Genomic DNA, 115,343 nt, shown 5'->3' with positions numbered 1-115,343 from the left:
TCGGTACGGTAGCCATGGCGGCCGATGACACCAACTGGATGTACGGATACGACGAACGGGTGGGCGCCATTGAACTGGCCGCCAGCATCGGAACCATTGCGGCATTGGTCAACGTACGGACAGTAAACCGCCTGGGAATGGATTACAACAGCAAACAAGAGATACAGGCCGACCGGATTGCAAGAGACTATCTGGCGTTCAAAGGATTGAACCCCGATGCATTATCCTCGGCTATCGCAAAAATAAAAGATTTCTATGGTTCAACGCACCGTTACAACAACCTGACACGATATGACAGCTATGCACGACTGAAAGAACGACTTGCCAAACTGGGAGAAAAAGAAAGCATCCACAGCCATGCTTATCAGAAAGCGACATCGGATATCGTGACGTTCAACGCAGCCATGTACCAGGGAGACAAACGCTACAAAATGGCCGAACAGCTTGTATGCAAGAACATAGACAACAAGGTGGCTTCGGACCACGATTACGTAATTCTGGTGAAAGCACGCATGGCACAGGAAAACACTCCCGAAAGCAATGAATCCTGCCTGAAACTGCTGGAGAAAGCCAAAGAGATCGCTACCGCCCGCAACCTGGACATCAACAAACAGGAGATCCTGCTGCTGATGCGCATGAACAAACAGGTAAAGGCTGCCGATAAGCTGAAGGAATACAGGGATCTGCTGATGCAATACCAACAGCAGAACGCGCTCGGTTCGGAAGAATCCGGATGGATCGGTGAAGAGATGAACTGGGCAGAGAAGATGCTGTCGAAGATCAGCCTGCTGTAAAGCCCAGTCACCAATATTTCAAAGGGTGTAGCCACAGCGGTCGGATGGCTACACCCTTTGCTGTGTATGGCTACACCTTCCGGAACAGAGGGTGTAGCCCTTTTTATAATCAGAAGTTAGTATAGACGCGACATCCATGGGCAGGTATCGTCAGGCCGGTCTGCATCGAGGTCACATGGAGTTTCGTACCATTCAGATACTCCGTCCAGACTCCCGTTGCCGGGAAGGTAGTGATTGCCTCTATCGGCTTAGCGGTGAAATTGCCCACCACCACCAACTTCTTGCCGTTGGCTGCCTCGAGGGTGAGAAAACGTCCTCCGGTCCAGTTGGCCGTCTTCACCAGCCAGGAGAACGTGGCTCCGGGATCAAAGAGTTCAGCATGTTCCCTCCGCAGTTTCAACAGCTTTGCGTACGTATCACACAATTCTTTCCGGGCTCCATTATCCAGATATTCCCAATGCAGGGGTTTCTTACCGGTCCGCCCTCCCTCTTCAATCGATACATCATATCCCATTTCACCAAACTGCCAGACCATCTTAGGCCCGGGTGCCGTGAAAAAGAATGAAGCATTCGTGGCAAGCTGTTTCATACGGGCATTCAGATCCGATTTTAAAGGCTCCCCGCTGTAAGCAATCTGCTTGAAGGCTGTCCGTTCTTCGTCATGGCTTTCCATAAAGCCAACCCATCCTCCGTAGGGCATGGTAGTTCCGAAAGTGACCAACGGAGTAAAATCACTGTCCGACTGATAGCCCATTGCCGACTGGCAATAAGCATTGTTCAGGTTGCGCCAAAGCTGCATGCCTTCTTCCGCCAACTCGCTCTCCTCTTTTTCGTCACAGAAATGCTCAAGGATGACGACAGCCTGCGGATTCACTTCACGAATTGCCCCGTTATAATCTTTCAGGATGGCAATACGCGAAGCATCATATTTTCCGGCGGTGGCCTCCGTACTGCTGTTCTGCGTGAATCCCTTCGTCATGTCGAAACGGAAACCATCGATGTGATACTCTTCCAGCAGGAACTTCAGATTCCGTTTTACAAATGCACGCACCAAGGGTGATTCATGGTTGAAATCGTGGAAGACACCGTAAGGATGGGGCTCTTTCACATTAAACCAGGGGTTATCGGCTGCCGTACGGTTGTTTTTGGTATCCCAATACAAACGGGCAAAAGGATGCGAACCACTGGCATGGTTGTAGACAACATCAAAAAGGACAGCCATACCCGCTTCGTGGCATTTATCGATGAAAGCCTTATACATGCGGTCCGTACCGTAAGCCTTGTCCAGAGCGAAATAGAAACAAGGATTGTATCCCCAACTGTCGTTTCCGTCGAACTCCTGCACCGGCATCAGCTCGACGGCATTGAAGCCCAGACTTTTCAGATACCCTATCTTCTCCATCGCCCCGTTCAGGTCTCCTGTAGCAGTGAAGTCGCGCAACAACAGTTCGTAGATCATCAGGTTCTCTTTATCGGGTATCCGGAAGTTTTTGACCTTCCAGTCATAAGCATCCTCCCGTATCTTGAACACAGAAGCAATGCCGACAGCCCCCGAAGGATACTCTTTCGCATCGGGATAGGTAGAAGAGGAAATGTATTTATCATTATCCGGATCGAGTATCTTACGGCTATAAGCATCGGCCAGACGAAGGGTCTCCCCTTCCCTCGTACCTACATAATACTGAAAAGCATATTCACGGGCGGGCTGAAGTCCGGTCAGCGTAATCCACCAGCACCCCGCAGCGTCATCCCGGTTCATCTGGCTGTTGCTTTCATTACTCAGCTTCCAGTCATTAAAGTCGCCCACGACATGTGCAAAGTCCTTATGTCCTCCCTTTTTGTCTTTATCATACAGCACCAGTGTGACAGTCGACGGGTCCACCGGATTGATGCCTTCCTGCAAACCGCCGGGCATGGAGGCATATTTGACAGCCGCCGGCTCAAAAGGTTTGTACAAACGATCGGTAACAGTGACAAACGGGTCCCCGTCCAGTCCCTTTTTGCTGCCGTCGGCACTGCGGATGACGATGCCCAGCTGCCGGACCGGAGTCTCGCCCGAATCGAACCATTGGCGTATCGAAGGCTCCAGCGTAATGCTCCAGATATTATCTGCCACCCGGTTCATTTTGCACTTGTCCACATTGGTATTCCAGTCCGCAGGCACATGCATCCAGCTCCCTTCCGACACCACTCCCGCATGTACATAAACATCACCCGTATAGTCATAAAGCGGAGAATCCTTCGTTGCTTTAAAGTACAGGGTCAGTGGGAGATCGGCATCCGGAGCCCCGGGCCGGAAACTCAGCCCGTCGTCACAGCTCCCCTCCTGTGTGATCCGGAGCTTTTCCGAAAGGCTGCCGCTCCTGATCACAATCTCTCCTTCACGCCCAGCCGGCCCCTGATTGGGAGCCACCGCAAAAGTCAGGTTGGCAGACACCAACCCGCGGGTATTGACCTGAGAAATCCAACTGCGGCCCGCTTCCGGGATTTCGACCTCAAATGCGATATTGGCTTTTACTTCCACCTGCACATTTCCTCCTTCTTTGCCTATTTCGAAGCGGGAGGCCGTCAGTGTCAGCGCATCTTTCTGCTTTTGTGAAACGGTAAAGCTCTTTTCAATTCCTCCTGTCACCAAGGTCAGTTTCACGCTCCGGCTGTCATAACCGGTGTTTTCCTGTGTACTGACAGTGACGGAAGCGTCGCCCGCCCCACCCGAAGACGGGGTCACCGTACACCAGTCTGCCGCCGTACGTATATCCGCACCGGTCAGCGAGATCCGCCACGGACGCCCTGCCGAGAACGACAAAGTCCGTGTTCCCGAAACAGCGGGAAAGTCAATGCCTTGCTCAAAATAAGTTTCACTATCAGACGAAAGGATCAGAGAATCGGTTTCTTCTTCATCCGACGAACAACCGAAACCAATCAGCGGAAGCAGGAGAAGCAGAAACGGAAAAGATAAATATTTCATAGATTAAAAGGTATTATTGTATATAAAAAGAAGAGAGGGATATATAAAAATTCACCACAGAGGGTACAGCGTAACACAGAGTCGATTTTTATGTCACTGATTATCGACATGAATACTCTGTGTTACCCTGTGTTCTCTGTGGTGAGAAAATTACCTGTGGTAAAAAATACAGGATTATTTCTTAGTCATGGTAGCCGTTTTGGCATCCGGATTCAACACAATGGTATAAGTTCCGGCTGTCACCTTCATATTGTCACCATCCTGAGTCAGTGCTCCCAGAGTGCCGCCCAGATTGACAGTCCATGCACCATCCCATCTGAACTTCATCTCACCGGCCACCAGAACAACATCCACCGACCAGAGTTTGGTTGCCGGATCATAATTCATCAAGGTTCCTTTATCCCATCCGCCGGGCGTGGCGTCACCGATCACTTCCCATCCGGTCTTGGTCAACGAGGCTGTCAGCTTCTTCATATCGGCACCTACCCGATAGTAACCGGCTGTTTCAATCTTGATGTTATCGCCATCGCTGGGTTTCAGAATAAATGTCCCTACGTTCTTATCTCCATCCCAATTGATAGAGCCTACTATACCGATCCATACTCCGGCATCCCAGAACTTGAATTTGGTATCGGCATCGAAATAGTGTGTCCCGGTATAGATAAAGTCGCGGGCGGCAGACACTACTTTGTAGCAATCGTCTTTCTCGGCGTCCCATCCCTGATAGCTTCCCGGCAGCGCCATTTCCGCACTGGACAGTTCAACGGTGGTTTCCACCATGCTATAAGAATATTTACCGGCATTTGTCAGATTCAGGGTAATCACGTACGGGCTGGCTTTCAGCACCTTGAAGTTAGTAGGCCCTGCCACCAGTTCGCCTTCAAGCTCAGACTCCTTACCGGGCACTGCTCCGTAGTTATCGGAATCCCAGCTATTGTTCGACCTGAATTTAAACTCTTTGTCAAGCAACGGAGTAGTCACCGTCCATAAGCGGGTAGTGGCATCATAATCCATTTGCGTGTCCTTATCCCAACCACCGGAAGTAGCGTCTCCCACCACTCCCCATACAAGGGGTTCGGTCTGTTCTACCTTACCTTCGGCATCTACTTTGATTCCGTAAAATCCTTTTTTCGCAACCGTCAGGTCCTTTGCCAGAACCTTGGTAAGATCACTTCCGTCCACAATGGCATACGAAGCGCCGTCCGCGTCAAAGTTGGCATATCCCTGATATACCCCGTCGCCATCCGGGTCGCCCAGGAGGTAAGCATTCATATAGTCCCAGTCGGGATAACCCACGGCTACATAAGCAAATTTCCAGTCAACCGCATTCGGATCAAAAGGAGTAGCCTTGAAAGTAATCGAGTTCGAAGCCGGATCAGCTGTCAAGTCATACGCCTTAGAAGTCAGCGTAATCGTAAAGTTATAAGTCTGTCCCGGATAAGCGCCCACTTTGGCCATCATAGCGTTCATCTGTGCATTGGTAAACTTCAGGACGGTAGCCCCGGTTTCACCTAATAAAACGGTTTTCGCATTCGCGTCATTCGTCAGCGTAACGTCATAGTTCACCACTGCCTTCACTCCATAGTCCGCCGGCGTCCATTTAATCTCGGGGAACTCCGCCGCAGCATTTTCATCGTTGAAAGTAAAGTCGCTTTGAGAGAAAGGCTCAAAAGCAGAGGCTTTCTGCAACTCCATGACGGGCGACTTCTCGTCTTCGCAAGCCGTAAAAGCCAGGAGCCCTAACAACAGTGTATAGAAATATATTTTTTTCATAATCTTATTCGTTGTTTTTAATGGTCATTCGATTTTAGTATCCTTCATTCTGCTTAAGATTGGTGTTAGAACCGATATCGTCTGACGGAATCGGGAACACGTTGTAGAAGTTCTCTACAGCCTTACCTTTAGCAGCGCCGCCCTTCCAGGGCCATACATAACCGGCAGTAGTAAACAGTCCGAAACGTACCAGGTCCGTACGGCGTTGTCCTTCGAAGAAGAATTCACGCCCCCGCTCGTCAATGATGAAGTTCAATGTCAAATCGGAATCGGAGATAGGAGCCAGCGTTTTATCACTGTATGCTCTTTTACGCAGATCGTTCACATAACGGAGAGCAGTAGCTCTGTCGCCACCCTGACCGCCTCTGAGCACAGCTTCCGCATACGTCAGGTAGATCTCACCCAGACGGAAGAGCGGGAAGTCAACGTAAGCTTCCTTAGAAGGAGGCAGCGTTCCGTCCTTGTTCACATTGAAGTATTTGGTAACAGGAATACCATTATTCTGGAATGTATTTTCGTCAATAATTTCAATACTGGTTGTCAGATCGGTACGAAGCATTGCCTTACGGGTATCCGCATCGCTGCTGCTCTCTTTAAGGAACAGGTTGTAGAGTGAAGATTTTGCCCTCACACCCTGCCATGCTCCTTTGGCGTTGACTTCATCCTGAGTTGCCGTAGCCCCCCAACATAAGAAAGCGGTCATACCACCCCAGGTCATCGTCTGGTCGCCTTCATAGCGTACAGGGAAGATCATTTCGTTAGACAAGTGATTGTCTGCCTTGAACATATCCACATAAACAGGTTCCAACTGATAGCCCACTTCGATCACCTTCTTTGCATACGTGATACATTCGGTGTATTTGTTCAGGCCGACGTAAGTCTCCGCATTGAGGTACAAGCGTGACAAGAGTGCCCATGCGGCAGCCTTGTTGGCATGTCCGTAGTCCTGGCTGTATCCCACTGTCGGTTCCGACATATCTTCCACACACTCAGTCAGCTCTTTCTCGATCCAGTTGAACAGGTCGGCAGCCATGATCTGCTTCGGCGGAATGCTTCCGATCGGGCTGTTTTCGTCTACAAACGGTACATTGCGATACAGGTCGAGCGCATACTCATAGCTCAGTGCACGCAGGAAACGGGCTTCGGCACGCCATGTCTTGATCGAGGCTTTCAGTGAAGCGTCGCAACCGCGGGCATCCAGTTTATCTTCGGTCGTCTCGCGCAGATAGGCGTTGGCTACGTTGATCTGATAGAACAGGCGGTAATATGAACCCTTGATCCACGGACTGGATGCACCCCAAGAGATGTGGTTGAATTCAGGGATACCGGGGTCGTTCCATGCACAGTGTGCGATGTCCGAAGGCAGATCCTGCATATTCCACAATACACGGAGGAAGGAAGCCTGGCTACCGCCGTCGATACCTACCACATCCTGATCGGAGTCACCTCCGCTGTTACCACCGATGGCCATACCCGCATAAATCTTAGCGAGGCTCTGTTCATAGGCTAAAGGCTCGTTCCCGAAAACAACGTCGGAAACCAATTCGTCTTTGTCCAGTGGAACCGTATCGAGGTCGTTCACACAAGACGCTACTCCTAACATCATTCCCAGCAATGCACAGGGAAGAAGATATTTAAATTTTATTGTTTTCATGTTTTACAGATTTAAAAATTGAGATTAAGGCCGATCATGAATACACGGGGGCGAGGATAGATGTTGTTATCGATTCCTTCACCACTGATTTCCGGATCCAGTCCCTTGTACTTAGTGATGACAAACGGATTCTGTACCGTAGCATATACGCGTGCACTCTGTTTATCATTGAAGAGCTTGTTGAACGTATACCCTAAAGAGATGTTGTCCATACGCACGAACGAAGCATTCTGAACGTAATAGCTCGAACGGTATTGAGCGTTCTTGAAGTCGGTGCTGCGGGCAGAGGTCAGACGGTTCTTCAGGAATCCGGTCTGGTCATACATATTGGCGCCTTCGTATGCTTCACGGTTGGACTGTACGTTGTTGTAAACATAGTTACCAAAGCTGCCGCGCAAAGCAAATGAAAAGTCCCAGTTTTTATAAGAAAGTTGTGAGGTCAGCCCCATGAACACGTCGGGAGCAGCTTTCTTGAAGCAGATCAGGTCGGCGTCGTTAATCTGGTTATCGCCATTCTGGTCTACATAAGCACCTTCGATAGGTTTACCGTCGGGACCGTAAATCTGCTCGAACACGTAGAAGGAGTTGAATGCCTCGCCTACCCGGTGGATCAGGGCGTTGTATCCTGTACCACCGTCGATACCGCCATGGATGACACCGGCATAGTTGGGGTCGTCGTTGAAGGTCATCTTGGTGATCTTGTTCTTATTGTAAGAGATGTTGTAGCCGATGTTCCAGTTCCAGTCTTTGGTTGAAACGGCATGGGCATTGATGCTGAATTCAAAACCCTTGTTCTCCAATGTACCTACATTGGTCAGCAGTTGATTGCTGAAGTTGGTTCCGGCAGGAGCCGTAACGGTGTTCAGCAAGTCCTTCGTTTTACGGAAGTAATAGTCGATTGTACCCGTGATGCGTCCATTCAGGAAACCATAATCGATACCTACGTTCCAGGTAGTGGTTTCTTCCCACTTCAGGTTCTGGTCGTAAGGTTGCGGAGCAATCAGAGAGTATTCGGTGTCACCGAAATAATAGTTGGCACCTGCCTTGGAGTACATATAGCGGGCCATATACGGATAGTCTCCGTTACCCAGGTTCTGCTGTCCGGTCACACCATAGCCCAAACGCAGCTTCAGGTCCGAGATAGCGTTCACATTCTTCAGGAATGACTCCTCGTTCAGTTTCCACGCCAGTGCTACGGACGGGAACAATCCCCAGCGGTTGTCCGGGCTGAAACGTGAAGAACCGTCGTTACGCAAGGTGAATGTCACCAGATAACGGTTCAACAATGTATAGTTGAGACGTCCGAAGAAAGAAACCAGGTAGCTTTCGCTCGCATAGTCATCCCCCTTCTTATAGAATTCTTCCCCGGTCTTCTCTGCATAAGCGGCCGAGTAGGGATAAGAGTTGGTAGTCGAATTATAGAAATGCTGCCAGGAGTAACCTGCCATGACGTCGATGTAGTTGACTCCGAACGTATTGGTATAGTTCAGGTAGAAATCGAGCAAGGTGTTGCGTTTCAACTGTGTATAATGGCTGTTTTCGCCAAAACCGCTTTTGAAGTTACCCGTACAGTAAGTCAGCGGTGAATTGTCGGCGATAATCACGTCACCCTTACTCTTCGATACGTCATAACCTAAATTCAGGTTAGCGCGCAGTTCGGGCAGGAAGTGGAATTTATAATCGATCTGCGCATTGCCGATACTGCGGTAAACGGTCGATTTATCATCTTTCTCTTCAAGCATGGCAACAGGGTTGGCCAGACCGATATCAATCGGAGAAATCTTGTCTCCCTCCTGCTTCATATACATAAAGTATCCGTTTCCGTAAGGGTTGCCTTCCATATAGACAGGCTGTGTGGGGTCATACTGGGTAGCCAGACCGATAGCTGCACGGTCGGCAAAACGGTTCTTGTTGTACACTCCCTTCACATTCAGCTGGATGTTGAGCTTCTTGTCGAAGAAGTTGGGGTTCAGGTTAATGGCACCTGTCAGACGTTGCATGTTCGAAGTCTTCAGGATACCGTTTTCGTTTGTATACGCCACAGACACACGATAAGGCATATGCGGAACGGCTCCGGATACACTTACATTATGGTCGGTGCTGAAAGCCGTGCGGAATATTTCATCCTGCCAGTCGGTAGAGGTTTTGCCCAAAGCGTTGGCCTGAAGACTATTCTCGCCAAACTTCTCGATCACGAAATTACGGAAATCGTCTGCCTTCATCACATCGACCGTATTCGACTTCGTACTGATAGAGAACGTGCCGCTGTAGTCCACCTTCACGCGTCCCGACTGTCCCTTCTTGGTGGTAATGATGATAACACCATTGGAGGCACGCGAACCGTAAATAGCAGTAGCAGAGGCATCTTTCAGAATCGTAAACGTCTCGATGTCATTGGGGTGGACGGTAGAGAGCGGATTGCCCATACCTTTGATTTCGGTGTTATCGACAGGCACCCCGTCAATAACGATCAGCGGGTCGTTGCTGGCCGACATGGACGAACCTCCGCGCACACGGATCGTAGCCCCGGCTCCCGGAGCGCCGCCGTCGGTAATCACGCTGACACCTGCGGCCTTACCCACCAACAGGTCGGAAGCCGAAGTAGCCATACCTTTTACCATCTTGTCCGCATCGATTGCCATCACCGAGCCGGTCACGTCATTCTTCTTCACGGAACCATAACCGATCACCACCGCTTCCTGAAGCATCACCGCATCATCTTGGAGGGTCACCGTCACACTGGGAGCAGCTTTCACTTCAACCGGCTTGTAACCGATGAAAGAAATCACGAGGGTAGAATGTTGAGGAACACTCAGAACAAAGTTTCCGTTCAGATCGGTAATCGTACCGATAGAAGAATTATCCTTCACAACCACATTCGCGCCGATTACGGGTTCACCCGTTGAATCTTTCACATGTCCCTTGACAGAGACTTGCTGTGCATAAGCGCTCAATGACAAGAATAGCCCAAACAACAGGGGCAGAATCATACGACAGATTCTAAGATTAACTTGCTTCATGCATTTAAAAATTAAAGTTAACAATATAAATATTAATATGATTTCTAAACTTTACATAGAGAATGAACGACTCCATTCCCGTTCTTGATTACGTAGCAAAAATAGTATATTAAGCGACAGCCACTTATTTAATGTCCGACAAATCCGCTCCCGCAACTACGCAAACGATTGCACCGTAAAAGCGGGGTTATAGCACATTGTCACCGAACTTTTTAGCCTCCTTTACACTATTTTTGTATCATATTAAACAAATCCGTAAATACATTGGTTTTGTTTTTATATAAAATCATTTACCTTTGGGTGAAAAACGAATCGAGTTCACCACAGATTACACAGATTAACGCAGATTCTTTGAATCTAATTCTCAATGAAATAAATCATTTATCTGTGAAAATCTGTGTAATCTGTGGTGAATAAAACCAATCAGCCATGAATAAACCGCAAATCACGATCAAAGACATCGCCCGCGAACTGGGAGTCTCCCCCTCCACCGTATCGAGGGCCTTGAAGGACAATCCCGACATCAGCCAGGAAACAAGGGACGCTATACATAAGTACGCGCGCGAACATAATTATAAGCCTAATGTATTGGCACTGAACCTGCGCACGAGCCGTTCCAACACCATCGGGGTCATCATTCCACAACTCGTGCACCACTTTTTTTCGTGTGTGCTGAGCGGCATCGAGGAGACGGCGGCAAAAGCCGGATACAACATCCTGGTGGCACAGAGCAACGAAGAGTATGAACGGGAAGTGAAAATCGTCCACTCTTTTCTCGCGGCACGGGTTTGCGGGGTCATCACTTCCCTGGCCAAAGACACCTCCCAATACGACCATTACCAGGAGTTGCTGGACAATAATATCCCCATCGTGTTTTACGACCGTATCTGTACCGGAATCAATACCGAACGGGTGGTGGTGGACGATTACGCGGGCTCGTTTGCGGCGGTGGAGTATATGATACAGACCGGATGCAAACGCATCTTTTTTTACAGCGCCGCCCCTCACCTCGAAATCTCCAAGAACCGGCGGAACGGTTATCTGGATGCCATGAAGAAGTACCGGATTCCGGTAGACCAGAGCATGATCAAGCTGTGTGATACCCGCGAGAAAGCAATTGCCATTACTCCCGCCCTGCTGGAAGGCCCCGACCGTCCGGACGGTTTCTTTGCCATCAACGACGAAACAGCATCGGGCATCCTCTATTCCTGCAAACTGGTGGGACGGAAAGTGCCGGACGAAGTGTCCATCTGCGGGTTCACAGACGGAGCCATTGCCCAAAGCACAGACCCGAAACTGACCACGGTAGAGCAGCACGGCGAGGAGGTAGGCAAAAGTGCCATCAAGCTGCTGATAGAAAAACTGGAGGGAAACGATGAAGGGAAAAGCAGCAACAAAATCGTGCGGACCAACCTGGTGGTACGAGGAACAACGAAATAAACCGGGTTCACCACAGATTACACCGATTTTCACAGATTCTTTAATTTTATTGGTAATAAATAAGGCAAATTATCAATCTGTGTTAATCTGTGCAATCTGTGGTGAACTCAAAACAATATAATTATAGATTCACCATGAAAGTAAAACCTGACTTAAGTTTTTGGAAGCTGTGGAACATCAGCTTTGGTTTTTTCGGCGTACAGATTGCATACGCACTGCAAAGCGCCAACATCAGCCGCATATTTGCCACATTAGGCGCCGATCCGCACAGTCTGAGCTATTTCTGGATACTCCCTCCGTTAGCGGGAATCATCGTACAGCCCATCATCGGTTCGGCAAGCGACAAAACCTGGACACGCTTCGGGCGGCGCATCCCTTACCTTTTTGTAGGTTCGCTGATCGCGGTGCTCGTGATGTGCCTGCTGCCCAATGCAGGCAGTTTCGGCATGGCAGTGGGCACGGCGATGACCTTCGGACTGGTGTCGCTGATGTTCCTCGATACTTCGATCAACATGGCCATGCAGCCTTTCAAAATGCTGGTGGGCGACATGGTAAACGAGAAACAGAAGGGACTGGCCTACTCCATCCAGAGCTTCCTATGCAATGCCGGCAGCCTGGTAGGTTATCTGTTCCCGTTCATCTTCACGTTTATCGGCATCAGCAATACGGCGGGCAAGGGGACGGTACCCGATTCGGTGATTTACTCGTTCTACATCGGTGCCGCCATCCTGATCCTGTGCGTCATCTACACCACGGTAAAAGTGAAAGAGATGCCCCCGAAAGAGTTTGAAGAATTCCACGGTATCACAGCCGACGAAAAGAAAGAGAAAACCGACTTCATCTCTCTGCTGAAGCATGCCCCGAAAGTATTCTGGACGGTAGGCCTGGTACAGTTCTTCTGCTGGGCGGCCTTCATGTACATGTGGACGTATACCAACGGTGCCATCGCAGCCACCGTATGGGGCACCACCGACGTGCAGAGCGCAGGCTATCAGGAAGCGGGCAACTGGGTAGGCGTGCTGTTTGCCGTACAGGCCATCGGCTCGGTCATCTGGGCAGTGGTGCTCCCCCTGTTCAAGGCACGCAAGCAGGCCTACGCACTGAGCCTCGTGCTGGGTGGCGCCGGATTTATATCCACCCTCTTCTTCCACAACGAATACCTGCTGTTCGCCTCCTACCTGCTGATCGGATGCGCCTGGGCAGCCATGCTCGCCCTGCCGTTCACCATCCTGACCAATTCTGTTTCGGGCAAGAATATGGGTGCTTACCTGGGATTGTTTAACGGGACCATCTGCGTTCCGCAAATTGTAGCGGCACTCGTCGGCGGAGGCATCCTCCACCTTGTCGGCGGACATCAGGTGAACATGCTGGTATTGGCGGGCGTACTGCTGATCGTGGGAGCCGTTTGCGTCTATTTCATCAAAGAGACGGTGGTGCATCACGAAGGGTAAGCGGAAGAGGAGTGTGTGTCGAAACCCACCACAGAGGACACAGAGTAACACAGAGGCGATTTAAAGTTGTTGATTATTAATAAAAAGCCTCTGTGATACTCTGTATTCCTCCGTGGTGAAAAGGGTTCTGACACATCTTCCTCTTCCGGTCACTCAACCTCGCCTGTCACTCCATAGAGATGATCTTACCGTTCGCGTCATACTGATAAGGAAACCTCTCTGCCGCCCGGTTCATATCACTGACCTTATCGGTGACAGGACCCGCGATAATTTCCACATCGGTCAGCGTCAAATCGGTTTCATCAGACCCGGTCCCAAATCCATAAGTTCCTTTATTGCAAGTGGTATAGCACCCGGTCATTCGGGCTACTCCATCGTAGAGTTCATATTCCCCGAACAGTCCGCCTACATTTTTATCATAACTGCCGGTCGTGCTGACGGTTCCCGTAGCGTAACAGGCCTGTATAGATTGCGTAGATTGCTGCTGTGAAGCGCCGATAAGTCCGCCCAAACAATTCTCCCGATTATGGGTAGCGGACGACACGTCCCCCGTGGCGTAACACAGCACAATGCTTTGTGTAGCGCCATTCATGCCATTGCGCCCTATCAGCCCTCCCAGGTTAACTGGGCCGTTTCCACCGCAAGTAACCGTTCCGGTAGCATAACAGGCCATAATCGTCTGCGCACTAAAATTACTGAAGTTCTCCCCTATCAACCCACCGGCATAGGGCCCTCGCGCACCGGTCAGAATTACATTGCCCGTGGCGGAACAGTCCGTAATGGCACCGACTTGCTGGGCCAAGCCTATCAATCCGCCCACAGCATCTTCGGCAGTCACAGCGCAGGCAGCCCTGCTATGAAGAACGGTGCCTGCATTGACTTCGCCTATCAGTCCGCCTACATAACTATTTCCGATAATTTCTCCGCCAAGCACCGTACAAGATTCTATGTCGCTATTTTCCGCCTCTCCTATCAGGCCACCGATATATGCACAATTCTCACCATTTACTTCTATATCCGTCACCTGACAACCGGTAACCGTACTGCTCCGGGCTCCTCCGATCAGTCCGCCTATATCCATCCCTTTAAGCACCTCGAATTTCGGAGATTCAATCCGGATATTCTTTATCTCCGCCGATACAGCCTTGCCCACTAAACCATAGTAATCAAAGACATCCGCTTTTTCTATTTTCAGGTTCGACACCGTATGATCCTGTCCGTCCAGCACACCGCTGAAGCCGGGCGAACCGTCTTCCCCTCCGATAGGCGTCCAGCGGGTTCCGTTCAGGTCGATGTCCGCTTCAAGCCTGAAATGCCTGCCGCCGTACGCATCGCCCCGGTTCACACTGTAGGCCAGCCCCATCAGGTCCGCTTTGTTCCTGATCCGGTAGGGTTTGGCTGCCGTACCGTCATTTTCGGCATTCTTCGTCAGGCTCAGGAGGTAGAAGGTGTTGTGTCCCGCATTGTCCGTAGCCATCAGCGTCACGTCATTCTTTCCGGTGATGGCGGTGGCGTCGATCTTCCTGTTTGTTTCGTCAACAGTCACAAGCCATCCGTCATTGGTTTGCCTGAACAGCGATACACGCACTTTACCGGCATCTCCCTTTATTTGATAGGTGATTCCGTCCATCTCGTCCATGGCGATGGCCCGGCTCAGGTCTATCGGAGTGGTCCCCGAAAAGAAATCCAGCCCCAGCGCGATATACTTAGGGATGCGCAAAGTGGGGTTGTCCGTCAGATCGTCCGGAGTGTTATCAGACAGAATGAACACGACGTAGTCCGGATCCGAATTGTCCATGCCCGCGAAAACAGCGTCTTTTCCATCGGTTCCGTTGGTTCCGTCAACCCCGTCAGTTCCATTAGTTCCGTTATCGCCGGATACCTTCGTCCATGTCCCGCCGCCATCTACCGAAAGATACACAGCGTCCGCCTTGTATCCGTCCCCCAATTCCGACCCGGTTTTCAAAGTCGGGGAAATTGCCTTATCACCTTCATCCCCGGTGGTACGTATCTTGTCTCCATTGGCATCCGTCATCCAGGCCGGAGCACCTGTGCCCGTCTGCACGGTCCAGTAGTACAGGCCGTCGGCGGCTTTGGCCACTCCTATAACCGGGCTTACTCCGTTGACTCCGTCCTTGCCATCTTTGCCATCCTCACCGTCTTTGCCGTCTTCACCATCCTGACCATCCTTGCCGTTCTTTATGGTAATATTGCCTCCTTTCGAGAACGTGATGACATACCCCTCTTCTGACGGCGTCACCCCGGTCACAAAATCATTATTTTCCAGAGCTTCCACCAATCCTTTCAATGATAGAATCTCTTGGTTTACGGTAGTACACCACTTTTCCAGTTCGGCTACTTTACTTTCCACCTGATCCAGACGCCCCCTTAATTCGGAGTCGTCATAATAGCAAGAAGACACTGCAAATAAGGATATTCCTATCAGCGCAGTTCTAATACATAAAAATGACCTTTTCATAAATATTCAATTATCATATTAATAAAACGAATTAGCAGCCAAATGCTTACAAAGTTACTCTTTGTCCTATTTCAAGACACGGGCACGATATAATCATTTTATTATCAGCACATTGCAATCTCCAAGCAGTATCTTTCATTACTATTTGTGTTTCAAAAAACGTACGTCTTTTGGCACTCCACTTTTCAAGTTTTAGTTCACATTTCATTGTATCAGCTTTTCAACCTTCTCACCCGATGGTCAAAAATGCCTTGAAACCACGATAAAAACGCCTTTTGACAAACATAAATACATTTTATCCAAAAATATTATTTATAAATTATTTGGATAAACAAGAAGAAGAGACTATTTTTGTGCCAAAAGACGTACGTTTTTTGAAACAGATAAATAAGCATATTCTTCTTATAATCAGCAATATATTCCAAACATCACCAGAGATTTCCTATTTGTTAAAGAACATTATCAAAGCCTCTAAACCGTTCGTTTTTCACTAATATACCTTAATTTTGTATCTTCATTTATTGTAAATAATAATAAAATAATGAAGAAAGAATTTTTTTTAAATGTGAGGCTGAAATCAACGAAGGAAGCCTGAAATTAGTGTTTGAAGACCCGGAAGAGATTCTGGAAGTATGTAACAAGATTTACTCTAAGAAAGAGGATCGCATTGTCATACAAAGAGAAAGAAATCAGTTACTTACGTTTGCTCTCCGGAATGCGGTCAGCCTCGATACCTTCGATCCGGACAAGCCGTTCATCCCCCATCTGACACACCAGCTATGCCGTGCCTATGACTTCCGGAGCATCTACCGTCCTCAACAGTCCGTATCGGAGGAATACATTGAAAGAGAGCTATTTAAGCTCTGGAACGAGATGAAAGAGAAAAACAATGAAGAAACACTCCAGAAGGCGTAGAACGCCTCCGGAGGATTATATGGAAATACGCACCCGAAGCCCTACCTTTGCTGCTGCAGAATAGGTTTGAAAGAAAGCACTCTGCACAGAATCGAATCATTTAACTTGCATTATTATGAAATACGAATTATTTTTCCGCTATCGCGTCAGCATGATGTCCGACGACCGGGTGATCGCCCTATGCGAACAGAACGGCATAGAAGGCATAGGCATCTATACCGTCCTGCTGGCCGAGTTACGACAACACGAGGGGTATCGCTGCGCCTTTGCTTCACTGCCTGCACTGGCACGCCGCTGGAATGTATCCCCGGAAAAGCTGCAAAAGATAGTGTGCGACTTCCGCCTGTTCCGTCTCTACGCGGAAGACGAAAACGGGCGCAGCTTCTCAAGCATCTATCTCGACGAAGAGATGAACACCGAACCGGATGCCCCCGTCCGGAACCGCATTTCGACCGGGACGGACCGTCGAGAATCCGCTGCAACCGGGACTGCGGTTGCCGGAGCCACCACCGCGGGTGGGGTGAAAGTCACCGTGAAACGTGCTGCCAACGGGCGTTTCACCGCAACACGGTGTAAGAAAAAGAATATATTAAAAGAAAAAGAAGAAGAAGAAGAGATAATCAGGGCTGCCCCCGAGCCTCCTTCCGTCCCAATAACGGAACCACCCCGACAGCCCTCGCCGCAAAGATGGGAAACATACGTGGAGAGTGCTTTCGGCGAACAGTCGTGGCTGGAGGTGCAGGCCATGCACTCAGGCATGGGCTTCCGCTTCATGGAGCTGCTGCCACACATCCGGACATTCTTCAAGCAACATATCGTGACGTATGGCAAAGAGCAAACCCTCTTCTCCATAGCCGACGCCAAAAGTTACTTCAGCAACTTCATCCGTCGCGGCTCTGCCACCCGGCAGGCGCTGGACACTGTGCTGAACCGCCTGGAAACAACCGAACGCCGAGCAGACGCTTACCGCTTTGAGCAGCGCGACCCGCTGACAGGAGCCCGCTCTTATTGCGGAGAGCACATCCCGGACGAAGCACCGCCCCGCCCGTCGGAGAACGCCGTGTGGAGCTCCGAGTCGGGGAAGTGGACGGAATGACGGCACCACCGGAGACTAATGGCGGCAGGGAGAACGGTCTCTGCCGGCAGGAAACGTAAAGAAAACCAATATCGCTCTTTGACTTATCGGAAACGGACATTCACCACAGAGGACACAGAGGACACGGAGTTTTTTCAGACAGATGAACAAAAGAACAAATTATTCTTTATGTGTTCTTTTGTTCATCTGTCTGAAAACAGGCAGGGCGCAGCCAATTAATCTCTGTGTGAGACTTTGTGGTAAATTAAACAGGCTCTAATTTGGAATCATCCCTTTTAAAAGCTATATTTGCGGGATATGAATACAAAGAGGAGGTACGATAATGGATTATACAGACAGATATATCCGATTTGACTGGGCGGTGAAACGGCTGTTGCGCAATAAAGCCAACTTCGGCGTGCTGGAGGGTTTCCTCACAGTGCTGCTGAACGAACCGATACGCATCGTAGAGATACTGGAAAGTGAAGGAAACCAACAGCGCGAAAACGAGAAATTCAACCGCGTGGACATCAAGGCCCGGAACAGCAAAGACGAAATCATCATCGTAGAGGTGCAGAACACCCGAGAAATCTATTATCTGGAGCGAATCCTCTTCGGAGTGGCAAAGGCCATCACAGAGCATATCGAACTGGGAGAACTCTACTCGGAGGTGAAGAAGGTGTACTCCGTCAGCATACTCTATTTCGACATCGGACGGGGAAACGACTACCTGTATCACGGGCAGAACACTTTCGTGGGGGTACATACAGGAGACTTCCTTGAAGTGACCACTAAAGAGAAGAACGCCATCATACGGAAACTGCCTGCCGAAATCTTCCCCGAATACTTCCTGATCCGGGTGAACGAATTCAATAAAGTAGCCGTCACTCCCCTCGAAGAATGGATTGAATATCTCAAAACCGGTATCATCCGCCCGGATACGAAAGCACCCGGACTGGAAGAGGCACGCCGGAAACTGATTTATTACAACATGGATAAAAAAGAACGACTGGCGTATGACGAGCATATCAATGCTGTCATGATACAAAATGACGTGCTGAGTACAGCCGCACTGGAAGGCAGACAAGAAGGGCTGGCAGAAGGCAGACAGGAAGGGCTGGCGGAAGGACGGATCGAAGAGAAAAGAGAAAACGCCCGAAAGATGAAATCACTGAACTTCCCGCCCGAAACCATTCACCAAATAACGGGCCTGCCCATTGAAGAAATAGAAAAGCTATCTTAAGGATACTCACCACAGAGGACACAGAGTTTTTTTAGACAAAAGAACAAAAGAACAAATTATCCTTTATTTGTTTGTTCTTCTGTTCTTTTGTCTGAAAACTTACTACAGAGCGCAGCCAATTAATCTCTCTATGCCCTCTGTGTCCTCTGTGGTGAAATCAAAACCATTACCCAGATTTCCGTTTCCGGCAAGTTTAGAGCAAACGCCTAAAAACAAATGGAAATCGACCATGAAATCATTTAATTTTCGTGAACTCGGCATCGAATTTGATGCCTACGGCCGCACAGCAGGCCACATCAAGACCAAATGTCCCCGATGTATCGGGCAGAGAAGCAACAAAAGTGACAAGTCCCTTTCGGTGGACCTGGACTCAGGACTCTACAAATGCCATTACTGCGGATGGAGCGGAGTGGCAGACGACGGAAGCGGAAAGCATGGCGGACGAAAGACAGGAGATCCGCTGGTGGACTTCCCCGCCGAAAGAAACCGGACAAGCCCCCGGCCAACAGCCCCGGACGGCACCGCTGCCCCCCAACATCCCCAAAAACCTGCCAACGAAACCCCTCTCACTCCGGTGCAACTGAAATGGCTGGCGGACGAACGCCACATCAGTGCACACGCGGCGGAACAACTGCACATCACCTCGTCGGTGCAATACATGCCCCAAAGCGGACTTGAAGAACCCTGTCTCTGCTTCAACTATCTGGAAGAGGGACGGCTGGTAAACATCAAGTTCCGTGCCACGCTCCATAAACACTTCAAAATGCTCACCGGAGCGGAACTGATTCCCTACAACATCGACGGCATCAAAGGCACCCCGGAATGTATCATCACCGAAGGAGAGTTGGATGCAGCCGCCTTTGTCACGGCAGGGCGCACTGACGTGATATCGGTGCCCGGAGGTGCCAACCGTAACCTGAAGTGGATGGACCGCTTTGTGGACAGCCATTTCGAAGATAAGCGGGTGATCTACATAGCCGGCGATGCCGACCCGAAAGGGGAAGAGCTGAAACAGGAGTTGCTCCGCCGCCTGGGACGCGAACGTTGCAGGGTGGTCAGCTACGGCGAAGGGTGCAAAGACGCCAACGAGCTCTTGGTAAAGGCAGGTCCGGAAGCATTGTCGCAGGCGCTTGCCGACGCTCCGGAGATGCCGTTGGAAGGCGTATATACAGCGGCCGATGTGGACGAAGAGATGCGCATACTTTTTGAAAACGGACTGCCACGGGGAGCGGAAACGGGACTGAAGAACCTGGACGACCTCTGCACCTTCGAGACCGGAAGGCTCTGCGTCATCACGGGACACCCGGGCGACGGAAAATCGGAGTTCACGGACGAACTGGTGCTGCGCCTCTGCCTCAACCACCAATGGCGGACAGCTTATTTCAGCCCCGAAAACCAACCCCTCCCCTATCACCTGGCCAAACTGACCGAAAAACTGACCGGACAGCGTTTCCGCAAGGGACTGATGACCGAAATGCTCTACGAGAAAGCGCAACGCTATCTGGCGGAAAACATTTCGAGCATCCTGCCCAAAGAAGATTTCACCGTAGAATCGATACTGGAACGGGCACGCCAACTGGTGAGGAGGCGGGGCATCCGCATACTGGTACTGGACCCTTTCAACCGGCTGGAACACCGCATCCCGGGCGGACAGACGGAAACGCAATATATCTCGGCATTCCTCGACCTGCTGGCAAACTTCGCCCAAAGGCACCAATGCCTCGTCATCCTCGTGGCGCATCCACGCAAGATGCAGACAGACCCGCTGACGAAACGCCTGCCCGTACCCACGCTGCAGGACATCAACGGATCGGCGGCATTCGTCAATAAATGTGACTTCGGACTGGTGATAGAGCGCGACCGGCAGGCAGGTGTGACACGGGTACACGTGAAAAAAGTGAAATTCCGCCATTTAGGGAATATCGGCGAGTGCAGCTTTGTGTTCAACCCGGTCAACGGGCGGTACTCACCCTGCGAAGAGGACGCCACGGCGGAACGCACCGGCGACCGGATACGGAACACACAGTTCGACTCCAAACACTGGTTCGGAATGGGCGGAAATGCGGAGACTGAAAAAACGCTCGATTTCCTGCCGTGAAAGGCCGCCCCGCCATCGTCATCCCGGTTCGCCGATCGCCTCTACGATCAGTTCCACCTGGGCGGGCGTATAGCGCTTGTCTTTAGTACGCAGCCCGGTAGCGGAAAGGGCCTCCGTCAGACCGGGAGACTTGCCGATCCATTTGCGCAATTCGCTTGCGGCACTCTTAGGACTGATTTCGGGCATATAGAGCGAGGCCAGTTCGGACTTGCCATAACTCTTTATCCGGAACTTTTTCTCTGTGGTTTCTGGTTTCTTTTCCATACTGTTTTTTTGAGTTGGGTTCACCACAGAGGACGCAGAGGACACAGAGAATATTTTTCTCTTAAATATCTTAATAAACAAGAATTTAAAACTCTGTGTCCTCCGTGTACTCTGTGGTGAACCGGATTCATTTTTGCTTTGTGACACTTATTGATTCAGAGTACTAAGATACTAAAAAAGCAGTGGACGGGCAAGGCTTCTTGTCCGTTTTTATCTTCAAAAAGGCACTTACGGGACCAAAGAGCCGCCAATGCCCGCATCTTGCCCCGGACAGCCTGTGGGATAAAGCATAAGTACTACCTTTACATCGTAATCAGAAAGGCCTTGATGTATTACAGAAAGAAAACATTTTATGAATCCAAAAAACATTTTATTATGGCAGTACCTGTGATGCGCTATCAGCGCTACAAAGATCTGAGCGACAAATCGTCGCCTCAAAAGTATTATCTGAAACAAGAGCCGGGCAGCTCCAAAACAGCTACCATCGCCTCCATCGCCAAAGAGATAGAAATCACCGGAGCCCTGAGCGCGGAAGACGTGACACACGTCATGCAGGCATTCGTCCGGCAACTGAAAAAGTCGCTGGTGGAGGGAAACAAAGTGAAGGTGGACGGGCTCGGTACGTTCTACATCACGCTGACTTCCGCCGGAACGGAAACGGAAAAAGAGTGTACCGTAAAGGGTATCAGGCGTGTGCATATCCGCTTTGCCGTGGACAACAGTCTGCGACTGGCAAACGACAGCACGGCTACCACCCGCGGAGGAGAGAACAATGTGTCGTTCTACATCAAGAGTGAAACGCCCTCCGGCGACGGAGGCGACGGAGATATTGTAGATGATCCGACGGCATAAAAATGAATATTTTAAAACACACGAAGCAATGAAAAAAACAATCTGGCACAAAGTGCTGAAAGTGGTGATAGCCGTGGCTACTGCCATACTCGGAGCATTGGGAGTCAACGCAATGAATCCTTAGACGATCGATTATCGACATGAATACCCTGCGGGACCCTGTGTCCTCCACGGTAAAAAAAAGACTTTTGATGCACAATGATTGTGCATCAGAAGTTTTTTTTGTATCTTAGGTGCCGATCTAAAAAACACAATCCCAATGACCATGAAAAAATTCCTCAAGGTAGACGAATGGAACATCATAGAAGAAGGTTTTCACGCCGACAACCTTCGCGCTTCGGAAAGTATATTCAGCCTCGGTAACGGACGTTTCGGACAGCGGGGCAATTTTGAAGAGTCCTACAGCAGCGACTCCCTGCAGGGATCATACGTAGCAGGAATCACTTTTCTGGACCGCACCCGTGTGGGATGGTGGAAAAACGGTTACCCGCGATTCTTCTCACGTATACCGAACACTCCGGACTGGAGCGGCATCTACGTGCGCCTGATCGACGAGGAACTGGATCTGGCACACTGGGATGTGGAGAGCTATGAACGCAGGCTGGACATGAAGGCGGGAATCTCGTACCGTGACTTCAGGGTGACTTCGCCCAAAGGCAACACGCTGGAAGTGCACGTAGAGCACATCAACAGCATGGACAACCAGAACCTGTGTCTGATAAAATACAGTGTGACATCGGTGAACTATGAAGGCAAGATCTCGCTGGTACCCTATCTGAACGGCGACGTGAAGCACGAAAGCGCCAATTTCGACGAAAAGATGTGGAACATCCTGCGTGCCGAAACCACCAACGACTACGCTTACCTCTGGGCGCAAACCCGGCGGGAAGATTCACAAATCTGCTGCGCACTGACGTACCGTTTTTTCAGGAACAGCAAGCAGATAAGCGTCAGCCCCATCAAGATAGAAAAAGAAAAACTGACAGGATTCAGCGCCGGAGCGGACGTGAAGCCCGGCGAGAAGGTGACTCTTATCAAGTATACCGCCATCGTGTCGTCGCTGCAATGTGACCGTCAGGAGTTGGTAGAGCGCGCTGTGAACGAAGCCAAAGCAGCCAGGGAGCAGGGATGGGAATCGCTGACGGCAGCCCATAAGGAGCGGTGGGCAAAAATCTGGGAGGAGACGGACGTGGAGATCAAAGGAGACCCGGAAGCACAGCAGGGCATACGGTTCAACATCTTCCAGCTGAACCAGAGCTATCAGGGAGACGACGAGCGGCTGAACATCGGTCCGAAGGGATTCACGGGAGAAAAATACGGCGGCAACACGCAATGGAACACAGAATTGTGCTGTGTGCCCTACTTCCTGCTGTCCACCCCGAGAGAAGTGTGCCGCAAACTGTTGCTCTACCGCTATAACCAGTTGCCCAAAGCCATCGAAAACGCACGTAAACTGGGATTTACCGACGGGGCGGCACTCTATCCGATGGTGACCATCCACGGAGAAGAATGCCACAACGAGTGGGAAATCACTTTCGAAGAGATACACCGCAACAACATCATAGTATATGCCATCATGCAGTATGCCAGGGTGACAGGCAACAAAGAGTACATTGCCCGCTACGGACTGGAGGTGATGATTGCCATCTGCCGGTTCTGGAGCCAGCGGGTATCCTACTCGCAGGCACGGCAAAAATTTGTGCTGTTGGGAGTGACGGGGCCTAACGAATACGAAAACAACGTCAACAACAACTGGTACACCAACTTCTCCTGCGTGCAATGCCTGCAAAGCACCATAGACAGCATCGAGATGGTGGCCCACGAATTTCCGGAAGAGTATGCACGGGTGCGCCGTGTCACCCGCTTCAATTATGCCGAAGAGACTTCGCGCTGGCAGAAGATCATCGACGGAATGTATCTCCCCCGGGACGAACAACAGGGCATCTTCATACAGGATGACGGCTATCCGGACAAGGAGCTGACCACGGTGGACGATATCCCGGCAAACGAACGGCCGATCAACCAATGGTGGTCATGGGACCGTATCCTGCGTTCGTGCTACATCAAGCAGAGCGACGTGCTGTTAGGACTGTTCCTGTATTACGAAAACTTTGACCGTGAAACGATTCTCCGGAACTTCCGGTTCTACGAACCCCGTACCGTACACGAATCATCCCTGTCACCTTTTGTCCACGCCATTCTGGCTGCCTGGATAGGCGACACGGAAGAAGCCTACCGCCTCTTCCTGCATGCCACGCGCCTGGATCTGGACGACTATAATAATGAGGTACACCAAGGGTTGCACATCACAAGCATGGCGGGAAGTTGGCAGGTCATCGTACGCGGATTTGCGGGAATGAAAATACTGGACGGACAGCTCGACTTCAACCCCATCATCCCCCAAGCGTGGGACAGCTATACATTCAAAGTAAATTTCCGTGGATGCACCCTGCAGATGAAAGTCGAAAAACAGGCGATAAAAATCTCTCTTTTAGAAGGATGTGAGTTGAACATCCGTATCTCCGAAGTTGTTTATAACCTGAAAAAGGGTAAAGATTTGACTGTACCGAGGCAGAAATAAAACGGTTTTCAACGATGAACGAGGGCTCACCACAGAGGACACAGAGGACACAGAGAAGATTTTCTCTTAAAATAATCCTATAAACAAGAGATTAAAACTCTGTGTCCTCTGTGTCCTCCGTGGTGAGTTCTCGTTCATCGTCGCCAAGCCTCGCCACACCCGCCTCAGGTTGTTAATAATATTAAATTATCAAACCGGAAAACTGTTTATAGTTTTTCAGTTTCATATCTTTGCCCCCTCAAAATGAGACTAAACAGACTCTTAATCAATGGGAAATATGAGAAAAAACTATGGATGTATCCTCGCAGCACTTATTCTATTAACGGCTTGCGGACAAAAAAAAGAAGACAATGCGGCAACAGTACGCCCCGTAAAGACGGCCAGGGTAGAGTCCCGGTCGGAAATCAGAAAGGACTTTTCGGGCATTGTAGAAGCTGTAGACTATGTGAAACTGGCCTTCCGCGTGAGCGGACAGATCATCAACCTGCCGGTGATAGAAGGACAACGGGTCAAAAAAGGACAACTGATTGCGGCCATCGATCCGCGCGACCTGGCCTTACAGTATGCAGCAGACAAATCGGCTTACGAAACCGCCGCTGCCCAAGTGGAACGTAACAAACGATTATTGGCACGGCAGGCTATCTCGGTACAAGAATATGAAATCAGCGTATCGACTTTCCAACAAAAGAAATCGGCTTACGAACTTTCGAGCAACAATATGCGCGACACCAAACTGACCGCCCCTTTCGACGGGTCTATCGAGAAAAGGTTAGTGGAGAACTATCAGCGCGTGAACTCGGGCGAAGGCATTGTGCAGCTGGTCAACACCAAGAAACTGCGCATCAAGTTCACCATCCCCGATGCTTACCTTTATCTGCTCCGTTCCAAAGACCAACACTTCCGCGTGGAGTTCGATACATACCGCGGACACATCTTCAATGCCAAACTGGAGGAATATCTCGACATCTCGACGGACGGTACGGGTATCCCGGTGACGATCACCATCGACGATCCCGCTTTCGACCATGCCCTGTATGAGGTGAAACCGGGTTTCACGTGCAGCATCCGCTTCTCGGCCGATGTAGGTCCGTTCCTGGAAGAAACCATGACGGTAGTGCCCCTGAGTGCCATTTTCGGTGAAAGCGAAGGAAACAAAACCTACGTGTGGGTACTGAACGGGAATCAGGTAAACCGCCGTGAAGTAACCGTTTACTCTCCGACGGGAGACGCACAGGCCTTTATCTCGAAAGGACTGAAAGCAGGGGAAACGGTTATAATAGCCGGCGTAACACAACTGGTGGAAGGCGAAACGGTGAAGGAACTGAAATAAGAGTGCCCACTCAACGCAATAATTAATTTCACCACAGATTACACGGATTAACACAGATTTTTTAATCTTATTATCAATAATATAAATCATTAATCTGTGAAAATCCGTGTAATCTGTGGTGCACTCAAAACCATATACAATCATGAATTTAGCCAAATATTCATTAGACAATACCAAAGTCATCTACTTCTTTCTGGCTGTATTGCTGATCGGAGGTATCTCCTCTTTCAGCAGCCTGGGCAAGAAGGAAGATGCTCCTTTTGTCATCAAATCGGCCGTCATCATGACGCGCTATCCCGGTGCCGAGCCCGCCGAAGTGGAACGGCTGATCACCGAGCCCATCTCCCGTGAGATACAGAGCATGAGCGGAGTATACAAGATCAAGTCCGAATCCATGTACGGCATTTCCAAAATCACGTTCGAACTGCTCCCCTCGCTACCGGCTTCCTCCATCCCCCAAAAATGGGACGAACTGCGGCGCAAAGTGCTCAACATACAACCCCAATTGCCAAGCGGAGCTTCGGTACCCACAGTATCGGACGACTTCGGTGACGTATTCGGTATCTACTACGGCCTGACAGCCGACGACGGATTCAGCTACGAAGAAATGAGGGACTGGGCCGAACGTATCAAGACACAGGTGGTCACTGCCGACGGGGTGATGAAAGTCGCACTGTTCGGCACACAGACCGAGGTGGTGAATATATTCGTCTCGGTGAACAAGCTGGCAGGCATGGGTATCGATCCCAAACAGCTGGCAAGCCTGCTGCAATCGCAGAACCAGATTATCAACACCGGAGAAATCAGCGCCGGCGAACAACAGTTGCGCATAGTAGCCAACGGTATGTATACCACGGTGGACGACATCCGGAACCAGGTAATCACCACCCGCGCCGGACAGGTAAAACTGGGTGACATCGCCGTCATAGAGAAAGGATACATGGACCCGCCGGGCACCATCATGCGTGTCAATGGCAAACGTGCCATCGGTATCGGCGTATCTACCGACCCGCAACGCGACGTGGTGCTGACGGGTGAGATGGTAGACCAGAAACTGGCCGAACTCCTCCCACTGATGCCTGTGGGACTGAACCTGGAAAGCCTTTATCTTGAAAACGTCATAGCCAAAGAGGCGAACAACGGATTTATCATCAACCTGATTGAGTCGATCCTGATCGTAATTGTCATCATCATGCTGGTGATGGGGATGCGTGCCGGAGTATTGATCGGCTCTTCACTGGTCTTCTCCATCGGAGGTACGCTGCTTATCATGTCCTTCATGGGTGTAGGACTCAACCGTACGTCACTGGCGGGATTTATCATCGCCATGGGTATGCTGGTGGACAACGCCATCGTGGTGACGGACAATGCGCAGATAGCCATCGCCCGCGGAGTGGACCGCCGGAAAGCATTGATCGACGGAGCCACCGGACCACAATGGGGATTGCTGGGAGCCACGTTCATCGCTATCTGCTCGTTCCTGCCGCTTTATCTGGCACCTTCGTCCGTGGCGGAAATCGTGAAGCCGCTTTTCGTCGTACTGGCCATCTCACTGGGATTGAGCTGGGTGCTGGCACTGACACAAACCACCGTATTCGGAAACTTTATCCTGAAAGCCAAGGCCAAAAATGCAGGCAAAGATCCGTACGACAAACCGTTCTACCACAAATTCGAAAAGATACTGAGCGTCCTGATCCGGCGCAAAATTGTGACGTTAGGGTCGATGATCGTGCTCTTCATCGTCTCACTGGTGGTGATGGGAATGATGCCGCAAAACTTCTTCCCGTCACTGGACAAGCCCTACTTCCGCGCCGACGTGTTTTATCCGGACGGATATGGGGTGAACGACGTGGCCCGGGAGATGAAGAAAGTGGAAGCCCATCTGCAAAAACTGCCGGAAGTGAAAAAAGTATCGATCACCTTCGGAAGCACTCCGCTGCGTTACTACCTGGCGTCTACCTCCGTAGGGCCGAAGCCGAACTTTGCCAATGTATTGGTGGAACTGAACGACAGCAAGTATACCAAAGAGTATGAAGAACAGTTCGACGGTTACATGAAAGCCAACTTTCCGAACGCCATCACCCGTACGAGCCTCTTCAAACTGTCGCCGGCTGTGGATGCAGCCATCGAAATCGGTTTCATCGGGCCCAATGTGGACACGCTGGTGGCACTGACCAACCGGGCACTGGAGATCATGCACCGGAACCCTGACCTTATTAATATACGTAACTCGTGGGGAAATAAAATACCCATCTGGAAACCGATCTACAGCCCGGAACGGGCACAACCCCTGGGAGTCTCCCGCCAAGGCATGGCTCAAAGCATCCAGATCGGGACAAACGGCATGACTCTCGGTGAATTCCGCGAAGGAGACCAGGTGCTGCCGATTCTGCTGAAAGGCAACAGTGTGACGGATTCCTTCCGCATCAACGACCTGCGTACATTACCGGTATTCGGCAACGGGCCGGAAACCACCAGCCTGGAGCAGGTAGTGTCGGAGTTCGACTTCCGCTATCGCTTCTCAAATGTGAAGGATTACAACCGCCAGATGGTGATGATGGCGCAATGCGATCCCCGGAGGGGAGTGAATGCCATCGCGGCCTTCAACCAGATATGGTCGCAGGTGCAAAAAGAGATCAAGGTTCCGGAAGGATACACCCTGAAATACTTCGGCGAACAGGAAAGCCAGGTGGAATCGAACGAAGCTCTGGCAAAAAACCTGCCGCTGACCTTCTTCCTGATGTTCACCACCCTGCTGCTGCTGTTTAAAACCTACCGCAAGCCGACGGTAATCTTGCTGATGCTGCCGCTGATATTTATCGGTATCGTACTGGGATTGCTGCTGTTAGGCAAGTCGTTCGACTTCTTCGCCATCCTCGGTTTGCTGGGACTGATCGGTATGAACATCAAAAATGCCATTGTACTGGTGGACCAGATCGACATCGAAAGTCAATCGGGACTCGATCCGCGCGAAGCCGTGATAAAGGCAACCGTCAGCCGTATCGTACCGGTGGCCATGGCTTCGGGTACAACGATCTTAGGTATGCTTCCGTTGCTGTTCGACGCCATGTTCGGCGGAATGGCGGCTACCATCATGGGCGGACTGCTTGTGGCTTCGGCACTGACACTGTTTGTGCTTCCGGTAGCTTATTGCGCCATCCACAGGATTAAGGGATAAAGAAATGAACTAAAATTTAAAAGTATATGATGAAGAATAAACTTATACTTCTGTTTGCATTGGGACTTTGTACACAAGTGCAGGCACAAGCCCCGCATCTGAGCCGTGAGGCATATCGTGATCGTGTGGAAGCTTACAGCCAGGTGCTGAAACAGCAGCATCTGAAATCAATGGCAAGCACGGACGCACGGAAAATAGCCTTTACAGGATTCCTGCCCAAAGTGGACATCTCCGCCGAGGGAACACTGAACCTGAAAGAGATGGACTCCTGGGACGGACCGGCCGGACAATACCGCAACCACACTTATCAAGGGGTATTCGTCGTGTCGCAGCCACTCTATACAGGCGGTGCCCTGCAAGCCCAGAACCGTATAGCCCAAGCTGACGAAAAACTCGATCAGCTGAGCGAAGAGCTGACACGCGACCAGATTCACTATCAGAGTGACGCCTTTTATTGGAACGCCTCTTCAGCCCGTGCCATGCTCGACGCTTCGGCACAATATCAGGAAATCGTAGAGAAACAATATGAAATCATCCAAGACCGTTTTAAAGACGGCGCTATCAGCCGCACCGACCTGCTGATGATTTCGACACGCCGTAAGGAAGCCGAACTTCAATACATCAGCGCACGCCAGAATTATACACTGGCTCTACAGAAACTCAATATCCTGATGGGAGAAGAACCCAACGCTCCCGTAGACAGCCTTTGCTCCATCGGTGTCGTGTGTCCGCCTGTCACCTTGCTCCCACTGGACGATGTACTGCAACGCCGTGCCGACTTTGCCAGCACAGAAGTCAACATCCAGAAAAGCGAGGCGCAACGCAAGGCAGCCCTGAGCCAGTACAATCCGCAAGTAAGCATGTACGTCACCGGCGGATGGGCCACCGCTTCTCCCAACATGGGATATGACGTGAAGTTTACCCCCATCGTAGGCATGAGCGTAAATATCCCCGTGCTACGCTGGGGAGCCAGGTTCAAGACCAACCGGCAACAGAAAGCCTACACGGGTATACAGAAGTTGCAGCAAAGCTACGTAGTAGACCAGATCAACCAGGAACTGGCTGCCGCACTGACCAAGCTGCAGGAAACGGAAGAGCAGGTGAAGACAGCCAAAGAAAATAAAGAGCTGGCAGAAGAAAACCTGGACCTGATCACCTTCTCCTACAACGAAGGAAAAGCAAATATGGTCGACGTACTCTCGGCACAACTTTCGTGGACACAGGCACATACCAGCCTGATTAATGCTTACCTGGCAGAGAAAATGGCAGTGGCAGAATACAGAAAGGTTATCAGCGAATAAACGAAAGCTCTATTTTATACAGACAGAGGCTCTATTCTGAGTGAATAGAGCCTCTGTTTCGTATATACGCAGCCTCTATTCTGCCAAAAGTTGACTATTCCAACCACATATACACATAGAAAATCAACATTTTATATAAAAACAAGACACAAAGTAACACAATATACAACTTTTCATTGTATATTTGCAGTCACAAACGAACAAGTAAATAATCCTAATCACAAAAATAATGAAAACAACGCATTGGATGATGTACACCCTACTGGGAGCAACACTTGCTTTAACAGCATGTGTTGAGGATGACAAAGACCTCTCACAACCCAAAGAACCGGAAAAAACGACAGACCTGGTCATACCGGATGACGCGGACTGGACCACTACAAGGAGTGTCAATCTCTCCATTACTTCGCCCGTGGCAACACGAGTGGCGATTTATACCGACGAATCATGCACCGACGCAAGTTTACTGACAGAACTGCCTGTATCCGAAGTTGCCAAAAACATCCGCCTGGATGTAGCCAAGGCAGACCGGGCATTATACGTACAGTATGCTACAAGCAAAGGGAAAGAAATGATGAACATCCCCCTCAATACGGCTTCTACACGTGCAGAGACCTTAGTCAAACTGCCGGAAAACGTGAGTGGATTTGACACAAACGGAGGAGAGGGTGCATACAGATATCAATGGTATCCCGCAAAAGGAGAAACGGCAACCCTGATGATGGAAGATAACTGGCCCGAAATGGGAGATTATGATTTCAACGATTTCGTTATCTGGTATCATGCGCAAGCGATCTTCTTTGACGGCGGCAACGGAAGCAAAGATTCTTATGATGCAGACGGAGTTGAATTTGAAATCACTTTCCGTGCAATGGGAGGCTATCTGCCTTATCGCCTGGGACTGCAATTAGACCAAACATCTGCCAAATATATCGACGAAGTGATCGAAATAAACGGGAACGACCTTGTTAAGATGGAACTTCAGAATCCCGGAGAAGACGCTCCTGCTATCTTCATATTCACCGGCACCGATCAATTACGGAAACAGAATAACGGCGGAACATTCTATAATACCGAAGCTGACCATCAGATAGCAGCCAATGACCTGGTAACGATTAAATACAGATTAAAGATCAACTGTTTCAACAGCTTAGAAAGAACAAAGGCATTATGGGCGGCGGCAATCTCAGAAAATCAGAACTTCTTCCTCCAGAAAGAAAAGAACGGAGGACGTGAAATTCACCTGAGAGGTTACGAACCGACTGCTTACTACAGCCATTCATACGCCGGTGAAGCCGGAAACAATATGCGCAGTGACATCAAATATTGCAGTACCGACAATTTCGTGTGGGGTATCAAAGTGCCTGTTAAGCTTGCACATCCACGCGAAAAGAAAGATATCATGGAGGTTTACGGCAAGTTCAGAAGCTGGATCACTAATCCGAATCTCTCACCGGACAGTCCGGACTTCAACGAAAACTGGTTCAAATATCTCGATTCATCTCAAGCAATAAAATAAGCCATCAAACATTTCATACCCTAATCCTATTATTCAAATAGGTATTTGTTTGATTTATTTTTCAGCCTGTCCGGTCATTCCCCCCTTGACTGTGGCAGGCTGAAGTTTTTCTTTATTGATTCTCTTCGCACGAATAGACTATCAGACCCTTAAAAGTTGAACATTTCAACCACTTTTGCCACATTCTTTGCGTAATTTGACAATATATACAATAAGTTTGTATCAGGATTCAAACAGAACACACAGCAAACTTACATGAATATACAATAAAATTATGAAAAGAATGAAAACCGCAATGTACACATTAGCAGGACTAATGTGTCTTTTGACATCTTGTGTAGACGACGACAAAGACCTTTCGGTACCACCCACCGGAAACACCACTGACCTGGTTATACCGGATGGTTTCGACTGGTCTACAACACGCACCGTCACCCTTGCGACCAATGCGCCGCATGCCGTTTCCGCTTCCATCTATCTGGACGAAGCATGTTCCGAACAGATAGCAGACCTTGCGATCCCGGAAGGAGACAAGAACACTTCTTTGGAAGTGCCGAGCGCCAATAATGCCATCTGGATCAAATATCCGGTAACCAACGGGGGATACGAAACTCAAAAGATAAGCATCAAGTCAAAAAACCTCACACGAAGTTTAGCGAACCGTTGGGAAGCCGACTGCTTGTTTCCGGATAGAGGAGTATCAGAAGGTGGCTGGCCTACTTCCACTATATATAAACCCGCTAAAAATAAATATGGTACACTTATGTTTGAAGACATGTGGCCTGAATTGGGAGACTATGATTTCAACGACTTCGTGATAAACTATCGGGCACAAACGACTTGGAGCGGATCCTCTGACAGAAAAAATGACTATTTGGATATTACCATCAGCCTGAAGCTACGTGCAATGGGAGGAAGTCTGCCTTATCGTTTCTGCATCCAGTTGCCGGGTAAAGCAACGGACATGAATGGAGATCTCATTGATTCCCCCACAATAACCAAAGATAAGATCACAGATTTTAAAATTGAATCGGCTACTAAAGGTATTGGTGTAGAGTTTCTCGCAAATGCTTCAAGTCCCATATTTGCCTTGACAGGACTTGATAACCTAAAAGGCTCAGACGGAACCCAATTCTACAACACACAAGCAGGTAAATTGATCTCCTCCAGTGCGGAAACACCGACTATCATTTTTTCATTCAAATTGAAAGTGACGTTAGATGATTCTAATTTCATATTCAACAATTTCTCTACCGCATACGACTTTGACTATTTCCTCCAAAACACCGAGAACGGACGTGAAATACACTTCGTCGGATTCAAGCCTACTGAATTATACAAAGGTTATGAAACTGACCGGAAAGAGGCTGGAAAGAACTATTATTGCAATAAAGACGGTTTTGTATGGGCACTGAAAGCACCTGTTGAAATGGGATGGGCAATAGAGAAACAAGATTTACTGAAAGTTTATCCGAAATTTAAGAGCTGGTTGGTGACCGGAGGATATGAGTTGGAAAATAATGTAGAAGAATCTAAATGGTATAATTACCCCCAAATTAGTAGTTTATACATCGATCCCCAAAAACACTAATCCTTCATCTCAATAGTAAAAATTAGTATCGGTTTTCTAAGGATTGCGCGAAAGTTGTTGGCAGAATTCGCCCTCAAGCCGGCAACTTTCAGAATCACAAATCAGATTAGTTTTTGCCTTCAGCCTGCCCGTTGTCTCATTCCACGGCAGGCTGAAGTTTTTTTATTGCATTTCTTTCTCACCACCAACGAATTTGCTTATCTTTGCACGCAAAGAAAACAAAATCGTATATACACACATGATTCTTTTTTTCAGAACCCCTTCCAAGAGCGTGATTGCCGTAGAGAGCAACCACGAACTTAACGCGAACGACAACAACAAACTCTGCTGGCTTTTTGGTGAAGCCGTGCCGGAAAGTGAAGAAAACCTGCAAGGCTGCTTTGTTGGGCCACGACGTGAGATGATTACTCCATGGAGTACCAACGCAGTAGAAATCACCCAGAACATGGGACTCGAAGGTATCAGCCGTATCGAGGAGTATTTCCCTGTAAAAGATGAAAATGCCGACTATGACCCAATGCTGCAACGCATGTACAAAGGTCTCGCCCAAAACGTATTCACGACCAACCGCCAACCGGAAGCCATTATCTATATCGACGATCTGGAAGCCTACAATGAAAAAGAAGGTCTCGCCCTGTCAAAAGAAGAAATGGACTACCTGAAAAAGGTAGAATCGGATCTTGGACGCCGCCTGACTGACTCGGAAGTTTTCGGATTCGCACAAATCAACTCGGAACACTGCCGTCACAAAATCTTTGGCGGAACATTTATCATCGACGGCGTAGAGCAGGAATCGTCCCTCTTCCAGATGATTAAAAAGACTACTCAGGAGAATCCGAACAAAATCATCTCAGCTTACAAAGACAACGTGGCTTTTGCCGAAGGTCCGGTAATTGAACAGTTTGCCCCGGCAGACCACTCCAAACCCGATTTCTTCCGGATAAAAGATATCAAAAGCGTCATTTCGCTGAAAGCGGAAACCCATAACTTCCCCACCACAGTAGAACCTTTCAACGGTGCATCGACAGGTACAGGAGGAGAGATTCGCGACCGTATGGGCGGAGGTAAAGGTTCATGGCCGATTGCCGGAACAGCCGTCTACATGACTTCTTATCCACGCACGGAAGAAGGACGCGAATGGGAAGAAATCCTGCCGGTACGCAAATGGTTATACCAGACTCCGGAACAGATCCTGATCAAAGCTTCCAACGGAGCGAGTGATTTTGGCAACAAGTTCGGCCAACCATTGATCTGCGGTTCGGTACTGACTTTTGAACATACGGAAAACAATGAAACTTATGGTTACGACAAAGTAATCATGCTTGCCGGAGGCGTAGGTTACGGCACACAACGCGACTGCCTGAAAGGACAGCCGGAAGCCGGAAACAAAGTAGTAGTGATCGGCGGTGACAATTACCGTATCGGATTGGGCGGCGGTTCGGTTTCGTCGGTAGATACAGGCCGTTACAGCAGCGGTATCGAACTGAATGCCGTACAGCGCGCCAATGCGGAAATGCAGAAACGCGCCAACAATGTGGTTCGTGCCCTTTGCGAAGAGGACGAAAACCCGGTAGTATCTATCCATGACCACGGTTCGGCCGGACACGTAAACTGCCTCTCCGAACTGGTGGAAGAGTGCGGCGGGCTTATTGACATGAGTAAGCTGCCTATCGGTGACAAAACGTTGTCGGCCAAAGAAATTATAGCAAACGAAAGCCAGGAACGCATGGGACTCCTTATTAAAGAAGAGGCCATCGAACACGTACGCCAAATTGCCGAACGTGAACGCGCTCCGATGTACGTGGTAGGTGAAACGACCGGAGATCATCGTTTTGCTTTCCAGCAAGCCGACGGCGTCCGTCCGTTCGACCTGGCCGTAGACCAGATGTTCGGTTCTTCTCCCAAAACTTACATGATAGACAAGACCGTAGAACGTCACTATACAATGCCGGAATATGAAACATCCAAACTTCACGAATATCTGACCCGGGTGTTGCAGCTGGAAGCCGTGGCTTGTAAAGACTGGCTGACTAATAAAGTGGACCGTTCGGTTACGGGTAAAGTAGCCCGCCAGCAGTGCCAGGGAGAAATCCAGTTGCCTTTGAGCGACTGTGGTGTCGTTGCACTCGACTATCGTGGCGAGAAAGGTATCGCTACTTCTATCGGACATGCTCCGCAGGCCGCACTGGCCGATCCGGCAGCAGGTTCCATCCTTTCCGTATCCGAAGCGCTGACCAATCTGGTATGGGCTCCGCTGGCCGAAGGTTTGGACAGCGTATCACTTTCCGCCAACTGGATGTGGCCTTGCCGCTCTCAGGAAGGGGAAGACGCCCGTTTGTATACAGCCGTTAAAGCACTGAGCGATTTCTGCTGTGCATTGCAGATCAATGTTCCGACCGGAAAGGATTCTTTGTCTATGACTCAGAAGTATCCGAATGGAGAGAAAGTAGTTTCTCCGGGAACGGTAATCGTATCAGCCGGCGGTGAGGTTTCGGACGTGAAGAAAGTGGTTTCTCCCGTCCTTGTCAACAATGCCAAAACTACACTCTACCATATCGACTTCAGTTTCGACAGCCTGAAACTGGGTGGCTCGGCATTTGCGCAGTCATTGGGTAAGGTAGGTGACGAAGTGCCTTGTGTACAGGATGCCGAATACTTCCGCGACGCTTTCCTGGCAGTACAGGAGTTGGTGAACAAAGGACTGATTCTTGCCGGACACGACATTTCGGCAGGTGGTCTGATCACTACGCTGCTTGAAATGTGCTTTGCCAACGTAGAAGGTGGCCTGGAAATCGAACTTGACAAGATGAAGGAAACGGATATCGTGAAGATTCTGTTTGCCGAAAACCCGGGTATCGTTATCCAGATCAGCGACAAGCACAAAGACGAAGTGAAGAAAATCCTCGAAGATGCCGGCGTAGGCTTCATCAAGTTGGGTAAACCGACGGACGAACGTCATATTCTGGTAAACAAGGACGGTGCTACTTACCAATTCGGTATAGACTATATGCGTGATGTGTGGTATTCTTCTTCTTACCTGCTCGACCGCAAACAGTCAATGAACGGATGCGCCAAGAAACGTTTTGAGAACTACAAGATGCAACCGCTTGAATTCGCATTCATGCCGGGCTTCAAAGGCAAACTGTCTCAATACGGCATCACTCCGGAACGTCGTACTCCGAGCGGTATACGTGCCGCCATCATCCGTGAAAAAGGTACGAATGGCGAACGTGAAATGGCATACTCGCTCTATCTGGCAGGTTTCGACGTGAAGGATGTCACCATGACCGACCTTATCAGCGGACGCGAAACACTGGAAGATGTAAATATGATCGTTTACTGCGGAGGGTTCTCTAACTCAGATGTATTGGGTTCTGCCAAGGGATGGGCCGGAGGTTTCTTGTTCAATCCAAGAGCAAAAGAGGCACTCGATAAGTTCTACGCACGTGAAGACACACTGTCATTGGGTATTTGCAACGGTTGTCAGTTGATGATGGAGCTGGGATTGGTAAATCCGGAACACGAGAAGAAAGGAAAAATGCTGCACAATGAATCACATAAGTTCGAATCGACCTTCATCGGAGTCACTATCCCTACCAACCGCAGCGTTATGTTCGGCTCACTGAGCGGCAGCAAACTGGGTATCTGGGTAGCACACGGAGAAGGAAAATTCTCTCTGCCATACGATGAAGACCAATACAACGTAGTAGCCAAATACTCCTACGACGAATATCCGGGCAACCCGAACGGTTCCGATTATTCGATAGCTGCCTTGGCCAGCACAGACGGCCGCCATCTGGCAATGATGCCTCACCTGGAGCGTGCCATCTTCCCATGGCAAAACGCCAATTATCCTGCCGACCGCGTACACAGCGATCAGGTAACTCCATGGATTGAAGCTTTCGTAAATGCACGTAAGTGGATCGAAGAAAAGACTAAATAACAGGATATGCAACAATAAAGAAGGGCGGGTCTCAAAGTGAGGTCCGCCCTTTTTCGTCATTCAGCGTCCGTAACAAATCCTTTCGTAAAGTTTGCACTTCTCCACTCTTTTTATTAATTTTGTAAAATCATTCGCCCCCCGAAAGAATAATCATTAAAGGATTCCAGCTTGTATGAAAAAAATTCTTTTTCTTCTGCTCTTATTGCCTCTTATGGTCTCTGCACAAACCTACAAATATATCGGTGTAGAGGATGGGTTAAGCAACCGGAGGGTATATTACATCCAAAAAGATAAAAAGGGATATATGTGGTTCCTTACCCATGAAGGTGTGGACAGATATGATGGCAAAGAGTTCAAACGATATAAATTGATGGATAACGGTGAAGAACTGAATTCACTGCTTAACCTGAATTGGCTATATCTGGACCACGAAAATACCTTATGGGAAATAGGAAAGAAAGGAAAGGTGTTCCGTTACGACCCGTTACGGGATGAATTCACACTTGTCTACAAGCTACCGGAAGACGTGGTCAAAGACCGCCCCGCTCCCATCAGCTACAGCTTCATCGACAAGAATAACAACATCTGGCTGTGCAACGATGAATATCTTTATCTATACAACACCCATACGCAGCAAACCCTGCAGATCAGAAATGAAATTGAAGAAGATATCACTGATATCGAACAAATAGACGAAACACATTTCTTTATCGGTACGGAACAAGGCATTCATCACGCCGAACTAAAAAATCGGGCATTGCATCTGCTTCCGTGTGACAAACTGGACAATCTCCCGATACAGATCAACGAACTTTATTTCCACCGCCCTTCACGCAAATTATTCATCGGTACTTTCGAACGCGGCATATATGTCTATGACATGAACACCAAACGAAGTACCCAACCCCGAATGAGCCTGACAGACGTCAGCATCACACGCATAAAGCCACTGAACAATAAGGAACTGCTTGTTGCAACAGACGGTGCAGGAGTATATAAGATAAATGTAAACTCTTATCAGACCACTCCATACATCGTAGCCGACTACAACCAACACAACGAAATGAACGGCAACAACATCCCCGACTTTTATGTGGATGACGAACAGCGCATCTGGCTTGCAAACTATCCAATCGGCATCACGGTACGCAACAACCGCTATTCGGGCTATAACTGGATAAAGCATTCCATTGGCAACAAACAATCACTAATCAATGACCAAGTAAACTCAATCATTGAAGATAGTGACGGAGATTTATGGTATGGTACCAACAATGGAATCAGTTACTACAACTCCGCCAACGGAACATGGCATTCGTTCATGAGTTCCTTCGAAAAGGACGAACGTAATAAGAATCATATCTTCCTTACTGTATGTGAGGTAGAACCGGGGATCATCTGGGCTGCCGGCTATAGTTCGGGGATTTACCAGATAAACAAACGGACCCTGTCTGTGGAGTATGTTACTCCGTCTTCACTGTATGGAATCAATATCCAGCCGGACAAATATATCCGTTCTATCATGAAAACAGCCAATGGCGATATATGGTCGGGAGGTTATTACAACTTGAAGCGCATCAACTTTAAAAACAGAACTCTCCGCCTGTACCCAAGACTCAACTCCATCACCTCCATTATCGAAAAAGACAGCAAACAAATGTGGATAGGTACGGCAACCGGGCTTTATTTACTCGAGAAAGAATCCGGTAAGTATCAACGCATCGACCTGCCGGTAGAGTCTATGTATATTTATTCGCTGTACCAAGCAAAGAATGGACTTTTATATATCGGGACAAGTGGTTCGGGGCTATTGATATACGATCCGGAAAAGAGAAGCTTCACTCATTACCACAAAGATAACTGTGCATTGATTTCCAACAATATATACGCAATCCTCTCGGATGCGGATGAAGACATCGTCATGAGTACCGAAAACGGGCTGACCAGTTATTATCCGGCAGAGAAGCTGTTCCATAACTGGACCAAGGATCAGGGATTGATGGCCAGTCATTTCAATGCCGGAGCAGGCACGTTGCGTAAAAACGGCAACTTTATATTCGGCAGTTCCGACGGTGCCATCGAATTTAACCGAACGATGAAGATACCCAGAAAGTATTATTCCAAAATGGTACTCAGCGATCTGAAGATTTTCTACCAGACTGTTTATCCCGGCGAAGAAAGTTCTCCGCTAAATATGGATATTGATGACACCAAGGAGTTGAAACTGAGCTATAGCCAGAATATATTCTCACTCAAAGTATCGTCTATCAACTACGACTATCCGTCGAACATTTTATACTCGTGGAAACTGGAGGGGTTCTACGACCAATGGAGCCGTCCCGGAAATGAAAACATCATTCGCTTTACGAACTTGAGCCCGGGTGAGTACACCCTCCACATCCGTGCGGTATCCAATGAAGACAAACGCGTCGTACTTGAAGAGCGTACCATGGAAATCAGTATTGCCCAACCCATCTGGCTCAGTTTTTGGGCTATGCTGATTTATGCCGTCGTACTGGCGGTGATAGCCATCATTGCCCTACGTATGATCATCCTCCGGAAACAAAGGAAAATATCGGATGAAAAGATCCACTTCTTTATCAATACGGCACATGACATCCGTACTCCGCTGACACTGATCAAAGCTCCGCTCGAAGAGATACGCGAACGGGAAGCATTGACCAAAGACGGTATCAGCAACATGAACACGGCTTTACGAAACGTGAATGCACTGTTGCGCCTCACCACTAATCTTATCAACTTTGAACGGGCAGACGTATACTCGTCGGAACTTTATATTTCGGAATATGAACTGAATACTTACCTGACGGAGACCTTCAATGCGTTCCGTCCATACGCTACCGTGAAACACATCAACTTCACTTATGAAAGCAATTTCCGTTACCTGAATGTATGGATCGACAAAGAAAAGATGGATTCAATCCTGAAAAACATCATCTCGAATGCCTTGAAATATACTCCCGAAAACGGCAGCGTACACATTTACGCTTCCGAAACGAACGATACGTGGAGCGTTGAGGTGAATGATACTGGTATCGGAATCCCTGCCAATGAACAAAAGAAGCTATTCAAGATACATTTCCGGGGAAGCAACGCAATCAACTCCAAAGTGACCGGAAGCGGCATCGGGCTGATGCTTGTATGGAAACTGGTTCATCTGCACAAAGGAAAAATCAACCTTAACAGTGTAGAACATCAGGGTTCGTCTATCAAAGTGACTTTCCCGAAGGATAACAAGCATTTCCATAAAGCACATCTGGCTACCCGCGCACGCGAACTCAGCACGGAGCAAGTACCTCCTGTTTCTCCCGCCGATATTTACGAAAAGGCGAAAAAGCAGCATGACCAGAACCTGCAACGTTTACTGATCGTTGAAGACAATGATGAATTGCGTAATTACCTCACCCACACGTTATCGGATAATTACACCATCCAAACTTGTTCCAATGGCAAAGAGGCACTGACTATCGTAAAAGAGTATATGCCGGAATTGATCATTTCGGATATCATGATGCCGGAAATGCGGGGAGACGAACTTTGCGCCGCCATAAAAAATGACATTGAAACGTCACACATTCCCATCATCCTGCTTACGGCGCTGAATGATGAGAAGAATATCCTGGAAGGACTGAAAATAGGAGCAGACGAATACATAGTCAAGCCGTTCAACATCGGCATTCTGAAAGCAACCATTGCCAACTTGCTGACAAACCGCGCACTGCTGAAAAGCAAATATGCCAACCTTGAAGTCAGCGAAGAGGAAGAGGCCTCTCCTAATTGTGCAACAGATCTCGACTGGAAATTCATTGCTACGGTCAAGAAGAGTGTCGAAGAAAACATAGACAATCCCGCCTTCAATGTAGATGTACTCTGCAACCTTTTGAATATGAGCCGCACGAGCTTCTATAATAAGCTAAAGGCATTGACCGATCAGGCTCCCGGAGATTATATCAGACTGATCCGCCTGAAACGGGCTGCAACATTATTAAAGACCGGACAACACTCCATCACCGAAATATCCGAGATGACGGGATTCAGTGACGTCAAGTATTTCCGTGAAGTATTTAAGAAACATTTCAATGTGAGTCCCAGCAAGTACTCTAAAGAGGGCGGCAAAGAGGATAAGGAAGAAGACCCACAAGAGTAAGAAAAAAGAGAATAAGAGTAACATATCAAATGAATATTTATCTTGAAGCGTTCGGCATCTTTTTCAAGATTGGTGCCTTTACTATCGGAGGTGGCTATGCCATGGTACCTCTGATAGAAAACGAAATCGTAACCAAACGGAACTGGATTTCCAAGGATGACTTCGTTGATCTGCTTGCCATATCCCAGTCGGCACCGGGCATCCTGGCGGTAAACATTTCCATCTTTATCGGATATAAACTGCGCGGTATACGCGGAAGCCTTGTAACTGCCCTTGGAACGGTGCTCCCGTCGTTTATCATCATACTGGCCATTGCCATGTTTTTCCATAACTTCAAAGATAACCCCATCGTAGAACGTATCTTCAAGGGTATCCGCCCGGCAGTGGTCGCACTGATTGCGGCACCCACTTTCAGTATGGCGAAATCTGCCAAAGTCAACCGGTATACAATCTGGATTCCGGTTGTTTCTGCCCTGCTTATCTGGTTACTGGGCTTCTCTCCTATCTGGATTATTATCGCGGCAGGCGTAGGTGGCTTTTGCTGGGGAAAATGGAAACAGTCACATCGCTAATCATCCACTTTGACATTTAAACATTATGATCTACCTGCAACTCTTTTATACATTCTTCAAGATCGGACTATTTGGCTTCGGAGGCGGATATGCCATGCTCTCAATGATTCAGGGTGAAGTCGTGACACGCTATGACTGGGTTAGCACTCAGGAGTTTACCGACATTGTAGCCATCAGTCAATCCACTCCCGGACCTATTGGTATCAATGCCGCCACTTATGTGGGTTTTACGGCTACGGGCAGTGTCTGGGGATCTGTCATCGCCACGTTTGCAGTAGTGCTCCCCTCTTTTATCCTGATGCTCACCATCAGTAAGTTTTTTCTGAAATACCAAAAACATCCTGCCGTAGAAGCTGTTTTCAGCGGACTCCGACCTGCCGTAGTAGGACTGCTGGCGTCGGCAGCACTGGTCTTGATGAATACGGAGAATTTCGGTTCACCGACAGGGGATACTTATACATTTGTAATCAGCATTATCATCTTCTTAGTGGCCTTTATCGGAACGAAAAAGTACAATGCCAACCCGATTCTGATGATTATTGCCTGCGGAATAGCAGGACTGATATTATATTAGGAGAGGATTGATGAACCACAGGATGACACATTGATGAACCACAGAGTTTTCAGACAAAAGAACATAAGAACAAATAAAGAATAGCCTGTTCTTTTGTTCTTATGTCTAAAAAAAGCTCTGTGTTACTCTGTGGTGAACTACTTTATAATTTCACCTTCTTACTTACCGATTTCGATTCATTGTGCAAGCGGTCGAGTGCTGTCACAACATAACGGTATTTGGTCTTTCCGTCATCGTAGGGAAGTTTATAGAAATTGTTTCGGGTAATGGCAACGATATGCGAAGCGTCATCAATGTTCACTTTCTCTTTTCCATCAAAACGGTAAACCACATATTGCACGGCACGGTCCATCTCGTCTTTTGCTTTCGGAGCAGTCCAGAAAAGCATATAACCATCTTCCGTCCACACTTTTTTCACTTTACGCACCTTGCCCGGAGCCTTATCGTCCATAAAATCGAAGACAGGAACCAGAGCAGGATACTTATGATACTCTTGCACAAGTGCGTCCCGATACTTCCCGGCATTTTCCACCACAGCGCTTGCCGGCCATTGGCAACTTCCGCCGATAGTCTGATAAGCTCTTTCCAGAGCCATCTTGCGAGGCAACTGATTGATGGACGGATTTTTCGGATCGGCATTCTGAACCGTATTCATTACGGATTGGCCGATGAACAAAGGACGGTTCTCCGTATTCTTTGCCCACCACTTCACCAGGGTTTCATAATCGGCAGCGGGGTGACCTATCTGCCAGTATATCTGCGGGATGTTATAATCCACCCAGCCATTACGCGCCCAGAGCAATACATCGGCATACAGGTCATCGTAATTCTGCAAACCATTTGTTTTACTACCCAACGGATCGTTCTTCTCGTTACGGTAAATACCGAACGGACTGATACCGAACTTCACCCAGGGTTTCAAGCCACGGATGGTTTCATGAATCTTCTGGATCAGTATGTTCACGTTGCTTCGGCGCCAGTCGGCACGGTTGGTGAATCCTCCGCCGTAACGGGCAAAGCTCGCATCATCGGGGAAGTCGACGCCCTTTGCCGGATAAGGATAAAAGTAGTCGTCCATATGGATGGCATCCACATCGTAACGCGAAACAATGTCTGCCACCACCATACAGATGTGACGGCGGCTCTCGGGCAATGCCGGATCAAAATACAATTGATTATTGTAGGTGACAAACCATTCAGGATGGATATTGTACAGGTGATTGGCTGCCAGTTCACTCTTGAGCGATGTCTTTACCCGATAAGGGTTGATCCACGCATGGAACTCCATTCCCCGTTTATGGCATTCGTCAATCATAAACTGCATCGGGTCCCAATAAGGCGAAGGTGCCTGTCCCTGCACACCGGTCAGGAAACGGCTCCACGGCTCCAATTGCGAAGCATACAAGGCATCCGCTTCGGGGCGCACCTGAAATATGATTGCATTGATACCTGCTCCCTGCAAAGAGTTGAGCTGATCAATGAGTGTCTGTTTCAGCTTCTCGGTAGGTATGCCACGGAACTGACCATTCACTGCCTGTATCCACGCTCCGCGGAATTCTCTCTTCGGATAAGGGCTTTGTTGTTGGATTTGTGCCCCCACTCCTGTTGCAAGGAAGAGAGCTAAAAGAAGAATCAATTTTCTCAGGTTCATAATCGGTTTCATAAAAATGTGGTGCAAAGATACAATTTTGCTCCTCATTTGCAACGGCTAAGCGAGCAATTCACTATTCGCAAGGTGTTTTTAAGATAAAAGTTCCTTTCTCTGTTAGGTTAAACGTTTCCGACTCGTTATCTTTGCAGTCCAAGTAACGAAAACGCTTATGACTGACAGTAAATACATCTCCATAAAGGGGGCCAGAGTCAACAACCTGAAGAATATTGACGTAAACATTCCCCGCAATAAGCTGGTGGTGATAACCGGCCTTTCCGGTTCCGGAAAATCATCGCTTGCTTTCGACACCCTCTATGCCGAGGGACAGCGCCGCTATGTAGAAAGCCTCAGCAGTTATGCCCGCCAGTTCCTGGGCCGAATGAGCAAACCGGAATGTGACTTTATCAAAGGGATTCCGCCTGCCATCGCCATCGAACAGAAGGTAAACAGCCGCAACCCGCGCTCCACGGTGGGTACTTCGACCGAAATCTACGAGTACCTGCGCCTGCTTTATGCCCGTGTGGGCAAAACCTACAGCCCTGTCAGCGGTGAAGAAGTGAAAAAACACTCCATCGAGGACATTGTAAACTGCATGCTCTCATATCCCGAAGGAACCCGCTACACGGTGTTGACGCAGATTTTCCTGCACGACGGACGCACACTTGAACAGCAATTGGAGATCGACCAGAAACAAGGTTTCAACCGTCTTGAAGTGAACGGTGAGATGGTGCGTATCGACGAATACGCTGCCGGCAAAGACGACGTGGTCTACCTTCTCGTCGACCGAATGACGGTGGCAACAACCAAGGATGCCGTCAGCCGCCTGACCGACTCGGCCGAAACAGCCATGTACGAAGGCAATGGCATGTGTATGCTTCGCTTTTATCAACCGGACGGATCGACCCGGCTTCACACCTTCAGCACCAAGTTCGAGGCCGACGGTATCATATTTGAAGAACCGAACGACCAGATGTTTTCGTTCAACTCACCGATCGGTGCCTGTCCGGTATGCGAAGGATTCGGCAAGGTGATCGGCATCGACGAACATCTGGTAGTGCCCAACCGTTCGTTGTCGGTCTACGACGGAGCCATCGTCTGCTGGCGGGGCGAGAAGATGGGTGAATGGCGCGAAGAACTGATTCACAATGCAGAAAAATTCAACTTCCCGATTTTCACCCCTTACTACGAACTGACCGATGAACAGCGCCGGGTGTTGTGGGAAGGAAACCAATATTTCCACGGCATCAACGACTTTTTCAAGATGCTTGAAGAGAACCAGTACAAAATTCAATATCGTGTGATGCTGGCACGCTATCGTGGAAAGACGCTTTGTCCGAAATGCCACGGTACCCGCCTGAAACCCGAAGCGGGATACGTGCGCGTAGGTGGAAAAAACATCTCGGAACTGGTGGACCTGCCCATCACCGAATTGCAGAAGTTCTTCGATTCGCTTGAACTGAACGAACACGACCAAGCCGTGGCACGCCGCATCCTGACAGAGATCAACAGCCGCATCCGTTTCCTGATCGATGTGGGATTGGGGTATCTCACCCTGAACCGGCTCAGTAATTCGCTCTCGGGCGGCGAAAGCCAGCGCATCAACCTGGCCACTTCGCTGGGAAGCAGTCTGGTGGGCAGTCTCTACATCCTCGACGAACCCAGTATCGGGCTTCACAGCCGGGATACGGACCGCCTGATCCACGTACTCCGCCAACTCCAACAGTTGGGCAATACGGTAGTGGTGGTGGAACATGACGAAGAGATCATACGTGCAGCGGACTACATCATCGACATCGGCCCGAATGCCGGCCGGCTGGGCGGACAGGTAGTCTACCAGGGGGATATGAAAGATTTACAGAAAGGCAGCAACAGTTACACTGTGAAATACCTGCTGGGCGAGGAAAACATTCCCGTACCGGAACACCGCCGCCCGTGGAACAACTATATCGAGATAAAAGGTGCCCGCGAAAACAACCTGAAAGGAGTAGACGTACGCTTCCCACTCAATGTGATGACCGTCGTAACAGGGGTCAGCGGATCGGGAAAGAGCACACTGGTACGTGACATCTTCTACCGGGCGCTGAAGCGTGAACTGGACGAATGCACTGAACGCCCGGGTGAGTTTGCATCCATCGGAGGCGACCTGCGCAACCTGCGCAACGTGGAGTTTGTCGATCAGAACCCCATCGGTAAGTCCTCCCGTTCGAATCCGGTAACCTACATCAAAGCATACGACGAAATCCGTAAGCTCTGGGCAGATCAGCCACTGGCCAAGCAGATGGGCTATACGGCAGGCTATTTCAGCTTTAACAACGAGGGCGGACGCTGCGAAGAGTGCAAAGGCGACGGAACCATCACAGTGGAGATGCAGTTCATGGCCGACTTGGTGCTGGAGTGTGAATCGTGCCACGGCAAACGCTTCAAAGCCGATACGCTGGAAGTGAAGTTCCAGGATAAAAACATTTATGACGTACTGGAGATGACGGTCAACCAAGCCATCGAGTTCTTCACGGAACACGGGCAAAAGAAGATCGTAAAGAAGCTGATCCCCCTGCAGGATGTCGGTTTGGGATATATCAAGCTGGGACAATCATCGTCCACCCTCTCGGGAGGAGAGAACCAACGCGTGAAACTGGCTTATTATCTGAGTCAGGAGAAAGCGGACCCGACTTTGTTCATCTTCGACGAACCGACCACCGGACTGCACTTCCACGATATACGCAAGCTGCTCGACGCATTTGATGCGCTGATCCGTCGCGGACACTCCATCGTGATCATCGAGCACAACATGGATGTCATAAAATGTGCCGATTACGTGATAGACCTCGGACCGGAGGGCGGAGACAAAGGCGGTAATATTGTGGCAGTCGGGACACCGGAAGAGGTGGCTGCCTGTGCGGCAAGTTATACGGGACAATTCCTGCAGGAGAAGCTGAACCACTTGTAAAACAAGTAAGGGTTCTCAATCAATTTTATCGGGAACTCACCACAAAGGGGCTGTCAAAAGTCTTTCCACCACAGAATACGCAGATTATCAATATGGATAATCAATGACTTAAAATTCACCCTGTGTTACTCTGTGCCCTCTGTGGTGAGTTCCTTTTAAAGGAAAAATCAGAAGTAGAAGCCGAAGCCGACTTTCAGTCCGAACTTCGACCAATCGCTGTCTTTAAAACTCAAATCATAGTAAACAGCCGGCTCTATGGTCACTGTCCGTGTCAGGAAAAAAGCATAACCGGCCTCTGCACCAAGCGCAAAGTCGGTGGTGTCTCCCACCTTCCAGTTATAGCGGTTCATCTTCAATCCGGCACCTAAATAAATGCCACACTTATCAAAGTAATATCTTCCTCCGACACCCAGCGTGTATTTATCCTCAGGTTTGCTCCAGTTGGCACCGGCTGTAACCATCAACGCCACATTGTCCACCAGAAAGGCTCCGCCTTGCGCCTGCAATCCGAACTGTGTTTTCTCCGACTTGCTGTAAGAGAGTCCCAGCCCCGTCACCGAGGGATTCACAATCCACTTTCCTTTCTCAAACTGTGCCTGTGCCGTCACTGAAACAACAAGCAGACATACCATCCACATTAATTTCTTCATAACATTTCTATTTTTTCAGGTTGTTCATATGTTCTTCCTCCCGGCGGCGTTGCTGCATCTGTTCCTTTTTCCTCAGCACCAGCCAAAGAACGAGAACAATGACATACGAAGCAGCCAGGGTGAGATACTTCTCTGTATCGCTTACTTCATTATTGCGAGGCAGCAGATAAGCTGCTGTCACAGACACGTAGATCAGTAGGGCGACAGTAACCCAGGTTGATTTCTTTACTTTCTTCATACGAGTGTTAATTATGTAATAACTTCTTTAACTCCTGATTCGAGTTAAATCTATTTTTCCAAACAGCAAACCAAACGGCCGCCCCCAGCGTGCAAATACCTCCTATCGCATACGAAACGGCGTGTGACAATCCCAATCCTTCGGGAGCAATGCAAATATAAGTGGAGCAGACAGCTGTCATGAACAGGGCCGGAACCAGCGTCAATCCATACATCTTACGGGCACACGCCAGATAGACCGTAATGGCCCAGAGGGTAAATACCGACAAGGTCTGGTTGGCCCAGGCAAAGTAGCGCCAGATCATGTCGAATCCGTCCTTATCACGCAAACTATAAAGCAGCAGCCCGATGGCGGCAACAAACATCGGGACACAAATATACAAACGGCGGCGAATGCTTTTTTGTTCCAGTTTCAGGAAATCGGCAACAATCAGACGTGCCGAACGAAACGCGGTGTCGCCCGACGTAATAGGAGCAGCAATCACCCCCAGAATGGCAAGCACGCCACCCACTGCGCCGAGCCACCCTTTCGTGATGGCATCCACAATGACAGAAGCGTTGTTTTCCTCCATACCATGCTCACGATAAAAATAAGTGGCGGCAGCAGCCCAGATCAAGGCGACGATTCCCTCGGTAATCATGGCACCGTAGAATACGGGACGGCCATGACGCTCGGAAGTCATGCAACGGGCCATCAGCGGGCTTTGTGTAGCATGAAATCCGGAGATGGCCCCACAGGCGATACTGACAAACATGATTGGAAAGATAGGCAATGCGGCTGCATCCGGATGGGTATTCTGCAATCCGTCCCACAACTCGGGGAGCGCCGGATGATGGACATAGAGCATCACAAGGATGCCCACTGCCATAAACAGCAAAGCTACGGCAAACAGGGGATATATCTTTCCGATGATTTTATCGACCGGCAGCAATGTGGCGAGAATATAATAGATGAATACGACAATGATCCAGAAGGTGGTATCGAGGCTGTCGGGAGTGAGCTTTGCCAGCAGTCCGGCCGGACCTGCCACAAAGACGGCACCTACCAGAATCATCAGGATGACGGTGAAACCGCGCATCACCTGCTTGGTGGTCAGCCCCAGGTAGCGGCCGACAATTTCGGGTAAGCTCTCACCCCCGTTGCGAAGTGAAAGCATACCGGCAAAGTAGTCGTGCGTGGCACCGGCAAAGATGCTTCCCAGCACAATCCACAGGTAAGAAGCCGTACCGAACTTTGCGCCCATAATAGCTCCGAAGATGGGGCCGAGACCGGCTATATTCAGAAATTGAATCATAAAAATCTTCCAGGTGGGGAGAGGGATATAATCCACTCCGTCGGCATGTGTCAGTGCCGGGGTCTTTCGGTCGTCGGGGCCAAAGACACGCTCCACCAATCGTCCGTAAATGAAGTAACCTGCAACCAATGCCAGCAGGCAAATTGTAAATGTAATCATGGCGTGTTGAATTGTTAATCAGCGCAAATGTAACATAATCTGTGGAAACTACACAACTTTACAAAGGGTTTTGCTAACTTTGCGGACTTCTGTTCGCCACGGAAGGCAGTTTAGAAGACGTTTCACCACAGATTACACGGATTAACACAGATTAATACGAATTGATACGGATTGATACGGATTCTTTAACCGGATTCTCAATGAAATAAATTATCAATCTGTGTTAATCCGTGTAATCTGTGGTGAACATCAAAACCATTATATTTATGAACACCATCTATAAAAGCCATAACGACTCTTTCTCAGTGAAAAAGAGAGCCGGAAGAGGAACATCCCTCCTCTTTCTTTTTCTCCTCTCCTTACTTCCGCTCCATGCGCAGGCCTCCCCGAAACACGAGGTACGGGCTGCCTGGATCACTGCCGTCTACGGACTGGACTGGCCACGCACCAAAGCAACCACTCCCGCAGGCATCCGGCGGCAGAAGGAGGAGCTGATCGACATCCTCGACCGCCTGAAAGAAGCCAACTTCAATACAGTCCTTTTCCAGACACGTACCCGTGGAGATGTACTCTACCGTTCGGACATTGAACCTTTTAACTCCATACTGACCGGCAAGGTCGGCGGCGATCCCGGATACGACCCTTTGACCTTCGCCATCGAGGAGTGCCACAAACGGGGTATGGAGTGTCATGCCTGGATGGTGACCATCCCACTTGGAGGCAAGAGACACGTAGCCTCACTCGGCAAACAATCGGTAACCAAACGCCAGCGGGACATCTGCGTGCCTTATAAAAACGAATATTTCCTCAACCCCGGACATCCCGCCACCAAAGAGTATCTGATGAAGTTGGTACGTGAAGTGGTCAGCCGCTACGACGTGGACGGAGTTCACTTCGACTACCTCCGCTATCCCGAAAACGCGCCCCGCTTCCCGGACAGTTACGACTTCCGCCGCTATGGTAAAGGACGTTCGCTGGCACAATGGCGCCGTGACAACCTGACGGACATTGTGCGTTACATCTATAACGGAGTGAAAGCCATGAAGCCCTGGGTGAAGGTGAGCACCTGTCCGGTAGGGAAATACCGCGACACGTCACGATACTCCTCCAAAGGCTGGAATGCTTTTTTCACCGTCTACCAGGATCCTCAGGGATGGCTGGGCGAGGGCATTCAAGACCAGATCTACCCGATGATGTATTTCCGCGGCAACGGCTTCTACCCCTTTGCGCTCGACTGGCAGGAGCAAAGCAACGGACGCCACATCGTGCCCGGACTGGGAATCTACTTCCTTCATCCCGACGAGGGTAACTGGACCTCCGAAGAAGTGGAACGCCAGATACATTTCATCCGCGCCAACCACTTGGCAGGCGAAGCGCATTATCGGGTAAAGTACCTGATGGACAATACCCAGGAAGTATACGACATCCTCCGGGAGCAGTTCTATCAATATCCGGCACTGCAACCGCCCATGCCGTGGATCGACAACGCGGCTCCTACCGCACCGTCGGAACTAAATGTAGTTTCCACCGGCGACGGATATACCCGGCTCAGCTGGAAAGCTGCCACGGATAATGACAGACAGAATGCACCGATGTACATAATTTACGCTTCGGACACCTATCCGGTGGACATTACGAACCCGGAAAACATTCTTGTACAAAACCTGCGGGACACGCACTACACCTATGCTCCCATCCGTCCGTGGATGGCCCGGAAGTATTTTGCCGTCACGGCAGTGGACCGCTGCGGGAATGAAAGTGAGGCGACACAAGGAGAAAAATGACATTTTTTTTAATGATACAATTTAATACACTATCTTTGCAAAACAAACAACGAATCAAACAAACAAACCATCAAAACATTGAATTAAAAGTATGCGGTTCATCCTATTATTTATAAGTTGCTATATCACCATATTTTTACTCACAGCATGCTCTTTCGAAGAAGAACGACGGATATTGGTAATCCACTCTTATGAAAACGATTATCAAGGATACGCAGAATACAATAAACTGATAAAAAAGGAGTTCTCAAAAGCCCGTATACCGGTGAAACTCTCTTTCTTTTATCTAAATTGTGAACGCTATAACGAACCACAAGAAATAAAACGAATCAACCTTTTCATGGATTCTATTGCCAAATGGAAACCCGAAATCATTCTTGTGAATGATGATCAAGCCACTTATTCGTTACTGAAAAGCCACAATCCCATATTAAAAGAAATACCCATCGTGTTTTCCGGAGTCAACTATCCCAATTGGGAACTGATAAAGCAGTATGATAATGTGACCGGATTTGAAGACAAGATAGATTTTAGCAAAAACCTGAAAATGATAAAAAGGCTAACCGGTATAACTAATATTTACACGATATTGGATTATACTTTTTTAGACCGGAAAATCAGAAACCACATCAACTGTCAATTAGAGTCAACTGATATCATATCCAACTTAGACTGGCATCTGGACAAACAGGCATCATGGAAAGAAACTCACAAAGGTAACATAGTATTTACCGCCCTATCTGCACGCAAAATATCCGAGGAACAAACTGAAGACCCAACAAACGGTGCAGACTTTTTATGGGCTATCGGTAAATACAGCAAAATGCCTTATCTACAAACCAAATTAGACTATACGACGCTCACGATGGCATCTTTTTCTACCCAGATGCGCTTTACAGCCATCAATGAGCTTTTTGACTGCGGATATAATTTTCTGGGCGGATACATGACTCCGAGCCACATTCAGGCACAAGAATCTGTCCATGCAGCAGTGCAGATCCTTAGAGGGAAAAACATCACTGACATGTCTATCCAAGAAAGCTCCAAAGGATATTTTATCGACTGGAATGTCATGCAAAAAGAGGGTATGACCATTGCAGACATCCCCAATGAATATACCATCATCAATATTCCCTTTAAAGCCTTGCATCCCGTCCTTTGGTGGTCCGGTTTATTGGGTAGTATCTTTTTTATTCTCGGCCTACTGTCAGGCATCACCTACTTGTATTGGCGTGAAACCCAAAAGAAGCGTTCCATCCTCTATGAATTGGAAGATGAAAAAGAATCATTGGCACTGGCAGTGGAAGGAAGCGACACTTATGCGTGGCGGTTAAAAAACAACATGATGGTATTTGAAAATGCATTCTGGAAAAACTTAGACATAACTCCCCGCCCATTGACGATTCAGGAGTTCCTCTCTTTTGTAGATGCCGAATATCTGTCCGCAGCACAATTCCTTTTGGCAAAGAACGCCATCAGCAGCAAACACTTCATAAAGCTGAAATGTGATTTCAACGGGAAGGGGTATCAATGGTGGGAACTTCGATGCAGTACCATGGAAAGCGCTTTGGGAGGGCAGAAGACCACGGGACTTTTATTGAACATAGAAGATTATAAAAAACGGGAACAAGAACTGATAGAAGCACGTAAGATGGCGGAGAAAGCAGAGCTCAAAGAGTCTTTCCTAGCCAACATGAGCCATGAAATACGTACACCATTAAACGCTATCGTCGGATTTTCCACCCTGCTTGCTTCTCCTGATGATACAGACATCTCGCAAGAAGAAAAAGACCTGTATGTAGAAACCATCCACCGCAACAACGAACTGCTGCTGAAACTTGTCAATGATATATTGGAAATATCCCGGATTGAATCCGGCTACATGTCATTCAAATACGACGATTATCCGCTGGCTACTCTTATCAACGATACTTACCAGACCCATAAGGTTCTAATTTCTCAAAATATCAATTTCATACTGGAAGAGAGTGGCGAAGACATTATCGTACATCTTGACAAAGACCGATTGATTCAGGTTATCACCAACCTCTTAAACAATGCTGTAAAATTCACTCAGGAAGGCTATATAAAACTGGGTTGGAAGTACCTTTCGCAGAATGAAGAAGTTGAAATTTATGTTGAAGATAGCGGAATAGGCATTCCGCAGTCCGAACAGAAAATGATATTCAACCGCTTCTACAAACAGAACGAATTCGCGCAAGGAACAGGACTGGGACTCTCCATCTGCAAAGTTATAGTAGAAAAACTTCAGGGAAGACTGTCATTACAGTCGATAGCAGGTGTGGGAAGCCGCTTCTCCATTTTCTTTTCCTGCAAAAAGCAATCCTTATAAACTCCGTCTCAGTCCTCCACAAGGATATATGCCCGGTAACGGCTCGTCTTCAGGACGGGGACCAATGGCAGATACCCCTTCACCACCCGGCCTTCTTCCGTATGCAGCGGGTGCCCGGCCTTCATCGCATTGTGTTCCTGCAATGCCTGCCCGTCGGATGGATAATAAGAGACACGAAACACCCCCGAAGCCCCGGATTGTACATAACGGTCGTATATCAGGCGGGACACAAGCCCCATATTCATGCGCAAATTGATTTCCACACAAGGATGGATGCGAAACACCGGAAGGAGAGCGAACCGGCAAATCATCATATCTACTCCCAGATAACCGGCATACTCCGTTCCTAAAGAGACGGACAATCGTCTTTGCAGCTCTTCCCGAAGCCGACGTAAAGCCGCCACAGGCACATAAGCCGACAATCTTCGTTCAATCTCCACATCGGACAGCAACCGGTTTCCTTCGTAAGCTCCACCAGCGTTGGTACGGAACAAAGAGTATCCGGCAAAAGTAATCCGCCCCTTTCCGTCCGAATAAAACTCCATGGCAAAATCTTCTACCTTATTATATACAGGTTCACCGACAACTCCTCCCTGCTGCTCTATAACCCGGGCACACCAACGCTCTATCAGAGGAGTGAACACTCCCTTGCACCAGTTCAGCCCTTTACCGCTTCCGGACAAGGGGGCTTTGAGCAGACAGCGTTCCAGACTCTCTACAAATGCTCGGCAATCGGACAAAGCGGTTAGGTAACAAGACTCTCCACAAAACGCTTCATCCACTTGCAGACCGGACAACAACTTCACGGCTTGCAAACGATGGGACAGATTGCGCAACCGCCCTATATCCTCCACCGAAGGTACCGCAGCATCGGGTACTCCCAATGAAAGCAGACGTTTCCGGAGTGCCGGATTCCATCCCCAGGGAACCACCGAACGTACTTCCGAAAAATCTTCGGCCTGGGTTCTCAAAGATGCGGGAAGCGGAAATAAGTCGAGCATCTCTTCCAGAAAAGACTGATTATAGGCAGACGGAGCAAGCACACCGCACGGCCCGTCCGTAAACCATACGGGAAGCAACGCCAACTCTTCCGCCATCCGGCGGGCGGAGGCAGGCGGCATATAATTGACTTCGCCACTGGCAAGAGCCAGATCCTGATCGGGATTAAACAAGTAAAGCAGATTCGACATTAGCATCAATTAATTAAACAGAATTCATCCGGATGCAGAGACTTGTACGAGTGACAGCAACGAACAGTTACGTGTTTTTTCACCCTAAGATACATCCATGCCCGAGGATAGAAACTATCATTTAATTCCTTAAACGTATCGTCACCTGTCCTTTTGTTGCCATTTCCGGTTTTTCACTTACAAACCCTTTGTTCTCCAAGAAGCAACTAACATTAAAACCGGGAAATTTCCTGCAAATATATGCACAAAAACGCATATAAAACCGAGAAACAAGTCATTTTCTGCGGGGCAAACCGTCACTTTCCGCCAGGCAAAGACTTCACTTCCCCCGGGAAAAGACTTCACTTCTCCGGAGCAAAGCCTTCACATCTCCCGGAGTGACGATTGACAGCCCATCAACAAAGGCTCTTCTCCCCTTCCCCGACTCTATTTCCTCTCTCCCGGCGAAGTATTTCAAACTAACAAAAGAAACCCTTTTTCAAAGAAATACCGGCATAAACTACCGAAAATGAAAAACTATATTTATATTTGCAAGCAAACACTGAAGTAGACAAGCAAAAGCATAATTGCCCGATTGAACTGGCTGCGTTTTTTCAGAAGCAGCTTGCCGTTGACCCGAAATAACGCCTCTACCACCTATTAGGAATACCGTTTTGACAAAATGAAGCAAAAGATAAACTTGCTAAACGAAACTACAATTTTGCTATCTCTACTTTGCAATTTCTAAAAAAAGGCTTATATTTGCCCCCCGAAAAACCCAAGAAAAGAGATGGAAACATTCTACCGCACACATGCCTACCTTGTTGAGCACACCAATGCCCCGGTCCGCCGCGACTTGATGGACGAAATAAACTGGAGTGACCGACTGATTGGTATCAAAGGAACACGTGGCGTGGGAAAAACCACTTTCCTGCTTCAATACGCCAAAGAGAAATTCGGAACCGACCGTTCATGCCTCTTTATCAACATGAACAATTTCTATTTCTCCGGACACAGTATCGTCGACTTCGCCAATGAATTCCAAAAACGGGGCGGAAAGGTATTGCTGATCGACCAAGTATTCAAGCATCCCGACTGGAGCCGCGAATTGCGTATGTGCTACGACCGTTTCCCCAATCTGAAAATCGTATTCACCGGTTCATCCGTCATGCGCCTCAAAGAAGAGAATCTGGAGTTGCGCGACATTGTGAAGAGCTACAACCTCCGGGGCTTTTCGTTCCGCGAATTTCTGAACCTGCAAACAGGCATGAAATTCCGCCATTATACACTCGAAGAGATATTAAGCAGCCACGAACAGATAGCCAAGGGAGTACTTTCAAAAGTCCGCCCGTTGGATTATTTTCAAGACTACCTCCACCACGGTTTCTACCCCTTCTTCCTTGAGAAACGCAATTTCTCGGAGAATCTGCTCAAAACCATGAACATGATGGTAGAAGTAGATATCCTGCTTATTAAACAAATTGAGCTGAAATATCTCTCAAAGATAAAAAAATTATTATATTTGTTGGCTGTAGACGGGCCGAAGGCCCCAAACGTAAGCCAATTGGCAAGCGACATACAAACATCACGCGCCACGGTGATGAATTACATCAAATATCTGGCCGACGCACGACTGATCAACCTGGTCTATCCCAAAGGGGAAGAATTCCCCAAGAAACCATCGAAGATTATGCTGCACAACCCCAATCTGATGTATTCCATCTACCCTGTAAAGGTGGAAGAACAAGATGTGCTGGACACTTTCTTTGTAAACACGATGTGGAAAGACCATAAAGTGCACAAAGGTGACAAAAACACCTCGTTCATGGTAGACGAAGTGATGCCTTTCAAGATATGCTGCGAAGGGGTGAAGATCAAGAACAACCCCGGAGTGACGTATGCTTTGCATAAGGCCGAAATTGGCCGTGGCAACCAGATACCTCTCTGGATGTTCGGTTTTTTATATTAACATCTAATCTCAGTCATTATGGATTACGAAAAGCTTGAACAACTGAAACGCCTCCACGACAGCGGAGCGTTGAACGATGAAGAATTTGAAAAAGAAAAGAAAAAGATATTGGATGAAGAAGATGCGGGCAAACCCACAACCGTACTCCCCATGGGACTGACAGAAAATACTTATCTGGCACTGATGAACTTCGCCATGTTCATACCGTATGTAGGCTGGATTGCCCCCATTGTGCTTTGGATCATGGGCAAAGAAAGTTCCGCACCCGTCAACCGCCAAGGCAAATACATCCTGAACTGGTACATCAGCTGGTTTCTGTACGGCATCGTGCTGACGGTACTCTTCATCATATTCATGTTCAGCGGCATAGTATCCATAAGCGATATGAATTATGAAAACGACCAGAGTTCTCCATTGGCGGTCCTCTTGAGCATATTCGGCGGAGGAGCCGGAATCCTGCTTCTCCTGATACTCGGAGTAGGCTGTTTCCTGTGTCTGCTGTTCCCTATCATCGGAGGCATCAAAGGGCTGAACGGAAAAACATGGAAGTATCCGCTTTCCATACCGTTTTTTAAAGTCTCAGCTTCTGGCAACTAAAACAAGGACAGATTATGGATTACAAGAAATTGGAAGAATTAAACCGGTTGCGCCAATCAGGCGCATTGACCGACGAGGAGTTCGAACAGGAAAAACAAAAGATACTGAATGGTGAATCCCGTAAAGATACATTTGGCATTTCGGACAGCAGCTATCTGGGTTTGATAAACCTTCTGCTCCTGATACCGACATGGGGATGGATTGTTTCTATCGTCGCATGGATCATCGGCAGAGATAAATCGGAAGCCATCGCCATACAAGGAAGATACATCATCAACTGGCTGATCAGTTGGGCCATTTACATGATAATAGTAGGAATTACCCTTGCGGGAAACCTTTTTGGAGCCCTTATCGGCTCGTTGAGTTCCCCTTTAGGACTGTTAAGCGGTTCTTTCTTTACGCTAAGGGCATTACCTATTATCCTTTTATCAGCTGTTTTTTTTGTGTTCCCCATCATCGGAGGCATCAAAGGACTGAACGGAAAAACATGGAAGTATCCGCTTTCCATACCGTTTTTGAAAAGCTCAGTTTCTGACAACTAAAACCATACCGGATATGGACAACAAGAAATTAGAAGAATTAAACCAGATACGCCAATCGGATACACTGACCGTAGGGATCGACCGCGAAAAACTGAAGTTTTCTGACGGAGAAAAAGCCCCGTCCAGGCTATCCCTTCCTCTTGGGGTAGAAGAGCATTGGTGTCTGGTACTGATGAATTTCCTGATACTGGTTCCTTTGATTGGATGGCTCGCTCCAATTCTTTTTTGGATGAATGCCAAAAGCATATCAGCCAAAATTAACAGACAGGGAAAATACATACTGAACTGGTACATCAGTGGCATTCTGTATTTCATAGTGTTCAATATCTGTATGCGATTCAACATGAATGCTAATATGAACTTCATCAGAGAATATACCATGACAGCGGAAGGATATGATGTTAATCTCTATCCTATGTATTTTGAGAAGTTCTTTGAAAGTCCCTCAATTGCTATCGGGGGAATTTTGATTATAATTGGTTGTATAATGTTCGCACTGTCCATTTTGTTCCCCATCATCGGGGGAATCAAAGGATGGAATAAACATACATGGAAGTATCCGCTTTCCATACCGTTTTTGAAATAAACAAATAAATTACTTACTTAAATATTATTTTTAGTTATGACTAAACAGAAGAAATTCATCACATGTGATGGTAATCAGGCTGCTGCACATATCTCGTATATGTTTTCAGAAGTAGCTGCCATTTACCCCATCACTCCTTCTTCTACGATGGCTGAATACGTAGACGAATGGGCTGCCGCAGGACGTAAGAACATCTTCGGCGAAACAGTATTGGTACAGGAAATGCAATCTGAAGGTGGTGCGGCAGGTGCTGTTCACGGTTCTCTTCAGGCCGGTGCACTGACTACTACTTACACTGCTTCTCAGGGTCTTCTTTTGATGATCCCGAACATGTATAAGATTGCCGGTGAGTTCCTGCCTTGCGTATTCCACGTATCGGCCCGTACACTGGCTTCTCACGCACTGTGTATCTTCGGTGACCATCAGGACGTAATGTCTGCACGCCAGACAGGTTTCGCCATGTTGGCTGAAGGCTCTGTACAGGAAGTGATGGACTTGGCCGGTGTTGCACACCTTGCCACAATCAAAGCCCGCGTTCCTTTCATGAACTTCTTCGACGGTTTCCGTACTTCACACGAAATCCAGAAGATCGAAATGCTGGAAAACGAGGACCTCGCTCCGCTGGTTGACCAGGAAGCTCTTGCTGAATTCCGTGCCCGTGCGCTGAACCCGATGAATCCGGTTGCCCGTGGTATGGCCGAAAACCCTGACCACTTCTTCCAGCACCGCGAATCATGCAACAACTACTATGACGCTGTTCCTGCCATCGTTGAGGAATACATGAACGAGATTTCCAAGATCACAGGACGCAAATACGGTTTGTTCGACTACTACGGAGCCGAAGATGCAGAACGCGTAATCATCGCCATGGGTTCTGTAACCGAAGCTGCCCGCGAAGCTATCGACTACCTGACCAGCCAGGGCGAGAAAGTAGGTTTGGTTGCAGTTCACCTGTACCGTCCGTTCTCTGCCAAACATTTCATGGCTGCCGTACCTAAGACTGCCAAAACAATCGCAGTACTCGATCGTACAAAAGAACCGGGTGCTAACGGCGAACCTCTGTATCTGGATGTTAAAGACTGCTTCTATGGCACAGAAAATGCTCCGGTTATCGTAGGTGGTCGTTACGGTCTGGGTTCTAAAGACACTACTCCTGCCCAGATCATCGCCGTATTCAAGAATCTGGCTATGCCGATGCCGAAAAACCACTTTACTATCGGTATCGTAGACGACGTAACTTTCACATCTCTTCCTCAGGAAGCAGAAATCGCTTTGGGCGGCGACAGCATGTTCGAAGCTAAATTCTACGGTTTGGGTGCTGACGGTACGGTAGGTGCCAACAAAAACTCAGTGAAGATTATCGGTGACAACACTGATAAACACTGTCAGGCCTACTTCTCTTATGACTCTAAGAAGTCAGGAGGTTTCACTTGCTCTCACCTGCGCTTCGGTGACGACCCTATCCGTTCTACTTATCTGGTAAACACTCCGAACTTTGTGGCTTGCCACGTTCAGGCTTACCTGCATATGTATGACGTAACCCGTGGTTTGCGTAAGAACGGTTCGTTCTTGCTGAACACCATCTGGGAAGGCGAAGAACTGGCAAAGAACCTGCCTAACAAAGTGAAGAAATACTTTGCACAGAACAACATCTCTGTATATTATATCAACGCAACCCAGATTGCACAGGAAATCGGTTTGGGCAACCGCACCAACACCATCCTCCAGTCTGCTTTCTTCCGTATCACAGGCGTGATCCCCGTAGACCAGGCTGTAGAACAGATGAAGAAATTCATCGTGAAATCTTATGGTAAGAAGGGTGAAGACGTTGTGAACAAGAACTACGCAGCTGTTGACCGCGGTGGCGAATACAAGACTTTGGCTGTTGACCCGGCTTGGGCTAACCTGCCGGATGATGCTAAAGTTGAAAACAACGACCCGGCATTCATCAACGAAGTGGTTCGTCCGATCAACGCTCAGGACGGAGACCTGCTGCCTGTATCTGCATTCAAGGGCATCGAAGACGGAACCTGGTATCAGGGTACTTCGAAATACGAAAAACGCGGTGTAGCTGCTTTCGTACCGGAATGGAACGCAGAAAACTGTATCCAGTGTAACAAGTGTGCTTACGTTTGTCCTCACGCTTCTATCCGTCCGTTTGTACTCGACGCAGAAGAGCAGAAAGGTGCAAGCTTCGAACAACTGAAAGCTGTAGGCAAAGCATTCGACGGCATGACATTCCGTATCCAGGTTGACGTTCTCGACTGTCTGGGTTGCGGTAACTGTGCCGACATCTGTCCGGGCAACCCGAAGAAGGGTGGCAAGGCTCTGACTATGAAACACCTTGAAAGCCAGTTGGCTCAGGCTGATAACTGGACTTACTGTGCAGACAACGTGAAGAGCAAACAACACTTGGTAGACATCAAGGCTAACGTGAAGAACTCTCAGTTCGCTACTCCATTGTTCGAATTCTCGGGAGCTTGCTCAGGTTGCGGTGAAACTCCGTATGTGAAACTGATTTCTCAGTTGTACGGTGATCGCGAAATGGTTGCCAACGCTACCGGATGTTCTTCTATCTACTCAGGTTCAGTACCTTCAACTCCATATACAACAAACGCAAAAGGACACGGTCCGGCTTGGGCTAACTCACTGTTCGAAGACTTCTGCGAATTTGGTTTGGGTATGGAACTGGCTAACGAAAAGATGCGTGCACGTATCGTGAAGTTATTCAACGAAATCCTGGCAGCCGACAATGCTCCGGCTGAAGCTAAGGAAGTATTGAAAGCATGGATCGAAAACATGTACGATGCAGACAAGACCAAAGAACTGGCTCCGCAGATCGAAGCAATCATCGAACAAGGTATTGCGGCAGGTTGCCCGATCAGCAAAGAGCTGAAAGGTCTGACTCAATACTTGGTTAAACGCAGCCAGTGGATCATCGGTGGTGACGGTGCTTCTTACGATATCGGTTACGGTGGTCTCGACCACGTTATCGCTTCGGGTAAGGACGTTAACATTCTGGTTCTGGATACAGAGGTTTACTCTAACACAGGTGGTCAGTCTTCTAAAGCCACTCCGGTGGGCGCCATCGCTAAATTTGCCGCTTCCGGTAAACGCGTACGTAAGAAAGACCTCGGTCTGATGGCTACTACATACGGTTATGTATATGTTGCACAGATCGCTATGGGTGCTGACCAGGCTCAGACTCTGAAAGCTATCCGCGAAGCTGAAGCATATCCCGGACCGTCACTCATCATCGCTTACGCTCCGTGTATCAACCACGGTCTGAAAGCCGGTATGGGTAAGAGCCAGGAAGAAGAAGACAAGGCTGTTAAGTGCGGTTACTGGCACTTGTGGCGTTACAACCCGGCTCTGGAGGCTGAAGGCAAGAATCCGTTCACGCTGGATAGCAAAGAACCGAACTGGGATGACTTCAAAGGCTTCCTGAAAGGCGAAGTTCGTTACGCATCGGTTATGAAACAGTATCCTGCAGAAGCAGAAGAACTGTTCCAGGCTGCCGAGGACAACGCTAAGTGGCGTTACAACAACTACAAGCGTCTGGCCAACCAGGCTTGGGGTGTTGCTGAATGATCTTTGATCAGATAATATAACTCTCAAAGGGGGAAGGGACTAAAATAGGTTCTTTTCCCCTTTTTTGTCAAATAGAAATGAATAGGTTTCACCACAGATTACACGGATTAACACAGAACTCTTAATTCGATATATTGACGAGATAAATTATCAATCTGTGTTAATCCGTGTAATCTGTGGTGACCCCCAAACGGAATAATTATGAACATAACCATACGACCAACCCGACTTGAAGAACTCGACCAAGTGATGCCATTCTACGAACGTGCCCGCCGCTTTATGGCTGCCAATGGCAATGCTAACCAGTGGATCAACGGATACCCCTCCCCTGATGATATCCGGCAGGACATCGAAAACGGGGACAGTTATGTATTTGTAAATGAAAACGGGGAGTTGGAAGGTTGCTTTACCTTCATCCGGGGAGAGGACCCCAACTATAAAGTTATCAAAGACGGCGCTTGGCTCAACAATGCTCCTTACGGGGTAATCCATCGCATCGCATCCGGCGGACGGGTAAAGGGATTGATGGACTTATGCCTGGAATGGTGTTCGTCCCACTGTCCGAACCTGCGTGTAGACACTCACCGTGACAATAAAGTTCTCCAAAACATTCTCTTGAAGAACGGTTTCACCTATTGTGGCATCATTTATGTGAAGAACGGTACGGAACGGCTTGCCTACCAACGCACCGCCGTTACCCGATAGACAGAACTCAGAAGTTGGATTCCCGGACACACATATACCGCTTATGATTCAGGAATCCAGCTTTCTATCAGTTCCCGGTGTTCGTCACGCCATTTTCGGACAAGGTCTTCTTCGTCCATCCGTGCATCTTTCAATGCTTTCATCAACGAACTGATCTCTTCTGTAGTGAATTTAATATTGCTGAAAAACTTTGCCGCAAAAGGATCTTTCTCCGTAAATCCTTTCCATCCGACGACATAGATAGATTCCACATTCCCATAAGTACCTTTCGGGTCATGCAGGAACTTCAGGGGATAGCGATCGAACATCCAATGCGGTGTCCATCCGGTGATGACGATCCACGATTCTTTATCCATGGCTTTCTGCAAGGAAGCCAACATGGTAGAGCTACTGGAAGTAAGCAACTTATATCCATCGAGCCCATAGTCCGCAATAGCCTTATCCGTAGTTTTCATAATGCCCGCTCCGGCATCGATCCCGACAATCTCGGAAGAGAATTGCCCTTTATGGGAAGCAAGTTCTCCGATTGAGTCGATACTGACGTACTGAGGCACTACCAGCCCGACCCTTGCACTGTCATATACCTCACCGATAAACTCGATCTGATCGCCATACTGATCCATGTAGTCTTTCATCGTCACAGGCAGCCAGGCATCCATAAACACATCCGCTTTCCGACGCGAAACCGACGCAAAGATGGGGGCCACATCCGCATTGAGCAGTTCTACCTCATACCCCTGCTCTTCCAGCACCACTTTGGCCAGATGACTCATGGCAATGCCCTCCAGCCAGTTGGCATAGGCGATGCTTATCTTCTTTTTCCCGGTATCCGGGTTACAGGCCGTACACATCACGGCCAGTAACAACAACAAACTTCCTATTATCCTATATTTCCGCATATCGATTCTTTCTCCTTTCTATTTTTTGTTCTTACGACGAACCATCCCTTGGGTAATCCGGTCCAAAATAATTGCCAGTATCACAACCGCTATACCTCCTTCAAAGCCCAAACCGATTTTCATCTGGGTAATACCCTTCAGAACGATTTCACCCAAGCCGCCTGCCGCAATCATAGCTGCAATGACAACCATGGAAAGAGACATCATAATCGTCTGGTTCACTCCGGTCAGGATAGTGGGCAAGGCCAGAGGCAACTGCACTTTATAAAGCAGCTGCCACCGGGTGGCCCCGAACGAACGCGAAGCCTCTACCACGTTCTTCGGTACCTGGCGAATGCCAAGTCCCGTCAGCCGAATCACCGGAGGCATTGCAAAGATGATGGTGGCAAACACTCCCGGCACCACCCCCAGCCCGAAAAACAGGACGGCAGGTATCAGGTAGACAAAGGCAGGCATGGTCTGCATCAGGTCCAGTATGGGGTGTATCACTTTCTCCGCACGGTTACTGTTTGCCGTCCACACCCCGATGGGCACCCCCACGATAAGGGCGAGACAGGTAGATGACAGCACCAGTGCCAATGTCTGCATGGTGGCCTCCCAAAAGCCCATACCGTAGATAAGCAGCAACCCTAAAAGGGTGAAAACCGCCACCCCGCGCCCGGCTTTCATCCATGCCAGCAACACCATTGCAGCAATGGTCAGATAAAAGGGGATACCAAACAAGATATGCTGAAACCCATTGATAAAACTGCCGATGCCCAGATTCAGCGCATCGAAAAAAGCGGAGAAGTGTATCATCATCCAGTTGATGAGCTCCTCAATATATTGTCCTATGTTGATCATAATTCTATTGCATTTTGAATAATTTCATTGATTTCCTGTTTGTTCTTTCCGGTCACTTCGAAAATGAGCGATGACAAGGGGACGACTCCCTGAAATTCACGGCCTTCGTTCACCACCCAGATAGGAGAATTGGTTTTGGTCATCAATGGCAGGATGTCTTCCAATATCGTATCTCCCAGCACCGAATGCACTTCTTCGCGAACGACCGACTCTATTGACTTCACCTGCTCTTTACGCAACCGGAGCAAATCCTTTAAACGCACCTCTCCCACCAACACATTGTTTGCATCGACCACAGGCAACACGGTCAGATTATGTTCGAACATTTTACGGATCAGAACTTCCGGCCCTTCTTTCTTCAACCGGGCCACGAGGGGTTTATCAACCATCACCGAAGCGGCGGTAATGATCTTGCTACGATCCACACTCTCCACGAAGCGTTCCACATAAGCATTCGCCGGCTCTGTCAGAATCTCCTCCGAAGTACCTACCTGCACCACTTCCCCATCCTTCATGATGGCAATCCGGTCACCCAGCTTGATGGCTTCATTCAAATCGTGAGTAATAAACACAATGGTCTTTTTCATTTTAGACTGTAAAGTCAGCAATTCATCCTGCATTTGTATACGGATCAAAGGATCGAGGGCAGAAAAAGCTTCATCCATCAGCAGCACTTCAGGATCGTTGGCCAGAGCACGGGCCAGCCCGACACGTTGCTGCATCCCGCCGGACAGTTCGCCGACCATCTGATTCTCGTAACCTTTCAAACCCACCAACTGCATACTTTCCATCGCCCTGTGCTCACGTTCCTGTTTTTTCACTCCTTGCAGCTCCAGCCCGAAAGCTATGTTATGCAACACCGAACGATGGGGCAACAGTCCGAAATGCTGGAACACCATAGCCAGTTCTTTTCTCCGGATACGGAGCAGCTCTTTATCGGTAACATTCGAAATGTCTCTTCCATTGATGATTACCTCACCGGAAGTAGGTTTTATCAATCGGTTGATACAACGCAGCAAAGTGGATTTCCCACTCCCCGAAAGTCCCATAATCACGAATATCTCTCCCTCCCGGACAGAGAGGTTTGCATCTTTTACGGCAACCGTGCATCCGGTTTCCTTTAAGATCTCACTCTTGCTCTTTCCTTCTTTCAACATACGCAAAGCATGCTGCTTGTCGTTGCCAAAAATGAGATACAAGTCTTTAATCGTTATTTTACTCATACATAATAGGGTTTAGATTATTAAAAAACGGACCGGGCGGCCTACACACACGAAAACAAACACTTCTTTATAGTAAAAAAGTTGATACCGGAAAACAACGGTTGTGTTGTTCCCCCGGTCAAATATGATTTCTTAACCCGGTTATTACAGACAGGATTCCTGTCAACAGATAGTTACTATATCCCGAAAGTCAAATTCACATCCATACACAGGTATTACCCAAAGATGTGTGTACGGACAATTAAATAAACAAGCCGAGCGTTCAAATAGTTCATCACATTATTTTCGATGAACACGCCGCATGTACATAAACTGCCACAAGAAAGCCGGCATCACCCCACTCAAATACTGTCGCTCTTCCACCTGTGAAGTTTAAGGTCGACACAACCGTTTTTTCGGAATGAAACACCTTCATCGGACAGCAGTTGCCGCTGTTCATCCCATCCGGGCACCAATCGCCCTATGGCATTGACTACCCGATGACAAGGAAGGCTTAAACCGGCAGGTACCTGCTTCAATGCACGCCCCACCATACGTGAATATTGCGGCATCCCGAGCAAAGCGGCAATATCACCATAAGTAAGAACGCTACCGGCAGGAATTTCACGCACGACACTGTATACTTCATTGCAAAAAGTTTCGGACAAATTAGATTTATTTTCTTTATAATCTTTCATGGGTGTATCGCTTTTATGCAGCAGGTTCTTTTATAATCCGCTTCTTTTTAAAAACTCCGTCGGGCTTTCACCGAACTGTTCTTTGTAGCATTTCGTAAAGTAGGAAGGTGACGTAAAACCCACTTCATATCCAACCTCTGCTATCGTCATGTCCGAAGAGGCCAGCAGCGAAGCCGCTTTCTTAAGCCGTGCCATGCGAAGCAGTTCGTTCGGCGCAAAATTGGTGAGCGACTTGATCTTCCGGTAGAGCTGAACACGGCTCAGCCCCATCTCCTTGCCCAAATCTTCCACATTCAGTTCCGAATCACCCATCTTTGCTTCAATCAGGGACTTGAACCGTTCGACAAAATCTTTATCCATATCGCAGATATCCTCTTTGGCCAATGTCTGCCGGTCGCCAAAGAACTGCTTCATGCGCCGTCGCGACTCAATCAGATTGCGGATACGAGTCAGCAGCAACTGCGAACTAAAAGGCTTGGAAATATAAGAATCGGCTCCACCGGCATATCCCTGAATACGCTGCTCGTCAAGCGAACAAGCTGTCAGCAGGATCACGGGAATGTGGCAGGTCTGCAATTCCCCCTTCAACCGCCGACAACATTCGATACCATCAATCCCCGGCATCATCACATCGGAGATGATGACATCGGGAACATACTTCATCGCTTTACGGATTCCTTCGGTCCCGTCCGCAGCTTCGATGACGGAGTACTCCGAATTGAGCAATGTGTGCACATAAGCACGGATGTCAGCATTGTCGTCGATCACAAGTACAGAAGGTTTGGAGGGATCATTGAAGTTCTCCGCTTCATCCTCCCGGAGCAGGTTATCCACCCGGTCCGGAGCAGATGCCTCCACCGGAGCAGATGCCACGCCGGTCTCCGCTTCGCATGTCCGCACCGGCAAATCGACGGTAAAGACAGTTCCCTGCCGTTCGTCACTCTCCACTTCGATGATTCCGCCATGTATCTCGACAAACGCTTTTACCAGTGCCAGCCCGATACCGGAACCGGTATGATGCCTGTCGATCTTATAGAAACGGTCGAAGATGCTGCGGATATGTTCTGCCGAAATCAGACTCCCGGTATTGGCGACTGTAAAACGGAAGAAAGGAGTGCCCTCTTTCTGCAAAGCCGAAAGCCGGACAGTGACTTTACCATTCTCGGGGGTAAACTTGAACGCATTGCCCAACAGATTGAAGTAGATACGCTCCATCTTCTCAGCATCCGCCAGAGTGTGGTAATCGGCACCGGGCATGCTGTCGAACGAAAAATGGATATGCTTCCGCCGGGCGGCTGCCTGAAACGAATCGTTCCACTCTCCGAAGCACTGCAACAGGTTGAGCGGGACCGGGGTAAACTCCATCTTTCCCGTCTCGTATTTGCGAAAATCGAGTATCTGATTGACCAGACGCAACAGGATCTGTACGTTGCGCTGCACCAGCAACAACATCCTGCGCCGGTCACCCTCCAATGACGGGTCGGCCAACAACTGCTCCACCGGATCGGCAACCAGAGTGAGAGGGGTGCGGAAGTCATGTGAAATGTTGGTAAAGAAAACCAGTTTGGCATGTGTGGCTTCCTCCAGTTGATGGGAAAGTTCTATCAGTTGGTCTCTCTGCTCTTCCAGTTGCTCCTTCTGGCGGGAAAGTTCCCGGTACAGGCGATTCTTGGAACGGAGAGATTTATACACGACAATCAACAATCCGACGATCAACAACAGGATGACAAAGCCCCCATACAGCACCACCTGCTGCGTGGCCACCCGCGAAAGATACGTCCCTACCCGGCTGTTGAGCGTCTCGATTTTTCCATCCAACTCGCTGATATGGGCTGTCTGCAATTCCATCACGTGCGCATTTACCGCGTCAACTACTGCTGTCTTCAGTTTTGTCTCCCGTTTAAAAGGTTTCTTTTGCAGAATATCCATCGCCAGCTGAACCACCTTGTCTCCTTCGGTGGGATAAATGAAGGTAGCATCCAGCACGCTGTCCAGTACCAGTTCCACTCCGTTACCCTTGCCGGGCAGAGCATCGATACCTACAAACAGCATCTCCTCCTCACGTCCCAGACGTCTGGCAGCCTGATAAGCACCGGCAGCCATACGGTCGTTCATCCCATACACGGCATCAATCTCCGGAAAACACTGCAAGAGGGAATCCATCTTTATTTCGGCAGGCTGCCTCAACCAACCCGCATCTTCCCGGGCAAGCAAGGTGATGCCCGGATACTGGCTGATGGCACTCATAAAGCCTTGGTGACGTTCGATGGCAGGAGTGGAACCGACAAGTCCGCTCAGTTCGACTACTTTTCCGCGCCCCTTCAGGCGATGGGCTATGTAATTGCCGACGGCTTTGCCTAACTCGTAATTGTCGGCTCCGATGTATGCGGTATATTTATCGGAAAGTATCCTGCGATCCACCATAATCACCGGAATACCTCTATCGAAAGCTTCCTCCACAACAGGAGTGAGAGCCATTCCCTCGTTGGCAGCCACAATAAGCAAGTCTACCTTCTGCCGGATGAAGTGACGTATATCTTCTATCTGTCGCCGGCTGTCGTCATTCGCCGTACGCGTCTCTACCTCTACGCCTCCGTAAAATAAGGCTTCGCGCTGTATCTCGTCATTCATCTTATGCCGCCAGGTATCATCACTGCATTGCGACACGCCGATGACGTACCGGGAAGCATCATGGCTACACGAGACAAGCAGTCCCGACAAAACCAGCCCAAGTAAGAAAAGTACACGTTTCATGGTTGGTTATTACATAAAAGGTTCCGGAGGCAAATATAACAATTTCCCTCCGAAATCTTCCATCCGGCCGGTTTAAAACCAAGACGGATGTGTGTCAAAACTCACCACAGAGGACACAGAGTAACACAGAGATGATTTTAAATCGTTGGTTATTAAAAAGACTCTGTGATACTCCGTGATACTCTGTGGTGAAAAGAGTTATGACACATCCCCACGACTCTATCAACCAATCAATAACCCTATATAAACCAACACATTAATCATCTAAACGATTTCTCAGAGCATCCGGTAGTACGGGCATCGCACCGCTCTGTGTACACACGTAAGCCGACACTTCCACTGCCAGTTTGTGTGCCTCGGGTATACTCTTTCCTTTCAGAACAGATGAGCAGAAAGCTGCCGTGAACGAGTCACCTGCCCCCACGGTATCGGCAACCGGCACTTTCGGGGTTTCCTGGAAAGAGACCGCACCGGGGGTAAATACATAACTACCGTTCGTACCGCATGTCAGGATCAGCATCTTCAGGTTGTACTTGGCCAACAGAATCCAGCATTTATCCTGAAGGTCGATGCCCGGATAGCCGAACATACGGCTGATGGTAACCAGCTCCTCATCGTTAATCTTCAGCACGTTACACTTCAGGAAAGATTCGCGCAACACTTCCCTGGTATAGAAACTCTGGCGGAGATTGATATCGAATATTTTCAACTGTCCATCCATGTCGGGCATGGTGTCGAGGAAGCGGTTGATGGTGGCGCGGCTCACCTCGTTGCGCTGTGCCAGCGAACCGAAACATACGGCCCGCGTGTTCAGTGCCAAACGCTTCAAATCGTCCGTGAAGGGGATATTGTCCCATGCTACGCCTTCCTTAATATCATAACACGGCACTCCTTCACCGTCAAGAGTCACCTGCACGGTTCCTGTCGGATAATTGACCCGCTCAAGCTGGTGCTTCAACTGTTTTTCCCGGAATACTTCCAGAATTTCATCTCCCAGCTCGTCGTTTCCCACCGCACTGACCACACGGCTGTCAAAGCCAAACTGCGACACATGATAAGCAAAATTAGCCGGGGCTCCCCCGATTTTCTTTCCTTCGGGCAGCACATCCCAAAGTGCTTCGCCCATTCCTACGATTATATTGTTCATGGCATGAATTGGGAAGCCTCACCTCAGGAAGGTGTGTCGGAACTCGTATTCACCATAGATTACACAGATAAATATCCATTAGCTATCAACAGATTAAGTTCTCTCTGTGGAACTCTGTGCTACTCTGTGGTGAATTATAACACACCCTCAAGGTTACCGCTTCATTATGGTTATTAAATAAATTACTTTCTGATTCTCAATGTATAGAACATCAGATAGAGTACCCCGACCGTCATCACGGCCACGGCTCCGCTCTGTCCCACTGCATCCGAAGCCACTCCCATTGCCAGCGGGAAGATGGTTCCTCCGAAAAGTCCCATAATCATCAGTCCGGAAACCTCGTTCTTCTTGCCCGGCATATAAAGTAATGCCTGCGAGAAGATGATAGGAAATACATTGGAATTTCCAAACCCGATCAGGGCGATACAAACGTAAATCATCGTCTGATCCTGGAAAATAAACAACCCTGCCATAGCCGCCAGCATACACAACACGCTGATGGCGAAGAAGGTTTTGGCTGCCATCTTCTGCAAAACAAATGCCCCCAGAAAACAACCTGCCGTACGGAAGATGAAGTAGAGACTGGTTGCAAACCCGGCATCTGCCAGAGTCATGCCCAGACGTTCCATCAAAATCTTCGGTGCTGTGGTATTGGTGCCGACATCGATCCCGACATGGCACATAATGCCCAGAAACGAGAGCAGGATGAAAGGTTTGCCCAGCAAAGCCAGACACTGCCCGAAAGTGGAGGGCTTACCCTCTTCAGGCTCCTCGGTGATCTGCGTGGCATTGAGCATCAGGATGGCAGCGACTGCCACCACCATGTAGATGGGGAACAGTACCCGCCAGCCTAAATCGAAGGTAGGGATAGCCTGCGTAGCTCCCCACATAGCGATGTAAGGGGCAAGGAAAGAGGCAATGGCCTTTACGAACTGCCCGAAAGTAAGGGTGCTTGCCAGGCGTTCACCGCTCACGATGTTGGAAAGCAGCGGATTGAGTGATGTCTGCATCAGTGCGTTGCCGATTCCGAGCAACGAGAAAGAGACCAACATCAGCAGATAGCTGTCGCCAAAGACAGGCAGCAGCAACGATGCAAAGGTGATCAGCAGACTAAGCAACACGGTCTTTTTACGCCCGATGCGGTTCATCAGCATTCCCGTAGGCACCGAGAAGATCAGAAACCAGAAGAACACGAGCGACGGAAAGATATTTGCCTGTGAATCCGTCAGTCCTAAATCTGCTTTCACATAGTTGGAGGCAATGCCCACCAAGTCTACGAATCCCATGGCGAAGAAGCAGAGCATCACCGGGATAAGTTTCATGTAAGAGTTGTTTTTGGTATTTTCCATGATATGTTAATTTAAAAAAAGCAGATTTAAGCTACAGCCTGTACACCTTGCACTGGCTGACCTTGAAAGCTCCCCCACGGCTGTAGAAACTCATCTGGTTATAGGGAGTTGTGGGGAATATCAGGTTTGTCATGGCAATCTTTCCACCGTTCAGAAAGATTTCCACCGAACATTTATCAACAAAGATATCCAGTTTATAGCTGTCGGCCTTCTTCACCGGAGCCCAGGTACCCAAGGCAAAATCGTCCACATAGTTGATGGAGTTCTGCTTCCGGCGGTCGTGTGCCTCGATGGCATGAGGGGCGCTGTCCTTTCCGAAATCTACAATGCCGCTCTTAGTGCGGTCCATCACCAGTTTCTTCTCCGGAAGGCTGATATAGATATCTACATTCTCCCCTTTCTCATTGAACAGTTTCAGTCCCATGATTTCCGCCGAACCGGCAGCCAATTCCAGCTCTATCTCGTAAGCTCCCCGGTTATCGGCCAGCAGTGAATCCACATGATAGGCGTCCGCCACCTCAAAGGCCGGAATCTCCCGCGACTCCTTACGCAGCGACTTCGTCTCTTCCACCGGAGCGGCAGCCATATAGATATCTCCATCCTGAGTATAAAGGCTCAGTTCGCGAGGCAACGCATTGGCACTACGGAACTGGCGGGTAGGCACAATATTGGCATACTGCCAGTTGCTCATCCAAGGCACGGCAATCGTACGGTCACCCGTATTCGAGAAGCAGACAGTCGCATAGTGATCTTTTCCCCAGTCGAGCCACTTCACAGTTTCCGGCTTATTGTCGCAAACAAATTTCTCGCCGTCAAAATCACCGATAAAGTACTGAGTGGCACTTCCACCGAAGTAGCATCCCGGATTCACGTTGACTATCAACGCCCATTTCTTATGATTCGGATCACCGTCCACCGGAAGTTCCACCATATCGGGACACTCGAACTGACTGGGCTGAACACCGTAGCCTTCGCCCCAACCGCTCATATACGTCCAGTCCTTCAAGTTCGGTGACGAATAGAAACGCATCTCTTTATCGGCCGATACCACCATCACCCACTTCTGATCCGGAGCATACCAGAACACTTTCGGATCGCGGAAGTCCTTCAATCCGTCAAACGGAGTCAGGATGGGGTTCTTTTCATATTTGGTAAACGTACGACCATTATCGGTGCTGTAAGCCATACACTGTATCTGTCCGTTCTTGTCACTGGCCGAGGTATAGAAAGAAACGATGGTACCTGCGCCGTAACCGGCTGTATTGGCATCGTCCACCACCGAACTTCCGGAGAAGATATGCCCCAACGTATCGCGGGCAAGCGCCGGTTCCAGATGTTCCCAGTGTACCAGATCCTTACTTACCGAATGCCCCCAGTGCATGTTGCCCCACATAGAGCCGTAAGGGTTATACTGATAGAACAGATGATATTCGCCATCCTTGTATACCAGCCCGTTGGCATCATTCATCCATCCGTAAAGCGGAGTATGATGATAGACAGGACGGTATTTGTCCGTATTGGCGGTATCAAACGTATCCGAGAGTTTGAGCTCTTTCCAGCACAAGGCATCTTTCGGTAAGTGGCGGATGCGCACAGCTACTTTTTTCTCTCCTTCAGGTAAGGCGTAAGGGACGAAATAGTCCACCTTCGCCCTCGACAGGCGCACGTCCATCTCTACCGGAACCGAATCTGACGCAATGCAAACCTGCGCTTCGGGAGTCTGTTCTTCGATGGGCAAAAGTAAATATCGGGTAGGATTTGTAATATGAATTACGGTAAGGCTGTCGCCTTCTTGTTCAAATGTCATTTCAGATTGTGAGCTCTGGCAAGACGAAATTCCGAGTAAAACAGCCAAAGTGCCGATCACTCTTCTACTTACATTCATAAAAGTTGTTTTCATGATAACAGGATGTTTTTTATTAGTAATGCAATAGCTGTGTTTACGATGGCAAAGATAGCGGAGTTATCTGCCACCGGCTATTATTTTTGTTTCAAATAGTATAACGATTGATACCAAACCGCGTCAGAAACGAATGCTGGCAGCAAATTCCACGGTAAACGGACGAATATAGCTGCCTGCCATCCAATGACCGTTATAGGATGCCGCGTCTTTTTTGTCCACCAGTTCGGCACCGGCAATACTTCCTTTGGCTCCGGTCTGATTGAGGAAATTAACGACTGTGGCACTCAATGCAAGATGTTTGTTCACCGTCCAGTTGACACCACCGAAAGTTTCCCAACGCCCGTTGAAGTAGTAAGCATTTTTAATGTTAGCGTACGTCTTGCTGAAATAGCGGAAGCTGGCCCAGACTCTGAGGTCGTTCGTAATGTTGTAGCTGGGATCGAGTTCGACAAGCACTTTCGGAATCTCCGTCACAATATTTCCCGTGGCATTGATTTCACCTATCGTACCGTCCTTGAAAGTCACACTCGTTTCATATTTCTTGTAAGTCGGGCTTTGGTAGGTAAACAGGAAATGGAAGTTGAAGCCTTTGAACGGTTTGATCACTGCATCCGTCGTCCAGCCGATGGTCTTGATGTCATAACTCAACGGAGCGGCAAGAATCTCGGTCCGGTCATTCGGATTAATCAGATTGAGCGTCGAGTTATTGTTTGTTTTCGAAATGTAGGAAAACAGAGAAGTCAGGCTAATCCAGTTCGTGTTATAATAGACCCCGGCACGTCCCAGGGGAACGGATATTTTATCGGTATTGGGCATTGTGGCAGGTGCAAAGTTCGACAAACCGGGACGTTGTGTATTGTAAGTAAAGTCGGCGGTGAAACCGAACTCCCGGGTCAGTTTATAGGTAGCGGCGGCAGTGAATGCCATGTTCATCCAGTCGTAATCGAAAGGGCGGGGTGTAATCCTGACTCCTTTATCGGATACGGCGCCCAGATAATAATCTGCGAAACGGCCTACGGCATTTCCTTCTGCGTCATACACAGCCGCATTCTCTCCTTCCAGATGCTGCCATTCCAGACGTGCACCATAATATACATTCCATTGGGGAGAAATATCCCAGTCGTGGGTGGCATAAACAGCTAACTTGTTTTCGTGCCCTTTGTAGTATTCCGAAGCATTTTTATTGAAATCGTAGTACACACCGTCCGTATTCCCCTCACGCACCAGACGCTCGGGATACTCTTCTACCGTATGGTCGTACATGGTTGTGTTCGAAGCATAATCCACTTTGTAGTGCCATTCGTTCACACCGAGCCTCCAGGTCATATTGCGATATTGGCGTGAAAGTTCGGAAGTGGCGAAGAACTCGTCAATCGTCCCCCGGTTAAAGCAAGACATGCGACTTTGCACATACCCTTCATACGGTTTCAACGTACCGTCCGTTCCTTTCAGAAAATAGCCGGCGGAGGCATCCTTCTGTTCCATGGCCATCGGGGTCTGATAGACATACGAACCCAAGGCATGATCATACTTCAGGTTAACCTTCCAGTTCAGACCGTTGTCCCAAGTATAGGTATTGAGCAAAGTCAACTGGTTTCCTTTATTCAGAGTGGCATCATAAAGATTGGTCTTTTTCAGCTCCCCCGTACGCATATCACGATAAACCATTTCTCCCGTGGCAGGCAGGTAAGAACTTGTTCCGAGGCTGAATCCCGGTATTTCTTTCACGCTGCCGTCTCCAACATAGATGAAAGGAGCGGAAGTCGTTTCATTACTCGGCCAACGGCTGTTGCTGTAGTGATAGATGGCCGACAGCTGTCCGCGCCCTTCGCTATAATTCTTGGTCAAGGCTGCTTTATAAATTTGAGTGCGGTCCTGATTGGAAGTAAAGCGCAGTTTGAAACTGCCCGGGTCAAAGTTCTGGTAGACACTTCCACTGTAAAACCAGCCTTTCCCCATACCACCGCTGATATTGGCATCGAACTGCTGCTTGCCAAAGTGGTTGGTGCTGTAATTGACGATTCCACGGAATTTCTCAGTCCCCAACTGAGTAAAAGAGTTTACGGCATAGCCGATATTTCCGGTAGTAATAGCGGTTTCGGAGATTTTTAGCAGTCCGACGTGTCCAAGACTGCTGTCTCCACGCCAGTGGGTATTTACGTTATGCGGATTAGAGGTATAGACTACAGGAAGTCCGTTTTCGAGTACGTTTACGTCTCCACCAGGCAGGCCGATAGAGATTTCGCGAGGACCATTGGCGCTCGAAGCGTTCAGCATAACGTTGCGATTGCTTTCTTCTTTCGATCCGGAAGGTGTCCGGGAAGATTCTTTCTTTTCTTGTGCGGTTGTGAAGCCGGCCATCAGGAAGCAAGCCAGCAACCAAACAGCCCTTTTTTTGTTCTTCATCATGGTACTTAAATTTTTTAGTTGATTGAGATTGTTTTGATGCCGCAAAGGAACGCGGAATCCCGTTTCTCAACTAAAAGATTTGTTTCAAAGGCTGCTACTTTTGATTCACCGGCACATTACATATTAATTATCAATCGTTTACAAAAACAGAAAAAAGTCAGTTTACAGCAATAAATATGAGATGATACCATTCTTCCTTCAATTGATTTATAGAAAGAACAGATAAAAGAAGATATCAGATACGCAAAATCACTTTCCTTTTCCTTCCAGCAGATCTGCGATCTTCTGCTTCAGGTTCAGTTTCAACATTTCATCCTGTCGCAACTCGATCTCTAAAGTGATCTTTGCATTTCCCATTTTAAACGTCTCCTCTTCATCAACAGGGAGAGCAACTCCTTTTTTTATGGAATATAGAACAGCAAAATCATAATCCAGTGCCAATGACAAACTATACAGCGTATCTGTATCAATGCTCTTTCGTGTCAGCAGATAGTCCACACTCTGTGGCCTCACCCCCAATCTGCGGGCAAGTTCGGCTTTTGTCACCTGCCTTTCGGCCATGACCTGTTTTATCACTTCACCTATGTATACATTACTCTTCTTCATATTCTAAATACCATTCAGTCGTCCCAAATGCCAATCACGTAAAAATCCCCGACAGCCGTCACGGACACCGGGGAGGTATAAATAAATGGACTTATTTATTTATAAAATCACCCACCCGACCGATAACCTATCGGCCGGATGGAGATAGAGGTCAAAACTTAAATCCGATCTTCAATGTCGGAGCCGCCAAAACACTGTAGTTATGGCTGTCTGCCGACAGATCGCCAAGACCGGCTTGCGGATTATACGTAGTCTTGTTGTACGTATAAGCAAACGGATCGATTTGCGCACCGACGTAGAGGGCAGGAAGAACATAGTAATCGACACCGATAGTCAGGGCGCCACGAAGATTCCAGCTCTCGGCAACCGATTTGCCCATAGAAGTCTCTTCATCATACTTCATTTCATTTTCGCCGTAAGCAAAACCTACGCGAACGCCTGTATACCACATCAGGTTAGGAACACGCTTGATGTTGAAATAACGATCAACACCTGCCGACACATTATAGGCGAACGACTGAGCACTGGCTACGGCACGGTAATTAGGGATTTCTCCCATCAAATCGTCTGCCGATCCACTTCCATTCGATTCTGAACCATCTATCGTGCCGGGAACAGCCGGATAACCGGGGTTATTCGTGAAGCTGACACCGCCACCCAAATTTAGTTTCCACTGATCTTTGAAGAACCAGCCCCCTTCGAAACCAACCATCAGCTTTTTGTCTGCCCAGTTGGTTGAGAGCGCTCTGACTTCATAGTCAGTCAGCAGCCCCGAAGGGGCTGTGACATTTGTGTAACTATTGTATCCAACAGTAGCTGCTACCGTAAAGTCACCCTTTTTAGGAGTATTGTCTTTACTACAGTTCTGCGCATTAGCTGCAAGACACATCATGGGTAGAACGGCCAACACTAAAAGTCTTTTTATTTTCATACGATACTTTTTTTGATTTGTTGTTTATTTGCCGTTACTATTGGCGATTATTCTGCAGAGTCACCTACTAAAGCTTTGATCTGAGCTAAATAATCATTGTAAATAGGTTCATTTACAGCCAAACTATTTTCAAGGTCAGCAATTTCTTTCTCCTTATTTGCGATAGCCTGTTCCTTCGATACAATTGAAGCAGCATTAGCTATATTTTCATCAGCAGCAGCAATAGCCTGTTTCTGAGCTAAAATCAACTGATCGTAATCAGCCAAGCCATCAGCTATACTTTGCAATGTATAGGCCAAAGAATTTTGAACAGAATAATTATGAGAAGCTTTGTTGTATGCAATTTGAGTCTCCAACTGTGCTTTAACGGCATTATCCATAGCAGTTATTAAAGTAGCGTATGCTGTAGCATTGTCACCCGAAACACCAGCCAATATATCATTCCAAGACTTCAAGTTTTCTTCGCTATTCGTTACACCTGTAGTAGCACTCTCAACCGCAGTTTCCAGAGGTTTTACGTAATCCCTTAAATTACCCTCCGCTATACGCAGTTCATTTAAAGCAGTATTTTTATCTACTTCGGTTTTAGCGTCATCAAACTTCTTCTGCGCATCAGTTACAGCCTTTGTCAGATTTTTATAAGCATCTGCAGCTTTTGCGTCTGTCAAAGCCTTATTAGCATCTGCAAGAGCAGCTTTATTTACACTTAAATTTCTTGTTTGATCAGTGATTTCTTTATTGATAGCATCTATATTAGCAGTATATTTGTAATAACCGCGAGAATATGCACTTCCAGTAGTAGCATCATCGTTTGTATAATTCACATTTTCTCCTTCAATAAAGTCTTGTACATAATAATTCGAAGTTAATCTATATATTGTCTGCATATAAAGAGATCCGTTCAAATTCGTATTTGCTTCATTAAAAGCCTGTATTGCATTTTTATTAGCAGTATATTTTTCATTCGAAATCTGATTAAGAGCAGTCAATTTAGCATTAGCTTCCTGAGCCGCTTTCTCAGCATCAGCCTTATCTTTAGTACTATACTTCTCATATTCTGCAATTAATGCCTGAGCAACAGCCTTATTTTTCTCCTCTTTAGCTATTGTTTCCTGATTGCTCAACTCCACTGTCACTAATTCAGCTTTCAATCTTGCCAAACCATTTTTTGCATCAATTAAATCCGTTCTATCTTGATTGATAGTTACCAGCAGCCCATTAGCTTTTCCTAACAAAGTTGTAATTCTTGTCTTATTGGCCTGATCTACGCCATCCAAAGCAGCAATAAGGGCAGCTTTAGCAGTTTCCAAAGAAGCTTTGGCATAATTCAATTGTGCTTCAGCATTAATTTTAGCAGTTTCAAGTTCCGCTTCCAAAGCAGCCTGAGCTTTCTCCAATAAGATTTTTTGTTGATCTGCTTGAGCCTGCTCCAATTCAGCTTGTGCTTTTTTATAAGCGGCTTCAGCCTCTTTTATTGCAACTTCAGCCGCAGTAATAGCTTTCTTAGCATCTGCATCCGCATTATTAATGTTCGCTAAAGACTCTAATTGTTTAGCTTTCGCCATACGGACAGCTTCTACCGATGCCGATTCGTCGTTGTCTACGCAAGCTCCCAGTGACAACGCACCCAGAAGCACTGCAACCATCATGAGTTTCTTTTTCATAATCTCAATTTTTAGTGTTAATAATATAATTAATTCAATATTAGTGTAATACCTTTATTTTTCTCTATTCTATCAAAATTGGCTATATTTGCCAATGGTTAACATACTTTTCAAAGAACCCTTTAATAATTGGGTATATTTAATTGTTCGAAGCAAATGTAGATATTATAATTATACTAAGCAAGAGTTAAGAGAAAAAAAATTAGAGTTTTTTGTATAAGTCTGAGTTTTAATGGAATCCAAGTAAAAAGAAAAAGCCTAAACAGCTTCTTCATACCCATATAATCATAAAACAAGGAAATATCCACGTAATATAGAACTGTGAAAAAAGCCCTCAACATAAAAGAAAATAAGGATATAATTATTTCACATATAATAATGTATACCATTATACACATGTCAAACGAACATCTTACAAGCCGCTAATATATAAGATGTTGTCACAAAAAGAATCTGCAATTCCCGGAGATATGGCCTTAGATTCACTTCCGGAGATAATAAAACAGACACCAACCGAATTGGATAACTCAAGTTTAGAAAGCGGATTTACACCGCTTGAACCGGTATCTTCACCCTTATGCCTTTCTTCATTAACATTGTTAACACCTTTTTCAGGCTTGTCTTATTCTTATGCGCCAATAACAAGTCTTTTGCATTTAAAGAACTTGTTATTCACATCTAAAGAACAAGCTTTAACTCTGTGTTAAAACAAAGCTTTTGAGGATAGAAATCTTACTGTTTAAAGATGTTGATTTTCAGATGGTTTAGTCTAAAATTCGCTTCTTCACCTCACGGATGGACCCTTCGGGCGAAAGCCGGGATACTTACTTCTTTGTCAACTATAAACAACGAGTTTCAGCATTGTGAAACCAAGTATTTTTAAAAGATGCGCAAAGATAACGCAACCACACTAAAAATCAAATAGTTATAAAACAGATTTTTTAGCGAAGTCGGACAAGAAAACAAAGGAAAGCATATTTGGAAGGGAGTTACGTTACCAGTTTGTATCCTGTTAAAGCAAAAACGGTCAAAACGCAGGAAACACTTATCAGCTATTGCAACCGATACAACCACCAACTTGCAGCCAGAATCGGTGTAAACATAACATTGGAAAGTTATAAACGATACGGCGCATCATTCAACCACCTACGCCGTTTTCTACGAACAAAGTACAATCTGAGTGACATTTCGTTTCAAGCATTGGATTATTCTTTTGTCGAAGCCTTTGATTTCTACCTACGGGTACAATTGAAATTCAAGCCCAATACCATTGTAGGTATTTGGGGTAACTCAAAAGGCAGCGAGTTGCTCGCCACACCTTGCCCCTACAGGGAGCAATCGCCCTCCCCCAAGTCGGGCGATTGTAGAAATCAAGAATAGGATTACTAAATAAATATATAAGAAAACAATGTTACTAATCCGCATTTTCAATATATTTGCAGTAGATGGAAATTATGGAAAGAGGAATGGAAAGATCTTAAAATAGATGAGATAAAAAAAGAATGGTATAAATAATAATAAATGAAAATAATCCATACTGCAGATTGGCATTTAGGGCAGACGTTTTTTGAATATGACCGTAAAGGTGAACATACTCTATTTTTGACGTGGTTTCGAGAGCAAGTGAAAGTTCACGAGGTGAATGTGTTGTTTACTGCCGGAGATTTGTTTGATATCCCAAACCTATCGGCTGAATTACAACGGCAGTACTATACTTTTTTCAAAGAGGTGACGGCGAAGAATTTCGCTCTGCAAATCATCATTATTGCCGGAAATCATGACTCGGAAGCCCAGCTCGAAGTTCTCAATTCGCTTTTGGTATCGATGGATGTTACTGTGTGGGGAATTGTCAAGCGTACCGAAGAGGGTAATATTGATTTCGACCATTTGATTGTACCGCTCGGTAAAAGAGAGTATTGTTTGGTTGTACCCTATTTGCGACAAGAGGATTATCCCGAATCAGATGCCTATGCAGAAGGAGTGCAAGTGATGTATAGAGAACTTTTTGATACACTACCTATGCCGGACAAAAGTAAACTTTTCATTGTAATGTGGTATTTGCAGGCTATGTGTTCGAAGATTTTGGAAAAAAACCGTGCCGAACGCACGATTATCGGAAGGTTAGAGTGTTTTTCGCCTGAAGTATTCGACGAAGAGATTGCATACACGGCACTCGGAAACTTGCACTGTACCCAAAGGGTGTCGAGGCATGAGAATGTCCGATATGCAGGTGCTCCGTTACCGATGTTATTTGCCGAAAAAATAACAAAGAAAGTGTACTGAAAAAAATATAATAGATTAGTATTGAAAGAATTCATGATATGGCAAAAGAAATAATAATAAATGATAGCGAGTACGCTCAAATATTACAGCTGGCAGTCTCTGAAATTCAGACCGCTCGCACTATCATTGCCCGGCAAGTAAACACTTCCGTCAATTCTGTATATTGGAATATCGGAAAGTTGCTCTTTGATAGAAATTTAGAGAGTGGATATGGTAGTGGCGTAGTTAAACGATTATCAGTGGATTTGAAAGAACAGTTTCCGGATATGGGATTGTCTCCTCGTAATCTATGGGATATGAAGCGTTTTTATGAAAGATATAAAACTTGTGATTCAAAACTGCGACAAGCTGTCGCAGTTTTACCTTGGGGACATAATTTATTATTGATAAACAAGATAGATGACAATAATGCTGTGAAATTTTATGCAGAAGAGTGCTTGCAGAAAGGTTGGTCGAGAGATATGTTACTCAATGCAATAAAGATGAATACTTACGCAGCTCATCAGACACAAATCAAAACGAATAATTTTGATTCGGTCTTACCTGTAGCACAAGCAGACTATGCGAATGAGGTCTTTAAAAGTTCATACAACTTGGGGTTTCTTGGGATAACAGAACCGGTTAAAGAGCTGGAATTGGAGAAGCGGCTGGTTGCTAAAATCAGATCGTTTATACTGGAGTTAGGTAAGGGATTTTCTTTTATTGGAAACCAATACCGTCTGGAGTATAACAACAAGGAATATGCGGTGGATATGCTATTCTTTCACAGGGGTTTGCGGTCACTTGTTGCCATCGAATTGAAGATCGGTGCTTTTAAGGCAGAATATGTAGGCAAAATGAACCTATATCTTTCACTTCTTGATCGTTTAGAGAAAGCTGAAGGAGAGAACCCATCAATCGGTATAATCCTTTGTGCCGACAAGGATCATTTAGATGTAGAAATCGCTTTGCAAGATATAAACAAGCCTATCGGGGTAGCTGAATATCAACTACTGTTACCTAAAGACGAACTTCAGGCGTTGCTTATCCAAGAGATTAATTCTATGGAAGAAAATATAGGTTCAAAAGGGGAGTAGCAACATTTATTTTGCTACTCCAAAAACTTTTGTACCTTTGTATCTGAGCTAAAGAACTACTCGAAAAATGAAGAGTATCACCGAAGGTTACTCGTTACAAATCCGTTACCTATTCTGTTCTTTCTTATGCGGAAATTGCTTATAAACAATAGGATAAAACTAAAACATAATTATGTTACCAAATCGTAGCTCACCTCCAAAACTCAAAAAAATGAATATAATAGATTAATTTTCAACCGATTGCCTGCTTTTGCATATTCTCAAATAACTCAACAGTAATTAAATTTGCAACCAAAAAAAGTTGAGTTATGAGAAGTACATTTAAAGTGTTATCTTACACAAAGAATCAGTCAGTAAAAAACGGTAAGGCACCCGTTATGGGTCGTATGCAGGCTCCACTTTCGTAGATTGCCGCAAAGAGCCGTTTTTCAGGAAAGGACAAAAGCACGGCACTTAGAAATAAATGCCGTATATTTGTACACATAAGACAAGAATAGTATGGATGACAAATTGAAAAATCTGACAGAACACAGAACGGGGGATATATCACCCGCAAGCAGATTATCGGCAACCGTTATCTGTATTACCAGTTATTGGAATCGGTAAAATTCGGCGAGATTATCCGTCTGAAACCCGATGTGTACTGCATAGAGGATGTGATGGCGGATACAATGATTGACCTTGACAAGATAATTCCCGAAGGAGTGTTGTGCCTTTATTCCGCATGGGCGCACTATGGGCTTACCACACAAATACCGCAAGGTTTCTATGTAGCTATACCGAGAAAACGGAAAGTTACCTTGCCTGACTATCCACCCATCATCCTTAATTATTGGGACAATTCCACCTATGCTACCGGAATCAAGCGCGAGCAGATAGACGGAATTGAGGTATCCATCTACGATATGGAAAAATCAGTCTGCGATGCTCTCCGTTACCGCAACAAAATCGATATTGATGTCAGTTCGGAAATTTTAAGGAATTATCTGTCACGTAAAGAACATAATATCACCCAGTTGACAAGTTATGTCAAGTCCATGCGGATAGCCAGAATACTTAATAATTATCTGGAAATTCAACTATGACAAAAGAAAACAAAGACTACGATAAATCCGTAAAGGCGAAACTCCTGAATCTGTCGAAGGCGGAAGGGCTGCCTTACCAGCCATTGCTGATACGTTATGTGCAGGAACGCCTTTTATACCGGCTGGCACAGAGCAAGTACAAGCATCGTTTTTATCTGAAAGGCGGCGCATTACTCTATGCCCATGAACAGTTCAAGGCACGTCCGACACTGGATATTGATTTTCTGGGACACAGCATAGCCAATGATAAAAAGATTATAGAAGAAGTTTTCTCTGAAATATGCGGCATATCCTGCGAAACGGACGGAATCCGTTTCGATACGACCACTATCGAAACGGAAGAGATAAACGAGAACCGTGTATATAAAGGCATCATTAAATTGTTCGTTTCAACGAACGAATTGTCCGAAAGCATCTGGCACTCCTCATAGAATGTACGCATCTTTCGTAAACTTGCTGTGGAAAAGCCTCTTAACCCGGGTAATTCTTTACGAAGTTGTTCGCTGATTGCTTCAATGAATCCCTTGCCCCAATTCTTATTGCGGGTATTCACAGAAACAAATCGTCCAATGCCGTAGTAAAGTGCTAATTGTTCTTGGTTAATATAGCCAAGGCTCGTTGTTGGCTTTGCAAAATCGCACCTTTAATTGCTTGAACAGCATTGGTGAGTTCTGTACATTTCATTGTATTAATAATATTGCTCATTTTAATATCAAATTATTGTATATATCTTGAATAGTCAATATTTGACAACAAATTTAGTAAAAAGATTACACAAAAAAAAACCTTAGTTATCCATTATTTTTTCTCCTAACCCAATAAATAGACTACTACCTTTTTCTTTCCGTTGGCATAAACTATTCAAAACCTTTAGCCTTATCTTGCTTGCCTCGTATGTTTTAAGCCTAAACGTATTGATATACAAAATGATGCAGAACGATGAAACGTGACGCCACGAAGAAAAATCTGACTCTGTCATCGGGTAATGATTTGAAAACTGTCCGCCTTCATTCCCTTGCTTTATTGCCATTGTTCCTATTTCCGAGCTTCTCTGTTTAATGCGTTATAAATCAGTTCTTAAAGCATGTATTCACTTTTTTTGCTACGGGAGGGGCAGCCGGATGTAATTGTGCGATAGTGAACCGCATTTGTGCGTGTTCGCACAAATGCAAGAGAGCGTTCGGGAATATATTGTATTATATAATAGCTATTTAGCTATATGGCATGATTCTTGCAAGTATAAAGAAAAAACAGTAATAGAACATGATTAAGCATTACTTGAAAGTAGCATTACGCAATCTAATGAACTTTAAAGTTCATAGTCTTATTTCGGCTGTTTGTTTAGCGATAGGCATCACCTGCTTTTGTATGATGAATCATTTTATTGATGCCGTATCCGGTAAGATTGAACTGTCCGATGATAATGAATACAGCATCCGGTTGCTCGGAACATCTTCCCAGACAGCCGCCGATATCTATTTGTTTAAGGAGGATTTTGATTATCTGAAAGAGTTGCCGATAGCGGGCATAGATACCCTTGTGGCTTCTTCCTCTTATAGCAATGGAAAAGAAATTACGGCCATCGACAAAAAACAACGGGAACTGCCGTTTCTGGTGTCGTTCAAAGATGTATCATCTAATTATTTCACTTATAATTCGCTCCAATTGAAGTATGGCAATCAAGAGATAACAGCTCCCAACGAGGTGATCGTCTCCGAATCGTTTGCCCGGAAAGCATTTGGACAAGAAGATCCGATAGGTCAAGTCATCCGTCAGGAGACAGAGGCTAACGACTCGTCTGATCTTGTGGTGTATAAAATTGTCAATGTTGCTTTGACAGAAGAAAAAGATCATCGTGGAAAAACAATCGATTGTTATTTTCCCCTGTCCGCAAAGTCCCGTACTCCACTCAGTATCAGATCACGTCTCACCGGACAAACCACGACGGAAAGCCTAAATAAACAGTTAAAGAACCTGACCTGGAAGCATGGAGACCAGGATATCTATTTATATGCTTTCCTGGAGTCGGAACAGAATGACAGCGTCCAAAGAACGATAAGTATTCTGCTCGCCCGGTTTATAGCTTCTCTGATTTTATTGTCTGGTTTGATCAATTTTCTGAAGTTCATTATCCAGATGTTCTATAACCGGCAACGAGAACTGGTGCTTCGCAAATGTATCGGTTCGGACATCAAAGGATTGTTTGCCCTGCTTTTCGCCGAGATCTTCTGGATGCTATCTGTCGCTTTCTTTCTGTCATTGGCCGTGACGGAAATCACCCTCTCTTTGGCATATACATACATCCGTCCGGAAGACATGATCTCATTCTCCTTGGTAGATCTATATGGTTCACAATTAGTCTTATACCTCGTTTTGCTGTTGGTCTGCATGCTCGCCATTCTTTACCCTATCTATCGGTTACGCCGGTTGAGTGTCCTCCATTCGGTCGTGCAGAGACAGAAGCGGCACGTGTTCCGCAATTTCATGATTGCTTTACAATTGGCGATCTCCATCCTTTTCACAGGCGGTGTATTTGGCATAACGCTTTTGTTCGATGAGATGTTTGAAGGAATGTACCATCCTTTGAGCACGGAAGAAGAGAACCGGGTGATTTCAATATCGGTCAATACCATACGCATGCAGAAAAACATGGATGCCATTCTTTCGGATATCCAGTCCTTACCCGAGATAACCGATCGGACATCCGCTTTCAATACTTTCGATGCCGATGTTTATACCTACATGACCTACATGAAAAACGGAAAGCCGAGAGGAAGTGTGCTGATGAACGAAGCAGAGCCCCATTATTTTGAGTTCTTCAAGATCCCGTTCTCCGGAAAATTGGTGGATAAGGATGCTCAAGACTTTGTTTATATAAGCGAACAGTTTAAAGAACAATTGCAAAAGGATAGTATAGAAGGTAGTGTCACGTTGGATGGCAAAGAATACCAGATTGCCGGAACTTACCGCGCACTGAACAAGGAAAATGCTCAGAACAGGGCAGTCGGTTCTGTCTTTTTAGTTAATCCGCAAGCTTATACCTATTACTTCAAAACCCTCCATTCGGATATTACTCCGGTCGCCCTGGAAAAAATAACAGAGATCTGCCGGCGTTATGTACCTGAGACATTGCCTCTTGATATTCGTAATATGGGTGATTCCAAACAGTCCGTTATGGGAACTGTAGCACTCTTGCAGACAGCATCCCTGTTGTTGGCAATAGTCAGTATCCTCTTGTTGATATTAAGTATTTATTCCGGAATCTCCATGGATGTGGTAAACCGTCAAAAGGAAGTAGCCATCCGAAAAATAAACGGAGCTACCCCGAAAGTGATTGCCCTGTTATTCGGCAAAATCTATCTGATCATTTACCTCTCTGTCTTCGTAATTATCTATCCGTTAGTACGATTGGTATTGATAGGGATCGCGCAAAAAAGTAGTTTGAAAAGCATATATAGTTGGAATTGGGGAATCTTGTTGTTCTTCACGATGGCCCTTTTGATCTTCTTGGTTACGGCATACAAGATTTATAAAGTAATGCACCTGAATCCGGCAAGTGTTTTGAAAAAGGAATAAAACGACCTCTGTTGCGTCTGCCTGTTATGAGGGTGTGTCCAACTAAAGTGCCCCCAAAAGTTTTGTGTCTGACTTTTGGGGGCAATATTAAACTCTATGATAAACTTCATTAAAAAGTACTCTGCCCCGTTCACCCCAGATTCCTTTATTTCCATCCCGTATTCCGCATGCAATCACCATATTCACCCCGGCACCATGAGGCAATTTCAACAGTTTCTTCATTTGTTTACTGTCAAAGCCCTCCAAGGGACAAGTATCATATCCTTCGTTGGCCATTGCAATCATAAAGGTCTGAGCGGCAAGTGCACAAGATTTATGGACGACGACACGCATATCACCCTCGGAAACTTCACGCACAATAGGGCGGAAAAGGCCGATGGCTTTAGTCAATAAAACTCTCAAAAAACCCAGTATACCAAAGAAGCGGGCATAAAGAAACGGCATTAACTTTCCGTAATAGAGTTCTCTGTCCTTGATACGTTTTTCCTGACGCTCCCGGGGACTGTTTCGTCTGACGTTCCCTCTTTCAAAATCGAGTACAAACCTGGCCCTGCTCCGATATAAATCCTGACGTGTAACAAAAACGACAATCTCTGAAGCTGTTGAAGTCGCAGTCTGGTCAAGACAGGCTTTGGATATCTTTGCCAGCAACTCTGGTTGTGTGACCTGATAAAACTCCCACAATTGCATATTTGAACTGTTGGGTGCCAACGTTGCCAGTTCCAGACAATGTTTCACCTTTTCCGGATCCAACTGTTTCTCTCTATCAAACACCCGTACAGAACGACGATAATTTAAGACTTCCTCTAAATTCATTTTTATCTGATCAAATTATTTTTCCCATTTAATTGTTGCATTACCACCTCCGCCATTTCTTTTGAACTGAACGGGTTTTGCCCCGTTATCAGATTATGGTCCACCACTACTTTTGAGGTCATCGGAATCAATGCTTTTTCGTAATCGGCTCCTCTCTTTTTCAACTCTGCTTCAAGATCAAAAGGTACCTCCTTCTTTCTCCTGGCAACACTTTCCTCAAACCAGGAAAATCCTGTGAGCCTTTTATCTTTTATAAGATACTCTCCGTTGGACAATTTGACATTCAAAAGCCCACTTACACCATGGCAGATCGCGGCTACTATTTTAGTATGCTCATAATGCTCCTTAATAATCGTCTGCAAAGTGGTATTATTAGGAAAATCATACATCGTACCATGTCCGCCCGCCAGATAGATACAATCAAACAGCTCTCCGGCAACCTCGTCCAAACTCTTCGCATGTCGCAACTCATTCCTAAATTCAGGATCATCCCAATACCCTTTCGTAAGTTTGTCTAAAACCATCGGCTTTAAACTTTCCGGATCAACAGGGACGTTGCCACCTTTGGGGCTTGCTATGATTATTTCATATCCCTTTTCTTCCGCACAATGATAGATGTGGGTCAACTCACTGAGCCACAACCCTGTTTCCAGATTTCCATCAGCATACATATCCGTTCCCGTTACAACAGCCAGCATTTTCAAGGTATCCATATATATTCTTTTTATAGTGACGTTATATAGGAACATGGCTGTAACCTACTTGTTACTTTACCAATCAGACTTTTAACTTTATTTTCAACCACTTGTGACCCGGCTTCTTAAAACATCCACATTCTTTGCCGGGATATCAGCCAACTTCAAACTTCTGCTTCGCACATTCGTATCCTTCTTCATACAGATCGGTCAGTTTATGAATGTCACGTTCAATGCGATCGACAACAACCGGTTTCCGGGGCCGGATAACAGTTATATTTCCCTCTTCTTCCATACGCTCAACCATCTCCAACTGTTCGTTGTATACAGCACAACGCCTGCTCAACGCTTCACGTATCTTCGGATATTTACGATAAACAAAAGAGGGAACGCGGATGTCTTTATTCTCTTTCCGATAACCGCGGTTCCGGGTAAGGACAACCACATTGTTCCGATATCCATCGTCTATGGCACGTTGCAAAGGAATAGAGTCGACAATACCTCCGTCCAGCATGGGAATACCGTCTACATAAGCTATGGGGCAAACGAAAGGAAGGCTGCTGGAAGCACGGACAATGTCGATCACACGGTTTTTATCCTCTTTCTCCTCAAAATAATTGGCTTCTCCGGTCAGGCAATTGGTAGTCACCATCACATAACGCCCGGGAGAATTGAAGTATGCCTGATAATCGTATGGAAGTATATGCTCGGGAAACTCCGTAAAGAGGAGATCGAAGTCCAGAATATTCCGTTTCTTAAGCAGATGTTTCAGCCCGATATAATGATATTTTTCTAACAGGTCGATATTACTGTACTTGGCACGCCCACGCTGTCGGGACATATACGAAAGGCCGTTACAAGCCCCTGCAGACACCCCGATCGTATAAGGAAAACGAATATCATGGTCCATTAGATAGTCCAGTACCCCACAGGTAAACACTCCGCGCATACCTCCGCCTTCAAGCACCAGACCGGTTTGATTATCGATTGTCATCTTTCAGAATAATTAATCGTTAGAAATTAGTAGTACCTTAGTTTTTCTTAGGCCGCCGGATGACTAACAAGGAAGGAAAATCACGGAACACTTCTTCCTCTTCGGACAACTTCGTATAGGACAGGTGGCTCATCACAAGCAAGCCGTCCTTTGCTACCGAAGCCAGATCAACGGCGCTATTAAAGGATTGCGTTCGTATCCGGGAGGAATATTTGGCCAGTATCGGCTCTGTAGACTGCCGGAAAGCCTCATCATCCGTATCGAAGAGGAAAAGATGTACCTGTGCGCCCCCCTCCAGCATACTCTCAAGATAAGTAAGCAGAAAAGCATCGATCACCCCACCCAACACAAAAGAGACGGGGACGTTTCCGCTATAACCACGGTTGACAAAAACGGCTACCGGACATTTCACCTGTTCCATCACATCATCTATCTTATCACGAAACAGAGAGAGCCATAACACTCCGCTGCCTCCGGCAGCATCCGGTCTGTACTTACTTCCTGCTCCCAGCAGAAACATGTCAGGACGCTCTTTTCGTGCCAACCGGATCATATCCTGCACCAATTTATCGGTCACCCGGTAACGGTTTTCAACACTAAGTCCCAACTCGGAAGCTTTTTCGTCCACCAGCGAGAAACTATCACGGGCATATTGCTCTGCATTCAATGGGTTTAAGTCCGTCCCCACCGTAAAATGGGCAGCGACCACATGGGCAGCTTTCATCTTTTTTCCAAATAATAAGAAAAAGACGGAAAGCAGGCTGCGTCCCGACTCCGGGCGTCCAAAACAAAAGACCAACTTCAACTTAGCCGATAAACGTTCTTCGCGACGGGCAAAAATCTGTTCAACAAAATGCAGCAACGGGGTGGTCATGAAGGTAGTCACCAGAGCCATAATGACCAGGATTACAAAAATAGAAGGTGGAAGCACTCCCATTTCGTATCCGATGTTTAATGCAACCAACTCCATCAATCCCCGTGTATTCATCAGCGTACCGATAGTAAAACTGTCTTTCCACGACTCTCCCACCAAACGGGCGGCAACGGCGCAACCACCCAGTTTTCCTGCCACAGCAACCGTAATCAACAACAGGCAGACTCCCCAAAGCGCCGGACTGTTAATCAATCCAATCTCCGTACGCAACCCGGTAAAGGCAAAGAAAAGCGGAAGGAAAAAGACAAGAGCAATGTCTTCCACTTTTTCCATCATCACTTTACGGAATCCCAGGCTGGGAGGCATCACGACTCCTGCCATGAAGGCTCCGAACAGGGCATGAATACCGATAATCTCGGTAAGCGTAGAGGAAATAATCAAAATCAGCAGAATCAGGGCCACAAATGTTTTATTAATCACCTCCTGATTGGCATACACCTCTCCTACTTTCTTGAGAAACGGCCGTACCACCATAAACATGATTATGATATAAAGGGCAGTCAGCCCGATGGCATAAAGAGCGCTGGCAAATGTTCCGGCCTTGGCAATGGCTATGACTACAGCCAGCAAACACCAGGCAGTGACATCATCATTAGCAGCCGAAGCTATGGCCAAAGTTCCCAAAGGAGTTTTCGTCATATTCCGTTCCTGAATGATGCGGGCCAATACCGGGAAAGCGGTAATACTCATAGAGATACCGATGAAAAGGGCAAACGGCAGGAAACTTGTCTGGGCAGCGGCATATTCTTCATAAATCCAGTAAGATGCAACGATGCCGAGGAAGAACGGAACCAATATACCTGCATGGCTGATGACCAATGTTTCGTTGATCTTGTTTTTAAGTACACTGAAATCGAGTTCCATTCCGATCACAAACATGAAAAGTACCAGACCGACCTGGCTCAATAATTCAAGATTCGTAAGGGACTCCGGAGGGAACAGGGCCTGGAATACATCCGGAAAGAAATAGCCCAACACGGAAGGTCCCAACACAATTCCCGCCACAATCTCACCAATCACCCCCGGCTGCCCGATATGTTTAAACAGAAAACCAAAAAGCCTCACCATCAACAAGACAGCGATTATCTGTATCAACAATATACTTAACGGATGATGCAGGTTGTCGGTGACAAACTGACAAAACATAGCGAAAGGAGTCTCCTCCGCAACAGCTGATGATGCTACCACATGGTGTGAAAAACGGTCACCTTCCTCGATAGCCATGTAAATAAGTGCCCCGAAAAGGAGCAACATGATTACATAAATAAGATAATTTTTTTTGGCTCTCTGCATACAAGCATATTTTTGTGTGAAGTGTGTCTATGCAAAGATAAAACAAACCAAAAGAAAAAATAGTTTTAGAGCGGGTTTAAATATTGATTCATATAAAAAGGCACTGAAAAGAATATATGGACACTCTGTTTACTTTCCTTATTTCCGCTTCAAAGTTCCTGTTTGTCATCAGTAAAACGAAGATACAGAGGAATAAGAAAGAATAAAAGAGAAAGATAACCAACAGGAAAACAAGATTATAACAACACACAAAATTGATTTAAAACCAAAGGCTTGTTGATTTAAGAGGTAAAACCCGTTAGTTAAAAACCCAGAGGACTTTGGTTTTAAACTAACGGGAACATAGTTTCGAATGTATCCTAAAACACCTGTTCACTAATCGCCGGTAATTCCCTGCCCCTTCAGGTCGGCAGCCGATATTGTAAAATCATTTCCCTGCTTGATCCGTTCCAATACCAGGTTGCCTACTTTCCGGGCATCTTCTTCCAAAGCAAACCCTTTCCGCTCCGGAAGGGAAGGTATGTATGGTTGGCAGATCACTACCCGGTCGCCACAAAGAATCTGATAACCATATCCGTTCCCATTTTCTGTTTCAATTACTTTGAGACGATACGTACAAGCTTCATGCCGATCATAGAAAAAGAGGACTGAAACAGCGCAGGCAACGCATATCATACAAAGTAGCTTCTTATTCCTCTTCATATTCATAAGGTTTCAGTTCCCAGGCATCGTCAAAGTAAGAACTCGAACCACTGCCACCCGTCGCAACAATACCCCGGGTCCCGGTAGAGAAGCAAACAGCATGGATACGGGTACTTCCTTCAAACGCCGTCAGGTCGTCACCTTCCCAAAGATCGGTTGCCGGATCATAAATCCAATAATTCGAATAATAGCTTCCTCCGGCAGTGGAACCCAGAGTCAGATAAGCTTTTCCATCGATCACAAAACTGACTCCATAGGAACGGACAATAGATGTATAGTCATCATCGTAATCATCATCACTCGTATTGGCGATGTCTCTCAATTGTGTCCAAGGTGTAGCAGCGGAAGGGTCGAAGCACCAGAAGTCCGATACATCGGAATTATTGTTCTGCCCTCCGCAGACATAAGCTTTCCCGTCGATGACAAATGCCGTACCTCCCTGACGCTTTTGTCCTCCGAAACCGTTCACGATAGTCCATTGTGAACCGGCTGCGGCAGTAGGGTCGAAACGATAAAAGTCCTTCAGGTAATTATCGTTGTAACCGGTTCCCACATAACCATAATTATCAATCCCGAAGCCAAGGGCATAATAGCGGGCTCCTCCCTTGAAGTCGTCCATCTGCCTCCAACTATTCGTTTCCGGATTATACTCCCACGTATCGGACAGGTATTTCTGATCGGGATTGTATCCGGTAGTGACATACCCTTTGCTACCTACCGAGAAGCCGGTGGCAGCATTGCGGACCGTACCGGGCATATCGGCACGCTGAGTCCACCAGTCATTGTCGATATCATATTCCCAAGTGTCGGCGAGCCGGGTCGTTTTTCCGTTATAGCCTCCGCAGATGTACCCTTTGTTGCCAATGGTGAAACCGGCAGCATCGGTCCGTGCTACCCCGTCAAAGTCCGAACGCCGGTACCATACTCCGGCCGTATAGGAAGCATCTTCCGTACAGGCACACAAACAAAAGAGTATGGCACAAAGCACCAATGCTCCGGACGCGGACTTACTCGCTACAGTTTTTTCTATTCCAGTCATTCTTTTATTCTGTTTTTTAATCGTTAATTACTGACCGCAAATGTAGACGACATCAGTAAGGGTGAAAAAAAGGATCGACTAACAGGCACATTCTCTCTACCAACCAAAATGCAGTCGATAAATCATTCCGGTTAGTCGATAGTTTTTTAACAGGGAAGAGAAATCGACTTCTTTTGCGGCAAAATTATCCGATTAATGAAACAGAAAACCCTATCATTTTTATTCATCACTCTTTTAATATCCCTCCTTGCCTCTTGCCGGGACGAACTGTCGACAGTAGGAGGCAAATGGGTGGAAAGTTCCCTGCGGACGGTGCAGACCGATACTTGCACGGTCCGCATCAGCACTATCCTGAGTGATTCTCTTGCCACATCGGGCGACACAATCTGCCAGATAGGAACCATTGACGATCCCGTCTGGGGCAAAATAAAAACCGCTTTCTATGCAGAATATGACGTACCGGGAGTTTCATTCAGCGAAGACGCCGATTATGGTTTCGATTCCATTACCATCCGGTTCTACTCTTCGGGCAACTATCTGGGAGATACTCTGAATCCGCAACGCATCTCACTGCACAGCCTCTCAGAAAATCTGTCGCTGGACGAAGGATACCTGTATAGTAAATCGACAGTGGCTTACCATGCCACTCCCTTAGCTTCGTTCACCTTCACTCCCACTCCGGGCGAAACCACCCGGGAACACGAAATCCGCCTCCCCGACGAATGGGGACTCGAGTGGTTCGAACGTTTCCAAAACGGATCACGCGAGATGGAGTCACAGGAATACTTCCGCGACTATTTCAAGGGCATTGCATTCATTCCCGAAGAGGGAGGAAGTTGTATCAACGGTTTCATGGTGAATGATTCAAGCCTGTGCATCACACTTTATTATCACCAGACGAAAACAGACGCAACGGAACTGTCCGCCAGTTTCCCGGCCAACAGCGACTTGAGGTTCAACCAAGTCAGTTGTGACCGTAGCCGGACAGCCCTCTCCTCCTTACAAAGCGGAATCAATAACGGGCTTCCTTCGGAAAAGTCCGACCACCAGGCCTACCTGCAAGGACTGACGGGAATGTATCTCAACATCGACTTCCCATTCCTCAATGACTTGCGCGCCGAAGGCAGACTGGTAACTATCGAAAGTGCGCTCCTCCGCCTTTATCCGGTAAAAGAGACGTATGGCGAACGGTATCCTCTCCCCGAATCGCTGACACTATATACAGCCGATGAAAACAATGTAACGGAAGATGTCGTGACGGATATTTCAGGCAGTTCGGTACAAACCGGAAGCCTGGTAACGGACGAAATGATGGGAGAAGAGACCTATTACTCTTTCGATATTACCTCTTTCCTGCAAAGCAATCTGGGGACAGTGGGATACAACCGAAAAATCCTTCAGCTGATGCTTCCGGACAATTTGTTTTTCACCACCCTGAGTGGAGTCGTATTCGGAGATGCCGGCCACCCGGACAGTAGCCCCGTGAAACTAACCATACTTTATAAAACATATAACCCATGAAAAGACAGCTGATTCTACTGCTTACGCTTTGTCACTCCACCTTATTAATATATAGTCAGAACACAACCAATTCCCCTACATCCATGTTCGGCCTGGGCGAACTTTCAACCGGAGAAGGCGGACAGTACGCCGGACTGGGCGGAGCGGGAATCGCCCTGCAAAGCTATAACTTCCTGAATACTGCCAATCCTGCCTCACTTACCGCCATCGAAGGACAACGTTTTCTGATAGACGCCGGACTGATGGGGGCATACAAAATCTACACCCAAACCGGAACAAGCAATCATTCGGTAGTGGGAAACCTGAATAACCTCAGCATCGGTTGCCGTCTCACTCCCCATTGGTACGGGGCTGTATTTATGGCACCGGTCAGCGGTATGGGATATGCTATCACACTGGATCAGGACATCACGGGAACCGGAAATTCCACCGTATCATCACTTTTTGAAGGAGAAGGGGGGCTATCTAAAATGGGTATCAGTACCGCCTACCGCCTTTTCAAAGGTTTCTCTGTCGGTGCTAATCTTTCGTACGTGACCGGAACCATCAAACAAACAGAGACCCAGGGAAGTCTCAGTGTGGAAGAGAGTTCTTACAAGCATGCTTTTTATGTCGATTTCGGCGTGCAATACAAGTTTTCTCTAAACAGGGATAAGTCCATTGTAGCAGGACTTGTATACGGATACTCACAAGATCTGGCACAAGACAACAATCTGTCGGTGAGCAGTTCGTCGGGCAGCGAGTCGATTGATGAAAGCCAACGTTATGTGCGCCAATGCCTCCCGCAATTTATCGGGGCGGGATTATCATACAATAGCCTCCGCTGGATGCTGACAGCCGAATACAAATATACGGATTGGAGCCGCATGAAGTCTTCAAAAAGCAACGTCCGCTTCGAAAACCAACACCGGTTATCGGCAGGTATGGCCTACACAGCAGGCAATATCTACCGCAATCCGATGAAACTGTTACTCGGAGCGGGCGTCAACAATTCATATATGGTCATCCAGAAGAAGAAAGCAACCAACTACTACATCAGTGCAGGAAGCAACTTCACTCTCTATAACGGAAATGTCCTCTCGTTAGGAGTGAAATACAGTGATCAACTCCATCTGCCCAACGGTATGCAACGGGAACAAGGGCTGGCACTCTTCTTCAACTTTACCTTCTCGGAACGGACATACCGGGCGAAAATACAATAGACTAATCACAGAACACTTCTTCCTGCTTCAGAACGTAAGCATCGGCCAAAGCACCGGTAGCAGGTTGTTTCTCATTGTTCAGCATCACCAGGCTGCCCTCCTGCACCTTAAAGTAAGAGACTTCGCCTCCTTTTTCAGTAAGTGTCAGCAGATTGTCTTTTACCGTGAATGTGCCGGTTTCATCAAACTCGGCATCTTTGCGGTCAATGTAAAGCCAGTGGTATGTATAAGTGCGGTCCTTTTTCAGGGTCAGAGTCAGTTCTATACCCGGACAATCGGCAGCCGGAGTCGTACCTTTGTAAACTCCATAGTAATCGAGAGAGGTTTCGGCTGTATGCATATCTACCACTTGTGTGGTATCGTTGCCCGCCGCAGACACATCGGCTTTCTTCGCATTTGTACAACCTACGGCAGTTAAAGTGATGAATGCTGCTGCCATCCAATAAAGATTCTTTTTCATCGGTTTAAGTTTTTATAAATGAAACATTAAAATATTGATAGCAAAGATAAGCGTTCATTTCCATATTTAAGGATATTCAGCTATCTTTGTCGCATAAATATTAATAAAAACGACATAATAATGAAAAAGACAATCCTCCTGGCCGCTTTAGGCTTGATTAGTCTGAGCGCATTGGGCAAAGACAAACCAAAAGAAGAAGGCTTCGTTTTCACGACAGTGAAAGAAAACCCGATTACATCCATCAAAAACCAGAATCGTTCAAGCACTTGCTGGAGCTTCTCGAGCCTCGGCTTCCTCGAATCGGAACTGCTCCGTACGGGAAAAGGCGAATACGATCTTTCTGAAATGTTCGTTGTACACCACACAATGGTTGACCGCGCCGTTAACTATGTCCGCTATCATGGCGACAGCTCCTTCTCTCCGGGCGGAAGCTTCTATGACATCATGTTCTGTATGAAGAACTACGGACTTGTTCCGCAAGAAGCCATGCCGGGAATCATGTATGGTGACTCACTGCCCGTTCACAACGAACTGGATGCAACAGCGGAAGGTTATGTAAACGCCATTGCCAAAGGCAAACTGAAGAAACTGACTCCGGTATGGAAAAAGGGTCTTTGCGCCATCTATGACACTTACCTCGGACAATGTCCGGAGAACTTCACTTACAAAGGTAAAGAATATACTCCGATGACTTTTGCACAGTCTCTGGGTTTGAATCCGGACGACTATGTATCTCTGACTTCATACACACACCACCCCTTCTATTCACAGTTTGCCATCGAAATTCAGGACAACTGGCGCAACGGATTGTCATACAACCTGCCGCTTGACGAATTCATGGCTGTAATGGACAATGCTGTAAAAAACGGATACACGTTCGCATGGGGTAGTGACGTCAGCGAAGAAGGATTTACCCGTGACGGCATCGCTGTAATGCCGGACGCAGCCAAGGGTGCTGAACTGACAGGTTCGGATATGGCCCGCTGGACCGGAATGACCGCCGCTGACAAACGCAAAGAACTGACTTCAAAGCCACTGCCGGAAATTAAAGTTACCCAGGAAATGCGCCAGACGGCTTTCGATAACTGGGAAACAACCGATGACCACGGAATGATTATCTACGGTATCGCCAAAGATCAGAACGGAAAAGAATACTTTATGGTGAAAAACTCTTGGGGCACTAATAACAAGTACAAAGGTACCTGGTATGCTTCTAAAGCTTTCGTTGCTTACAAGACTATGAATATTCTGGTTCACAAAGACGCGCTTCCTAAAGATATCGCAAAGAAACTGGGAATCAAGTAAGAAACTACAAGTTACAGAGCCACGGGCTGTAGTCTGCAAGGTGTAATCCACTTGTAGATTACAGCCCGTTCTTATGGCCTGTAACCCGACCTTAACTGCTGATACAAATCTTGTTGATATATTCTGTAAACCTCTCCTTATAATTGTCGCCGACAGGTATGTATATATTCTTATTAAAAATGATGCGCAACCGTGAGACCTCCGTTATTTTCCGGAGATTGACGATATAGGAGCGATGTACTCTCATAAACATTTCTTGCGGCAGACGCTCTTCCAGTCTTCTCATACTCAGCAGAGTGACTACCGGCTTATCCGCCATATTCGTGTAAATGCGCACATACTCGCTCATGCCTTCGATATAACAAATATCCGCCACATTGATACGGATAATCCTGGATTCAGACTTCACAAACAACGAACCGTCCCGTTCCAGCAAATCCGGTTCTGCCCCTCCCCCGTAATCCTGCAAATGATACTCAAACTGCCTACGTGCCTTATCCGCCGCCTTCAGGAGATCCTGAAACTCGAACGGCTTCAACAGATAGTCCACCGCATCCACTTTAAAACCTTCAACAGCATATTCCGGATAGGCGGTAGTAAACACAATCAGAGGTTTCACTACCAATGAACGCACCAGATCGAGTCCGTTCAGGTCCGGCATATGAATATCGACAAACATCAAGTCAATTTCTTCTTCAGAAAGCACCTGCATGGCACCGAAAGCATCCTGACAGGAAGCAATTAGTTGCAGGAAAGGGACACGTGAAATATAACCTACCAATTGTTCAAGCGCCAACGGCTCGTCATCAATAGCAATGCATTTTATCATAACAGAGGAATGATTAATAAAACGTTAAAACTACCCTCGCGCTCGTTGATAGACAGGGTATAGTCCTGCCCGAACAAAAGCCTCAACCGCTTACGGACATTTTCCAATCCGATGCCATGATTCTGTTCACCGGATTTTCCCCAATTGCTGTTGGAACAGCGAAACGCAAGTTTCCCATCTTCTATAGTCATGGCAACCCGTATGAACGACTCTTTCTGATAACTCACTCCATGCTTAAATGCATTCTCTACAAAAGAGATAAAGAGTAAAGGCGGTATCTGTACTTTTGGTATTTCGCCGGGCATGTCGCACATGATGCAAACCTTATCGGTATAACGAAGCTTCATCAGGGTAATATAGTTATCGAGAAACTGTATCTCACGCGAAAGCAAAATCGTTTTATTACTTGCTTCGTAAAGCACATAACGCATTAGTTTAGAGAGTTCGACAATGGTCTTCTTGGCTTTCCCGGCATCCATATCGACCAGTGCATGAATGTTGTTGAGCGTATTCATAAAAAAATGCGGATTGATCTGATACTTCAGATATTGCAATTCCGATTGCAGATGCTGGTGTTCCAACTCTTTCAGTGCCTCTTCATCCCGCATGGACTTGAATAGAAGCTTGATAGCCACATTGAACCCCACCACCAGCAAAGCCAGTGAGAAACGTCCAAAAAGATAGCCCGGCAAAGGATAAGGCCCCTGCCGGAGCGGATCCATCACTCGCTTGGGCATGGGTGGTTGCGACGAATGTTCTTCATAAATATAACCGGGAGGAACGGGCATCGGGTTGTTGAACTGCTTGTGCCTCGGTCGGCTGAAGGAGGGATATAAGAAAAAAAGCAGAACAATGACTCCTATCAATGAAAATGCATACTGCCAATATTGCTTCCGAAGCAACAATCGGGGGGCAAGTAAATAGTTGTTCACTACAAAAAGCAGAAAAAAGGGTAACGTCAACAGCCATGCCACCCGTATGGTCTGCCAGCTGAAAGTATGTATCGAACTGATGGATGAAAACAGATAGTCACCCACCAACGGTACGAAGATGACAGTCAGCCAGATGACGAGATAAACCACCTGCTCCAGTAATTGCTGCTTATTAATCTGTTTCATTATGATAAAGTCTTTCTGAAGATTAGTCCACAAAAATACTCCCTTTTGTCCATACCCGGCAAAAGAACTCGACAAAGAGGGACGTTTTGACGATAAAGCATGGTAAATCATGAACTTCCCTTTTCTCCGCCGGTGCATTTATTCGTTACCCTGAAAAGATCGATGCCCCTCAGCCACGAATTTTGCCAGTAATTGCCTATCTTTGCAGCCCGAAAAATAATCCGCCATTTTAATGAAGAAATTAGCCATACTTGCAGCTTTCATCCTTTGCCCCTTTGCCATACAGGCACAAGAAGTATTTATCAATGCCGACCTGGTAAGCAGTTACATCTGGCGTGGAATGAAGAATGGAAATGCTTCCGTACAGCCTACTCTCGGTGTAGAGTGGAAAGGATGGACCCTATCGGCATGGGGATCGACAGAATTCAGAAACGAGAATAATGAAATAGACCTTACGCTGGAGTATGAATATAAAAACCTCCAACTGTACCTTAATAACTACTTTTACCAAAGTGAAGACGAACCATTCAACTATTTCCACTATACTCCCCGCACCACAGGTCACACCTTTGAAGCAGGAGCTGTCTATACCATTAGTGAAAGTTTCCCGTTATCGTTGGCCTGGTATACCACCTTTGTCGGAAACGATTACCGGGAAAATGAAAGACGTGCCTGGTCCAGTTATTGCGAACTCAGCTATCCATTCACTGTAAAGGGAGTAGACTTGGCTGTCGAAGCCGGGTTCACCCCATGGGAAGGAGAATACGCTGACAAATTTAATGTAGTTAATGTCGGGCTTTCGGCTACCAAAACATTGAATATTTCATCCGGATTCACTCCATCTGTTTTTGGTAAACTGATAGCTAATCCATACGAAAACCAACTCTATTTTGTTTTCGGAATAAGTTTGTAGACAATTGGCATTTCCATATTTCTTTTTATCTTTGCAACATCAGTCCTTATCAATATAAGCAAATTGCCATATACTAAAACTGCTGTGGCCTGCTGAATGCACGTATTTTTGTCACGAGAGTCCTTAATTTCTCAGACTTTCGCAAACAATAACACTCTTTTATATTCAACGAAAATGAACATATAAAACAAATTCAATATTCGGGTAAATGATAGATTTTGAAAAATTTTATACCACGTGGTATTCACGGGCCAAACACTTCGCAAACGAATATGTATACTCCGAAGATGATGCGGAAAATATCGTCCAAGATGTATTTCTACATTTATATGAACGGCGTGACCTGCTGGACGCATACGCTAACCTGACAGCTTATCTTTTCACTTCCATTAAAAACAGCTGTCTGAACTATTTACGTAAAAGAATGCTCGAGCAAGAAGCTGTACTTGATATGCAAAATGAATTCAATATGGCTATGCGCATGAAATATGATTCTTTAGAAATACTTAACACCCATTTCCCCGATGAAACCTGCATAGAGGAACTATTAGACAATGCCTTTCAGACACTTCCTGAACGATGTCGGAAAATCTTCATCATGAACAAACTGGAAGGAAAAAAACAAAAGCAAATCGCTGAAGAACTACAAATTTCCATCAATACCGTAGAGTCTCAAATGGCCATTGCCTACAAGAGGTTACGGGAAGAATTAAAAGATAACCTACCTCTATTTCTCTTTTTATTTGTCCTATCTTAATTTTTTTTATTTTTATTTTAGCGGATTTTCTCACTTCCATTGTTTACATAATATAGACAAGCCCGAAATGGATAATCGAATTATAAAATATTACGCAGGAGAACTCAGCAAAGAAGAAAGGAGAACTTTACTGCAAGAAGCCTTTTCCAACCAAGAATTGAAAAAGGAGATGATGTACTGTCAGCAACTGCAATCGCTGATGAAGCTACACCCGCAAGAGAAACAGGAAATAATAGGTGAAGAGAGCCTCAGGCACTTCCTGCAAGTGCGCCAAGCTGAAAAAGGAAGAAGAGTGTTGCTGTCTTTTTTACGTTATGCCGCAATTGTCGTCCTCTGTATAAGCGTCACATGGTGGTGGACTACCTTTTCACCCGGCAAGGCAGATGCCCCCCATCCACTCACCCAGAAATTATCTGTCCCGGCAGGGCAACGTGCACATATCACATTGCCGGACGGCAGTAAAGTATGGGTAAACGCAAATTCGGTCCTTACTTATCCATCGGCATTCAGTGAAGAGCGTCGGGTGAAGCTAACTGGAGAAGCATTCTTTGAGGTAGCCAAAAGCCCCACACCTTTCATAGTATCCACAGGGAAAGTAGACATAAAAGCATTGGGAACACAATTCAATGTATTCAATTATCCGGAAGAAGATCTGACAGTATCCCTGCTCGAAGGTTCCGTGAGGGTTTATCTCCCACACAAAGAACAATGCGGAATGGTATTGCAACCTAAACAGAAACTGACCGAAACTCAAGGACACTTCTCTGTGAAACCTATCACGCAAAACCCTGTCCTTTGGAAAGAAGGTCTCTATACTTTTGAGAAACAGAAATTAAAAGATATAGTGAAAAAGCTGGAATTATATTACGATATAAAAATTACCATCAAAGACACATCTATCCAGGAATACGAATACACTGGAAAATTTCGACAACGCGATGGCGTAATGGAAGTATTGCAGATCATCCGGAAAATACATCCGTTCAAAATAAAGAAAAATGAAAACACGAATGAAATTATATTATACCGTTAACTAATTGTCAAACTAAAAAATCAAAAACTATGAGTCCATAAACAAACACCACTACCCATTGCAATCCTAAAAAGTCGATAGGTGCGCCAACACCTACCGACCGGGATTAAGCAAGGCATTCCGAAATTCTTTCAAAGACAGAATCATTAACTTAATTGAATACAAAGATATGAAAATAAAACCTTTGTTAGTACATCTTTTGTACCTAAAAATGAAAAACAGAACATTAAATATTATGAAAACAGCCCTGTTTATGATGTTCACCTGTGCTTTTCAACTGTATGCTTCGAGCGGAATAGCACAAAACGCAATAATCGAACTGCCTTCTAACTCTATAACAATAGAGACATTATTTTCTGAAATCGAAAAACAAACCAAGTGTCTGGTGGTATACGCCAGCCATGAATTGGATGTGAAAACGATGATTACGCTATCGCACAAGAAGGCCAAAGTGAGCGACATGCTGAAAGAACTGCTGAAAAATACAGATTTGAAGTATGAGCATACAAATGATTACATCATATTTTCAAAAAAAGTAAATGGAATCCATACAATACAACAAAATAAAATTAAGATAACCGGCATCGTTCTTGATAAAAACGGAGAAGCTATTATTGGTGCCACCGTGCTTGAGCAAGGTACAGAAGCTAACGGAACCGTTACCGACATTAACGGCCGATTTAATCTTGAAGTAACTCACAAGGCTTCTCTAACCATTTCCTATATAGGCTATGTCAACCAGACGGTTTCTTTGAATGGAAAGAAATCAATTACAATTACACTGCAAGAAGATTCACAGGAGCTGGAAGAAATAGTCGTAATAGGTTACGGAACTCAAAAGAAGGTTAACCTGACCGGATCGGTAGCCTCCATTAATTCTAAAACCATCGAAAATGTTCCCGCCGCCAATCTCTCAAATGCTTTGAGCGGACGGTTGGCAGGGGTCAATATCACCCAAACTGCCGGAAAACCGGGCGGAGGTTCGTCTGTTTCCATCCGTGCCGATGGAACGTGGAATCAAACGACTCCACTCTATGTCATCGATGGTGTAGTTCGCGATAAATTTGCATTCGACGGATTGGATGCCAGCGAAGTAGAGAACCTTTCCGTACTAAAGGATGGTGCTTCCGCTGCTATTTATGGCTCACGCGCAGCCAATGGAGTTATTCTGGTAACTACTAAAAAAGGTAAAATAGGAAAACCGACTATCAACTACACCGGATCAGTTGGTATTTCAGATGCAACTAAGATACCTGAAGTATTCGATACGTATCGACAAGCGCTATATACCAACGATGCCTTGCGCCATGTCCGGGTGCCCGAAGGTGACATGCAATATTACACTGACGATGAACTACAATATTTTAAAGACAATTCTTACAACTGGATTGACGAAGCATGGAAATCTCCCATCGTTACCCGCCACTCTTTGAATGTAAACGGAGGAAATGACAGAGTGCAATACTTCATTGGAGGGAACTATTATTATGAAACAGGTTCGTTTGACAATCTTAATTTCAAAAAATATAGCATCCGAAGCAATATCGATGTCAATATTATAAAGGGACTGAAGGCTTCTTTACACCTGAATATGGACACCCGAAACGATCGCAAACCTTACTGGAAATGGGATAACGACAATGACAACATGGGTAATCTCTATAACGGACTATTACGCCGTGGTCTTTTTGCCCCCTATATCGATGGAAAACCCAACGGGACATTCCTGGCATGGCACCCCATGGAGGTTATTAACGGGAATAGCGGTTATAATAAAAAGCGTTATTCCAACTACGAGATAAATGTAGCTCTCCAATACGATATTCCTTTCATTAAAGGCTTAAGCCTGAAACTGTCATACAACCGGTATGAGCGGCATACTTTCATCAAACGTTTCAGTCGCCCCTACGACTTGTACGTATTTAAAACAACCGGCGCACACAATCATATCCCAACCAATGAAATTGATTATGTCAAAACCAGAGATGATGGAGACTTTCTGTATGAGAAATACAATAATGATAACAGTTATCAGTTGAACGCCATGGTTACCTACAACAAGACCTTCGGCAAACACGATATCAACGCATTGTTTGTATACGAACAGTATGAAGGTACTAACGACTGGCTGGACGGGCAACGAAATTATTTCATCTCCTCTGCCGTAGATCAAATATTCGCAGGTAGTTCCGATCCAAAGAATTCGACACTAAACGGAAGTGGTTCAGAAGGCGGACGTCTTTCGTATGTAGGCCGGCTGGGCTATACTTATGATAGTAAATACTTGCTGGAAGCCTCTTTCCGCTATGACGGTTCTGTCAATTTCGATCCAAAACACCGCTGGGGCTTCTTCCCTTCCGCATCTGTCGCCTGGCGTATTTCAGAAGAAAATTTCTTTAAAAACAACATCGGGTTTATAGACTACCTGAAACTTCGTGGATCAGTCGGTTTGCTAGGTAACGATGCTGTAGGCGGCTGGCAGTGGATGCAACGCTATAACCTCAACTCAGGCGCCTACTTCGGTTCGTTGAGCAACGGGGTATCAGCCAGTGTAATCCCCAATACAGAAATTACATGGGAAAAATCATTGGATATAGATTATGGATTTGATATGCAAATTCTACGTAATCGTCTGTCATTAAGTGTCGGTGGATTTTACAAACATACCTACGACATTTTAGGTGACCGCCTGGCCAGCCTGCCTTCTACTTTTGGTGGCACCATGCCCAAAGAAAACTATGCCACCATCGATACCAAAGGCTTCGAAATAGAGCTCTCATATAAGGATAAGATAGGGGACGATTTCAGTTACAACATAAGCGGAAACCTCGGATATGCAGTCAACGAACTAATTACCAAAGACGAAGCTGAAAATATTCGTCCTTACAAATCAGAGTTAGGATACAATACGGACCGACAAATGGGCTATGTAGCTACAGACATTATCCGTACACAAACCGAACTCGATGCCCTGCCCGAAGGATATACCATCTTTGGTAAAAAGCCCGAATTGGGAATGTTGAACTATAAAGATATCAGAGGTGCCAACTCTGATGAACCGGATGGAAAGATCGATAGTAATGATCAGGAATGGGTAATCAAACACACCAAGTCTCCAATCAATTACGGTTTCTCCGTAGGAGGATCATGGAAAGGACTGAGTGTCGACCTGTTCTTCCAGGGTGTAGCCGGTGGAAAACGTTTCTATGACAAACGTATAGAATGGGGTGGAATGGAAGAAACGTCATACGCATTCAGGGCAGACTACTGGACTCCTGAAAACACGGATGCCAAATATCCCGCAGCCGGATGGGAAAACGGAGCCGGAGAAGCATCAACATTCTGGATTCAAGATACTTCTTTCCTACGCTTGAAGAACGTGAGCATCACTTATCAACTCCCGCAACCATTGGTTTCAAGATGGGGGCTCTCACAAATGCGATTCTTCCTGATAGGAACTAATTTGTTCCTATTACAAGATAAAATAAAAGACTATGACCCTGAAAATTCAAGTATCATGAATTACCCGTTAATGAAAACCTATTCATTCGGTGTTAATGTTAGTTTCTAATATAATATTAAATTATTATGAAAACAAAATATATAGCAATCTTAGTATTGACAGTCATTCTTTCTGGCTGTATAGATGTATTAAACAAGAAAGACTTATCTGCCATCACAGAAAAGGACGTATGGAATAATGCCCAATATGCCACTGCCTATCTTAATAAGCTATATCGTGACAATCTGCCGGGATGGGATCAAGATGTAGCAGGTTATTCGGACGAGGCTTATGGAGAGACCGGTATATTGTACGGACAACTTACCACCAATTCCATAGATACTTGGAATTACAGCAGCATTCGTAACATTAATATCATGCTGAACAGCATTAAGACCGGCGATCTGGATGCAGAAACCAAAGCCTCCTTAAGGGCACAGGCTCTAGTGCTCAGGGCATGGCGGTATTTCCAGATGGTGCGCCAATATGGAGGCGTGCCCATGATCATGGAACCGCAGGCACTGACCGATGATTTGTATGTTACCCGCAACAAGACCTCAGAGTGTATCAATTTGATCATTCAGGATTTGGATGAAGCCATTCAAGATTTGCCATGGAAATGGACAGGCGATGACGAAGGACGTTTCAGCAAAGCCACAGCCATAGCACTAAAAGGTCGCATCTTGCTGTATTATGCCAGTCCGCAATTTAATCCGGAAAATAAAGCGGAACGCTGGGAAACAGCTTATGCCTATAACAAGGAGGCTGCCGAACAAATAGAAACGAACGGTTATGATTTGTATGAAAGCTATGAAAATATCTGGTTCGATGAAATGAATAAGGAAGTTTTGTTCGTGACGCGCTATCAAGAACCCGACATCGTACATCACTGGGATGCGGCAACCCGTCCGTTATCGGAAGCTCAGAATTATTCGGGAGCCAACCAACCCACTAAGGAAATGGTAGAATCTTACCCAATGATCACAGGCGTTCCTATCACAGAATCAGCAGATTATGATCCGCTTCATTTCTGGAGAAATCGTGATCCACGGTTTACCAGTACGATAGCCTACAACGGCTGCCTATGGGAACTTAGTGGCAAAAAAGACAGAATCCAATGGACTTACCAAGGCAGTTCCACCCTCAACCCCTCTGCCAGCGGATTCTACTGCCGGAAAGCCATCAACGTAAATTTCACCCCTTATGATACCGAAAGAAGTAGTACGGACTGGGTGGAAATACGCTTTGCCGAAGTGCTGATGAATTACGCCGAATGCGCTGCCGAAACTCAGAAATACGATGAAGCATATAGTGTATTGAAACGTATCCGTAAACGCGCCGGAATAACAGCCGGAGACAATAATATGTACGGATTAAAAGAAAACATGTCACACAATGAAATGATAGCCGCTATCATGCTGGAACGCAAGATAGAATTTGCCTATGAAGGAAAACGATATTGGGACTTACGCCGTCGGCGCATGTTTGCTTCCGAAATGAATGGAATCAAGCGCCATGGCCTTTTACCCAAACTAAAAGGGTCTCCAACAGAATTTGATAATCTAAAAGATAAAGTAGATATAGAGAAAGACTATACCACTTATTTTAAAGACTCAATAGTGGTATTGGATCAGAAATATGAAATTGATTTTCAAGATAATTACTATTTTTATGCCATTCCTAACAAGCATCTGGAGCAAAACTCTAAATTGCAGCAGACACAAGGCTGGGATAATGGGACATTCAATCCTTACGAATAATATAGAATAAGATAACGGTAGACAAAAGACAGAGATGCCTTGAAAAAACATCTCTGTCTTTCTAAAAGGAGAATAAAGTCTCCGGTAAAAAGAAAATCATCCATCTTTTTTTTACAAAAGTACATTGATTTATATCATTCTATTCTCTTTCTTTACAAACGAATTTAAAGCAAAGCTGTTTGCTTTAATAATACCTTTATATATTCACCTTAGTAATATAGCATTATGAATGTTTCCAGAAGAATTGCATTTTTATCTTTAGTCCTATGCAGCAGCCTGATTATCAAAGGGCAAACTTCTACCCGGCTATCTTTGCCTGCCATCTTTTCGAATCATATCGTACTCCAGCAACAAAGTTCAGCCCCCATCTGGGGATGGGGAGAAGCCGGCACAAAAGTTAAAATAGTAGGAAGTTGGGCGCAAAAAGACACTATCGAGACTCTTATTGACGACTGCGGGCATTGGAAAACCAAAATACCTACCACCCAACATGGCGGTCCTTATACCCTACAACTATTTTCTAACAACATGAAAGGAAATAAAATCGAGTTGAAAGACGTTATGTTGGGAGAGGTATGGCTATGCAGCGGGCAGTCGAATATGGAATGGTGTCCCAATAACGGCATCCCCAATCAACAAGAGGAAATTGCGACAGCCATACACCCCAACCTTCGTTTTTTCAGCCTGAACAAGCAAGGTAGCCGAACCTTACAGGAAGACTGCTATGCGCAATGGGAAAAATGTACACCGGAAGTCATGCGACAACGAAGTGCTGTCGCCTATTTCTTCGGTAAGCACCTGCAACAGAAGCTGAATGTTCCGATAGGGTTGATCGTTTCAGCCTGGGGAGGAACTCCGGCAGAAGTATGGACACCACGAGAGGTAGTCATGGGCACCCCCCTAATAAAAGACGCGATCATTGACAAGACATATCCCTGGTGGCCGGTAGAGCCCGGTGTGCTTTATAACAGCATGATCCATCCCTTGATGCCTTACGACATAGCCGGAACAATATGGTACCAAGGTGAATCAAACAGAGACAACCCCTCTTCATACACGACGTTGATAGAGAAAATGGTTGAAAGCTGGAGAAGTGGATTCGGCAAAGAATTTCCTTTTTACATGGTTCAAATAGCTCCGTTCAACTACGGTTCAACCCATAACGGACCTGCGCTTATACGTGAAGCGCAAGAAGAGATAACACGCAAGGTTCGCAACACAGCGCTCGTCGTTATCACAGACAAAGGCGATCCGAAAGCCATTCATCCGATTCAGAAACAAGAAGTAGGCGTACGATTAGCCAACATGGCGCTGGGCAAAAAGTACGGTTTACTGAAAGACGGATACGAAAGCCCCACCTTGGAACAAATGGTTGTTGACAAGAAAAAAGCCATACTTACTTTTAAACATGCCTCCAAAGGGTTGGTCTGTCCGGAAAAGGAAATCAGGGGGCTGCTCATAGCCGGTGAAGACGGGCGCTTCGTAGAAGCCAAAGCGCAGATAAAAGGCAACAAGATAACGGTTTACTCACCGAAAGTAAAACATCCGATAGCCGTCCGCTATTGCTTCGATGATGCCACTATCGGAAATTTATTCAATCAAGAAGGATTGCCTGTCGCTCCGTTCCGAACGGATAGTAACAAACGATGTAACAATCAATAAAAACACATTGAAATTATATGGATAAAAAAATATTACTTCTTATGGGTACTCTTTTCATATGCTTATGTGGACAAGCCCAGCACACCATCAAACTGTCCGAACTGGACTTATCTAAATTGTGGCAAGAATACGGAAAGGTACAAACCGGGAAATCGGTAAGCGGAGAGCCAGCCACCATCCAAAGACAGACTTTTAAGGACGTGATAGGCACCCATGCCCAAAGTATCTTAAAAATAGATCTGCACGGCAATGCCACACGTTTTCATGCCCAAGTGGGAGTTGCCGATTCTCAGGTGGAGGTCTCAGACAAAAGCCTGACCATCCTTCCGTTAGTTAATGGAACGAAACTCTATTTCCGCAAAGAAGGAGATGACAAACAGTTCATAGGACTGGCCGGTAAAAGTGGAAAAATAGAAAATGGATCAGTTCGGTTCGTCTTGAAAGGCGACAACAAAGAACTTTACAATAGCGGCATTGTACGTGGTAACGAGGCTCCCCAGTCCATTGATGTAAGCCTGAAGGGAGTTCGGGTTCTGGAATTGGCAGTAGAACCGACCAATGACGGTGCAAGCGGCGACAACGCTTTATGGATTGCGCCAACTATAGAATATCAATCCGATCGCCCATGCACCCTCGATGCCGGATATGCTGGAAAAGGTCCTGAAATGACAAAGACCATCTCCACTCTGTTGGCGAAAAAAATAAGTAAACTCCCTGTTTTATCCGAACCGGTTTCCAGTCAAACCAACTTTGACTGGCTGATCAGTTCCGAGAAGTCAAAAGCGGGCATTTACGCATCGGCAGATCAAAAGAGTATCATTGTGGCCAATCCGATGGTGTCACGCACTTTCCGGATATTCCCCAATCTGGCAACGACCAACTTCATCAACCGAATGACAGGAGAGAGTATGCTACGCGCTGTCAGCAGTGAAGGGAGTATACAAATTGATGGCAAGAAATGGATGATAGGCGGCTTGACCGGACAACCGGAACGAGGTTATTTAAAAGAAGAATGGATAGAAACAATGACCACCATTCCCGAATCTTTCCTCATAGAAGACTTTGAAATACTCCCTATCAAAGAAGATATAAAATGGGCACGTAGCCGCTGGGCATTGAATAAGGAGGCGGCAACAGGCTGCGAAATCATATTCACTTTGCGTGGCGATAAGGAACTAAAGGATGTCACAGTGAAGCTCCATGTTTCCGTTTATGACAAGATTCCTGTTATTCGCAAACGTTTTGAATTAGTGAACCACTCTGTTCTTCCTGTCAATATCGATGCCTTTCAAGTGGAATACCTGGCCTTTTCCGAACCGGAATCTCCCGGAGGGGGCGATCCCACCAAATTCTTTTTACCCAATATCCACATAGAAAGTGATTACGCCTGCGGCGGAAGTTTTACTGAGAAAGAAACGGATATTACGGAAAAGTGGGTAACCGATCCTGCCTATACATCTCAGCGCAACTATATGTTACAAACCCCTTGCGTGCTGGATGTCTCTCCTCCTATAGGTCCCGACCAGCGTTTGCAACCCAACGGTACATTCCGGTCTTTCAGTGTATACGAAATGCCGTTCGACAGCTACGACCGGGAGCGCAAAGGCTTATTCACTCGGAAACTATACCGCACGATAGCACCGTGGAGCACAGAAAATCCAATCTTTATGCATCTCACTTCCACGGATCCGAAGGTGGTGTACCGTGCCATCGACCAATGTGCCGAAACAGGTTACGAAATGATTATCCTCAGCTTTGGCTCCGGACTGAATGCAGAAGATATTTCTGATGCCAATATAGCAAAATACAAAGCATTTGTGGATTACGCCCGTAGCAAGGGTATTGAAATGGGTTGCTACTCACTACTTGCCAGCCGCTGGATCAGTGATGAGACAGACGTTATCAATCCAAAGACAGGTAAACGTGGGGGCATGAGATTTGGTAGTTCTCCTTGCCTCAGTAGTGATTGGGGCTACGAATACTTCCGTAAGATAAAAATTTTCTTTGAAAAAACCGGCATGCGTTGTTTTGAGCACGATGGTTCTTATCCCGGAGACTTTTGTGCTTCCACTGCCCATACCCATCATAAAGGATTGGAGGACTCACAATGGAACCAATTCTATAAGATTACGGAGCTTTATCATTGGATGTGTGAGAACGGAATATACATCAATGTACCCGACTTTTACTTCCTGAACGGTTCTACTAAAGTAGGTATCGGCTATCGCGAAGCCAACTGGTCGCTTCCACGCGATCGTCAGCTGATCCATACCCGCCAGTTGAACTATGACTGTACATGGGAACGCATTCCTTCCTCACTTTGGAGCTTTGTCCCATTAGTAGAATATCAAGGAGGCGGATCGGCTGCCACATTAGAGCCATTGAGCGAACACTTGTATGAGTATAAGACATTGATGTTTCAAAACTACGGTGCCGGTATACAAGCTTGCTACCGCGGCCCCCGCCTTTACGATACGGAAGAAACCAAGAAGGCAGTCGTGGAAGTGATTAACTGGTATAAAAAATACAGAAACATACTGAATAGCGACATTATCCATCTACGCAAACCCGATGCGCGCGATTGGGATGGCATCATGCATGCCAACCCTGCGGAAAAAGAAAAAGGGTTAGCCATGTTCTTCAATCCCACAGACAAAGAAATCATCCGCCGCATCCGGTTACCTTTATATTATACCGGCCTGACAAAAACCGCACAGATAAGAGAACAGGAGGGAACGCCCACTACCCATACCTTACAACGGGATTACTCAGTAGAACTGACTGTCAGAATTCCTGCCGGCGGATACACATGGTATGTCATTGAATAGCAACACATAAAAATTAATGTATGAAAAGTAAACTAACAATTTTCTTATTCTCCCTCTGCTTTCCCGGTTTTGCCGGATCCCAGCAGACAAAGATAAACCTCAGCACGGCAACCGGCCGACTCTGTTTCGAAGTAACCTATAAAGGCGAACCAACCATCAGTTCATCGCCCTTGGGCATGAACATTGACAATATAGATCTGGGTAAATCGGTCGAAATAAAGTCGGTCGAACAAACAGATGCGGAGTACAAAACGTATACAATAGAAAAAAAGGATGGGGACATTTATCACCTTGACATCCGCGAATTTGATAACGGAATAGCTTTAAGATACCGCATTCCATCTACAGGCAGCCGTTGTGTATATGGTGAAGAGACGTCTTTCACATTTCCAGCGGGAACCCGGGTATGGTACGCCAGCGGCCCTTTTCAATACGGATGGATACAAGCTTACCAGGATCGCACCACCGACAAGATAGAAAACGAGCTGTTGGCCCCTCCCGCCACTTTCCGTCTTCCCAACGGTACCTATGCTGCCATCACCGAGGCCAATCTGTTTAATTTTCACGGTGCAGTATTGTTTGGACATAAAAACAACAGGGTACAATTAGGCTATGTAGACAACAAAGGCCATCTGGAAACAGGAATAATCACAGGTATTCCGGCCAGTAAATACTGGCATGAAGAAGTACGCAACTCCCCTTGGATCGTCTCTCCCCGCAACGGTAGTAAGGAAATAATCACTCCCTGGCGTATCCTGATGTTATCGGAGAATCTGGATGGATTGGTTAATAATCGTATCATAGCCCAAGTATCAGACCAGCCGGAGCGTACACTTTTCCCCGAAGGAAAAAATACCCAATGGATTAAACCGGGACGTTCGGTTTTCACCTGGTTAGTGGAAGGAGAGAACAGGCTGAGCGTAGAGACTCACAAAAGATATGTTGACGGAGCAGCCGAGTTAGGTCTGGAATCTGTTGTGGTGGATGATGGCTGGGAACTTTGGCCGGAAACAGAGAAAAATGCCAATGGACGTACCAAATGGGAATTACTCAAAGAGTTAGTCGATTATGCCCGCAGCAAAAACGTAGATATCTGGGTATGGCGGCCTTCTTCTCCAAGATATGGTAATAAATCCGATGTCGGCTTGCTGGATGCGGACGAACGCAACAATTTTATGAAAAGATGTGCGGAAATCGGTGTAAAAGGATTAAAAATAGATTTCTTCCACACAGAGAATCTATTTACAGTCAATTTTATGGAGAATATATTGAAAGATGCCGCCAAAGCACATCTGATGGTTATTTTCCATGGGGTGAATAAACCTACAGGCGACAGCTATACGTATCCCAACCTGTTGGCCAAAGAGGCTGTACGCGGTTTAGAGTCCGTAGGTGGAGAAAATAACTGGGCTCCAGGCCCACCGTGGCCTTATCACAATACGGTGTTACCCTTTACCCGCTGGCTGGCAGGTCCTGCCGACTATACCCCATTGAACTTCCGCCAATTCTGCCCTCCATCTGTCACTTTCACGCATCAATTGGCGAGTATCTACACGTTCACATCGCCCATGCTGATCTTTGCAGCCGACATGGAAGATATGCTGACATGTCCGGGACGTATGTTTATTGAAGAAGTACCAGTCGTCTGGGATCAGACAAAAATTCTAAAAGAAAGCCGGATAGGCGAATTGGCCGCATTATCCAGGAGAAAAGGGGATATATGGTATCTTTCCATCTTAAATGGAGAAAAGGCTGTTACCCAAGAAATCGAATTGGACTTTTTGCCCAAAGGCAACTACCGCATGACTTATGCATCCGATGACGGAGAAAACAGAAAAAAGATTGTGATAAACAATCGAAAAATAAAATCGGGTAAAACGCTAAAAATAAAATTATTATCGGGAGGAGGTTATTTAGCCAAATTTGAAAGAACCGACAAATAGCATAAAACTAATCCCCTGCAACACATTGTCAAAGAAATAATGTGATCTATCAACCTGAGTGTGTGTCAGCACTCACCACAGAGGTCACAGAGTAACACGGAGGCGATTTAAAGTTATTGATTATTAACAAAATACTCTGTGATACTCTGTGGCACTCCGTGGTAAAAAGAGTTATGACACACCTTCAAGATTAAAAACACTTCGCCCACTGTAAACAGAACACATTTAGCAATTCAAACAGGATCGCCAGAGGAAAAAAGAACACACAAATAGAACCAACATAACAAATATCGGACATTCAATCACAAAAATTTCGAATATTTCATCGAGATTCACACCTTCTTTCTTGTAACCGACAGATTGTTACAACATACAGAACCAGAATTCGATTCACCCCCTACCTAACGCATATACTCCTATTACACAACAGATTAACTAAAGACAAAATAATAAAATACAGATTATTCCTAACAGAACTATAACCATATTAATCGGTTTTAAAGAAATACATTTTATAATGTATTAAAAAAGAACAGAATATTTTTTGTTTTTTAGATTAACAATGATGCAAATATAGCGATTATTTTAAAAATA

At 46.7% G+C, this 115,343-nt stretch carries 77 protein-coding genes and 2 pseudogenes (1 of these 79 running past the window's edge); 46 read left to right on the top strand and 33 right to left on the bottom strand.

The features are described from left to right. Positions 1–794: the 3' portion of a M48 family metallopeptidase gene (locus QK890_RS12215; protein WP_032540164.1), read on the top strand. Its footprint begins 733 nt before the window's first position; 794 of the gene's 1,527 nt are visible here — the last part of the coding sequence; its start codon lies off the left edge, out of view; the stop codon is at positions 792–794. 109 nt (positions 795–903) lie between these two features. Here QK890_RS12215 and QK890_RS12210 read toward each other — a convergent pair whose 3' ends face one another. The 4 genes from QK890_RS12210 to QK890_RS12195 all read right to left on the bottom strand — a co-directional run bounded on the left by QK890_RS12210 (position 904) and on the right by QK890_RS12195 (position 10,209). Then, positions 904–3,762, bottom strand: coding sequence for an alpha-amylase family glycosyl hydrolase (locus QK890_RS12210; RefSeq protein ID WP_250702730.1), 2,859 nt, complete (start codon positions 3,760–3,762; stop codon positions 904–906). 174 nt (positions 3,763–3,936) lie between these two features. Then, entirely contained in the window at positions 3,937–5,535 is a 1,599-nt protein-coding gene (locus QK890_RS12205) for a SusF/SusE family outer membrane protein (RefSeq protein ID WP_044301022.1), read from the bottom strand. Between the two features lie 34 nt (positions 5,536–5,569). Further along, a complete protein-coding gene (locus tag QK890_RS12200; RefSeq protein WP_269115874.1) occupies positions 5,570–7,189 on the bottom strand; it encodes a RagB/SusD family nutrient uptake outer membrane protein in 1,620 nt (539 codons plus the stop codon). Between the two features lie 11 nt (positions 7,190–7,200). After that, complete coding sequence (locus tag QK890_RS12195) at positions 7,201–10,209, bottom strand: TonB-dependent receptor (RefSeq protein ID WP_032531662.1); 3,009 nt, start codon at positions 10,207–10,209, stop codon at positions 7,201–7,203. Positions 10,210–10,638: 429 nt separating this feature from the next. Between QK890_RS12195 and QK890_RS12190 the strand changes: the two genes are divergently transcribed. Next, positions 10,639–11,649, top strand: a complete 1,011-nt coding sequence (locus QK890_RS12190; protein ID WP_005780657.1) for a LacI family DNA-binding transcriptional regulator — start codon at positions 10,639–10,641, stop codon at positions 11,647–11,649. Positions 11,650–11,783: 134 nt separating this feature from the next. Beyond that, positions 11,784–13,100: an SLC45 family MFS transporter gene (locus tag QK890_RS12185; protein ID WP_044301019.1), complete on the top strand. Its 1,317-nt coding sequence runs from the start codon at positions 11,784–11,786 to the stop codon at positions 13,098–13,100. A 166-nt stretch (positions 13,101–13,266) separates the two neighbouring features. On the opposite strand, the gene QK890_RS12180 is transcribed toward QK890_RS12185, so the two are convergent. Then, entirely contained in the window at positions 13,267–15,579 is a 2,313-nt protein-coding gene (locus QK890_RS12180) for a PL29 family lyase N-terminal domain-containing protein (protein WP_367627357.1), read from the bottom strand. A gap of 600 nt (positions 15,580–16,179) precedes the next feature. Between QK890_RS12180 and QK890_RS12175 the strand changes: the two genes are divergently transcribed. From QK890_RS12175 to QK890_RS12155, 5 genes and pseudogenes are all read left to right on the top strand, one after another. Beyond that, positions 16,180–16,494, top strand: a complete 315-nt coding sequence (locus QK890_RS12175) for a hypothetical protein (protein WP_250702738.1) — start codon at positions 16,180–16,182, stop codon at positions 16,492–16,494. Positions 16,495–16,609: 115 nt separating this feature from the next. Then, positions 16,610–16,831: pseudogene (locus QK890_RS12170) on the top strand (Lin1244/Lin1753 domain-containing protein); the annotation flags it as partial. A 183-nt stretch (positions 16,832–17,014) separates the two neighbouring features. Then, positions 17,015–17,590: a hypothetical protein gene (locus QK890_RS12165; RefSeq protein ID WP_367627411.1), complete on the top strand. Its 576-nt coding sequence runs from the start codon at positions 17,015–17,017 to the stop codon at positions 17,588–17,590. Between the two features lie 319 nt (positions 17,591–17,909). After that, positions 17,910–18,812 (top strand): Rpn family recombination-promoting nuclease/putative transposase, encoded by a 903-nt coding sequence (locus QK890_RS12160; protein ID WP_234070461.1) that lies wholly within the window; start codon positions 17,910–17,912, stop codon positions 18,810–18,812. A 229-nt stretch (positions 18,813–19,041) separates the two neighbouring features. Next, entirely contained in the window at positions 19,042–20,910 is a 1,869-nt protein-coding gene (locus tag QK890_RS12155) for a bifunctional DNA primase/helicase (RefSeq protein ID WP_234191083.1), read from the top strand. 18 nt (positions 20,911–20,928) lie between these two features. On the opposite strand, the gene QK890_RS12150 is transcribed toward QK890_RS12155, so the two are convergent. Then, the gene (locus QK890_RS12150) at positions 20,929–21,174 is read right to left on the bottom strand and encodes a DUF4248 domain-containing protein (RefSeq protein WP_005807688.1); all 246 of its coding nucleotides are present in this window, start codon (positions 21,172–21,174) and stop codon (positions 20,929–20,931) included. Between the two features lie 372 nt (positions 21,175–21,546). Between QK890_RS12150 and QK890_RS12145 the strand changes: the two genes are divergently transcribed. The 12 genes from QK890_RS12145 (at position 21,547) to QK890_RS12090 (ending at position 42,783) form a co-directional block, all read left to right on the top strand. After that, positions 21,547–22,026 carry an HU family DNA-binding protein gene (locus QK890_RS12145; RefSeq protein ID WP_227559558.1) on the top strand — a complete coding sequence of 160 codons (480 nt, stop codon included), beginning with the start codon at positions 21,547–21,549 and terminating at the stop codon, positions 22,024–22,026. A gap of 28 nt (positions 22,027–22,054) precedes the next feature. Further along, complete coding sequence (locus QK890_RS12140) at positions 22,055–22,150, top strand: smalltalk protein (protein ID WP_005807693.1); 96 nt, start codon at positions 22,055–22,057, stop codon at positions 22,148–22,150. Between the two features lie 141 nt (positions 22,151–22,291). Beyond that, positions 22,292–24,607, top strand: coding sequence for a family 65 glycosyl hydrolase domain-containing protein (locus tag QK890_RS12135; protein ID WP_005780672.1), 2,316 nt, complete (start codon positions 22,292–22,294; stop codon positions 24,605–24,607). 277 nt (positions 24,608–24,884) lie between these two features. Next, positions 24,885–25,937, top strand: coding sequence for an efflux RND transporter periplasmic adaptor subunit (locus tag QK890_RS12130; protein ID WP_367627356.1), 1,053 nt, complete (start codon positions 24,885–24,887; stop codon positions 25,935–25,937). A 142-nt stretch (positions 25,938–26,079) separates the two neighbouring features. After that, on the top strand, positions 26,080–29,115 hold the full coding sequence (locus tag QK890_RS12125; protein WP_032530679.1) for an efflux RND transporter permease subunit: 3,036 nt from the start codon (positions 26,080–26,082) through the stop codon (positions 29,113–29,115). 26 nt (positions 29,116–29,141) lie between these two features. After that, positions 29,142–30,416 carry a TolC family protein gene (locus QK890_RS12120; RefSeq protein ID WP_032530678.1) on the top strand — a complete coding sequence of 425 codons (1,275 nt, stop codon included), beginning with the start codon at positions 29,142–29,144 and terminating at the stop codon, positions 30,414–30,416. A 229-nt stretch (positions 30,417–30,645) separates the two neighbouring features. Further along, positions 30,646–31,935 carry an LruC domain-containing protein gene (locus QK890_RS12115; protein WP_367627355.1) on the top strand — a complete coding sequence of 430 codons (1,290 nt, stop codon included), beginning with the start codon at positions 30,646–30,648 and terminating at the stop codon, positions 31,933–31,935. 274 nt (positions 31,936–32,209) lie between these two features. Continuing rightward, complete coding sequence (locus tag QK890_RS12110; protein WP_122200292.1) at positions 32,210–33,526, top strand: LruC domain-containing protein; 1,317 nt, start codon at positions 32,210–32,212, stop codon at positions 33,524–33,526. A 238-nt stretch (positions 33,527–33,764) separates the two neighbouring features. Beyond that, the gene (purL, locus tag QK890_RS12105) at positions 33,765–37,469 is read left to right on the top strand and encodes a phosphoribosylformylglycinamidine synthase (RefSeq protein WP_367627354.1); all 3,705 of its coding nucleotides are present in this window, start codon (positions 33,765–33,767) and stop codon (positions 37,467–37,469) included. Positions 37,470–37,641: 172 nt separating this feature from the next. Further along, a complete protein-coding gene (locus QK890_RS12100) occupies positions 37,642–41,637 on the top strand; it encodes a two-component regulator propeller domain-containing protein (protein ID WP_032540177.1) in 3,996 nt (1,331 codons plus the stop codon). A gap of 29 nt (positions 41,638–41,666) precedes the next feature. Further along, positions 41,667–42,209 (top strand): chromate transporter, encoded by a 543-nt coding sequence (locus tag QK890_RS12095; RefSeq protein ID WP_005807708.1) that lies wholly within the window; start codon positions 41,667–41,669, stop codon positions 42,207–42,209. Between the two features lie 25 nt (positions 42,210–42,234). Beyond that, on the top strand, positions 42,235–42,783 hold the full coding sequence (locus QK890_RS12090) for a chromate transporter (protein WP_005780686.1): 549 nt from the start codon (positions 42,235–42,237) through the stop codon (positions 42,781–42,783). A gap of 142 nt (positions 42,784–42,925) precedes the next feature. Here QK890_RS12090 and QK890_RS12085 read toward each other — a convergent pair whose 3' ends face one another. Continuing rightward, positions 42,926–44,434 (bottom strand): glycoside hydrolase family 10 protein, encoded by a 1,509-nt coding sequence (locus tag QK890_RS12085; RefSeq protein WP_005807709.1) that lies wholly within the window; start codon positions 44,432–44,434, stop codon positions 42,926–42,928. Between the two features lie 169 nt (positions 44,435–44,603). On the opposite strand from QK890_RS12085, the gene uvrA reads away from it, so the two are divergent. Continuing rightward, positions 44,604–47,381: an excinuclease ABC subunit UvrA gene (gene uvrA / locus QK890_RS12080; RefSeq protein WP_032540178.1), complete on the top strand. Its 2,778-nt coding sequence runs from the start codon at positions 44,604–44,606 to the stop codon at positions 47,379–47,381. 167 nt (positions 47,382–47,548) lie between these two features. Here uvrA and QK890_RS12075 read toward each other — a convergent pair whose 3' ends face one another. From QK890_RS12075 to QK890_RS12065, 3 genes are read right to left on the bottom strand one after another with little or no spacing between them, the layout of a single operon-like run. Next, positions 47,549–48,031 carry an outer membrane beta-barrel protein gene (locus tag QK890_RS12075; protein ID WP_005807711.1) on the bottom strand — a complete coding sequence of 161 codons (483 nt, stop codon included), beginning with the start codon at positions 48,029–48,031 and terminating at the stop codon, positions 47,549–47,551. A 7-nt stretch (positions 48,032–48,038) separates the two neighbouring features. After that, positions 48,039–48,269: a hypothetical protein gene (locus QK890_RS12070; protein ID WP_005807712.1), complete on the bottom strand. Its 231-nt coding sequence runs from the start codon at positions 48,267–48,269 to the stop codon at positions 48,039–48,041. 7 nt (positions 48,270–48,276) lie between these two features. After that, a complete protein-coding gene (locus tag QK890_RS12065; protein WP_022011283.1) occupies positions 48,277–49,722 on the bottom strand; it encodes a carbon starvation protein A in 1,446 nt (481 codons plus the stop codon). 266 nt (positions 49,723–49,988) lie between these two features. Between QK890_RS12065 and QK890_RS12060 the strand changes: the two genes are divergently transcribed. Beyond that, positions 49,989–51,506: a glycoside hydrolase family 10 protein gene (locus QK890_RS12060; RefSeq protein ID WP_122200294.1), complete on the top strand. Its 1,518-nt coding sequence runs from the start codon at positions 49,989–49,991 to the stop codon at positions 51,504–51,506. Positions 51,507–51,588: 82 nt separating this feature from the next. Further along, a complete protein-coding gene (locus QK890_RS12055; protein WP_320890041.1) occupies positions 51,589–53,859 on the top strand; it encodes an ATP-binding protein in 2,271 nt (756 codons plus the stop codon). A gap of 8 nt (positions 53,860–53,867) precedes the next feature. Here QK890_RS12055 and QK890_RS12050 read toward each other — a convergent pair whose 3' ends face one another. After that, the gene (locus QK890_RS12050; protein WP_032529960.1) at positions 53,868–55,049 is read right to left on the bottom strand and encodes a hypothetical protein; all 1,182 of its coding nucleotides are present in this window, start codon (positions 55,047–55,049) and stop codon (positions 53,868–53,870) included. A 769-nt stretch (positions 55,050–55,818) separates the two neighbouring features. Here QK890_RS12050 and QK890_RS12045 point away from each other — a divergent pair. The 6 genes from QK890_RS12045 (at position 55,819) to QK890_RS12020 (ending at position 63,018) form a co-directional block, all read left to right on the top strand. Then, entirely contained in the window at positions 55,819–56,997 is a 1,179-nt protein-coding gene (locus QK890_RS12045; RefSeq protein ID WP_165015586.1) for an ATP-binding protein, read from the top strand. Between the two features lie 18 nt (positions 56,998–57,015). After that, complete coding sequence (locus QK890_RS12040) at positions 57,016–57,594, top strand: DUF4870 domain-containing protein (RefSeq protein WP_044300998.1); 579 nt, start codon at positions 57,016–57,018, stop codon at positions 57,592–57,594. Between the two features lie 14 nt (positions 57,595–57,608). Beyond that, entirely contained in the window at positions 57,609–58,136 is a 528-nt protein-coding gene (locus QK890_RS12035) for a DUF4870 domain-containing protein (RefSeq protein ID WP_005807718.1), read from the top strand. 13 nt (positions 58,137–58,149) lie between these two features. Then, entirely contained in the window at positions 58,150–58,722 is a 573-nt protein-coding gene (locus QK890_RS12030) for a DUF4870 domain-containing protein (RefSeq protein ID WP_022011288.1), read from the top strand. Between the two features lie 36 nt (positions 58,723–58,758). Continuing rightward, the gene (nifJ, locus tag QK890_RS12025) at positions 58,759–62,313 is read left to right on the top strand and encodes a pyruvate:ferredoxin (flavodoxin) oxidoreductase (protein WP_005807720.1); all 3,555 of its coding nucleotides are present in this window, start codon (positions 58,759–58,761) and stop codon (positions 62,311–62,313) included. 201 nt (positions 62,314–62,514) lie between these two features. Then, complete coding sequence (locus tag QK890_RS12020; protein ID WP_217737707.1) at positions 62,515–63,018, top strand: GNAT family N-acetyltransferase; 504 nt, start codon at positions 62,515–62,517, stop codon at positions 63,016–63,018. 41 nt (positions 63,019–63,059) lie between these two features. On the opposite strand, the gene QK890_RS12015 is transcribed toward QK890_RS12020, so the two are convergent. The 12 genes from QK890_RS12015 to QK890_RS11960 form a co-directional block, all read right to left on the bottom strand. Then, positions 63,060–63,917 carry a glycine betaine ABC transporter substrate-binding protein gene (locus tag QK890_RS12015; protein WP_032535692.1) on the bottom strand — a complete coding sequence of 286 codons (858 nt, stop codon included), beginning with the start codon at positions 63,915–63,917 and terminating at the stop codon, positions 63,060–63,062. A gap of 18 nt (positions 63,918–63,935) precedes the next feature. Further along, a complete protein-coding gene (locus QK890_RS12010) occupies positions 63,936–64,760 on the bottom strand; it encodes a proline/glycine betaine ABC transporter permease (protein ID WP_005780712.1) in 825 nt (274 codons plus the stop codon). Continuing rightward, positions 64,757–65,983, bottom strand: a complete 1,227-nt coding sequence (locus QK890_RS12005) for a glycine betaine/L-proline ABC transporter ATP-binding protein (RefSeq protein ID WP_044300994.1) — start codon at positions 65,981–65,983, stop codon at positions 64,757–64,759. The genes QK890_RS12010 and QK890_RS12005 overlap by 4 nt, the downstream gene beginning before the upstream one ends. 341 nt (positions 65,984–66,324) lie before the next feature. Next, a complete protein-coding gene (locus QK890_RS12000; protein WP_044300992.1) occupies positions 66,325–66,660 on the bottom strand; it encodes an MGMT family protein in 336 nt (111 codons plus the stop codon). A 30-nt stretch (positions 66,661–66,690) separates the two neighbouring features. After that, entirely contained in the window at positions 66,691–69,414 is a 2,724-nt protein-coding gene (locus QK890_RS11995; protein WP_195341844.1) for a substrate-binding domain-containing protein, read from the bottom strand. Between the two features lie 256 nt (positions 69,415–69,670). Beyond that, positions 69,671–70,561: a carbohydrate kinase gene (locus QK890_RS11990; RefSeq protein WP_005780717.1), complete on the bottom strand. Its 891-nt coding sequence runs from the start codon at positions 70,559–70,561 to the stop codon at positions 69,671–69,673. A gap of 182 nt (positions 70,562–70,743) precedes the next feature. Beyond that, positions 70,744–71,910, bottom strand: coding sequence for an MFS transporter (locus QK890_RS11985; RefSeq protein WP_005780718.1), 1,167 nt, complete (start codon positions 71,908–71,910; stop codon positions 70,744–70,746). 31 nt (positions 71,911–71,941) lie between these two features. Further along, a complete protein-coding gene (locus QK890_RS11980) occupies positions 71,942–73,810 on the bottom strand; it encodes a DUF4980 domain-containing protein (protein ID WP_005807728.1) in 1,869 nt (622 codons plus the stop codon). Positions 73,811–73,933: 123 nt separating this feature from the next. Further along, on the bottom strand, positions 73,934–76,222 hold the full coding sequence (locus tag QK890_RS11975) for a TonB-dependent receptor (protein WP_234191079.1): 2,289 nt from the start codon (positions 76,220–76,222) through the stop codon (positions 73,934–73,936). Between the two features lie 249 nt (positions 76,223–76,471). Continuing rightward, positions 76,472–76,828 carry a helix-turn-helix transcriptional regulator gene (locus tag QK890_RS11970; protein ID WP_032535686.1) on the bottom strand — a complete coding sequence of 119 codons (357 nt, stop codon included), beginning with the start codon at positions 76,826–76,828 and terminating at the stop codon, positions 76,472–76,474. Between the two features lie 151 nt (positions 76,829–76,979). Beyond that, complete coding sequence (locus tag QK890_RS11965) at positions 76,980–77,759, bottom strand: BT1926 family outer membrane beta-barrel protein (protein WP_005807731.1); 780 nt, start codon at positions 77,757–77,759, stop codon at positions 76,980–76,982. Positions 77,760–77,806: 47 nt separating this feature from the next. Next, positions 77,807–79,423, bottom strand: coding sequence for a hypothetical protein (locus QK890_RS11960; protein WP_032543227.1), 1,617 nt, complete (start codon positions 79,421–79,423; stop codon positions 77,807–77,809). Positions 79,424–80,401: 978 nt separating this feature from the next. Between QK890_RS11960 and QK890_RS11955 the strand changes: the two genes are divergently transcribed. From QK890_RS11955 to QK890_RS11935, 5 genes are all read left to right on the top strand, one after another. Beyond that, the gene (locus QK890_RS11955) at positions 80,402–80,803 is read left to right on the top strand and encodes a phage integrase SAM-like domain-containing protein (RefSeq protein ID WP_229067022.1); all 402 of its coding nucleotides are present in this window, start codon (positions 80,402–80,404) and stop codon (positions 80,801–80,803) included. A 141-nt stretch (positions 80,804–80,944) separates the two neighbouring features. Beyond that, positions 80,945–81,706, top strand: coding sequence for an exonuclease subunit SbcD (locus QK890_RS11950; RefSeq protein ID WP_005807733.1), 762 nt, complete (start codon positions 80,945–80,947; stop codon positions 81,704–81,706). Between the two features lie 38 nt (positions 81,707–81,744). After that, on the top strand, positions 81,745–82,782 hold the full coding sequence (locus QK890_RS11945; RefSeq protein ID WP_005807734.1) for a YhcG family protein: 1,038 nt from the start codon (positions 81,745–81,747) through the stop codon (positions 82,780–82,782). A 593-nt stretch (positions 82,783–83,375) separates the two neighbouring features. Continuing rightward, on the top strand, positions 83,376–83,867 hold the full coding sequence (locus QK890_RS11940; RefSeq protein ID WP_005807736.1) for a hypothetical protein: 492 nt from the start codon (positions 83,376–83,378) through the stop codon (positions 83,865–83,867). Beyond that, positions 83,864–84,298, top strand: coding sequence for a nucleotidyl transferase AbiEii/AbiGii toxin family protein (locus tag QK890_RS11935; protein WP_005807738.1), 435 nt, complete (start codon positions 83,864–83,866; stop codon positions 84,296–84,298). The genes QK890_RS11940 and QK890_RS11935 overlap by 4 nt, the downstream gene beginning before the upstream one ends. Here QK890_RS11935 and QK890_RS11930 read toward each other — a convergent pair. Continuing rightward, positions 84,277–84,572: pseudogene (locus QK890_RS11930) on the bottom strand (DUF1016 N-terminal domain-containing protein); the annotation flags it as partial. The gene QK890_RS11935 and the pseudogene QK890_RS11930 sit on opposite strands and share 22 nt — an antisense overlap. A gap of 558 nt (positions 84,573–85,130) precedes the next feature. On the opposite strand from QK890_RS11930, the gene QK890_RS11925 reads away from it, so the two are divergent. Beyond that, positions 85,131–87,443, top strand: coding sequence for an ABC transporter permease (locus tag QK890_RS11925; protein WP_005807741.1), 2,313 nt, complete (start codon positions 85,131–85,133; stop codon positions 87,441–87,443). An 87-nt stretch (positions 87,444–87,530) separates the two neighbouring features. Here QK890_RS11925 and QK890_RS11920 read toward each other — a convergent pair whose 3' ends face one another. The 6 genes from QK890_RS11920 to QK890_RS11895 form a co-directional block, all read right to left on the bottom strand. Continuing rightward, the gene (locus QK890_RS11920; protein ID WP_217737771.1) at positions 87,531–88,259 is read right to left on the bottom strand and encodes a nitroreductase family protein; all 729 of its coding nucleotides are present in this window, start codon (positions 88,257–88,259) and stop codon (positions 87,531–87,533) included. Between the two features lie 2 nt (positions 88,260–88,261). After that, positions 88,262–88,972, bottom strand: coding sequence for a type 1 glutamine amidotransferase domain-containing protein (locus tag QK890_RS11915; RefSeq protein ID WP_217737772.1), 711 nt, complete (start codon positions 88,970–88,972; stop codon positions 88,262–88,264). A gap of 136 nt (positions 88,973–89,108) precedes the next feature. Continuing rightward, on the bottom strand, positions 89,109–89,948 hold the full coding sequence (locus QK890_RS11910; RefSeq protein ID WP_005780737.1) for a patatin family protein: 840 nt from the start codon (positions 89,946–89,948) through the stop codon (positions 89,109–89,111). 37 nt (positions 89,949–89,985) lie between these two features. Beyond that, positions 89,986–92,175 (bottom strand): cation:proton antiporter, encoded by a 2,190-nt coding sequence (locus QK890_RS11905; protein ID WP_005780738.1) that lies wholly within the window; start codon positions 92,173–92,175, stop codon positions 89,986–89,988. Positions 92,176–92,550: 375 nt separating this feature from the next. Continuing rightward, positions 92,551–92,877, bottom strand: a complete 327-nt coding sequence (locus QK890_RS11900; protein WP_232307369.1) for a DUF4907 domain-containing protein — start codon at positions 92,875–92,877, stop codon at positions 92,551–92,553. After that, entirely contained in the window at positions 92,864–93,916 is a 1,053-nt protein-coding gene (locus QK890_RS11895) for a kelch repeat-containing protein (protein WP_122296703.1), read from the bottom strand. Before QK890_RS11895 ends, QK890_RS11900 begins: the two co-directional genes overlap by 14 nt. A 195-nt stretch (positions 93,917–94,111) precedes the next feature. Between QK890_RS11895 and QK890_RS11890 the strand changes: the two genes are divergently transcribed. Further along, positions 94,112–95,437 carry a DUF4270 family protein gene (locus QK890_RS11890; RefSeq protein WP_182424422.1) on the top strand — a complete coding sequence of 442 codons (1,326 nt, stop codon included), beginning with the start codon at positions 94,112–94,114 and terminating at the stop codon, positions 95,435–95,437. Beyond that, complete coding sequence (locus QK890_RS11885; RefSeq protein WP_122296701.1) at positions 95,434–96,639, top strand: hypothetical protein; 1,206 nt, start codon at positions 95,434–95,436, stop codon at positions 96,637–96,639. The genes QK890_RS11890 and QK890_RS11885 overlap by 4 nt, the downstream gene beginning before the upstream one ends. 1 nt (position 96,640) lies before the next feature. Here the strand turns inward: QK890_RS11885 and QK890_RS11880 are convergent, their stop codons facing one another. Next, positions 96,641–97,099 carry a copper resistance protein NlpE gene (locus QK890_RS11880; RefSeq protein ID WP_122296700.1) on the bottom strand — a complete coding sequence of 153 codons (459 nt, stop codon included), beginning with the start codon at positions 97,097–97,099 and terminating at the stop codon, positions 96,641–96,643. Between the two features lie 120 nt (positions 97,100–97,219). Here QK890_RS11880 and QK890_RS11875 point away from each other — a divergent pair, with 120 nt between their 5' ends. Continuing rightward, positions 97,220–98,404 (top strand): aminopeptidase C, encoded by a 1,185-nt coding sequence (locus tag QK890_RS11875; RefSeq protein WP_005807760.1) that lies wholly within the window; start codon positions 97,220–97,222, stop codon positions 98,402–98,404. Positions 98,405–98,495: 91 nt separating this feature from the next. Here the strand turns inward: QK890_RS11875 and QK890_RS11870 are convergent, their stop codons facing one another. Then, entirely contained in the window at positions 98,496–99,233 is a 738-nt protein-coding gene (locus tag QK890_RS11870) for a LytTR family DNA-binding domain-containing protein (protein ID WP_032529975.1), read from the bottom strand. Next, entirely contained in the window at positions 99,230–100,351 is a 1,122-nt protein-coding gene (locus QK890_RS11865; RefSeq protein ID WP_032540252.1) for a sensor histidine kinase, read from the bottom strand. Before QK890_RS11865 ends, QK890_RS11870 begins: the two co-directional genes overlap by 4 nt. A gap of 232 nt (positions 100,352–100,583) precedes the next feature. On the opposite strand from QK890_RS11865, the gene QK890_RS11860 reads away from it, so the two are divergent. The 8 genes from QK890_RS11860 to QK890_RS11825 all read left to right on the top strand — a co-directional run bounded on the left by QK890_RS11860 (position 100,584) and on the right by QK890_RS11825 (position 114,749). Continuing rightward, positions 100,584–101,264 (top strand): hypothetical protein, encoded by a 681-nt coding sequence (locus QK890_RS11860; RefSeq protein ID WP_032540202.1) that lies wholly within the window; start codon positions 100,584–100,586, stop codon positions 101,262–101,264. A gap of 208 nt (positions 101,265–101,472) precedes the next feature. After that, positions 101,473–102,021 (top strand): RNA polymerase sigma-70 factor, encoded by a 549-nt coding sequence (locus tag QK890_RS11855; RefSeq protein WP_032540203.1) that lies wholly within the window; start codon positions 101,473–101,475, stop codon positions 102,019–102,021. 67 nt (positions 102,022–102,088) lie between these two features. Continuing rightward, positions 102,089–103,054 carry a FecR family protein gene (locus QK890_RS11850; RefSeq protein ID WP_032540204.1) on the top strand — a complete coding sequence of 322 codons (966 nt, stop codon included), beginning with the start codon at positions 102,089–102,091 and terminating at the stop codon, positions 103,052–103,054. Positions 103,055–103,289: 235 nt separating this feature from the next. Further along, positions 103,290–106,625: a TonB-dependent receptor gene (locus QK890_RS11845; RefSeq protein ID WP_367627353.1), complete on the top strand. Its 3,336-nt coding sequence runs from the start codon at positions 103,290–103,292 to the stop codon at positions 106,623–106,625. A 17-nt stretch (positions 106,626–106,642) separates the two neighbouring features. Continuing rightward, the gene (locus QK890_RS11840; RefSeq protein WP_032540207.1) at positions 106,643–108,316 is read left to right on the top strand and encodes a RagB/SusD family nutrient uptake outer membrane protein; all 1,674 of its coding nucleotides are present in this window, start codon (positions 106,643–106,645) and stop codon (positions 108,314–108,316) included. Between the two features lie 225 nt (positions 108,317–108,541). Continuing rightward, complete coding sequence (locus QK890_RS11835) at positions 108,542–109,978, top strand: sialate O-acetylesterase (protein ID WP_032540208.1); 1,437 nt, start codon at positions 108,542–108,544, stop codon at positions 109,976–109,978. Between the two features lie 17 nt (positions 109,979–109,995). After that, positions 109,996–112,806 carry an NPCBM/NEW2 domain-containing protein gene (locus QK890_RS11830; protein WP_234212322.1) on the top strand — a complete coding sequence of 937 codons (2,811 nt, stop codon included), beginning with the start codon at positions 109,996–109,998 and terminating at the stop codon, positions 112,804–112,806. A gap of 20 nt (positions 112,807–112,826) precedes the next feature. Beyond that, a complete protein-coding gene (locus tag QK890_RS11825) occupies positions 112,827–114,749 on the top strand; it encodes a glycoside hydrolase family 97 protein (protein WP_032540210.1) in 1,923 nt (640 codons plus the stop codon). The last annotated feature ends 594 nt before the right edge of the window (positions 114,750–115,343 follow it).

Origin of the sequence: Bacteroides sp. NGMCC 1.200775 (genome assembly GCF_040798045.1) — a bacterium.
Taxonomy (GTDB): Bacteria; Bacteroidota; Bacteroidia; order Bacteroidales; family Bacteroidaceae; genus Bacteroides; species Bacteroides hominis.
Note: the sequence above shows the minus strand (reverse complement) of the source record. Positions and strands in the feature narration are given on the sequence as shown.

Bases quoted from the DNA above. Each gene is read 5' to 3' on its own strand.
- QK890_RS12210 (WP_250702730.1), bottom strand. From the start codon at position 3,762: ATGAAATATTTATCTTTTCCGTTTCTGCTTCTCCTGCTTCCGCTGATT.
- QK890_RS12205 (WP_044301022.1), bottom strand. From the start codon at position 5,535: ATGAAAAAAATATATTTCTATACACTGTTGTTAGGGCTCCTGGCTTTT.
- QK890_RS12200 (WP_269115874.1), bottom strand. From the start codon at position 7,189: ATGAAAACAATAAAATTTAAATATCTTCTTCCCTGTGCATTGCTGGGA.
- QK890_RS12195 (WP_032531662.1), bottom strand. From the start codon at position 10,209: ATGAAGCAAGTTAATCTTAGAATCTGTCGTATGATTCTGCCCCTGTTG.
- QK890_RS12190 (WP_005780657.1), top strand. From the start codon at position 10,639: ATGAATAAACCGCAAATCACGATCAAAGACATCGCCCGCGAACTGGGA.
- QK890_RS12185 (WP_044301019.1), top strand. From the start codon at position 11,784: ATGAAAGTAAAACCTGACTTAAGTTTTTGGAAGCTGTGGAACATCAGC.
- QK890_RS12180 (WP_367627357.1), bottom strand. From the start codon at position 15,579: ATGAAAAGGTCATTTTTATGTATTAGAACTGCGCTGATAGGAATATCC.
- QK890_RS12155 (WP_234191083.1), top strand. From the start codon at position 19,042: ATGAAATCATTTAATTTTCGTGAACTCGGCATCGAATTTGATGCCTAC.
- QK890_RS12150 (WP_005807688.1), bottom strand. From the start codon at position 21,174: ATGGAAAAGAAACCAGAAACCACAGAGAAAAAGTTCCGGATAAAGAGT.
- QK890_RS12140 (WP_005807693.1), top strand. From the start codon at position 22,055: ATGAAAAAAACAATCTGGCACAAAGTGCTGAAAGTGGTGATAGCCGTG.
- QK890_RS12135 (WP_005780672.1), top strand. From the start codon at position 22,292: ATGAAAAAATTCCTCAAGGTAGACGAATGGAACATCATAGAAGAAGGT.
- QK890_RS12130 (WP_367627356.1), top strand. From the start codon at position 24,885: ATGAGAAAAAACTATGGATGTATCCTCGCAGCACTTATTCTATTAACG.
- QK890_RS12125 (WP_032530679.1), top strand. From the start codon at position 26,080: ATGAATTTAGCCAAATATTCATTAGACAATACCAAAGTCATCTACTTC.
- QK890_RS12120 (WP_032530678.1), top strand. From the start codon at position 29,142: ATGATGAAGAATAAACTTATACTTCTGTTTGCATTGGGACTTTGTACA.
- QK890_RS12115 (WP_367627355.1), top strand. From the start codon at position 30,646: ATGAAAACAACGCATTGGATGATGTACACCCTACTGGGAGCAACACTT.
- QK890_RS12110 (WP_122200292.1), top strand. From the start codon at position 32,210: ATGAAAAGAATGAAAACCGCAATGTACACATTAGCAGGACTAATGTGT.
- purL (WP_367627354.1), top strand. From the start codon at position 33,765: ATGATTCTTTTTTTCAGAACCCCTTCCAAGAGCGTGATTGCCGTAGAG.
- QK890_RS12100 (WP_032540177.1), top strand. From the start codon at position 37,642: ATGAAAAAAATTCTTTTTCTTCTGCTCTTATTGCCTCTTATGGTCTCT.
- QK890_RS12095 (WP_005807708.1), top strand. From the start codon at position 41,667: ATGAATATTTATCTTGAAGCGTTCGGCATCTTTTTCAAGATTGGTGCC.
- QK890_RS12090 (WP_005780686.1), top strand. From the start codon at position 42,235: ATGATCTACCTGCAACTCTTTTATACATTCTTCAAGATCGGACTATTT.
- QK890_RS12085 (WP_005807709.1), bottom strand. From the start codon at position 44,434: ATGAACCTGAGAAAATTGATTCTTCTTTTAGCTCTCTTCCTTGCAACA.
- uvrA (WP_032540178.1), top strand. From the start codon at position 44,604: ATGACTGACAGTAAATACATCTCCATAAAGGGGGCCAGAGTCAACAAC.
- QK890_RS12075 (WP_005807711.1), bottom strand. From the start codon at position 48,031: ATGAAGAAATTAATGTGGATGGTATGTCTGCTTGTTGTTTCAGTGACG.
- QK890_RS12070 (WP_005807712.1), bottom strand. From the start codon at position 48,269: ATGAAGAAAGTAAAGAAATCAACCTGGGTTACTGTCGCCCTACTGATC.
- QK890_RS12065 (WP_022011283.1), bottom strand. From the start codon at position 49,722: ATGATTACATTTACAATTTGCCTGCTGGCATTGGTTGCAGGTTACTTC.
- QK890_RS12060 (WP_122200294.1), top strand. From the start codon at position 49,989: ATGAACACCATCTATAAAAGCCATAACGACTCTTTCTCAGTGAAAAAG.
- QK890_RS12050 (WP_032529960.1), bottom strand. From the start codon at position 55,049: ATGTCGAATCTGCTTTACTTGTTTAATCCCGATCAGGATCTGGCTCTT.
- QK890_RS12045 (WP_165015586.1), top strand. From the start codon at position 55,819: ATGGAAACATTCTACCGCACACATGCCTACCTTGTTGAGCACACCAAT.
- QK890_RS12040 (WP_044300998.1), top strand. From the start codon at position 57,016: ATGGATTACGAAAAGCTTGAACAACTGAAACGCCTCCACGACAGCGGA.
- QK890_RS12035 (WP_005807718.1), top strand. From the start codon at position 57,609: ATGGATTACAAGAAATTGGAAGAATTAAACCGGTTGCGCCAATCAGGC.
- QK890_RS12030 (WP_022011288.1), top strand. From the start codon at position 58,150: ATGGACAACAAGAAATTAGAAGAATTAAACCAGATACGCCAATCGGAT.
- nifJ (WP_005807720.1), top strand. From the start codon at position 58,759: ATGACTAAACAGAAGAAATTCATCACATGTGATGGTAATCAGGCTGCT.
- QK890_RS12020 (WP_217737707.1), top strand. From the start codon at position 62,515: ATGAACATAACCATACGACCAACCCGACTTGAAGAACTCGACCAAGTG.
- QK890_RS12015 (WP_032535692.1), bottom strand. From the start codon at position 63,917: ATGCGGAAATATAGGATAATAGGAAGTTTGTTGTTGTTACTGGCCGTG.
- QK890_RS12010 (WP_005780712.1), bottom strand. From the start codon at position 64,760: ATGATCAACATAGGACAATATATTGAGGAGCTCATCAACTGGATGATG.
- QK890_RS12005 (WP_044300994.1), bottom strand. From the start codon at position 65,983: ATGAGTAAAATAACGATTAAAGACTTGTATCTCATTTTTGGCAACGAC.
- QK890_RS12000 (WP_044300992.1), bottom strand. From the start codon at position 66,660: ATGAAAGATTATAAAGAAAATAAATCTAATTTGTCCGAAACTTTTTGC.
- QK890_RS11995 (WP_195341844.1), bottom strand. From the start codon at position 69,414: ATGAAACGTGTACTTTTCTTACTTGGGCTGGTTTTGTCGGGACTGCTT.
- QK890_RS11990 (WP_005780717.1), bottom strand. From the start codon at position 70,561: ATGAACAATATAATCGTAGGAATGGGCGAAGCACTTTGGGATGTGCTG.
- QK890_RS11985 (WP_005780718.1), bottom strand. From the start codon at position 71,910: ATGGAAAATACCAAAAACAACTCTTACATGAAACTTATCCCGGTGATG.
- QK890_RS11980 (WP_005807728.1), bottom strand. From the start codon at position 73,810: ATGAAAACAACTTTTATGAATGTAAGTAGAAGAGTGATCGGCACTTTG.
- QK890_RS11975 (WP_234191079.1), bottom strand. From the start codon at position 76,222: ATGATGAAGAACAAAAAAAGGGCTGTTTGGTTGCTGGCTTGCTTCCTG.
- QK890_RS11970 (WP_032535686.1), bottom strand. From the start codon at position 76,828: ATGAAGAAGAGTAATGTATACATAGGTGAAGTGATAAAACAGGTCATG.
- QK890_RS11965 (WP_005807731.1), bottom strand. From the start codon at position 77,759: ATGAAAATAAAAAGACTTTTAGTGTTGGCCGTTCTACCCATGATGTGT.
- QK890_RS11960 (WP_032543227.1), bottom strand. From the start codon at position 79,423: ATGAAAAAGAAACTCATGATGGTTGCAGTGCTTCTGGGTGCGTTGTCA.
- QK890_RS11950 (WP_005807733.1), top strand. From the start codon at position 80,945: ATGAAAATAATCCATACTGCAGATTGGCATTTAGGGCAGACGTTTTTT.
- QK890_RS11945 (WP_005807734.1), top strand. From the start codon at position 81,745: ATGGCAAAAGAAATAATAATAAATGATAGCGAGTACGCTCAAATATTA.
- QK890_RS11935 (WP_005807738.1), top strand. From the start codon at position 83,864: ATGACAAAAGAAAACAAAGACTACGATAAATCCGTAAAGGCGAAACTC.
- QK890_RS11925 (WP_005807741.1), top strand. From the start codon at position 85,131: ATGATTAAGCATTACTTGAAAGTAGCATTACGCAATCTAATGAACTTT.
- QK890_RS11920 (WP_217737771.1), bottom strand. From the start codon at position 88,259: ATGAATTTAGAGGAAGTCTTAAATTATCGTCGTTCTGTACGGGTGTTT.
- QK890_RS11915 (WP_217737772.1), bottom strand. From the start codon at position 88,972: ATGGATACCTTGAAAATGCTGGCTGTTGTAACGGGAACGGATATGTAT.
- QK890_RS11910 (WP_005780737.1), bottom strand. From the start codon at position 89,948: ATGACAATCGATAATCAAACCGGTCTGGTGCTTGAAGGCGGAGGTATG.
- QK890_RS11905 (WP_005780738.1), bottom strand. From the start codon at position 92,175: ATGCAGAGAGCCAAAAAAAATTATCTTATTTATGTAATCATGTTGCTC.
- QK890_RS11900 (WP_232307369.1), bottom strand. From the start codon at position 92,877: ATGAAGAGGAATAAGAAGCTACTTTGTATGATATGCGTTGCCTGCGCT.
- QK890_RS11895 (WP_122296703.1), bottom strand. From the start codon at position 93,916: ATGACTGGAATAGAAAAAACTGTAGCGAGTAAGTCCGCGTCCGGAGCA.
- QK890_RS11890 (WP_182424422.1), top strand. From the start codon at position 94,112: ATGAAACAGAAAACCCTATCATTTTTATTCATCACTCTTTTAATATCC.
- QK890_RS11885 (WP_122296701.1), top strand. From the start codon at position 95,434: ATGAAAAGACAGCTGATTCTACTGCTTACGCTTTGTCACTCCACCTTA.
- QK890_RS11880 (WP_122296700.1), bottom strand. From the start codon at position 97,099: ATGAAAAAGAATCTTTATTGGATGGCAGCAGCATTCATCACTTTAACT.
- QK890_RS11875 (WP_005807760.1), top strand. From the start codon at position 97,220: ATGAAAAAGACAATCCTCCTGGCCGCTTTAGGCTTGATTAGTCTGAGC.
- QK890_RS11870 (WP_032529975.1), bottom strand. From the start codon at position 99,233: ATGATAAAATGCATTGCTATTGATGACGAGCCGTTGGCGCTTGAACAA.
- QK890_RS11865 (WP_032540252.1), bottom strand. From the start codon at position 100,351: ATGAAACAGATTAATAAGCAGCAATTACTGGAGCAGGTGGTTTATCTC.
- QK890_RS11860 (WP_032540202.1), top strand. From the start codon at position 100,584: ATGAAGAAATTAGCCATACTTGCAGCTTTCATCCTTTGCCCCTTTGCC.
- QK890_RS11855 (WP_032540203.1), top strand. From the start codon at position 101,473: ATGATAGATTTTGAAAAATTTTATACCACGTGGTATTCACGGGCCAAA.
- QK890_RS11850 (WP_032540204.1), top strand. From the start codon at position 102,089: ATGGATAATCGAATTATAAAATATTACGCAGGAGAACTCAGCAAAGAA.
- QK890_RS11845 (WP_367627353.1), top strand. From the start codon at position 103,290: ATGAAAACAGCCCTGTTTATGATGTTCACCTGTGCTTTTCAACTGTAT.
- QK890_RS11840 (WP_032540207.1), top strand. From the start codon at position 106,643: ATGAAAACAAAATATATAGCAATCTTAGTATTGACAGTCATTCTTTCT.
- QK890_RS11835 (WP_032540208.1), top strand. From the start codon at position 108,542: ATGAATGTTTCCAGAAGAATTGCATTTTTATCTTTAGTCCTATGCAGC.
- QK890_RS11830 (WP_234212322.1), top strand. From the start codon at position 109,996: ATGGATAAAAAAATATTACTTCTTATGGGTACTCTTTTCATATGCTTA.
- QK890_RS11825 (WP_032540210.1), top strand. From the start codon at position 112,827: ATGAAAAGTAAACTAACAATTTTCTTATTCTCCCTCTGCTTTCCCGGT.